The sequence below is a fragment of the Nocardioides cremeus genome (assembly GCF_030518195.1).
Taxonomy (GTDB): Bacteria; Actinomycetota; Actinomycetes; order Propionibacteriales; family Nocardioidaceae; genus Nocardioides; species Nocardioides cremeus.
On sequence record NZ_JAULSC010000019.1, the window covers coordinates 1 to 88,408 of the forward strand.

Genomic DNA, 88,408 nt, shown 5'->3' on the forward strand with positions numbered 1-88,408 from the left:
GCGCGGCGAGGCAGACGACGTCGTGTCGGGCAGATCCCATGACCGTCAGTGGGCAGTTCTCATGTCCGCCAGCGGGCAGTTTCGTGGCCGTCTCCGGGCAGTTTCTCGTGGCCGCCGACACCTCATGCCCTCAGTTGCTTTCGAACTGACCCAGAGGTCGTGCGACAACGACCGCGGAACGACCTCCATATCGAGAATTGCTCGGCGTGTCCCGGCGGGGTTTGCTGACAAATTGCGGACGAGCGACGACCGATCGGTGCGTCCATTGGCATGGAACTTCCAGGCGTGCGTCCATGCGCTGCGACACAGAGCCTCGTCCGGTTCCGCGCGGGCGGTGCGACGTGCGGCCCTTTATGGACGGCATTGGCACGCCCAGAAACAGACGACGCACATGAGCCGAGGTTTCCCGTCAGGACGGAGCCACATGTCGTCTCTTCATAGATCGCGGAGCACGTCCAGAGATTGGTTGGCCCCGCATGATCGGCCCCGCTGCTCGATCTTCCTTAGGTGACTGTCAGAACCACACTGTCCACGGAGGAAGACCATGCCGGACAAACTGCTCTACCGAGTCCCAGAGGTTGCCGAGTACCTCAGCATCAGCCGATCCAAGGTCTATGAACTCTTTAAGTCCGGCGAGTTGCGATCGGTTCACATCGATCGCACCCGTCTTGTCCGAAAGGCGGATCTAGAGCGCTACATCGACTCCCTTGCGTCCGCGTCCTGAATTTGCGGCGCTTCCTCCCCGCTGGGGGCGGTGGAGCGGAGCGTCCTGGTGACTCGTCTAGTTCATGCGCAACTCGGGGTGACATGACCGATGTTATCAGCAGTGCGATCTTAGGTGTGATACGACACGGGATTAGGTATTGGATCGGGCTGCGACACGTGGCACACTGCAGGTATGAGCACTCAGTCGACCATCGCCCGCGGCGACCTGCGCGCCTACGAAGAGTCGGTGCGTCTGACCACGCCGGATCTCGTCGAGCGGCTGCGCGACCTGCTCGGCGCCAAGCTGGTCGCCTATCTGGGTTCGGTCCAGGAGACACGAGCGGTCCGGCAGTGGGCCGACGTCGACGACGCGCGCACGCCGTCGACCGACGTGGTCAACCGGCTGCGGATGGCTTACCGGATCGCGGCGCTGCTGCGCGGCAAGGACTCCGCGGCGGTCGTCCAGGCGTGGTTCCAGGGCATGAATCCGCGGCTCGACGACGTCGCGCCGGCGCGGCTTCTGCGTGAAGGCGACCTCGAGCAGGTCGGCCCCAGCATCCTGGCGGCCGCGCGCGCGTTCGCCGCGGCCGGATGACATCGTCGGCGGCTGAGGCACCCCAGCTCGTCGTCGTCGACGCGGCCGAGGAGGTCTGGCGGGTCGGCTTCAAGCCGGAGCCCTGGGCCTGGTCGGGTTGGGAGTGGGCCGGCTCCGATGGACGGTTCCACGGTCGATGGGACGATCGGCAGGGCAACTTCCGCACCATCTACGCCGGCTCCACCCTCCTGGCCTGCCTGCTCGAGGTCCTCGCCGGCTTCCGGCCGGACCCGACGCTCGCGCTCGAGCTCGACGACATCGTGGAGGACGAGGAGGACGCCACGATGCATCCGACCGCCCGGGCCGGCGAGATCTCCTACTCGTGGCTGGAGCCCCGCTCAGCTGCCAGCGCCACGCTGACCGGCCGCTTCTGCGCCGTCACGGCAGCCGAGTCCATCGCAGCCCTGCGGCCGCAGTTCGTCGCCCTCGCCCACCTGCTGAACCTGCACGACTTCGACGCGGCCGCGCTCAAGGACGGACGCCCGAGGGCACTCACCCAGTCCGTGGCCACCTACCTGCACGCCAGCACCGAGCTCGACGGAGTCACCTTCGCCTCCAGACACGGCGACGACCTCGCCCTGTGGGCCGTGTTCGAGCGCGCCGAGGATCCCGCGGTCAGCTCTACCCTCGACGCGATCGAGCACCACGCGCTCTCCCCTGAGCACCCCGACGTCCAGGAGGCTCTCCGGATCCTCGGCCTCACCTGGTCGACCCACTGAGCTCGCCAGCCATTCCACCCCTGCGCCGGGGGCCGGCGTGCCACGATTCAACCGTGGGATTCTTCAAGCGCAGCGAGGCCGTCAGGGCCAAGAAGATCGGGGCTCATGCCCGCTACGTCGATGAGGACGTCCAGCGCGTCGACCTCAAAGTGACCAGCACCGACGGCGAGACGGCGACCATCGACCTCAGCCTCGACCAGACCCGACAGCTCGTCATCGACCTGACCAACGCCTACGGGGCCTGTCGGCCGGCGCTGCTGGACCAGAAGCAGGTCGACCGGATCACCTCGTTCTTCGGGATGCGCTGATGACCCGCTACGAGTACGACGAGGAGGCCAGCGCGGCATGGCGCATGGACGTCGTGCACGAGGTCGACGACTCCCCCACACCAGTCTCTCGGTGGGTGGACGCGATGCGTCGTCTCAACACGATCAACGACCCGCTCGCCCGCAAGCTCCTGGCACTACACCGCGACTGCGGGGCCGGCACGGGCGTGCGCGACTCGCTCGATGACGACCCGGATCCCATGGATCGCCGCTCGAGCTGGGGCTGTGAGACGACCGCTCTCATCGCGGACCACTTCGGCGTCGAGTACCCGCGAGGCTCGTCGAGCGATCGCGCGTGAGCTCGCTGATGAAGGCGCGCGTGGTCGCAGTCGACGTCGGCTCAGTCCGCTCCAGCTTCGCCTGGGCCGGCCTGGATCTCCCGGGTCGTCGTCCAGTCGGGGAAGGTGGGCGGAACCCCGAGGGCTCGGCGGTGGCCGTACTGGATGCACTTGGCTCCGGTGTGCCAGTAGCCCTCGGGTTCGAGGCTCCCCTGATGGTTCCCGTCAGCCCTGTCGGGCTGGACGGGTGGATGACCCTGGGGCGCGCCCGCCAGGGTGAGACCGTCGATGGTCACTCGAGGCCCTGGTCGGCTGGCGCCGGCAGCGGTGCCCTGGCTACGGGCCTGGTGCAGATGGCGTGGTTGCTCGAGCGCATCGGTTCCGGTATCCCCACGCTGCGGTGCACGACCCGTCCCGAATTGTGGCTGGCAGGGGATGCGGATCTGTTCGTGTGGGAGGCCTTCGTATCGGGGACTGGCAAGCCGGTGCCGGCGGGGATCACCCAGCACGCGGCAGACGCGGCCGCGGCCGCCGACACCTTCGCCGACCGCCTCGAGCAGGACTCACTGGGCGCCTCGGACGTCGTATGCACGCCGGCGTCGTCGTTCAACCTGGCGGCTGCGGCCGCGGCGTACGCCGGACTGGCGATTGCAAGCAACGAGCTGCGCGACCAGGTGCAGGTCTACCGCACCCGCCCTGCTCTCCTGTAGGTCACCGCCGGCGGTCGCGGAGCCGCGGGGATCTCGACCTTGAAGAGGACGATCCGCTGTTCAGGCACGCACGCTCGTCGGAGTGCACTCAGCTCGCTCTCCGTGGCCACGAAGAGCGTGAGCTCGCGGAACCTCTCTCGAACCTCACCCTTTATGCGGCTGACAACCGGGCTGACGACGCCCAGCGGCATGTCGTGCACGAACAGGGGCACTCCCATCGCCCACTCCGGCGTCGCGTCACGCACCCCGACGTAGCCCCGCGCTTCGGTGCCCACCAGCGCGACCGCGGGTGGGGTGAGCGCCTGTTGGCGGGCGAGCTTGGCCGCGATGGCGGCCAAGTGACGTTCACGCTCTGCGTTCGCGAGTTCGTCGTGCTCACACCGGCGCTCGATTGCTTCCAGTTGGGTGCGTTCGGTGATGACGTGCGGCCGGGTGGTCCACACGATCCGCGCTGAGTCCAGGGATCTGCTGAGTGCGATGGCCTGGTGCGCTCTGATCGTGCCGGACAGGACACCGCCGACGAACACCCTGAGGTCAACGGCGGGCACGACCGGGCGCCACCAGCCGTGGCCAGGGCAAGGGCCTGGAGTACCGCCATCGTTTTCGCAGCGCCGGCGCGGACACCACGACTCGAGGAATACGCCGGTCCCGTCTACGACCTTCGCATCGGTGGCCGCGGACGGCGCTGGCTCGGCGGGCAGTGCGATCCGGATGGCGGGGACTTCTCCGATCCACGGCCGTTCGTGGTCGGTGACCCAGCACACCGGTACCCCGGAAGCCTCCATTCGGGCGGTGCGCTCACGCAGCTCGGCGCCGGTGATCTGGGCCAGCTGGGCCTCCCAGGCCATCCGCCTGGTGCCGTCGGGACTGGTGGCCAGCACGTCGGCCCGCCAGCCCTCGCCAGCGACCTCGAGTTCGGCGTACCAGCCGGCATCGCGGATGGCTGAGGCCAGCTGCAGTTTGAGCAATCGGTGGGCCATCGTCTCGCCGACCAGCGAGCAGGTGGGCGCTGCGCGGTCGTGGGCGAAGAACCGCAGCCCCTTTGGGGAGAGCTTGGCGTGGAGACCATGCCCGCATTCCCTGCAGGTCAAGGGCGCGCGGGGTCGCGCTCGGTGGATCGCCTCCCAGGGCGCACCTTCACCGAGCGGGTCAACGGTTGCGTCGAGCACGCCCGCGTCGGCGTGCTGCGCCGTCAATGGCACGAGGGAACTCTGCCCTAGGGGACCGACAGAAGTGCGCGGATCAGTTGCGGTTCAGACCGTGCCGGCGTGAGTCGAGCGCGTACTTGTAGTGGCTCTCGGCGGCGTCAACCTCTCGGGTAGGAGTGGCGGGGTCGAAGACCCTAAGCACGGAGAGCCGGAACGTGGCCGGGTTGAGGTTACGCAGCTCTACGTTGCCGCCGTGACCGTTGGTCGCGTAGGCGGCCCAGCGTTGCAGGATGGTCTCGGCTCCATCGGCCTTGCCGACGTAGTGCCGGCCGTCGCGGGTGTCGGTGATGAGGTAGATGCCGATGACCGCGGAGAGCGCGGTACGCCAGGCGGCGTAGCGGTGTTCGCGGATCACGGCCTGCAACTGGGGGTATTCCAGGGTGAGGGCGTCGAATCCGGGGAACCTGACGGGCTCTGCGTCGGCGATCTCCATCACCGGATACTCGGCGGCCGTGGTCGCGTTGATGCGCCAGGTGCGAGGCGAGCGCCAGCCGATCACAAGGCGCTTGTTCAAGTCGCCCAGCAGATCCGACGGTTGCAGGTCGAAGGTGCGGAGCTGCCCGTCGTGGGAGATCTCGCCCTGGTTGATGAGCACCGACCACAAGCGTGCTCGATCGCCACCCTCGGGCAAGAACACGACCCAGACGCCGGGTGGGTTGGCGGGAAAGGTTCGGGTGTTGGCCGACTGGACGCGGGTGTAGGCCATGATCTCGGCGTCAGAGGAGTCTCCGTGGATGCCGACACTCCCGTCCTCGTGCTCACGCACATAGGCGTGCCGGATGACCAGTGCTCCGGTGGGGTCGATGCCGCCGCTGGCCATGATCTGGGCGAAGGTCAAAGTCATCGGGCGGTGTCCTCTCCTGCGGCAGGCGCCGCGGCGATACTGACCACGACATCGTGACCGAGCGTCTGGTCGACGTGGACGTGGAGCGCGAGGTCCGTGATCCGGCCGTCCTTGGGGTGCCAGTCCCGGTCCTCCCGGGTACGGCCAAGGAGCGGGTCGAGGGCGTCGATCGTGGGCTTCCACAGGCTGGTCCAGTTGCGCTGCGGCCCGACGACGTACCCGAGCTGTAGCTGGACGGGGCCTGGCGCGATCTCGGATGCGCTGGACACGGCGGAGCGGATCTGCTCCTTGTATGCTCTGGTCTGGGTCGACGCCGTAGTGCGGACGGTGTAGATCTTGCTCGGTGCAGCGGTCTCATCGGCCGCGGCCACGAGGACCCGTGAGGTGGCCGCATGGCGCTTGGTGCACCACACCGACACCAGATCTTCGGTGCGCAGACGCGTCGCCAGTGGGTAGGCGTAGTTGTCCAGGTCGGCCATGTCGACCAGGTCCCGGCCCGGCGGGAGCCCGACGTCGAGGACCAGCGTCCAGGGACCGGTCCTGATCATGGCGGGTGCGAGCAGGTCGGCAGTGTCCTTGAGGTAGTCCCGCAACCGAACCTGGTCGGGGTCGGTGGCCTTGTTCCAGCTGGCCAGGCGTGGGTTCTTCCTCAGCGTGAGGCCTTCGCCTGCGGGGCGGGCGTACCAGCGAGCGGTCGTCATGGGCGCTGGACCGCGCCCGCCTGGTCGACCCACCAGACCTCGATCTGCGCCGCGGCGAGCGAGCCGGCCATCTCGGCGTGCAGGTCGCGGTAGCGCGGGAAGTCGGGGAGGGCGATGACGCTGCGCCACTGCGGCTCCTTGCCTCGCAGACGCATGGCGGCGAGCACGGCCTGGGAGTACCAGTGGCCGGCCTGCGTGCTCGGGCTCGTGCGCTTGATCTCTCCTGCCCGCGCGGGTCGGCGTAGCCGCGGCTCGGGTATCCCTTCACTTCGACTCCGGCGGTCTGGTCATCGCGGGAGGCGATCACGTCTATCCCGTGCTCCTTGGTCGCGGTGTTGGCCACCGACAGAATCCGCCATCCCTCTCCGGCCAGCGCCGTCACCAGCGCCGCCTGGACGTTGGCTTCGGTGTGCCACTCCCCTCCGGGCTCGGTCGCCGTGGCGGGATCGCGACGAGGCGGCCGCGATGCCGATGGTGTGGCGAGCGCGGGACGATCCGCCGGCGGTGTCGTGCGCGTCTCGATGTCGCCGGCGACCTCGTAGCCCAGTGCCGCCAGGTGCCGGCGCGCCGTGTTGGACATGAACTCCGATCGCGGGATCCCGGTGGCCACCTCGAATGCCTGGATCACCGGGAACCACGTGTCGTTCACCCGCACGGCGTGCTTGCGGATCGCGTCGGGCGCGACGTCGAGGAGGCGGCTCTCGACGCCCTCACGGCTCAGCTCGTAGCGCTGACCGTCCAGGGTGAACTGGATCGACGCGCGGCCCTGACTGCTCATGGGCCGAAACTACGGCAACCGGCCGACACGACGAGACCGGTTCCCCCGCATCGGCGGTCCGATCCGTCGGCCGACTGTTCGAACACTTGTTCTACCCTAGGTGGCATGGCGGGCGGTTACGGGCGCGGGGCTGGCATCCCCTTGAAGGACCGGGTGCGCGTCGACCAGCCGACGGAGCCGGCGCAGCAGCCGATGAGCGCGGCCGGGTCAGAGCATCCGGGGCGGCACTGCTGGGTCAGCGTGCCCGTCGACGCCTCGCACCCACGCCCGGGCCTGCTGCTGGAGTGGCGCCGCGCTGGCCACCTGTGGGAGGGCCGGGTCGTCTACGTCGCGCAGCTGAGGCCTGGGCGGTGGACCACGGTCGAGGAGTGGATCCCGGCTGAGCTGCTCACGACCGAGTGAGCGACGTCGTGTCTGCCAATCCGCCGAAGAACGACGCGTGGCGGCCGTACGGCGACGTGCGTTTCGTGCTGATCCGAAACTCGGGCCGGCTCAAGCCGTCCCGGGGGCTGATCCTCGACTGGAAGCGCGAGGGCCGACGCTGGGAGGCCCTGGTGGTCTGGCATGACGACGCGGCCCTCAAGCCGGTGGTCAAGATGGACTGGCTGCGCACTGAGGATCTGATCCCGGTGCCGGTCGACCCGAACTGGACCGGCCCAAGTCGCTGAGGTCTAACCCGTTCGGTCGCGCGACGCCGAGCTCGCCAGCATCGTCGAGGTCTTCCACGAGTAGCGAACGTTCAGCCGGTCCAGCATCGACCGTTCGGTGTGGGCGCTGCGCATTGTCGCTCACTCGGTGCGCGGCCCGTTGGCCCACGTGAGCAGGTCGGGCGCTGCACCCAGCACGCGCTCGACGCTCACGGTCCACGTCCAGTCGACGCGGACGACCGGCGGCTCGGTGGTCAGGGTGATCATCGGAGGTTCCTCCTTTGTCGGTTCGGTTGGAGACCTAGGAACTCTCAACAGAGTAGGTGCGGGTTCCGGCCCAAATCGGGTTATCCACAGGCGTCGCTAGGGCCGTCATCGGCGGGGTGCGGAGGCCCCGGCTGCCGGGGTGGGAATCGCGCGCTGCGTGGAACGCACGGGGCCCGGCACGAAGGACTCGTCGAGCTGCTTGGCGCCTCCGTCTCCTCTGGCAGCGCGGGTCGTGACGTCGGTGATGACGTCCTGGGCGGTGGTGACCATGCTGGCCTGGCCGAGGCGGATCAGCTGGTTCACGCCGGTGGAGGCCGCGCTGCTCACGGGGCCGGGGACGCCCATGAGGGGTCGGTGCAGGTTCGTGGTCCAGTGGGCGGTGTTGAGGGCGCCGCTGCGCAGCGCGCCCTCGACGACCACAGTCCCTTCAGAGAGGCCGGCGACGATCCTGCTCCGCGCCAGGAAGCGGGTCCTGGTGGGTCCGGCTCCCGGGGGTGCCTCCGAGACGACGAGGCCACGTTCGGCGATGGCCTCGAGCAGCTGGGCGTGTGCGGCCGGGTAGGGCCGGTCGACGCCGCCGGGCAGAACGGCGATGGTCGGGCCGTCAGCGATGAGGGCGCCGCGGTGCGCGGCCTGGTCCACCCCGTAGGCGAGGCCGCTGACGACGGTGTGGCCCGTGGCCGCGAGCTCGCGACTCAGCTCAGTGGCCTGCTGCATCCCGTAATCCGTCGCGGCGCGAGACCCGACCACGGCCACAGCATTGGCTCCAAGCTGGGTCAGGTCGCCGGCTCCCCTGACCCACAGGCCGACCGGCTCGCCGCCTCGCTCGTGCAACGCGCCGACGTCGCGGAGGTCCGCGAGGCGGTACGGCCACTCCGGGTCACCGGGGATGATGAACCGGATGCCGACTACGGCGGCCTGCTCGAGCAGCCTGGCGGAGTCGGCGCGGGCGAGCTCCTGGCCGATGCCGAAGCCCCAGTGGCTCTCCACCTCGCCGGCGGCCTCGAGGTAGTCGAGGACCTTGACGGCGCCGAGCTCGTCGACCAGCCCGGTGACGCGGAGGTCGCCGGGCTCGATGGCACTGCTCAGCTTGACGCGGGCCAGCCTGTCGGCGTCGTCGACGTCGGCGTGCGGGGTGCTCATGACGCCTGCTCGTAGGGTCCGAACAGCCAGCAGCGGGCCTCCCAAAGGGTGAGGTCCAAGATCTCCATGTCCGCTACGCCGGCGAGCCGGAGCGCTTCCCTCCCGTTGCCCAGGAGGTCCAGTGCCTGCCAGACATCGCAGGATCGCATCAGGAGGTAGACGCGCTCCCCCACCTTCTCCTCGTCGCCCAGGAGTTCGTCGTCGTCACGCGAGAACTCGAAGGCCACGTCGGCGCTTAGCCTGTTCAGCAGCTGCGCCGCTTCAACTTGCTCCTGGTCGCAGCTGGGAGTGGGGCCGGTGAGCCGAGCAACCAAGAGTGCGCTGAGCAGATGCACCAGCGCAGTTGCGGTGTCCCAGGGAACCGCGAGCTCGACTCGCGAACTCTGGGGATTCTCGGGGTAGTAGGGCTGGCCTGCGTAGTGAACGGCAGCGCAGGCGACAGACTCTGCGAACCCGGTCTCCTGCCACCGGGGAGTTTCCTGCTGGGGCAACGGAGTGAACGTGCCACCGTCGTCGATGACGAAAACCTGCCCGGACAACAGTTCGACGGTGCGTCGCAGCCGTTCCGCTGCCTCCGACCACGTGATGGACACGCCGTGGCGTGCAACATTCCGGGCGACCTCCGCCGCGCTCGCGAGCACCCATTCGTCGACACCCGGATCCGGTGAGGGGTTGGGCATGACTGGTTCTCCTTTCATGGGCTCAGGCGATCGCTGAGCTGTTTTGGCGTCGTGCCGGGGCCGAGATTTCGCAGTGGCCACCGGGCCTATCCAGTAATCCGCAGGTCGCCGGGCTCGCTGGCGCTGCAGCATTGACGCGGGCCAGCCGGTCGGCGTCGTCGACGTCGGTGCGAGGGGTGCTCACTCCTCGTCTCCCCACAGCAGATCGAGGTCGGGTTCATGGATGACGTCAAGCCGCTTGTCGGCGGCGTAGGCCGCGGGCTCGGGCACAACCAGGCGGCGCAGCTGTCGCTCGGTGACGCTGGGCTGCACCGGGGTGTCGTGGTGGTGGTTCAATCGCGGTCCTCCTCAGCGGCCCGGGGCCGGGCGGTCGGTGACGGGCTGCGTGCCCGGGATGTCGCGCTGCTGGCCGGGAGGCTTGGGCACGTAGGACTCGTCGAGCTCGCCGGCGAGATCGCGCATCTGGGTCTGGTATCGATCCCACTCGCGGGGGTGGATGCCGTTCTGCAGGGCGGAGGCGACGACGGCGGCCATGGAGTAGGGCCGGTCGGCGGGCACCTGGTCGAGTGCGCACCAGGCCTTGGCGCCGTCGCCGTGCAGCCAACTGGCGAAGCCGAGCATGGAGGCCGGCGCCGCGCGGACCTCGTCGGGGGCGCGGCGGGTGAGGTCGTTCCAGAGGGCCATGTGGGAGGTGTGGTTCTCCCGGCTCATGTCCTCCCAGACCGCGTCGCGGGTACCGATCGTCTCCAGAGCGACGAGCATCCGTGCGCCGTCGACGTCGGAGAGCCGGTTGCCGTCGGTGTGGAACTGCTCGAGGCGGTCCAGGGCCCAGTCCCGCTCCAGGGCGGGGCTGCTGTCCGCGGCTGCGGCCCGGGCCGCGGGGATCAGCTGGGCGATCGGCTCACGGTCGCCGACCATGGACGCAGCCAGGGAGGCCCTGCTGGCGGCTGGCTGGGCGGCGCCGGTCAGCACGGTCGCGGCCGCGATCCGTTCAGCGGTTTCCGGGTTCTGCAGGCCGGTGGAGCCGGTATTGAACTCACGCCACCGCTCGCCGTCGGCCCATACCCGGATGTGGGTGGTGATGCCCACGGTCTCGAGGCGGTTGGACAGGTGCTGGCTGGCCAGCTCAGCGCTGCGGCGGTCGTCAGTGAAGCAGAGGATCGCCAGGCGCGAGCCGGGTCGGGCGTGGCGGCCGTAGGGGCCGCTGATGGCGTCCCACACTTCCTCGCGGTCGGCGGCCGTCTTCGGCAGGTCGACGCGGGTGATGGGGAGCCCGGACCGGAAGGGGACGAGGACGATCGACTCTTCGGGCTTGAAGCCGAGAACGTGCGGCACTGCGGCGAGCAGCTCGTCCGGGGACTGTACGACGAGATCCATGGGAACCTCCGACGCGGTCAGCTGGCCTGGGCCGGGCGGGTGGCGCGCTCGATGCGCGCGGAGACGTACTTGAGCGAGACGCCGACTTCGCCGAAGCGGTTGTCGACGACCACGACGTCCTTGGTGCGCTTCTCGCCGGTCTCCTTGTCCGGCCAGCTCTCGGTGCGCTCGAGGCCGTGGACGAAGATCGGGTCGCCGGATCCGCAGCTGTCGTGTACGTGGGTGGCGGCGGTGCCGAAGATCTTGACGTTGTGGGCGGTGGGCTCGTCGTTGACCCACCCCCCCTCGTCGTTCTGCGCGCGCCGGTTGACCAGGACCCGGCAGCTGACGAACGGCTTGTTCTCGCGGGTGTAGAGCAGCTCGGGAGCCTCGGCCAGGTTGCCGGCGAAGGTGACAGTGGTGGACATGACTTCCTCCTAGGTGACTGCGAGACGTCGGAATCGGTCCCGCAGTCACCTAGGTCCCATCGGGGTCCCGCAGCGATCACCTGGGCCGAATTTGTTCGGATCCGGCCGTGCTCGCGGGGAGCTGCGCGTCAGGGGTTCAGTGAGGGCGCAAAGAAGCGCCCCGACCGGCTCTCGGGTACCGGATCGGGGCGCTGAGAAGGACGCTAGAGGCAGGGACCGACACAACTGCGCCGGCCACCGGCTGGGCCTACCGCGACGGCCGGCGCCGCGGCGGTCGGTTGCTGAGCTTCTGCGGCGGAGGAGGCAGGTCGCGCCCGAGCCGCCGGCGGGAATCCTCGGCGGCGGCGATCACTGCTTCCTGGGCGAACGCGGAGCGGGCAAGCATCCGGCCTAGTTCCTGGCGGTCGGCCACGAGCGCGTCTTCGACCGCTTCGATGGTCGAGGCCGGCAGGTCGTGCTTCTTGTTGAAGCTCTTGCGGGTCACCCTGACCAGGGCGGGGTGCTTCTCGCCCGCGGCCGCGAGCTCGGCCCGCTGCTGTGGTGAGCGCCGGGCGTGCAGCTCGAGCGCCTGGGCGAGCCAGCCGACGAACGAGCCGGGCGAGTCGGCGTCGGTGTCCAGGTCTGCGATGTAGGCCGATCGTGCGAGGTCCCACACGCCGGGCTTCCAGTAGATCCCGACCGGGATCGTGGTCTGGCTTGTCACCTGATCACTCCCCTGGTCTCGTCCGCCTGCGTCGAGCTGCAGCGGCTAACACCAACGCCGCTGCATTCCCGGTCGGGGCCCTGCGCAGCCGTTCCCACTCTCGCTCGATTCCTTCCGTTCCAGCCAGCTACGAGGTGCAGCTCCGCCGCGCCGCCGCAGCGGAGTCCGCGCCCGTGAGGCCGGGATTTATCCCCACCCTCACCGGGTGCCCACCTTTCCACAGGTCCGCCCTGTGCCCCGGTAGGCGTCGGCCCCCGCTGGGAGACTTAGTCCTGTCAGTTCTTTCTATTCTACTCACGGAGGACAGCAGCATGACCGACACCATCCAGACTCCCGCCGACGAGGCCACCAACGAGGCCACCGACGCCGTCCAGGCCGAGGAGTTCCTGCACCTCGACCCCGCCGACATCATCATCGGCACCAACGTCCGGAACGACCTGCGCCCCGACCACAAGGAGTTCCGCAAGTCGATCAAGGAGCGCGGCGTGTTGGAGGCCGTCACGGTCTACCGCAACGAGGACGGCCAGTACGTCCTGCTGCGCGGCCAGCGTCGAACCGTCACCGCCGCCGACGTCGGCACCCCCACCGGCCTCATCCCGGCCCGTGTCCTGCCCCAGCCCGACGACGCCGACCGGATCGGTGACCAAATGGTCGAGAACATCCACCGGGCCGGGATGCGCGAGACCGAGATCGTCTCCGGCATGGAGCAGTTGGCCCTGCTCGGCGTGAGCGCCGCGCAGATCGCGAAGCGCACCAGCATCGACCGCCCCACCGTCAACGCCGCCCTGGCCGTGAGCAAGGCCGGAGAGACCCGCGCCAAGTACGAGGCGGGCGACCTCACGCTTGAGCACGCCGCGATCTACGCCGAGTTCGAGGACGACGAGGCCGCGATCGACCGCCTGGACCGCGCGCGGACCTCCCGATGGGGCGACTCTGTCGAGCACGTGGCCCAGAAGCTGCGGGACGAGGCCGCCGAGAGCGCCGCGTACGACGCCGAAGTCGAGCGCATGCGGGCCGAGGGCCTGCCGGTGCTGTCCTTCGATGAGGCTGACGACGCGGACGGGTCGCTACTGCTGGAGGACATGCGGACCGTCGAGGGCGAGCCGGTGCCGGTCGACCAGTGGGCCGCACTCGATGGCGTCGCGGTGATCGTCACCGAGGAGTGGGAGTACCCCGAGACCGAGACCGACCCCGAGACCGAGGACGACGAGGACGCCACCTACGACGACGAGGCCGAGGCCGTGAAGGTCTACCGGCAGATGTGGGTCGTCACCGACATCGAGGCCAGCGGACTCATCCACCGAAGCCGGGTCGGACGCACCGACGACGACCTGGGCGACGGCCCCGAGGCTCACGACCCGGAGGCCGACGCCGCCGCCGAAGCCGAGGCCGAGGAGCGCCGCGCGGAGCGCCGCCGCGTGATCGCCTACAACAAGGCCTGGGCGAGCGCGGAGACGGTGCGCCGGGAGTGGCTGGCCGGGTTCGTGGCCCGCAAGACCGCCCCGAAGGGAGCCGAGGCCCTGATCTGCGAGGCCGTCGTCACCGGCCACCACTCGCTGAGCAAGGCCATGGACCACCGGCACCCGATGCTCTTCACGCTGCTCGGGATCGACGTGCCGACCGGCTACTACGGCGCGGGTCACGGGGAGTGCCACAAGATCGCGACCAAGGCGAGCACGCCGAAGGCCGCGACCATGACCACGCTCGCCGCCGTCGTCGCCGCGTGGGAGGCCACGACCGGCAAGCACTCGTGGCGCAACCCGACCGCGTGGGACGCCCGCGTGCTCGGCGCGCTCGTGGAGTGGGGCTACCAGCCCAGCGAGGTCGAGCGGATCCTGCTCGGCGAGGAGCCGCAGCCGAGCACCGAGGACGACAGCGACGCCGCCGCCGCCGAGGCCAGCGACGAGGCCAGCGACAGCGCCGCCTGATCGGCTCCACTCCCCCCACCTGAGGGCGGTTCTTCCTGTGGAGAACCGCCCTCAGTGGAATAGAAAACATAGAATGAACTCAGTTCGTTTGATCCGCTACCCAGGAGGACCCCGACATGTCACACGAGATCGAGACCCACGGCACGCAGGCCGCAGCCGTCTTCGCCCGCAAGGACGCCTGGCACCGCCTGGGCACCACCGTTCGCGACCGCGCGTTCACCGCCGAGGAGGCCATGAGGCTCGGCCACCTGGGCGGCTGGGACGTGCGCAAGTTGCCGCTCACCACCGCCGAGGTCAGCGAGGGCGGCGTCACCGCGATCGAGGTCCCCGGCTTCGCCACGGTGCGCACCAACCCGTTCACCGGCGAGCCCGAGGCGCTCGGCGTCGTCGGCGGTGGCTACACCCCGCTGCAGAACGAGGACCACGCCGAGTTCCTGAACCTGCTGGCCGACGAGTCGGGCGCGATCTTCGACACCGCCGGGTCGCTGCGCGGCGGGCGGCAGGTGTTCATCACGATGCAGCTGCCGGACTCGCTCACGGTCGGCGGCACCGACCGCGTCGACCTGAACATCGCCGCGCTCAACAGCCACGACGGCTCCAGCGCGTTCCGCATCCTCGTCACCCCGGTCCGCGTCGTGTGCGCGAACACCCAGAGCGCGGCCCTGCGCAACCACGAGTCGTCGTTCTCGATCCGGCACACCCGCAACGCCAAGGCCGCCGTGCAGGCCGCCCGCGACGCGCTCGGGCTGACGTTCACCTACGTCGACGCGTTCCAGGTCGAGGCCGAGCGGCTGATCCAGCAGACCATGACCGACACCGCGTTCGATGCCCTGATCCACGCCACGTTCGGCAAGGCCGAGGCGAGCGCGACCAAGCGCGTCCGTGAGACCGAGCGCCGTCGCCGCTCCCGGCTGCACTGGCTGTTCGCCGACGCCGAGACGCAGGCCGGCATCCGCGACACCGCGTGGGCCGGCTACCAGGCCGTGGCCGAGTACGTCGACCACTACGCCCCGGTCCGCACCAAGGGCGACGAGCACGCCGCCCGCGCCACGCGGGTTCTCACCAGCGACGACCCCGACCGGATCAAGCGCCGCGCCTGGACCGCGCTCGCCCCGGCCTGACCGTCACGCCAGTTCCTCCGGTGGCGGGCTGAGACCCCGAGTCCGGCCCGCCACCGGCCCAACCGAAGGAGGAGCCATGACCGACACGACCACCCACACCGACCTCGCCACCGAACAGGTCCGCGCATGGGATCTCCGGCCCACCGACACTCTGGTCGACCCCGACACCGGCGTCGCGTTCCCTATCACCACCGTGACCGTGGATGAGCCCGCCCGCGCGGGACGCAAGGTCCACATCGCAGCCCTGGTCCTCGGCGGCCGCATCCTGCCGCTCAACCAGTTCGTCACCATCGCGAAACGACACAACACCCCGACTGGGACTGCCGCCGACTTCGAGGCCAGTTACGCCAAGGACCGGCACACCCTCAGCGAGACGGCCTGCGAGCTGATCGTCATCGAGCACCGGCTGCGCGACGTACGCCGCTGGACCCCCGAGACCGCCCGCGCCCACCTGGACGCGGCCCTGACCACCGTCGCCACGGCGCTGGACGCCCTGCACGCCGAGCACACCCACCGCACCACCGAACAGGAGCAGTCATGACCAACCACGACGCAGCTTCAACCACGACGCAGCTTCAACCACGACCGTGATCAGCGAGCGCGACCAGCGCCGCATCCGAGCCGCCATGTCGGCGATGCCCTACGCCGCAACCGAGCGTGTCCCCAAGCCGTGGGTCGCCATGGGTGCCGCCGTCGACGCCGACGCCGTCGTGGCCTTCCTGGAGGGCCTCGCGGAAGTCCTGAGCGAGGTCGCCGCCGAGAGCGACAAGCATCGGCGCCGCCTGTTCTCCCTCGAGGCCGACGTGGAGGCATTCCGCCGCCTCATCGGCACCGCGCCCGCCGAGGTGACCCCGTGAGCGCGCACATCGAGTGGCTGGCCGCCCGCGAGACCAGCGTCCAGGTGTTCACCCCCGGCGAGGACTGGGTGGGAGCCGGGGAGCACCGCCAGCCCGTCCTGACGCTGGCCGGTGACGACGCGGTGGCGATCCAAGGCACTCCCGCCGAGTTGCGGGCACTCGCCGCCCGGATCACCGCCGTTGCCACCGCCGCGTCCGGGCGGCTCGACCTGGCCGCCGCACGGGAGGACCAGCCCGCATGAGCGACGCCGCCAGCCTCCGCGCCCTAGAGGAGCGCGCAACCCCCGGCCCGTGGACTCCGGACGGCGACAAGATCTGCGCCACCGCCGCCGACGCCCTGATCCCGGACAACATCCTCGTGGCCTACTACACCGGCCACGATCACCGGCTCGGCCTCAAGACCACCGGCCACGCCGCCGACGTGGAGTTCATGGCTGCCGCCCGCACCGCGCTGCCCGACCGGCTCGACCGGCTCGACCGCATCCGCGCTCTTCACGCCAAGTGGGGCGATCAGTCGCCCGAGGACGCGGACGGCTACCTCGACCTGTGGGAGACGCTCGGTCGGCTCCTTGACGGCGAGCCAGCCTGACCAACAACCGCAAGGCCGCCCGCACCGTCGACGGTGCGGGCGGCCTTCCGCGTCCGGCTGGTCACCACAGGGTCAGTTGCTCGCCCAGCAGTTCCTGGAGTCGCGCGAGGTCGTCGGCCACCAGCTGCGGGTCCTCACGCGCCAGGTCGCGCAGTTCCCGCGCCCGCCGACGCGGCCCGCGCGGGTCGGCCAGCGGGCTGTAGGGCAGCCGCCGTTGGACGGCCCACTCCTGCCGGTTCTTGCGCGCCGTCGAGACCACGACGTGTTCCGGCGCGATCCGCTGGCACAGCGGGTTGTGACAGCGGTGCCCGAGCAGACGCGCCTCTTCGAGCGCGTCCACGCCGTGCATCACCGCGAACGCGAACCGGTGCGCGATGATCACCCGCCCCGGCGCGTACCAGAACCGGCCATGGCCACCGCCGTCGGTGCGCTCACGCTCGGACCGGCCCGATACCGCTCCGGTCCACCACAGGCACTCACTGTCCGGCACCGTGGCGACCTTCGCCCGATACCGCGCGAGCACCGCCGGATCGCTGATCGCGGCCGCAACCGCCGCTAGGCCGGCGTCATCCAGCCGACGAACCGGCACCCACTCCCCCACTCCCAGCGGTGACCAGCGCCGCGCCGTCGCCGCCCTGGTCGCCGTCGTCGGCTCGGGGCTCACTGGCGAGCCGCCGTAGCCGCGTCGCCTCGCGCACGGTCACGGTCTCGCCGCACCACTCGACGGCCTCGCCCAGCGACAGGCCCTCGGCCTCGGTCAACTCCCGCAGCGCCTCACCGGCGCGCTTCTCAGTCTCGGCCACCGCCGCGTCGCGCTCACCGATCGCGACCATGACCTGTTCGGCCAGGTCGATCACCCGGCGCTCGCGCTCCTCGCGCTCCTTGCGCCGCTTCTCGGCCATCTCCCGCGCCGTACGCCGCGCCTGCTGCTTGATCGTCTGCTGACTCATCCGGTCCTCACTCGTGTCGACATGGACTCTGACAGTCACCTACGACATTTCCCGGTCCTCGTGCGATCACCACCGGCCAAGAACCTTCCGAACCCGCCAATCTCGACCCTAGCCAGCCCGTCCACTCCAGCCAGTCCGAACCCGACGCCCCAGCCGTCACCCACGCCCCTCAGCGTCCCCCCAGATTTTCGCGACCTCCCAAGTGCCACACACCTCTTGCATTCTCGGTTAGCCGAATAGAAAGAACAGAGCAGGAATCCGGCCGAAAGTGATCGCCTGCCGCGCGCGTGCGCACGTAGGTGACCGTGACGATGAGCCTCCACAAGCTGACGGCGGGGTCGGGGTACGACTACCTGACCCGCCAGGTCGCAGCGATGGACGCCACCGACAAGGGCCACACCGGCCTGGCGAGCTACTACACCGAGAAGGGCGAGACCCCCGGCGTGTGGGTCGGCTCGGGCCTGGAGGGCATCGAGGGACTCGATGCCGGCGACGTCGTCACCGCCGACCAAATGCAGAGCCTGTTCGGCTCCGGGCACCACCCGCTGGCCACCCAGCGGACCAAGGAGCTGGACCTGCGCATCGGCCGCGACGTGGCCGGGCGGGCGACCGATGCGGACTACAAGACCGCGGTCCGGCTCGGCACCCCCTACAAGGTCTACGACAACGACATCAGCCCGTTTCGGATCGAGGTCGCCAAGCGCATCGCGGCCCTCAACGAGGCCGCCGGCCTCCCTGGGGACTGGCCGGTCCCCGCGGCCGACCGGGCCAAGATCCGCACCGAGGTGGCCGCGGAGTTCTTCCGTGCCGAGCACGGCCGCGACCCGGCCGACGCCCGCGAGCTCGCCGCGACGATCGCCAAGCACTCCCGCCCCAAGACCAACGCCGTCGCCGGCTACGACCTGACCTTCTCCCCTGTCAAGAGCGTCTCGGTGCTGTGGGCGATCTCCGACCCGAAGACCGCCGCGGTGATCGAGCGGGCCCACCAGGCGGCGATCAAGGACGCGCTGGGCTTCATCGAGTCCAAGGCACTGTTCACTCGCCGAGGCACCAACGGCGTCCGCCAGGTCGACGTCCGTGGCCTGGTCGCCACGGCGTTCACCCACCGCGACTCCCGCGCCGGAGACCCTGACTTGCATACGCACGTCGCCGTCGCCAACAAAGTTCAGACCCTCGACGGCAAGTGGCTGGCCATCGACGGCCGGCCGCTGCACAAGGCGGTCGTCTCGGCCTCGGAGACCTACAACACCGCGCTCGAGCGGCACCTGGTCGACGCCCTTGGCGTGCGGTTCGAGGAGCGCCCAAACGAGGACGCCCGCAAGCGGCCGGTGCGTGAGATCGTCGGCGTCGACCCCGAGCTGAACCACCGGTTCTCCAAGCGCCGGATCAACGTCGAGGACCGCCGCAAGGTCCTCGCGGCGGCGTTCCAGGCCACCCACGGGCGGCCCCCGACGCCCGTAGAGACCATCCAGCTGTCCCAGCAGGCGACGCTGGAGACCCGCGAGGCCAAGCACGAGCCCCGCTCGCTGGCCGAGCAACGCGAGGCCTGGAACCGCGAGGCGGTCGAGCTGCTCGGCACCCCGCAGCGGGTCAAGCAGATGGTGCACGGCGCCCTCAACCCGAAGGGCGCGGCCCGCTCCCTGGCCGACTCGGCCTGGTTCGCCAAGACCACCGACCGCATCGTGGCCACGATGGAAGGCAGCCGGAGCGCGTGGCAGTACTGGCACGTCTACGCCGAGGCTCAGCGGCAGGTCCGGGCCGCCAACGTGCCCACCAACCAGGTCTCCCAGGTGGTCGACCTGCTGGTCAGCGAGGTCCTCGACGGCTACTCGGTGAGCATGGCCCGCCCCTGGGACACCATCAGCGAGCCGGTCCAGCTGCGCCGCGCAGACGGGTCCTCGGTCTACACCCAGGCCGGGGCCGACCTGTTCACCTCGAGCAAGGTGCTGGCCGCCGAACAGCGCCTGGTCGACGCCGCCGGCCGCCATGACGGGTACGCCGTCGAGGCGTCCTCGGTCGACCTGGCGCTTCTGGAGTCGACCGCCAACGGCATCACCCTCAACGCCGGACAGGCCATGCTGGTGCGGGAGATGGCCACTTCCGGCGCCCGGCTCCAGCTGGCGATCGCCCCCGCCGGATCGGGCAAGACCACCGCGATGCGAGCCCTGGCCAGCGCGTGGAGCGACGGCGGAGGCACCATCCTCGGCCTCGCTCCCTCGGCGGCGGCCGCGGACGCCCTGCGCTCCCAGATCGACACCCAGACCGACACCCTGGCCAAGCTCACGCACTCCCTCGAGCAGGCCCGGCAGACCGGTGCCGCGATGCCGAACTGGGTGGCCGGCATCGACTCCTCAACGCTCGTCGTGATCGACGAGGCGGGCATGGCCGACACCCTCTCCCTGGACGCCGCGGTCTCCTACATCCTCGAGCGCGGCGGCAGCGTCCGCCTGATCGGTGACGACCAGCAGCTCTCCGCGATCGGCGCCGGCGGCGTGCTGCGCGACATCCGAGCCACCCACGGCGCGCTCCAGCTGACCGAGCTCGTCCGGTTCAAGGACCCCGCCGAGGGCGCAGCGTCGCTGGCCCTGCGCGAGGGGAAGAGCGAGGCGCTCGGCTTCTACCTCGACCGCGACCGGGTCCACGTCGGCGACCTGGCGACCATGACCGAGGAGGTCTTCGCCGCCTGGCAGGCCGACCGGGCCGCCGGCCTGGACTCGATCATGCTCGCCCCGACCCGCGACCTCGTCAGCGAGCTGAACCAGCAGGCCCGCGCTCACCGTCTGGACGGGATCGACCCGGCCGACGTCGCCAGCAGTGGCCCGGTGCGCCGGCTCGCCGACGGCAACGAGGCGTCGATCGGCGAGCTGATCATCACCCGCGAGAACGACCGCCGGCTGCGTACTTCGGCCACCGACTGGGTGAAGAACGGCGACCGCTGGACCGTCCTGGAGATCCACGACGGCGGCGACCTGACCGTCCAGCACACCCAGCACGGCCGCACCGTGCGACTGCCGAGCGACTATGTCGCCAAGGCCACCGAGCTCGGCTACGCGTGCACCGTGCACACCGCCCAGGGCGTCACCGCCGACACAATGCACGGCCTGGCCACCGGCACCGAGTCGCGCCAGCAGCTCTACACGATGATCACCCGCGGCGCGCACGCCAACCACGTCTACCTCGAGGTCGTCGGCGACGGCGACCCGCACTCGGTAATCCACCCGACCCTGGTCCGGCCGCTCACCCCCACCGACATCCTCGAGTCAATGCTGGCCCGCGACGACGCCCAGCGGTCCGCGACCAGCCTGGTCCGCGAGCAGGCCGACCCGGCCACCCGGCTTGGCGAGGCCTCCCAGCGCTACCTCGACAGCCTCTACGTCGCAGCCGAGGACCTGCTTCGCCACGAGACCACGACCGGCGTCGACGGCACCACGGTCAACATGGTCGACGCGCTGGACACCGCCGTCGAGACACTGGCTCCCGGGCTGTCCGATGAGGCCGCCTGGCCCACCCTGCGCGCCCACCTGCTGCTGCTCGGCGCGGCCGGCGAGAACCCCGTCGAAGCGCTCCGGGCCGCCGCCGGTGACCGGGAGCTGGAGAGCGCACGCGACCGGGCCGCGGTCCTGGACTGGCGCCTGGACGCCTCCGGGCTGCGCAACGCGGGCGCCGGCCCGCTCCCGTGGATGCCCGGGATCCCGGCGCGTCTGGCCGAGGACCCGCACTGGGGTGCCTACCTCTCCCAGCGGGCGCACCTGGTCGAGCAGCTCGCCGAGCAGGTCCACACCCGCGCCGCCGAGCAGTCCGCGCTTCCGGTGTGGGCGCAGAACGGCATCCGCCCCGAGGCCGCCACGGTGGCCGACGTCGAGGTCTGGCGCGCAGCCATGCAGGTCCCCGTCGGCGACCCGCGACCGACCGGTGCACCGCAGCTGCAGAAGGCGTCGGCGACGTGGCAGCGGCGCCTCAACCGGGCCGTCACCGGTGCCCACACGCCGGCGCTCAAGGAATGGCGTCAGCTGCTCTACTCGCTCGCCCCGCAGGTCCGCGACGACGAGTTCACCCCGCTCCTGGCCGAGCGGCTGGCCGCGATGTCGCGTGCCGGCGTCACGGCCCACGAGCTGCTGCGCACTGCCGCCGCACCCGATCACCCGGCGGGTGCGCTGCCCGACGAGCTCGCCGCGGCCGCGCTCTGGTGGCGCATGGCCCGCCACCTCACACCCGCGGTCGCCGCCCAGATCGGCGATGGCTCCCACGGCGAGAGCGTCACCACCGACTGGGCGCCGCGGCTCGCGGGCCTGTTCGGTCCCGAGCGGGCCGCGAGCATCCAGGCCAGCACCTGGTGGCCGGCGCTGGTCTCCAACGTCGACCACGGCCTACAGCGTGGCTGGCAGGTCGAGGCCCTTCTGGGCGCCGGCCGGGCGCTGCCGAGCGACGGCTGGGAGGGCGTCGACGAGTGCCAGGCACTGGTCTGGCGGACGTCGATCGCGCTGGAGACCGCTCCCGACGAGCACGCGCACGAGTACCACTTCGATGAGCCGCCGGCGGACCTGTGGGAGGGCATCGAGCCCGACCGGGCGATGTTCGTCGACCAGTCCGACGCCATCCCGTGGCCGCTTGCTGAGGATCCCGGCACGGACCTCGAGCCCCCCGTCGACCTGGTCTACGAGCACCAGGTCGACGCGCTCGAGGAGAACCTGGTCGACGTCGACGAGGACCAGTACATCGAGAGCGACCTCACGCTGGCCGCCTACATCCGCGACCTCGGCGGCACCCGGCTGGAGCCCACCGACGCCGATATCCGGCTCATGTACCAGCGCGCCGACGAGTGGCACTCCTCCCCCGTCACGCGTGAGCGCATGGTCGAGATCAACGAGCTCACGCAGACCTTCTTCGAGTCCCGGTTCACCGATTCGTGGGGGCGCGACTACCTCACCGGCCGGTTCGGCGTCGACCTCGCCGGCGACGAGCGGTTCCGCCCCGGTCAGGCTCCGGCCGGCTGGACCAACCTGGTCGACCACCTCCGCGGCCGCGGTATCAGCGACACCGAGATGCTCGCCACCGGCGTCGCCACCGAGGCCATCACCGGCCGCCTCATCGACCGGTTCCGCGACCGCGTGATGCTCCCGGTGATCCACCAGGGCGAGGTGCTCGGCTTCGTCGGCCGCCGACGCCCCGACCTCACCGACGACGACAAGGCCGGACCGAAGTACCTCAACACCGCCGACACCCCGCTGTTCCACAAGGGTGCGCAGCTGTTCGGTGTCGTCGACGAACTGCTTGCCGAGGGCGCCGTCCCGGTGATCGTCGAGGGCCCGATGGACGCGGTCGCCGTCACGATCGCCAGCGCCGGCCTGTACCTCGGCGTGGCCCCGCTCGGCACGTCCCTGACCGATGAGCAGGCCGCGCAGTTGGCCGCCGTCGGCCGCGACCCGATCGTGGCCACCGATGCCGACCTGGCGGGCCAGATCGCGGCCGAGCGCGACTTCTGGATGCTCACCCCGCACGGCCTAGACCCAGGCTTCGCCCGGTTCCCCGACGGACTCGACCCCGCCGACCTGCTCGCTCAGCGCGGACCGGCCGCGCTCACCGCCGCGGTGGCCAGCGGCCAGCCCGCCTTCCGGTCCCTGGGCGACCAGCTCCTCACCGAGCGGCTCGACAACCTCGGCGCCGAGCAGGCACGGGTGGCCGCAATGCGAGTCATCTCGTCCCGTCCCAGCCGGGCCTGGGAGCCGGGAGTCAACCAGGTGCGGGCACGGCTGCAGCTCTCCCAGCTGCAGGCCGGCCGGGACCTTCGGGACGCAGTCAAGACGTGGGACGCCGACCCGCGGAGGGCTGCACTGGCCGAGCTGCACAAGAGCAGCGAGGTCCGCGCCCGACTCTCGGCCGCGGCCGAGAAGACGCCCGTCGAGCGGTGGGCGCCGCTGGCCCGCGAGCTCGACCCGCGCCTGCTCGAGCAGGACGACTGGCCGGCCACCGCAGCGATGCTGCAGCAGGCCCACGAGCACGGTCACGACGTCGGCGCCGCCACCCGCGCGATCGTCGCCGAGAAGCCCCTGGGCGACAGCCCCGCCCGCGACCTGCGCTACCGGATCGTCTCCCGACTCTCCGTTCCGATCGACTCGACATTGCCTGGTCACGTTGCCGGTGCCCGGCAACGCCGACGTTCGGAGGAGCCACAGGCCCGGCCCAAGACTGATCGCCCCAAGCCGCCGCGAGGCCGGGGGTGACTCGCAGATCACGGCACCGCGACGAACCGCCCAGATTGCCGCGGGTGCAGTCCCCCGAATAGAGGCAGCGGTATGTCGCCGCACAGATCGAGTGCAACGTCGGTGAGCGTCACCTTGCGCGGATCGATCTCGTTCAAACTTGCGTTCGCACCGTCATAGCGACGGCGAGGCATCTTCGTGGAAACCTGGGCCGAACCCGGCAGGACGCTGCAGGTTCTGATCTCACGGTTGCGACCCGGTCGGCGGAAGCGATGTGCCTCGCGGATGCTCACGTAGGTTCAGAACGATCAATGAGGTCCGCGAACTGCGCGTATGTCAGTACTCGCACCTTGAATTCTTCGGCCTTAGCCCTAACTGCCTTATCGTCGGTAACAACCGCCCACTCAAGGGGATCGAGGTGCTGCCTTTCGCGATCCCGAGCATCCAGTGCACACGCAACCATCAGCGGGTCGGCGCTGCCCTGGTTCAAGTAGAGATTGATCAAGTCGGTGTCGTCCGGAGGGACGGTCGCCATGACCGTCATCAGCCACCGCAGAACCGACGGCGTGGTGGAGTACTCGATCTGCGCTAGTTCTTCGACGTCGGGAAAGCCGTCGGCCTCGTGCAGCACTTCGCTCGGGATCATCGCGTTGGCCCGAAAGAACTTGCTGGCCCGCCGCTGGCGCCGAAGCTGGCTGAGCGCGTTGGTGTCGACCAGGTACCTCGTCCCGAAGGCGCTCACCGGACGGCCCTCCGCAGATCATCGAGTTGGCTGTCTCGGAGCTTGTTCAGGCACACCGTCCGGTAGAACTCCTTGCTGGGGATGGCACCTGAGTCGAGAGCTTCGATCATCCGTCGGGACAGCTCTCTTCCGGCGTACTTGCGGACAGCGTTCTCAGCCCTGATGGGGCTCATGCCACGTCGCTCTGGGCGCTTGAGGAACTCCTGCCGGAACTCAGCCAGATGGGAGCTTGCGGTCTCGTTGCTGATCAAGCCCAACCGCAGCGCTCGCACGACCGCGGCGCTCGGTGTCACTTTGAACTCGCCGGCTGCTGACACGACGTCGTCCAGCGAGGACAGGCTCAAGTGCCGGAGTGAGCTCGCTGGCATCAGTATCGCGCCGGCGATGTCGTACTCGCCTCCGAGATCGGTGGCTGTGCTCTCCGCGTTCCATGTGACCGGGGAGAAGATCCTGCGCGCGACGAGGACTGCCATGAGCGCCAGGGTGAAGATCGTCCGGCCCACTGGCTCCTGGTAGTCGCCGTGGTCACCTCCGGCGAGAAAGATGTACGGCACCTTGGCGTCGCGGATAGTCATGCCGCTGAAGTCCACATGGGTGAGGCGCTGCGGCATGTAGTGCTGGACGCTGCGGGAGACCAGGATTTGGTTTAACTCAAGGCGCTCAATCATCAGGTCGAGCGCCCGCTCCTTCGTTCGGCAGGCGCGCATCGCTTCGTGGGTCAGTCCGATCGCGGACATCAACCTGGAAGCGTCGTCTTCTACCGAGGAACCCACCTCTCGCAGCAGGCCAATGATTCGGTTCTTCTCCAGTGTGCCGTCATGTCGCTTCAGTAGTTCTTGTTTGCGTATCAAGTCTTTGAGGACTAACTCGACGTCCCGCAACTCGACTGGTGACCGGGAACCGATTGAGAACGTCTCCTTGCTAACACCTGCAAGAAGTTTCTCGGTCTTCGCTGCGACCTGCGTCTCCACGAAGGGGAGGTCGGCGAAGAACAGCGGATACGGGATCTCGCCGATCCTCGCCAGCCTCAGCAGCGCCGGGAACTTGATCGCCCCAGACGCCAACGCCTTGTCGTAATCCGCGTAGGTTCCGGCGACCGAGTTGTCGAGCAGCGTGGTGAACACGGACCGGAGGATCGGGATCGGGACGCCTCCGACTTGAACTTCGATCTTCACTTAAGACTCACAGCCTGGGACGTGACGTTTCGAGGAGCGGCGGCACTCGCGGCAGCACGAAAACGGGCGTTCATCAAGCCGCGCACCTCGTAGGAGAATTGTCGGTGGTCCTCTTAGGCAGTCTTCCACTCGGTCTCCCTGCAACGGAGCGTTTCGAACGCAGTCGAAGTCGTCGCCGAATCGCTCGACCCGTTCAGTGGGGGGTGGGACCGAAGTTTGAACCGGAAAGTCCCTGCCCAATTCCGGCGCAATCGCCGCCGCGCGTCACGCTCCGCATGCCACGCACTCCGGGCCAGGCGCGACCCAGCCAGCCTGACGAAACACATCTCGGCAACTGCGCTCGAAGCAGGTCGCCTGCACGAGCGCCTGTGTGGAGTTGTTGAACAAGGTGGTTGGCGGATGCGGAGCGGACCCGATCGCCTTGCCGTCATCCTCGGAGAGGTCGACGTTGAGCCGCCGAAGAAAAGACTTGACCCGCATCTGGTTGAGCAGCCCGATCGGTACACCAGTTGGCGACACCTCGAACTGCGGGAGGAAAACCGTGTGCGGGGTCTCGTCGCGGACAGTAGTGACGAAGTCGTAGCAGCCGGAACTGGCGTGCGCGCCGCCGACCTCGGATGCGAACCACACCGCAAGCTCCTCGCACTGGACCGGGTGCAGGGTCAGGGAGGAGAGAGCCTCGTGCACGATGCGGATCCCGCCGAGCTGCTCGCCCCAGTAGCCGTTGTCGCCGAAGATGCCGATCACGAAGACGTCGTTGCAGCGGACGGCGACCAGGTCGGCGGGCGGCATCGTGGGGACGAAGTAGTCGAACCGGTTCTCCTTCGCATCGGGCATCCCCGCACGAAAAACGAAGATGGAGGCTGGTTGGGCAGCGAGGGTGAGCTGGTCGGGCCGGTGCTGCAGGCAGCGGCGTAGATGTTCCGCAGTGGCGCTGAGATCGCTGGGCTCGAGCATGACTTGCGATTCAGGGTCTCTGACTGCTTCGCGAAGTCCCGTCTCGCGGTATCGGGTGCCGTAATAGACCTTGGCAAGCCACAGGAAAAGGACGGTGAAGTCGAGTTCGCGAACCGCATCGCAACCCTTAGCGAAGGCTTCGCTGACAGGCTTCTCCAAGGAAGCTGACATCCGCTGATTGCAGTCGAAGCAGCACGGCACCTTCCGCTTGCCGTAACCGAACACCTGACCGTTCGGCAGGTCTGCACCAGCGTTTCCTAGGCCAAGACGCTTAAGGACCCACTTCGGGATGACATCCTCCTCCGTCTCGTGGACGTCTCCATCGAAGACCCGATGGCAGATGAAGCATCCGTCGCCGTAGCGGGCCGGGGCCGGGAAGCCTGGGTGCAGCGCCTCGACCGGGAGGTCGCGGGTCCGAGCCGGGACCCCTTTCTTTCTCACCTCGCTGGGCTGCCTGCCGTCCTCCTGTGCTGCGTTCACTGCACTTTCACCCCGTTCTCCACGGTTGAAGGCTATCGAGCCCGGCTCCAACCGAGCTCTCGGTGCAAGACGGACGCTCGCTGACGGTGAGCTTGCTCGGCGATGCTTGCCAGAGTGTTACGAAGCCGATTCCCGCCGACGGCTTAAGCGCCTGCGAGCATGGCGGAATGGCGAAGGGGACGCCCGCTCGGGCCGAGGACGTGTGGTGGAACGGGCTCCGCTGGGTTGAGGGCGCCTGGATGCAGTCGGAGCGGTTCGAGGAGGCGTTCTACGAGCAGCAGCACGCGCTGGCGGACGCTGACATGCGAGCGCGACTGGCCAACCCAGAGGACACGTGGCGGGTCGCGTATGACCGCGACTGCGAGCCATATGATCCGCGGCGCCCGATCCGGGTGCCGACGTGGGCTCTGGCGATGCAGTCGGCTACCGAGCTCGACCTGATGATCGGGGCGGTACGAAACGTGATGCGGGCACAGGATCGGCTGCCAGCGGAGATCCGCACCTGGATGACAGGCGAGCACGTCCTTGAGTTGCTGCGCAACGTGGCCGAGCACTGGGACGAGGAAGGCGGGCGGTCGGGCGAGAAACTCAATGTGGTGCACCCAGACGTGCGGGTCGGAGAGATCCAGTACACCGACAAGGAGATCTGGGTCGGCGGGATCCCGCTGTCTCGGATTCGTGCCTGGTTGGCCCGGGTGCGTACTGCACTTAGGGATGCGCTGGCGGGGGCGGACATCGAGGTACCCGACGACCTAGCCTCGGCGGTAGAGGGTGACGACGCGCTGTCGTGGCCGGAGGACCGGAGGCGGTACCGGCTTTGGGCGGTCCCACACGTCGACATGGAGGACTGGGGACCGCCGATGCCCGAGGACGTGACTGAAGCCGTGGATGACCTGCTTGCGCGGCGCTTCCTCAACCTCCGTCGCCGCGATCAGTCGGACTAGTAGGCGCTCCTGCGGCGACGAGCCTTGCTGCGTCCTTTCGCCGCGGAGGCAGCACACAGGACGGCCCGCCTGATCCCGCCCGAAGTGTAGAACCGCATCCACGACCTCGTCGTGGAGCAGGGCATTTCGGCTCGGGCGGTGGCCACGCGCTGCTGGAAGTCGAGAGCGTCCGACACACCAGGGACCTCCAAGGGCTTGCATCACGGCCACGTCACGGCTGGGGTCCTGGTCTCGGGCGAGAGGACGTCGGCGAAGAGGGCGTCGTCGAGGGTCTGGTCGGTCATGGCCGCGAGTCTGCCGTCTGGATCCGACGTGCAGAAGGCCGTCGGGACGTGCTCTTCTCGTAGTGGTTGAAGGGTGGTCTGCAGTTCTCGCAGAACCACCGCTCAGGCGCCCTAGCCTGAGGCCATGGAGTTCGTGCTGAACGGCCGGTCTCACTCACTCGGCGCTGCGACGGTGAGGGCTCGAGCCTCGCGCGTCGAGCCGGAGCCGATCAGGACCCACTGGGTCGAGATCGACGGACGCCGCTTCCCGCCGAAGCAGGCGTTCCGCGTGGCCACGGGCCTGCACAAGGAGCCGTTCATCAGCCACTTCGCGATCCGGCTCTTCCAGCGACTCGGGTTCCAGACCAGCGAGATCCCGGGCGCTGGCGATGGGGCTTCGGCGCTGATGGGCCGAGTTGACGACGTCTCGGCCGTTGGCCGGAGTGACGAGAGCGCCGTCGAGGCCTTCCGACAACTTGACAGCTTCATGTCGACCAACGCCCTGACCTCGACCCTGACCCGCCTCGAGTCGAGTCTCGTGGGCGCTGACCAGTCGGAGTGCTCACGTGTGACAGTCGAGTCCGGCTTCGACGAGGACCTGGTCGACGCGGCACTGGTTGTCCGTGAGCGCGTCGGGATGCTCGACACGCTCATCCACGCTGCGGTCATCACGCAGACGCTGCCGCTGGTGCTCGAGGAGGGCGAGCAGGTGCTCAAGCGGCCATCACTCGGGGCGGGCAACGACCCGGACCGGGTCTTCGACCTCGAGACCAACCTGCGCGTAGCGGAGTTCAAGCTCTCGAGCTGGAAGGGCTCGGACGGGATGCGCCAGCGGGGGCTGTTCGCGGACGTCGTGGGTCTGTCCATGGACGAGTCGGGACGACGACGACAGGTCTTCGTCGTCGGGCAGCTTCCCGTGCGGTTCCTGACCCAGAGCAAGCGCAACGCGGCCAAGACGCTGTCCAAGGCTGCCCTGCGGCTTCGGACGCCGGCGGGGATGGCGGACGAGATGACCGTCGCGGAGTTCACGAGGCAGGCGGGCATTGAGGTCGTCGACCTGACGACGCTGCTGCCTGGTCTTCGCTAGCGCCCGGACCAGCGAGGTCAGATGCCGTCGAGACTGCGAGCCATCTCCCACCCGGGCCAGGCCGAGACGCTGGTCCACTTCACGGGTCGTGCCCGCAAGGAGTACGCGCCCGAGGTCTACTTCGAGACCCCGAAGGGGATCCTCGACCTGATCTGCACCGAGGAGCGCCTTCTCGCGAAGCCGCCCTACGGGTCCACGAGCCGCACCGTGTGCCTCAGCGAGAGCGACCCGGCTGGTGTCAAGGCACTGCTGTCGAGAGGCCACTTCGAGGGTTGGGGCATCGTGCTCAGCCGCGACTGGGCCTGGGAGCAAGGCGGTGGTCCGGTCTGGTACACCCGCGACGACGTCTGGCGCCGCGTCAACGAGCAGGACCTGCTGCGGTGGATGGTCCGGACCTCCCCGCAGGACGCCGACTGGCTGCACGAGCGGGAGTGGCGGATCCCGAGCGATGACGAATACGTCGATCTCTCCATCGAGGGCGTGGTGGCGCTGATCGTCTCCGAACCCGACTGGGAGCCGTACCGGCCTACAGTCACAGGACAGCACGCAACCGGTGGCTACGAGATCATCGAGATCACCAATCACCTGGCGAGCCAGGTTCCACGCTGGTACTGGGACGGTCGCGACGTCACCGTGCTGCCGCCGATCCCCTTCACTGAGCAGCTGCTAGGCCTCTTCGAGTGAGCCGCTGGTCGCACGCGACTGAGGGTCAGGCCTTCTTCGTCTCGCCGGCTCGCAGCGCGTCGATCTCGGACAGCAATCGGTCACGCTCGGCAGTAACCGCTTCCAGGGCCCCCTCAGCCTTGTCGGCGCGGGAACGCTCCGTGGCCACGAGCGCCGCCTGCTCCCGGATCTCGGCCTCGAGCCGATCGCGGAGTTCCTTCAGCTCCTTGGCAGCCTGAGCAGCCGCGTCTTTGGCGGTCGAGCGCTGCTCGTCGAGCTCGTGCTCGAGGTTGATGACGATCTCCGTCAGCCTCGCGACCTCAGTCTGTGCCTCCTCGTGAAGCGCCGATCGCTCCGCGTCGAACTCGGCGCGAGCGGCCAGGAAGGCCTCGCGCCACGTCGCCTCGAACCGGGTCAGCAGCGCCGAAGGGAGTTCTGGAGCCTCCGGCGCGGCTGCAGCACCCGCGTTCCAGGCCTTGGCAGCGGCAGCCGCCACGGCCATGGAGACACCGGCCCGCTCACGGACAGCTCGGGCGCTGACCTGGTGCCCATCCGTGGCGAGCGCCTCCGCCGCGTGCATGGCGCGCTCTTCGGGCGTCAGCTCAGCCATCTCGAACCCCTATTCGTTGCCACCGTAACGAGTTACGCTAGAAACGATAACACGTTACGACGTTACTCCGTGTTACTTGACGCAACTGCCAGACAGTGTCGGACCTCCTCTCTAGCGTGCTGGTGGGAGGTCTGACCGGCCGGGATCGCGCAACTCCGTCGCGAACCGGGTCCGCAGCGAGGAAGGGAGGTTGAGATGGCCAGTGGCATCGAGGGCGAGCGCGCTCGCATCGAGACGGCCCTCACCACCCCGACCCTGAAGCTGCTCGACCGCAAGTCCGCCGCGGTGGCCATGCCGATCTTCGCCGTGGTCTTCCCGGACGATGCCCAGCCGATCCCCGTGGAACGGTTCCACACGCGCGTAGAGGCGCTGCTGGCGGAGCTGCAGACCGGCGGCTACTCGGTGCCGACCCTGGACGGCAAGGCGCTGGCGGCCCAGTGGGTGCGCGAGCGCTGGCTCTACCGTGATCAGGGCCGCCGCGACCAGGAGACCTACCAGCTCACGGGTGACGCCCGGCAGGCCCTGGAGTACGTGACCCGGACGACCCGGACGCAGCTCAACATCTCGGCCTCGCGCATCGAGACGATGCGCCGGGTCATCGCCGAGGCTGCCCTGGCAGCGAACCCCGACCGTGACGAGCGCAAGCGGCGGCTCTCGGAGGAGATCGCGGTCCTGCAGGCTGAGCTGGACCGCCTCGATGCAGGCGGTGACCTTCCCGAGGCGTCCGAAGCGGAACTCGTCGAGCAGTTCGCGAACGTGGTGCGAGAGCTCGACGGCTTGCCCTCGGACTTCCGGCGCGTCGCCGAAGCAGTGCGCGAGATGCACAAGGTGATCGCGAAGAGGTTCCGCGAGGAGCAGCGCCCCGTCGGCGAGGTGATCGACGACTACCTCGAGCAGGCGAGGAACCTGCTCACGGCAACCCCTGAGGGTCGCGCGTTCGCCGGCGCCCAGGAGCTGCTCCGCAATCCCGACCTGCTGCTTCGCCTGAAGACTGACCTCGAGTCGATCCTGGCCAACCAGTGGGCGGAGGGTCTGCTACCAGAGGAGCAGCGCCAGCTTGCAACCGCCGTGAACGTGGTCCGTCGGGGCCGCGACGAGGTGCTCGAGCAGCGTCGGCGGCTCTCGTCGACGCTGCGTGAGCACATCGAGGGCTACGACCACATCCGGAACCGCGAGCTGGACCTGGTCCTGCGTGGAATCGACCACGAGATGCGGACGTGGATGCAGACCGCGCGCCCTCGCGACCACATCGACGTCGAGCTCCTGCCGCCGACACTGGACATCGCCGTGCTGAAGAGCCGGACCTTCGACCCGGACAGCGAGCGGGCGCCCGAGCCCCTGGCCGACGTGTCGGCCGAGGCTCCTCCCCCGCAGTCCCGCGAGGCGCTGCGCAAGCAGGGCGGGCCGTCGCTGCCCCAGCTGCAGGCGCAGATCGAGGCCCGGCTACTCGCCGGCGAGTTCCGCACCGCGGCTGAGCTTTTCAATCAGCTGCCCGAGGACCTGCGCCGACCGGTGGAGGTACTCGGCTTGCTGCATCTGCTCGCGCGACTCGACGCGGACGCGGACATGGACGTGCGCGAGTCGGTGCTGACGGTGCGACCCGACGGAAGCAGCCGTCGGTTCCTGATGCCGGAGGTGACCGTCGGCGAGGCGGAGGAGGAAGCAACCGCATGACCGAGATCGAGCTGGTCGACGACGACCTCGAGTATCAGGCCGACGTATCCGAGGACGAGATGACCGAGGATGCCGTCGGCGCGGACATGTTCGAGGGTGACAGCGGGACGCTCTACCCCGAGCAGCGCAGGTGTCTGGTCGCGCTGCTCAAGCACCGCTACATCTCCGCCGAGCGCCACCCCGAGCAGTGGGAGGTCCTGCTCAAGGACGAGGGGCTGATCAAGAGCCGCCTCAACGACATGTTTCTGGAGCTGCAGGTCGAGCGGGACCAGCAGATCGCGTTCAAGCGACAGGCGGTCACCTACACGGGCGACCCCCTGCCTTCGTTGCTGCGCGAACGAGCGCACACCAAAGAAGAAACGATCGTGATGCTGGCGCTGCGGCAGCGGTTCTTCGCGCAGCGACAGGAGGGCGAGGACCACGTCTACGTAGAGCGCGAGACGCTGATGGAGGAAATCGCTGAGCGCTGGCCGGAGGACCTCACCAACAGGTCCGCGGCGCAGAAGAAGGCAGGCACGGCCATCGACGGCCTGGCCACAGCCGGCGTACTGCTCAAGACTGCCGACCCCGACCGCTTCCGCATCTCGCCGATCATCGAGGTCCTCCTGCCGATCGAGAAGCTGCGCGAGCTCATGACCTGGCTGATGACCCAGAACGGCACGACGCCGGTCGACGAAGACCTAGAGGCAGACGAGCTCCCGATCCAGCCCCTCGACCTCTACGAGGAGGAAGCATGACCATCGACGAACTGACCCTTCCGGTCACGACCACTCCCCCGGACCACTCACAGTGGAAGCTGGAGACCCTCCAGCTGGTCAACTGGGGCGGCTTCCACGGCCACCACGTGATCGCGGTGGAGCCAGGCTCCACGCTGATCGCCGGTGCCTCGGGCGTCGGCAAGTCCACCCTCCTGGACTCCTGGATCGCGCTGATGATGCCCTCCGAGGTGCCGTTCAACGGCGCGTCCAACGACGCGGGCACAGGACGTGCTCGATCGGCCGGGAAGCGGAATCTGCTCACCTACCTGCGGGGCAAGCAGGACAAGAAGACCGACAGCTCCGGACAGACGCGAGAGCTCGTGCTGCGAGGGCTGGACGGCGGCCCGGTGTGGGGCGCACTGGCATGCACCTTTGTCAACGACAGCGGCCGCAAGTACACGGTGACCCGCATCTACTTCCTCCGGCCCGGCGCCGCCACCGACGGCGACGTCACGACCACGTTCGCCACCTTCGAGGGCTACCTGGACCTCTCACGCCTCGAGCCGCTGGCCAGGAGCAGGTTCGACAAGCGCGCGATGAAGGGCATCATCCCGGGCCTGGTCACCTTCAACACGTTCCGGGAGTTCGAGGAGAACCTGCACACCCGGCTGGGCATCGGCGGCGGCGATGGCGGGCGCAAGGCGATGCGGCTGCTCGCCCGGGTGCAGGCCGGCATGCAGGTCAACCGGGTCGACGACCTCTACAAGACGATGGTGCTGGAGAGGCCGATCACCTACGAGGTCGCCGACAGCGCACTGGCGCAGTTCGCCGACCTGAAGGCCTCCTACCTGAAGATGGTCGACGAGGCCGACAAGGTGCGGGTGCTGCAGCGGCTGCCCGGGCTTCAGCACGACCTGGCGACCGCCCAGGCGGAGGCCGACCTGATCAGCCAGTTCGGCGTGGACCGGGACGGCCCGACGCCGTTCCAGCTGTGGCGGCTCCAGACCGAGCGAGCCCTGCTCGACGCAGCCGTCGCGGAGAACCGGCGGGACGAGGTCGAGACGAAGGCTGCCTTCACCCAGGCCAGGACCGACGAGCGTGGCTACGAGCAGCAGCTCGGACAGACCGCCGAGGAGAAGTACGCAAACGGCGGTGGCGCCATCGACGAGCGCCTGCGCGAGATCAGGCGCCTCGAGGACAGCACGGACAGCGTCCACCGGGCCAACCTGACGTTCCAGGCGCGCACCGAGCCGATCAACCTGGTCGAGCCGGAGACCGCAGAGCAGTTCGCCGAAGCCCAGGTCGCCGCGGCGGACTTCCTCGCTGGCTACGAAAAGCGAATCGAGGCCCTCCAGGCCGAGGAAGAGACCGCCCAGGAGGCACTCTCACCACTTCGCAGCCAGCTACGTGATCTGCTCGCTGAGAAGGAGTCGCTGACGGGCCGTGCCGGCATGGTCCCGCGCCGGCTCCACGAGGCCCGGGTGCGCATGGCTGAGGCCGCCGGGCTCGACCCGATGAACGACCTGCCGTTCGTGGCTGAGCTGCTGGACGTCCTCCCGGAGGAGGACCACTGGCGCAAGGCGATCGAGACGACCCTGGGTGGCATCGCGCGCATCATACTGGTGGACCGCCAGGTCCGAGACCGCCTCTCGGCAGCGATCGACGGGATCACCATCCGTCCTCGCATCCAGTTCCAGGCAGTGACCCTCGCCGTGCACGAGGACTGGCAGGGCGACCCCGACTACGTGTCCGGGAAGCTCGCCTTCAAGGACTCCCCCTTCTCGCGGTGGGTGCAGGACCGCGTCAGCCAGCCGGGCGTCGACCACCTGTGCGTCCCCAACGCAGCCGCGCTGTCCGGGACCGAGCCTCGCGTGACCCCAGCCGGACAGACGAGGCACGGCGACAAGGGCGCACACGGCGAGTCCGGCGACGGGTACATCATCGGCTTCTCCAACGAGCGCCGCCTGGCCGACATCGAGCGGCTGCTCGATCAGCTGGAGCCGCAGATGAAGCGGGCGCAGAAGGAGGTCTCCGAAGTCCAGGCGCGGATGCAGGACCTGCGTGATCAGCGCGTCGCCCACCGCCACGTCCAGGAGACCGAGTGGGCCACCATCGACTACCTGGGCCTCGGGCGACGCGTTGTCGAGCTTCAGGCCGAGATCCAGCGCCTGCGCGATGCCAACAAGGTGCTGGACGCCCTCCAGGCGGATGAGGACCGGATCAAGCCGCTGCTCGAGGACGCGCGCCGCACGCGGGTGCTCAAGGGGGATCATCTCGACAAGCTGGCCAAGGAGCACGGGAAGCTGTGCGACGAGCAGGACACCGCGCAGAACGCGATCGACGAGATCGTCAACAAGCAGACCGCGGCGGTCACCGAGCACCAGCAGGTCTACCTGGACAAGGTCCTGGCCGACAACTTCAACCCCACCCGCCTGGAGTACTTCGCGTCGAACATGCGCGGCATGGAGAAGAAGCTGCGCGAGGAAGCAGCGGCTGCCCAACGGACCATCCGGAGCGCGAAGCAGACGATGGAGACGATGTTCGAGAGCTACAAGGGACGCTGGACCGAGCACAACCTCGGCACATCGTTCGAGTCGGCCGACGGTTACCGCGAGATCCTCGACCGGATCCAGTCCGAGGGACTTCACGAGCGGCGCGAGAAGTGGCGCCGTGAGGTCGCCGCCTGGTCCAGCGACGACCTCCTGCAGCTCAACGACGCCTTCGACACGGCGCTCGAGGACATCGAAGAGCGCCTGCGGCCGGTGAACCGGATCCTCGCGACGCTCCCGTTCGGTGGCAAGGGCGTGCTCAAGATCGACATGCGTCGGGTGCTCAAGGACGACCTGAAGCAGTTCCGCCGCAACTTGCGGGAGCTGTCCTCGGGCCTCGCCCTCGAGCTCACCGAGCAGCAGATCGAGACCCGCTTCAAGCGGCTCAGCGACTTCATGGCCCAGATCAGCATCCCGGAGGGCCACACGAAGTCCTCTACCGCCGAGCGGGACAGGTACCTCGACGTGCGCCAGCACGTGGTGATCACTGCGCTGTGCCTCGACGAGCACGGGCGTGAGGTCGCGAGGTACGACCACATCGCAGACAAGTCCGGGGGTGAGATGCAGGAGCTCGTCGCCTTCATCGTCGGGTCCGCCCTGCGCTACCAGCTGGGTGACGAGAGTCGGTCGCGACCCAGGTTCGCGCCGGTGTTCCTCGACGAGGCGTTCATCAAGGCCGACAGTGAGTTCGCCGGCCGGGCCATCAGGGCATGGCAGGACCTGGGGTTCCAGCTCATCGTGGGTGCGCCGGTCACGCAGGTGACATCGCTGGAGCCCCACATGGACCTGCTCCTCAACATCGTCAAGAGCGAGCGGGGCTACTCCTACGTCACCGATCTGCCCGACGATGAAGGCGACGCCGCGTGAAGACCCCAGCAGCGCTCGTCGCTGACATCCAGCGCCGACTGGGCAACCAGTGGCACAGCCACCTGGCCGGCGAAGGCGATGCGTTCCCTCACGCGTTCCCCCTGGGGCGCGCAGCAGCAGCCGATCTGCGCTCCGACTACGCGGTCGTGCACGCCCGCACAGTGGAGTGGCAGGACTGGGCGAAGGCGCACGGCGTGGACCTGCGGTACGAGACCCGGGTGGCGAAGGGCGGCACCCGGCAGGTGCTGCCGACGCACGCGCACGTTGTGGACATCGACCACGCGGCAGCGATCGTCGGTCACGACTGGCCAGCGCGCCTGCAACGAGGTCAGCAGCGCCTTCAAGTACTGCGTGCACGTCAACTGACGGACCTCGGCAAGGTGCTGCGCCTCGTCGACAAGTACTCGGCGGTCGACTTCGAGCTGCTGCTCGTGGTGGCCGACTGGTACCTCGAGGATCCACTGCGTGCTGGTCTCGGCGTGACGCCTCGCCAGGTCCCGATCCCAGGGGTGCACGCCAAGTGGTTGCAGGCCCACCGAGCCGGCGTCCAGGCCCTGACCGGACTGACGGAGCTGGGGATCCTGCCCGCGCACCCGCCGCGCATCCACTTCACGTACCTGGACCCGGCCTATCGGTCGACCGGAGGCCGACTGCACGACTCGGCCACGGTTGGCGACCAGTTCACGCCCGCCTACCTGCCTGAGGTCGTCGTGATCTCCGAGAACAAGGACACCGCGATCCACCTCCCTGTGCTTGAGGGCGGGATCTCGGTCGAGGGTGTGGGCAAGGGCGGCAAGACGCCCGCAGCGTTCCCGTGGCTCCGCGATGCGCCCGTGGTCGTGTACTGGGGGGACATCGACAGCGACGGCTACGAGATCCTCAACGGTTACCGCGCGGACTTCGACCGCGACATCGACTCGATCCTGATGGGCCCAGCCACGTACGACCAGTACTCGACGTTTGGCACGAGCTACGACCAGCACGGCAAGCTGTTGACTCCCGGGACGCCGAAGACGCTCGACAGGCTCCGCGACGATGAGCGCACGATGTACGAACGCGTTCTGGACCCCGACCACGCCGACCATCGCCGTATCGAACAGGAGCGGATCCCGCTCCAGGTGGCAGTGGACGCGGTGAGGCGGATCAGTGAAGGCCTCAGGCCCTCTCGATGACGTTGGCGGGTAGCCAGTCTTCGACCAACGCCCAGCCCTCGGCGTCGTATGGCGCGGGGTAGCACACCCGGCCCCACCATCCGTCGCCGCGCTTCTCCCAGCGCAGCAGCAGGCCCGCACGACGGCCGAGCTCGTCGGTGACGAACACGTGCCTCACGTCGGGCGGTGGCGGGGCGCTCATGACGTCCACGGTAGGCACGGCAGGTTGGTCGCTCCGGACTCGGTCAGACAGGCGGACCGCGAAGGGGTTGTTGCGTCGGTTCATGCCGCCAGCCATGCGGGTGACGCTGTCGCAAGGGTCCGACAAGGGAAAGCCTGTGGATGACGCCAGCGGCGCACGCGCAGCCACGGCAGCATGGGCCTATGACTCCCGAGGAACTCCACGCAGCGGTCGACGCCGAGCTGGGGCCGTGCTTTATCCCGGATTGCCCTGGGTCTGTGTGGCCGGTGTGGGAGAGCGAGCTCGACGAGGGCTCGCAGTCGTAGGCGAGCGCCCGGTTCAGCCCTGAGCCTGCTCTAGCCTCTTCCGCAGACGCTGGACCTCAGCCTCAGCCCTCGCAAGCTGGGCCTCGACCCTCTCCCGCTCGATCGGAGGCGGCGCCGCCGGCTTCGGCGGCGGAACGAGCGGGCCGATGCGCTGGTAACCGGTGACGCGCTTGGCAGCAGTGCAGGCGAAGCATTCGTGTTCCGGCTCAGGTCGGGGCCACCCGAGGTCGAGCATCCGACGGATGTGGTCCCTCTCCGGCCCCTCGTTCGGCCAACCGGGCTCCCCCGATGCCCACATCTCCTCGAAGTCGCGGCGGATCTCGGCGAGCCGCTTCTTCGTGACCAGCCTGGGCCCGTCTTCGGGCTTCCAGTCGAGGTCGCCAACGCACACGTCGGCGTAGTGCCCGCAGCTGAGCTTGACTCGCCAGAACGCCGACGAGTGCGGCTCCGGGCGCTGGATCTTCGCCCACGTCTCCGCGTCGAGGCCGTGTTGCGGCTCCTCGGGGTCGGCAGGGAACTCGTGCACCCGGCGCTCGTCCCACTCCGCGATCTCGCGGTAGGGCTTCGCGACGTGGTGATCACGGCACCAGAACTCTCCGTCGGGCAGCCGACACCCGGTCACCGGGTCTCGGTCGCTGCGCTCGTCGGGGAAACGGTCCTTGCCGGTCGTGAAGATCTCCCGGACGCAGCCACACTACAGCTGGATTCTCCAGCGGAACAGGTCCTCTGCCTTGGGGATGAACAACGGCCAGAGCGCGGGGTCCAGCCGCCGGCGCAGATCGGCGACGCCCTCCTCGAACTCCGTCATCGCCTCGGCTCGCGGTCGCGCTCTGCCGGGGACCCGGGTCCGCAGACTGCGCGGTTCAGGCTGGTCGGGCGAGGGCACGGGGCTGGCGTCAGACGTGGCCATGACCGCGAGTCTGTACGAGTCCGGGGACAATCAGAAGGACGCTCTGGCCTGCTGCTCCTAGATGCGCGGCCCCTTCTCGGTTCGGGTGCGCGGCTGCGCACCTAGCTGGTCGTCCTTGATCTCGCCGGTGTCCAGGTCGACCTCGATCAGGCGCGGTCGCCCGACGGGCTGGGACTGGTCGTAGGCCCGTCGGTTGGCGGGCAGCGCGTCGACGTCGTGGGCGAAGGCGTTCTCACGCCGCTGCGCGCTGGCGTCGCCCAGGTGCTCGTTGTGTCGCGGCTTGCCTGGCCAGCTCTTGTGCTCGTCCTCGCAGTGGGCTCGCAGCCTGTTGCGCATGCGGTCGGTGAAGGCGGGCAGGCAGTAGCGGTGCCACTCCTCAAGCGCGTCGCTGGTCATGGCCAGTCCGGCGCGACGGCGTTGATCGGCCAGGACTGCGATCTCGTGGACCAGGTGCGAGTGCAGGGGCCAGCAACTGGGGATGAGTCCGGAAACGTCCCAGGTGTACTCGCGGTTGAGCCAGATCACGACGTCCTCGAGCCACTCCCACAGTTGGTGCCGGAGCTCGGGGTCTAGGCACGTGGCCGGCTCCCAGGGCCGCGGCAGCAGGGCGTGGTTGCCCAGAGCCTTCTTCTGCTCCTCGGTGCCGTTCATGGCGATGTGAAGCTCGCGGTAGGCCAGCCGGACCTGCTCCCCGGGTACGGGGAACGGGAACACCATCGGGCCGGGTGCAGCCCGTCGGGCCTGTTCGGTCGTCACAGCTCACTCCTTGTCGGTTCGGTCTCGTCGTCGACGAAGCCGAGGCGGCGCGCCTCGACGAGGGCGGCGGTCGCCCGGGCCTCGGGGGTGATCACCATGCGGCGGTCGTTGGTGAGCCGCGCGCGCAGCGCCCTCTGGTCGGCCAGGAGCCGCTCGCCGGCCTTGCCCTCCACGCAGCGGTGCAGCTTGGCGATGATCGGCTTGCCGTTCTCGGCGATCACCAGGGCCCGCCGCTCGGGCAGCTGGCGGACCTCCTCGGGCCGCATGATGGGGATGTCGTCGCCGGAGAAGTTGCGGCTACCGCCGTTGAACCCGCCGGTGGAGTGGGTGACGCGGCCGATGCGGACGGTTCCGAGCAGGTCGGAGATCTCCTGGTTGAACGCGACGTCCTTCGACCCGCCGAACATCACCAGGGTGTTGGTGAGGCCGAGCAGTGCCCGGGCCTCGTGCTCGCCGAAGATGCTGGTCAGCTGGGGACGGGTCTGGGCGGCCCAGATGAACGACAGGCCCAGGGCGCGCTCGTTGGCCATCCGGGTGCGCAGGGTCGGCAGCGGTGCGGTCGAGGGCAGCTCGTCGAGAACCGAGACCAGGGGCGGGCACAGCCGGCCTCCCCACGGTGAGCTGTTGGCCAGCAGCAGCCCGGTGTCCAAGACGTGCTCGGCCACCGCGGTCATCAGCGGGCTGGCCGAGGCGTAGGGGTCTTCGCGGCCCAGCAGGTAGATGGTGCCGCGTCGACGGATCACGTCGGCCAGGTCGGTGGCCGGGTGCCCGTGGCTGGGCACGCAGCGGCGGCGGATGTCGGCCTGGAAGAACAACGACACCGCCTGCTGCACCGTGGTGATCGTGTTGCCGGCGGTGCGGTCGTCGCCGTTGAGCGCCCCGTGCAGCAGGCCGTGCCAGAACGGCTCGGCGTGCGGGTGGCGTCGCAGGATCTCCATCGGCTGGCTGGCCGCGGTCGGGTTCGCGACCCATTGCAGGACGTCCTCGAGGGTCTTTCCGGTCAGGGCCGCGGCGTGGAAGTAGCCCTGCAGCACCTTCGCCGACTCCGCGGCGTAGAACCGGGCGGCATCGTCCCCGGTGCCGCCGGTGATCGCACCCTTGACGGTGCCGGCGGTGAAGGCCTTGGCTCGCCGCTCGGCGACCTTGGGGTCCACACACCCTGCGATCGGGTCCCAGATCAGCTCGTCGACGACGCCCTCGGCCAGCCCGAACGGGTCGAGGACCACGCACGGCCGGTCGTCGCGGGAGCGTTCGGTGAGGCTGAGCAGCAGGTCCTCGACCTTCGTCAGGGTGACCAGGGCAGCGCCCGGGGCACTGAGCAGCGCCGGGGTGAGCAGGTCGAGGGTCTTGCCGGAGCCCTGCGGGCCGATCACCCCGGCGGTGCGGTCCCACGGCACCCACAGCTCGCCGCCACGCGGCTCGTGCGCGTCCCCGATGCGCCAGCCCACGTCCCACGGGTTGAACCTCAGCTTCATCGCTCCTCCTCCTTCGTCCGGCGGCCGTTGAGCAGCCACGAGCTGAGCCCGTGGCCGAGCTGCGGCCCGGTCTGTTCGGTGAGGTCGCCGGCGGTGCGCTGAACGGGTGCCGCCGTGGCGGTGGCGGGCTTGCCGTAGAGGTCGGGCCGGACGATGCCGGCGACCTTGCGCAGCCGGGTGACGCCCAGGATCTTCTCGGCCTCTGCGGCGGTGGCCATGCCGCGCATGCGTCCCGGGCCCCACCGCTGGTAGGCCCAGACGCCGGCCCAGATGGTGGCGCTCAGCAGCGCGACCTCGGTCATCGCGAGGCTGACCCACACCAGGCCGCGTCCAGCACGGCCGTCCGGTGTCGGTGTGGGCAGGCCGGCGTCGGCGTGCCCGCCGAGCACGCCGGGGAGGCTGGTCCAGAAGGCGGTGCCGATGGGTGAGGGGAACGCGCCGGCGTTGGCGTCGGGCCAGGTCCAGCCGGCGCCGGCGAGCAGGTTCGCGACGGAGCGGCCCAGCTGGATGCCGATGACGATGACGAACAGGGCCGCCAGGGCCACGGCTACAGGGATCTCCCAGGTCCAGGGGTAGGGGTCGCGTCGTCGCTCTCGCTGCATTGGATTCCGCCTCCTGGATTCGTGGGTGGTCGAAGTTCTGGCTGGTCACCTATGTGTCGGGAGGGCCCGGCAGCGATCACACGGACCGGCTGGGCTTCGAGGCGTTTTCCGCTAGCCAGGTCGAGGGGTCGACGTTGTCGGGTCCGTAGATGGAGCCGTTCTCGAGGTGGACCTCGAAGTGGAGGTGGCAGCCACTTCCGTTGCCCTCCTTGCCGACCTGGCCGATCGGCTCGCCGGCGGCGACGGTCTGGCCGCGGCTGACGGTGACGGTCTGCATGTGCGCGTACCAGGTGGTCAGAGAGCCGGCGCCGGTGGTGACCTTGACCAGCTGCGGGCCGGCCCAGCTCTGGCTGGTGTCGATCTCGATGGTGCCGGCGTGGGCGGCGTAGACGGTCGTGCCGCACGGGGCGGAGAAGTCGGTTCCGGTGTGCCAGTTGGTCCAGTAGGGGCCGGTCTCGTGCCAGTTCTTCCGGTCCGTTCCGATGTACTGTGCTGGAACCGGGTAGACCACCTCGTCGCAGGACGCGCCCGCGAGGCCGACCGGGGAGACCTGGGCGTTGGGGAGCACGTTGATGTGCGGGTGGTCGAGGTGGTTCGCGGTGGCCGAGCCTCTGTCCTCCATCCGTCGCCAACCCTCGTCGGCTCGCGCGACCGACCAGATGCGCTGGTACCAGATGATGTAGTCAATCCCGAGCTCGCGGGCGTGGGCCTGGGCGTACGCCACGAGTGCGTCCCCCTGGGCTTTGCCGGCGGGAGTCAGCGGGACCATGAAGTCGGCCGCCAGGCCGGCCGGGTGGCCGTGGGGGTCGGTGGCGCTCTCGCGGTAGCCGCCGACGGTCTTGATGTCGAACATCGGGCCGAGGATGTTGACGAGCTGCGTCAGCTGCGGCTTGACCGGGCCGAGGTTGTAGTTGGTCTCGGTCGCGACCGCGCAGCCCGCGCTGCTGCCGGCGGTGGTGGCGGTCACCAGTGGGTGGTCGGCGATCTTGTTGGCTTGGGTGCTGTTGTCGACCTGGGCGCTGGCCCAGGTGAGGTTGGCGCCGTAGATGTGGTCGATCGGCGCGTCCTGCTTGGGCTTCTTGCAGGGCTCCGCTGATCCGCCGAAGGCGTTGCTCAGGTCGGGGGTCAGCGCGCAGTGTGAGGAGTTCTGGCCGTCCTTGCCGTCGTTGAAGTCGCCCAGGATCACCGCCGGGGTTCCGGTGCCGGCGAGCTCGGTCATGGTGGCCAGCTGGCGGCGCAACGCCTCCTTGCGGTGCTCGGCGGCGTTTCCTTGCGTGTTGGCGGGGTTGTGGATGCTCCAGACCCAGATGGCCTGCCCGGCGTTGACGCTGTCGGCCGCACCCGTCAGCTGGACGACCGGCATCCCGACGTCTTTGCCGTTGAAGTATGGGATCTGGACGAGGCGTGAGTCGGTCATCTGCCAGCTGCCGCGGTCCCAGATCACCTTGTTCTGGGTGTTGCCGGTGGCCGGGTACATGCCCCACTTGGCCGAGTAGCGGTCAGCCAGGGCCTTGGCCTGGGGGCCGTGGACCTCCTGGAGGCCGGCGATGGTGACTCCGGCGTTCTCGATCGCGCTGAGTGCCCCGGGCAGCCGCTTGTCCCAGGTGGCGTACCCGGCTTTCTCGTTGCCGCCGCCCGCCTGGTAGTCGGTGTGGCCGGCGCCCAGGATGTTCAAGGTCCCGATGGTGATCGGGTTGACGGTGTCCTCGCAGTTGCTCGCGTTCGAGACCGCGCCGTCGGCGTCGGGCAGGTCGGGTAGGTCGCCGCCGAGGAGGTCGGTGATGTCGCCGGCGACGTCCTCCCACTGGGCGTAGGCGTCGGGGAAGCCGGAGCGCTGCACGGCCTGGGCCGCCTGCGTGAGCGGCATCTGCGACCAGCCGGCGATGTCGAGCAGGCCGGGGTTGCCGGTGTGCTGGGCCTTGCCGAAGAAGGCGCGAGCGGCGAGAACCGGGTTGGTGACCTCAGCCCGGCTCCCCCAGCCGGTCGAGGGACGCTGCTGGAACAGGCCGCCGGAGTCGCGGTCGCCGCCGGTGAGGTTGACCAGGTTGGACTCCTGGATCGCGGTGGCGATCGCGATCTGCAGCCCGTAGCGGGGAACCTGGAGGTCGCGGGCGACCTGGGCGATGGTGATCGCGTTGCGGGCCTCCTCGGTGGTCAGGGTCGGGTAGCTGGAGGCGAACCGCAGCTGCATCAGCTGGGCGAGCACGTCGCCGGACGGGGGCTCGACCGACGTCCTTGTGGTGTGGGCGGCGTTCACCACACCTTCGCTGGTGGCCGCGGTCGTGGGGGCGCTCTCGGGGCCGGCGCCGTTCATGGCGATGCGGGCGGCGATCCAGTGGTGGTCGGAGACCATGGTCCCGTCCCAGCCCTGCTCGAGCCGCACGCCCTGGTACTGGGGGAAGAAGACGAAGTCGACCGATTGGTTGTGCCAGCCGTAGCCGGCGGCCTTCATCTTGGCGGCCGCGGTCCACGGGAGGTTGGTGTAGGAGGCGTGGGTGTTCATGTCGCCGCCGATGAGCACCGGGCCGTGGGTGGCCAGGGAGTTGCGCAGCTGCAGCAGGATGTCCATGCCGGCGCCGTACTGCTGGTGCCTGGTCAGCGGCGGGTTGCCGTGCTGGCGGGGGTACTTGTGCGGGTTGGTCATGTGGTGGGTGGAGATCACCGACACCACGGCGCCGTCGGCGCGCTCGAGGATCACCCACGTGGCGAACCGGTCCCAAGTCACCGGCTCGCCCTTATAGAAACCCTGGTCGTTCTCCACGATCGTGACCCGGCCGCCGTTGGCCTTGGACCAGGTGTCGCGCTTCCAGAGCACGACGTTGCCCATCGAGTTGTTGTCGCCGGTGTGGTCCTCGACCCGGAACGCGTCGTAGCCGGGGGCGGCGGCCTCTATCTGCGCCAGGCTCCAGCCGCTGGCCTCGTTGAGGGTGACGAAGTCGGGGTTCGTCGACAGCGCCCGGGGCATGGAGGCGCGGAAGCCGTCGAGGCCGGAGCGGCGCGGGATGTTGGCCTGCGCCATGGTGATGTTGCCCTTGACCGGGCCGCCCACGGGGCCGTCGATGACCCCGAGGTCGCCGAGCTCGGTGGGTGCGGTCTCGCTGGTCTGGGTGCGGCACTCGGCGGCCGCGGTCGTGGTCATGACCACCATCAGGGTGACGACGAACGGCAGGGCCATGAAGACGATCAGGACCGGCAGACCGGCGAGGAGTAGCTTCTTCACGACAGGTCAGTCCCGAGCGCCTCAGCCGGCAATCTCTAGGAACTCAGGTTCGATCAGACGTCCATGCGCTCCGATCTGCGTTTGTGCAGGTGGCGTTGGTTGAATCCCCGGAAGAGTCTGAATCGACGAACCGTCACCCCAAATGACGGTTTGGCTGTAGCATCGATGCATGATCGCCTCGCTTGAAGATGGTGACTGATGGGTTTGGTGGCGCTGCCGGGTGGCAGCGCTGTTGATCCGGCACTGATAGGTGCGCAGGCGGCCCAGGACTTCGAGCAGGAGCTGGTGGACCAGTACGCGCTGGCGATGTCGGCGGCAGGTCTGACGGACCGCCACATCGGCGGGACTCGGGCGATCGTCATCGAGTTCGCTCGCTCGCTGTCGACTCCGCTGTGGGAGGCCACCTGTGCGGACGCGGACGCGTTCTTGGCCCAGCAGCGGCGGCTGGGGCTCAGCGTGTCGACCCGGGCGGGCAAGGCCGGAGCACTGGCGGGCTTCTACGAGTTCGTGATCGCCCGCTACGAGGGCACGATCCGCCGCACGACCGGTGTCTTGGTCGAGCAGCCGATCGATGAGTTCAATCGCCAGTCCGGGGCATCGCTGGGCAAGGTCCGGGTGCCGCCGTCGGATGAGGAGATCGACTCGCTGTTCACCGCCTGGCGCGGGTCGGTCACCCAAGCGCGCAAGTACCTTCCCGCGGCCCGCGACTACTTCGCCGCCTCGCTGTGGCGCCGACTCGGGCTGCGCATCAACGAGACCGTCATGCTCGACATCCGCGACTGGCGCCCCGATCTGGGCGAGTTCGGCAAGCTCCACGTCCGCCACGGCAAGGGCTCCGGCGGCCGCGGACCCAAGCCACGGCTGGTGCCCGGAATCAACGGCGCGAACCAGTTGGTCGACTGGTGGCTGGCCGAGGTCCGCCCCCAGTACGGCCACGACTGGGCCGACCCGGACGCGCCGCTGCTCCCCTCCGAGCGGTTCGACCGCGACTTGGACCGCTGTGGACGCGTCGGTGCGAACGCGCTGCGCCGAGCGCTGGGAATCCAGGTCGACCTGTGGCTCCCGGCGTGGTCGGGGCGAATGACCCCACACGTGCTGCGGCACTACTGCGCCTCGTCGCTGTACGCGGCCGGGATGGACATCAAGGCCCTCCAGGAGCTCCTTGGCCACCAGTGGCTGGCCACGACCTCGGGCTACCTCCACGTCCGCAGTGACCACATCGAACGCGCCTGGAACAGCGCGAGCGACCGCATCGAAGCCCGCCTGGGCCTCCGTACCGACTGACCCAACCGAATCGAAGGAGAGGATCCAGATGCAGTGGAGCCTGCGGCTGCGGGCCGCCGAACGAGGGATCTGGAAGTCCGCAGAACTTCGGCGGATGCTGGCAGATGCCGGGCTCGAGATCTCCGCGGGGAAGATGTCGTCGTGGTGGGCCGGGACTCCGCCGACGATGCGGCTCCAAGAACTCGACGTCCTGTGCGCCGTGCTCGAATGCACCCCGAACGACCTGATGACCCCCGAGCCGGACAAGGTCGCCGCGCGCCGTCCCCGCAACACCGACGCCGCCAACGGCGGAAACGGGGATGGCGATCCGAACGGCAACGGCGGCGGCACGCCACCGGCGGTCACACCGCGGCTCGGCAAGCCCCGCTCGACCCCGCCGCTGTAGCCCGCACCGCCACCGCTGACGGACACGACGAGCTGGAGAGGATCGGGATGCCCGCGCCCGGCCCCAACGCGGCGTTGCGGCTGCCGCCCAAGTGCAACGCCTGCCAGAGCAACCGCGTCGCGTGGACCAGCCCCAGAGTCGACTTCTGCTATCAGTGCCTGCCCGGCGGCCCGTTCGCCGCTCCACCGTGCAACCGCTGCCGCGCCCGCACCGACTACTTCAGCCAGGGGCTGTGCAGCCGGTGCCATCCCCGCAGCCCCGAGCACATCGGATCCTGCAGGGGCTGCCTGGCCTGGGGCGTCTACCCCCGCCACAACTGGACCTGCTGGTCCTGCCGCTGGTGGCAGAGCCACTACCCGAAGGGCACCTGCACCTACTGCGGCCGCACCAGCCACGTCAGCGACCGACAAGCCTGTCGCCTCTGCCTCGAGAACGCCCGACTCGAACAGAAACCCGGGCGGGCACCCGATGTCGCCGCCGCGAACAAGGACAGCCAGCAGCTGTTCTTCGCCAACATGGTCTTCAAGCGACGCGCGACGCCGGTGCCCGACTACGTCCGCTGGGATGGCCGGTGGTCGAAGAAGAACAAGAACCAGCTGCCCTACCAGCCCGGCACCAGGTTCGGCCGTCACGCGCTCGAGCAGCTGGCCCTGATTGAGATGGACCCCGACCCCGAGGTTCTGCGCCAACGCCTCCTGGTGGAGGACAGCGAACTGACGCGTTACTGCGCGGCCATCGTCGCCGACCACGCCCGCCGCTATGGCTGGAGCGTCAGGCAGCGCAATGCCGTGATCCAGTCCCTGCGGCTGCTGCAGATCCTGCGGCCCACTCCCACCGCGAAGGTCCGCGCTAGTGACGTCGTGGCGTTGCGCCGCTACGACGGCACCATCACCTCCACCCTCGACGTCCTCGCCGAAGCAGGGCTCCTGACCGAGGACGTCCCGACCCGGGTCGAGAGGTACTTCAACGCCAAGTTCATCGAGTCCGGAGCCCTCCCGGACGCCATGCGGGAGCACCTCCAGCTGTGGCTTCAGGTCATGCTCGGCGGATCCCGGCAAGCACCGCGCCAGCTGCCTCGCGAACCCGAGACCGTCGAGCTCCACATCCAGGGCCTCGCGCCCGTCGTGCAGACGTGGGTCGAAGCCGGGCGCCAGTCGTTCGCCGAGATCAGCAAGGACGACATCCTGGCCGCCCTCGCGGCCCTGCCCGCCGGCACCAGCCAACGCCACTTCGCCGAGAACGGCCTGAAGTCGCTGTTCAAGATCCTCAAGGGCCGCCGACTCGTCTTCGCCAACCCCATGAGGGGCATCGACCTGACCCGTGTCGCCACGAGCCTTCCGATGCCGCTGGACCCCGCCGTGATCCGGGCCGAACTGGACTCGCAGAACCCGGCCGTCGCGCTCGCTGTGGCTCTGGTGGCCTTCCACGGACTGACCGGCAAGCAGGTCCATGAACTGCAGATGACCGACATCGTCGACGGTCGCCTCCACCTCGACGGCCGCGACATCCCGCTCGCCGCACCCGTCAGGAGCCGGCTCGCCGCCTGGCTCGACCACCGCAACCGAACCTGGCCGGCCACCGCGAACCCACACCTGCTCATCAACCGACGCACCGCGCCGCGCCTCGTCCCCAGCGGCCCGTCCTTTCCCTGGAAGGAAAGCCGCATCCGCCCACGGGCCCTGCGCGAAGACCGCATCCTGCACGAGATCCACGCCACCGGCGGCGACGTACGCCGCATCTACGACCTCTTCGGCCTCAGCGTCGAAGGCGCCACCCGCTACCTGAAGACCGTCGAGCACCCCGACCTGAGGAACGAGGACCAGCCTGGCACCCGACCATGACCGTGTCTTTACGTACCGCGCGGCGCGGGTCGAGAGTTGTCGCAACATCCTCACGCCAACGATAAGCAACCGCAGCGCGCACGATTCGGACATTCTGGCGCTGCTGACTTTGGTCACGGGCCGCAGCGTGGCGGCTCAGCGTCCCCGCATCCGTCCCCCCGAACCGTCGAATGGCGGGGGGACGTGGCGCCCTACACCGCGTTTATGCAGGTCAGGAAGCGTCCCCCCGAAACTCAGGAGATTCCAGAGCCGGTGGCTCGAGCGGTGGAGGAGGAGTCCCGTTAAGCGGATCCACTTCTCGCGGAGCTCGGCGCGACAAGCGTTCGTGGTCGGTCAGCTCACCGGCGTCGCGAGTCCGCGACGCTGCGGCCCTGCGCCGAGCTGGTCGATCCTGGAGGCTCCCACGCCGCAGCCCATTGGGCTATGGACTCGATCACCGGCGCCAGGGAGTGACCCTTGGTCGTCAGCGTGTAGTGCGGCACGGTGGTCGCGGAGGAGGAGGGGCAGGCGCGTTCCACCACGCCCTCGCGCTCGAGCTCGCGGAGCCGCTGCGCGAGGAGCCGATCGGTGAGCCCAGGGATTCTCGAGCGGATCTCGCCGAAGCGGTCGGCTCCGTCGAGGAGTGCGCGGATGATCGGGCCGTTCCAGCGCCGCCCGATCAACTCGACCGCGCGGTGGAAGACCGGACAGTAGCCCTGTGTCTCGTCCATGCAGACAACCTCCGCGGCCGACGAGTCGCCGGACCTTGACTCTTGCCAACGCCGTTCCCGGAATGATACTCCTAGAGTCACTTACAAAGAGTAAGTGACTACTTCGCATACGAGGAGCTCTCATGGACGTTCTGGTCCTCATCGGCCGGATCCTTTTCGCGCTACTGTTCCTGGGCGCCGGGATGGGCCACTTCAGCCAGCGGGAGATGATGACCGGCTACGCGGCGAGCAAGGGTGTGCCGGCCGCAGGGTTGATGGTGCCCTTCTCTGGTGCGGTGAGCATCCTGGGCGGCCTCATGGTGGCCGTCGGGGTCTGGCCCGACCTCGGCGCCCTGCTGCTGGTCGCCTTCCTGGTGCCGACGGCGGTGCTGATGCACGGCTTCTGGCGCGAGACCGACCCGGCGAGCAAGGCCAACGAGCAGACCCAGTTCCTCAAGGACCTGTCCCTCGCGGGTGCCGCGCTCGCCCTGTTCGCGTTCTTCGCCTCCGCGGGCGACGAGCTCGGCCTGCTCGTGCTCGGCCCGGTGTTCACGCTGTGACCGGCTTGCTAGTCGACCTGCCCGCCCGCGGCGGCGCCAGGCCGCGCACTACCCCGAGCAATCCGCACACCCAGCTCGATCAACAACCGGAGGACGATCGGCCGCGCCGCCTCCTGGAGGAGCGGCTCGCCCAGCTACCCGGCGTGGTCTGGCGGCCCAGCATGATCTCGGTCCCGGGAGCGCGCGCCCTGACCCTGCCGGAAGACGCCGCGCAGGGCCCGCCCGAGGCCTTCATGATCGGCACCGAGTTCGCTCACCTGCACCCCGCACCGGACCACTCACTGCACCTGGTGCTGCCGCCCGACCTCGCCTCCCGCGTGATCGAGACAGGCTGGGCAGAGCAACACCCGGTCGCCCGCCGCGGCCTGATCACCTCGGGCGCGGTGATGATCTACGCACCCCGCGACGAGGAGGAGGCAGAACTGGTCGCCCAGATCGTGACCGCCGCCTTCGAGTACGCCACCAACGCCCCGGCCTGACCAGCCGTACTGACAGAGCGCCGACGTGACCGGCATCCGGGCCACTCGGGTCCGGACCAGTCGAACAAAGATCGGAGTCAGCCATCATGCGCATCCACGAGCTCGGCCACCTGGTGCTCTACGTCCGCGACCTGGAGCGCTCACGGCGGTTCTACCGAGACGTGCTCGGCTGGAACGAGATCCGCGGGGAGGTCCCCCTGCCGGTCCCCGCGGCGGCGTTCTCCTCCGGACGCACCCACCACGAGCTGCTGCTCATCGAGGTGGGCCCGGCCGCGGCGCCGATGCCCCCGGGGCACCGTGTGGGCCTGTACCACTTCGGCCTCAAGGTCGGCGACAACGACGACGACCTCCGCGAGGTCGTGCGTCACCTGACCGAGCACGGGGTGCAGATCCAGGGGGCCAGCGACCACACGATCACCCACTCGCTCTACATCGCCGACCCCGACGGGCACGAGATCGAGCTCTACGTCGACGTGATGGCCACGGAGGAGTGGCTCGCCGACCCCTCGGTGGTCTTCGCCCCGATCCGTCCCCTACGTCTGTGACCCTCCGTGCCTGGAGCGGCGCAGGCCGCAGCGTCTGGCCATCGGCATCCAGTCCGCTGCCCAGATCACCGGCCGTGCTGAGGTGACAAGGCCGGCACCGTGTTGCTGCGCTACTCACTTACGACAATCATGCCGTCTCTCAGATGAGTATGACGGCGGCCGATTGCGCGATGGGTCACGAGGGTGAAGGGAGCGAGCGAGCCCCGCACGCGCGGGGGGTCCGGATCGCCGCGGTGTCCGTGCTCCTCGCAGTCCAGCATGCCCCGGTGCTCGGACGGCTGACGGTTCACCTGCATCGAGCGCGTCACTGCGAAACGCCTGGGCGTGCCCGGAGACTACGGATCGTGGTGTTGAGGTCCCATTCGGTCAGCGGATGTTGGGGCCGGTCTTCTCGTCGAGGTTGCGCACGTGCCGCTCCACTCTTCGCAGGGTCCGTTGGAGGTTCTCGAAGTAGCCGGGGAGTTCTTCGAGGACGGCGGTGCTTCGGTTGAGCCGGTCCAGACTTCCGGGCAGTGGTCCGGTGGTGGAGGCGAGCCTGCGCAGCGGCCGTTCCATCTTGTCCAATGGTTCGACGAGGCTTTGGTCGAGGCTGGCGAGGCGGCCGTCGAGCCGGCGCAGGGAGGTCTGGAGGTCGCCGAGCTGGCCGGACAGTCGCGCGAGTTTGGGTGCGGCCTCGCCGAGGGGTTTGGAGGTGCGTTGCAGCGTCTCGAGGTCGCGCAGAAGTCGGTCGACCTGGCCGGCGAGGGTCTCGATGTGCGGCGCGACCAGGGACAGGTCTTTCGTCGCTCTGACGACCGGCGGGGTGACCTTCTTGACGTTGCGGTCGATCCGCTGGACTTGGTCGAGGGTGTCGGGGGCTCGGTCGACGACCTCGAGGGTTTCGGGCATGCGGGTGGCGGCTTTGGCGAGGCCGGGGATATGGGGGAGGAGCAGTGCGAGTCCGAGGGTCAGGACGAGGAGGACCAGCGCGACGAGGGCCGCGAGCGCGCGTACCGCCCAGAGCGGAAGAGCGTTGTGAAGCATGAGGAACCATCCTTGCGTTGACGGGCAGCGGGTCCCGCTGTTCGCCTCGGGCAACGGCGTGTTGTTCACCCGCCCGATGCTGCGGTCACTGCGTACCCCGGGTGAAGTGGTCGACACCGACGGTGACGAACACCGCTGTCGACGTTGCGACCAGGAACCCGTCGCGGTCGGTCAGGCTGGCGGCGAGGAACAGTTTGCGGCCCTCTTGATTCGTCACGCCCGCCTCCATCCGATAGGGGGTGCCGATCATGACCGGCGCTCGGTAGTCGACCGTCAGCTGGCGGGTGACCGCGGGTGCGCCGACGAGGTAGAGCAGGAATCCGTAGAGGTCGTCGATGACCGTGGCGACTGCGCCGCCGTGGGCGATGCCGGGAGCGCCGACGTGCCGGTTGTCGAAGGTGTGCTCGGCCACGACGCCGTCCCCATAGCGGCGAACCTGGAGGTGATGGCCGTGCGGGTTGTCGGGTCCGCAGCCCAGGCACTGCTCGTGGTGGGGCGGCAGGTCGACTCCTTCCGCGTGCGGCCGGAACTTCTCAGCCCAGGTGGCAAGCATCGATTTCAGGTCAGTCATGGGATGGACGGCCTCTCAGGAGTTGGGCCCAGGCTGCGAGGACCTGTTCTTGGCGGTGGCCTGGGTGGGAGGTGAGCAGGCCGCTGACCCCCCTGCCGAGGAGGAGGTCGAGGGTGAGCCGGATCTTGATCGGGTCGTCGGTGACGTAGGTGCGACAGATCTGCGCAAGCTCCTCGTTGACGCGCTCCTCGGCTGGGATCAACTGGGCTCGCAGATCGGGATGTGAGCGGGCGGCCACCCACAGTTCCAGGGTGGCGGCGTACAGCGGACCAGAGAGAGCCTGTGCCAGCAGCCCAAGCGCAGCCTCCTGCGGCTCTGTCCGACTCCGAGAAGCCTTCGCCCCTTGAAGCGTGGCCGGGGACAGGTCGGCCAACGCCTCGCGTACTCGCCGCAAGCGCTTCTGCGCAAGATGCTCGACCGCCGCGACCACCAGTTGGTCTCGGGTCCCGAAGTGATGCAGCTGTGCGCCCCGTGACAAGCCGGCCTTCTCGGCCACGGCGGCACTGGTGGTGCCGGTGTAGCCCAGGTCGACCAGGCACGCCACGGTGGCCTCCAGCAGCACACGACGAGTGGCTGCGGAGCGTTCCTCCTGCCGCCTTGCCTGCACTGACACAGCCACACCTTACATGCAGGCACGAATGTATGTATGTCGGGAGCGTCGAGTTCCCATCCGACGGCGGGCCGGCCATCCTGAACGATGCCGGGACCCGACGTCTGTCGGTCAAGTTCGGCGATGCTCGCCGACGACGACCGCTACACCTCCGCCTCGCTCGCGGAAGGGTCTCAGGTCAGTCCGGCCGTGATAGCCGCCGAATGGCCGAGGCGACGACGTTCATCGCGTTCCTGCGCAGCGCATTGGAGGGAATACGGGAGCGCTGGTCCGGTTGCCGGCGGGGGGTCCTGAACGTTCCCCGGAGGTTCGGCTCTGGATGCTTCGGTTCGCTCAGTTGCGGACCTCGATGCTTTGTCGGTCGGTGGCCTCGGCCTGCTGGTTGAGCATGGTCAGCAGCTTGTCGCCCTCGATGTCGAGGTCGGGCAGTAGGCGGTCGAGCCAGCGGGGCAGCCACCATGCGCGCTCGTTGAAGACGGCCATGAGGGCCGGGACGAGGGTCAGCCGGACGATGAAGGCGTCGATGAGGATGCCGGCGGCGAGGGCGAAGCCGATCTGCTTGATCATGATGTCGTGGCTGAAGATGAAGCCGGAGAAGACCGCGACCATGATGATCGCGGCTGCGACGACGACCCGGCTGGCTTGGTCGAACCCATGGACGACGCTTTGTCGGGCTGGCTGGCCGTGGATGTGTGCCTCGCGCATGGAGGAGACCAGGAACACCTCGTAGTCCATGGCGAGTCCGTAGAGGATGCCGGTGACGATGATCGGCATGAAGCTCATCAGTGGGCCGCCGGTGTCGAACCCGAAGAGGCCGCTGAGCCAGCCCCACTGGAAGACGGCGGTGGTGGCACCGAAGGTGGCCAGGATGCTGAGCAGGAAGCCGGCGGTGGCCTTGATCGGGACGACGATCGAGCGGAAGACCAGCATCAGGATCAGGATGGAGAGCACGATGATGATGGCGAGGTAGAGCGGTAGGACGTCGGCGAGCTTGTCGGACATGTCGATGCCGATGGCGGTGAACCCGGTCACGCCCAACTGCACCTGGTTCTCCCGGGCGATCGCGTTGTCGGGCTCGCGCAGCGACTTCACGAGGTCGCTGGTGGCCTCGTCGCTGGGGCCGGAGGTGGGGATGACGCTGAACACGGCCAGGTCGCCGGCCTCGTTGACGCCGACCGGGGCGGCCAGCACGATGTCGTCTCGGTCCTGGAGGCCGCCGATCAGTTTCGCGGTCAGCTCGGGCGTGACCCGGCCGGCTGTGCCGGTGGGCTCTGCGGTGACCAGGAGCGGGCCGTTGAATCCCTCACCGAAGCCCCGGGCGACCGCCTCGTAGCTCTGCCGGGCAGCGGTGTCCTGGTTCGCGGTCGCACCGGTGGGGATGCCCAGGTTCATGCTGGCCGCCGGGATCGCCATAACCCCCAGGATCGCGACCACGCCGGCGATGACCGGCCACCTGAACCTGATCACACCCTTCACCCAGTGGTCAGCGACGCTGTGGGACTCCGCGTCCACCTTGGCGCGGCGTCGGGCTCGGGCCTTGTCGGAGCAGATCCGCTCCCCGACCAGCCCCAGCAGGGCGGGCAGCAGGGTCAGGGCGATGAGCACGGCCAGGGCCACCGTGGAGGCCGCGACGAGTGCCATCGTGGACAACATGGCGATGCCGATGACGGTCAGCGCGGTCAGCGCGATGAGGACGGTGAGGCCGGCGAAGAAGACCGCACTGCCCGCGGTGCCGACTGCTCTGCCGGCTGCTTCCCGCGCGGTGAGTCCTCCATCGAGGATCAGCCGTCGCTGCCGGTTGACGACGAACAGCGCGTAGTCGATCCCGACGGCCAGGCCGACCATGAGACCGAGAACGGGGGTGGCGGAGTTCATCTCGACGACCGTGGAGAGCGCGTACGCGCCGCCCACCCCGATGCCGACACCGACCAGCGCGGTGACCAGGGGAAGGCCGGCCGCGATCAGGGAACCCAGGGTCAGCACCAGCACCAGGGTGGCGATGGCGAGACCGATCACTTCGCCGATGCCGACGGGGATCTCGATGGCCTTGAGCGAGTCGCTCGGGAGAACGGTGATCCCGGTTCCCTGCTCGGCGCGCTCCACCACCTCGACCACCGAGGTAACGTCGTCATCTGTCAATGAGGTCGAGGCGACCGTGAACTGGAACTGGAACAGCGCGACCTGCCCGTCCGAGGACACCAGCACGCCGGGCACCGGGGCCCCGTCCATCAGCAGCGGCTGGTAGGGCGGCGCCTGTCCCTGGTCCGACCCGGCCAGGGGATCGACCGGTGCATTGTCTGGCGGAGTGCCCGGGGCGCCCTCCTCGGCGGCACCCAGCGCGGCGTCGAGGGGGTTGACGACCTTCTCCAGGTCATAGACGTCGCCGACGGTGCCGCTGATCACCGCGAGTCGCTCCGGAGTGTCGAGCCGCTCACCGTCCGGGGCAGTGAAGACCACGCTGGCCTGACCCCCGGAGGCCTCGGGGAGCTCCTCGGCTACGCGGTCGAGGACGGTCTGGGCCTCGGTGCCCTCGATCTTCATCTCGGAGCTGACGCTCACCCCGTTGATGGCCACGGCACCGACGACCACCGTGAGGACGGCGAGCCAACCCGCAATGAACAGCCAGGGCCTGCCGAACGCGGTTCGTCCGAGCCGGTACAAGAAAGTGGACATGGGTCTGGTGCTCCTTGGGGGGCGAGAGGCGGCGGCGTCTAGATCTAGAGGCCGTGGCGCAGGTAGTCGAAGGCGATGTCGAGGAACGAGCCGTAGTCCATCGATGCGGGGGTGGCGTCGCTCTCGCCGCCGAGGTGTACATCGAGGGTCCCCTCGAGGGCGGCCATCACGGCGCCGTACACGGCACCGAACAGCAGGGGCACGTAGACGGTGGGGTACCGGTCCCCCGCCACCGAGGCCAAGAGGTCCTGTGCGGTATGGCGCATGCGTTGCTGAACGCCAAGTACGTAGGGCTCCAGGGTCGGATACTGCCGCGCCATCGCCATCAGCTCGCGCATCCTCACCAACGCGTCTGCGGTGAACTGCGTCCTCATCACGGCCAACAGGGCATCGAGCAGGGACAGGTCAGCGGGAAGGCCGGTCAGGATCGCACTCGCGTCCTCGACACCACCGAACGCGACCGAAGCAACTGCCTCCTCCTTGCACGAGAAGTGGTTCGCGAAGGTGCGCCGGGAGTACCCCGCCCGCTCCACCACGTCCGCAGTGACAAACCCCGACAAGCCGCGCTCACGGGTCAGCTCGAACGCCGCCTGGGCCAGCGCCTCTGCCGTCGCCTCGCGCTTGAGATCCCGCAACCCACGATCCATGCCCTCAGTATGCCGGTCCCTACCCAATGAGAAAAAGTGCCCAATGCGCAGCTCGGCATTCACCTCCGCGCGGTTCCGTAGAGCGCGCCATCTCAGTCAGTTGCTCTCGCACCTGCCGCAGCCGTTTCTGCGCCAGATGCTCGACCGCGGCGACCACCAACTGGTCGCGGGTCCCGCAATGGTGGGGCTGGGCGCCCCGCGGCAGCCCGGCCTTCTGCGCAACCGCCGCGCCGGCGGTGCCGGTGCAGCCGAGCTCGACCAGACACGTGATGGTGGCGTCCGGGAGGCCGCCACGCTCTCCAGCCGAGCGGTCCTCCTCCCATCTGAATGCAGGTGCACCTCCGCGGGTTGCATGCGTGCATGAATGTATGGGGACTGCGTTCCCGTTGCTTCCGCGAGTGATGGAGTCGCATGAAGGCAGGGTGAGGTCATGGCCAGAGTGGTCCTCGACTATCCGCACCGTCAGGCCGGGCACTGTGGCTCCGGTGCCTTGCGCGACCTGATGGAGTGGGAGGGGCTCGGCTGGGCTGGTAAGGGGTTCCGAGGCCGCCTGGCCGGCGTGCTCGCCGCCGCTCAAGGGTCCCGGATCACCTGTCCGGTGACGTTCTCGGTGACGGCTCCCGATCCGGCACACGCTTCCCGTTGCGACGTCTCTGAACCTGAGTGTCCGCACAGGCTCGAGGGGACGCTGCCCATGCTCAGGTTCGTCGCAGAACCGTCAAAATTCGCGCGAACTTCTAAAGTGCGGCCTCGATGGCCTCGTTGGTGTAGTAGAGCTTCTTCTCCAGCGGGTGGAGCACCGTCTGGACCTTGTAGGTGGCGTCTCCGACGCACCACAGCGCGCGGCCCTTGTCCTGCATCGCCCACCCGGAGACGAGGTCCTGGGCGATCGGGCCGAAGCCGAGCATCGAGTCGAGCTCGCGCGCGACGCGCGGCTTCTGACCGCCGAGGATCTTGATGTCGGCCAGCTCGAGGAGGTCCTTGGCGATCATCGCGGCTTGGGAGTCGGCGTCGCCGACCGAGAGCAGGTCGGAGGGCTTGTGGAGGTTGGCGAACTGGATGTCGCCGCCCTTGCCGGCCATGCCGCGCGAGAGCCGCAGGTCGGCGTCGAAGCTCATCACCGCGGAGACGCCGAGGCGCATCTGCTTCCAGACCTCGTCGCGTACGACGATGCGCAGGTCGCCGGGCTCGGCGATCTCGCGCAGGCCGCGGCCCCAGGAGTTCATGCACAGCAGCGCGATGCCCACGGCCTCGTCGCCGAGGCCGTCGAGTCGGGAGAGGCTGAACGACTGGATCGGGGCGCGCCAGTCGACCTCGATGTTGGTGAAGTCGTCGAAGAGGCCGGCGAGGGTGCCGGTGACCAGCTCGCCGAGCGCGTTGCGCAGCAGCCGGGTCTGGTCGAGGAACTGGCGGGTGTTCCCGTACTCGCACGCCCGGACGAGTTCCTCGGTGGGGTTGCGCAGCAGGTCCCATAGCCGCGGGATGGTGGTCTCGGTGAGGATCGAGTTGCCGGCGGCGTAGCCGGTGAGGATGGCCAAGGCGTTGCGGACGACGTCGCTCTCGTCGGGTCCGAACGGCACTCGGCGCTGGTCGTCGAGCTTCATGCTGCCGACGAGGCCGCGGATCAGGACCAGCCAGCGCTTGAAGATGATCGTGGTGCGCCGTTGGGCTTCCTCGGCCGAGAGCTTCTCCCAGTCGTGGCCGAGCGGGCCCATGGCCAGCGGGTTGATTCGTGCCCAGAAGCCGGGGGCGATGACGAACGGCTCGACGCCGAGCGCGCGGCACAGTGACTCGTACTCGTCCTTGGGGTCACCCAGGACCAGGGTGCGGTAGCCGAAGGGCATCATCCGGGTGCAGAACGCCTTGGTGGTGCCGGACTTGCCGGTGCCGGGCTTGGCGAACTGGAAGATGTTCGGGTTGGTCGCCGACACGTCGTCGCGCAGCACCCAGCCGAAGGGGTCGCAGTAGAACGAGCCGCCGGAGAGCTGGTCGACGCCCATCTGCGCCCCGGTCGGCGGCAGGGCCGGCGCGGACACGAACGGCCAGAACACCGGTGCCTGGTCACTCGTCATCCGCCAGGCCTGCGCCGGGGCGGTGGCGGGGGCCCAGCCGCGGCCGCGGCGGGCTGCACCGCGGCGCGGGGCGTACTTGAAGATCCGGGGCTCCTTGGCCTCCGGGGCGGGCTGGGGGATCGTGGGCAGGTCGTGGCCGAAGTCGGAGAGCAGGGCGGCCATGTCGCGGCCGCCGCCGCGGTTCCGGCGGGTCGTGGTGGGCATCAGGCGTCTCCGCTCCGGGTCAGGCTCATCCCGACGGGGATGGTCGAGGCGGCGAAACCGACGTCCTGGGCCAGGTCGAGCCGCAGGGGCGCAAACCCGGCGCGTCGGATCGAGGCGTCCAGGCGACGGCCGAACTCGGTGATCCGCAGCGTCTTGGGGACCGTGACGGTGCACACGGCGTAAGGCCGGACCAGCGCGTTGCCGTGGGCCAGTTTGGCGTCCAGGCCGCGGGCCTTGTGGGCCTCGTCGCGCTGCTTGGCACGGGTCTTGCGGCCGAGCTTCTCGTTCATTCCCTCAGCCAGGTCTGCGGCCCACTCGGCGTTGCCGGACTGCCGGTCGGCCTTGGACTGGGACACGATCGGGAAGGCGACGACGAACGAGCGTCGCTCACCGGACTCGCTCGGGGTGAGGATCGGCGCTAGGGCGCCCATCGCCACGCCGCGGGTCGGGAGTTTGATGGTGGCGCTGATCGAGTTCCACGCGTCGTGGCTGTAGTGCCGCACCGTCGCGTCGGCGCCCGAGGGCCCGGCCAGCGCCCACGGGACGTCGGCGTTCACGCTCGGGTCCTTCTCTCGCATGGCGAGGGCCTCGACGATGCCGGCGCGATCGCCTGGGGCGAACCCGGTCCGGGACGCCAGGGCGAGTTCCGGCGAGGTGAGCCAGCGGACCGACGTCATCCCCATCGGGCCCCGCAGCTGGGCCTCGATCTCGGCCATGAGCAGGTAGAGCTCGCGGCAGCGGCCCTCGAAGCCACCGCCGGACTCCTTGGCCGAGCGGGCGATCCGGGTCTCCGGGACGACGATTGTCACGAACTGCTCGGTGCGCACCGACGCCTGGGTGAGGCCCACGGCGAGGTCGCTGTTGACGATCTCGGACAGCTGGGGGGCGTTGTCGCGGCGGTGCTTGTTGACCCACAGGTCGCGCTCGGCGCCGTCCTCGGGGACGGTGCGGACCATGAACAGGATCTCGTCGATCTTCTCGGTGCGGCCGGCGACGTCGAGCAGCCCGGCCAGCGCCTCGCCGTAGCGGCTGCGCTCCTCGGTGTCCTTCATGCCGATGCCGGGGTGGACGATCGAGGCGGTGACTGCCCAGGTCTTCGTGGCGTCATCGTGGATCACTCCGACCCGCTGGAGCTGGGAGCCGTGCGGCGGGCCGTCGTGGATCTTGATGCCCTGCAGCACCCCGGGAAGGTCGGGGGTGTCGAGGTCCTCGGCGCGGCCCTCGGTGGCCTTGGCACGGAACGAGGTCCAGCCGAGCAGCCCGCCGACGGCGTACATCGTCGAGGCGAACACCCAGCCGGTGGCCGAGCGGCCCCGGACCGGGATGACGGTGATGGCCAGCAGGAACAGCCAGACTAGGGCGAACAGGAACGCGGAGAACCACGCTCCGCGGCTGATCGCCCAGAACGCCGGCAGGCTGGCCAGTGCCAGGAACATCAGCTGGCCTCCGGAGAGGCCGAAGAACCAGCCGATGCGGTCGCGCTGGTAGTCGGCGTAGATGGTCATCGTCGGTTTCCTTCCGGGTCACTGCGTGTCGATCGGGGCTGGGGGCAGGTCGTGCGGCGCATCGGCTACACCGCCACCGGGGGGATCGCGCCGCCAGCTGCACCGGCTCCGCCGCCACCTCCGGCCGCTCCCCCGCCGCCGCCTGCGGCCGGGGTCTTGGGCGCTGCTCCGGCACCACCGCCGCCCTGTCCGCCAGAGCCGCCGCCCTGGCCGCTAGAGCCGCCTCCCGAGCCACCGGCGGGTCCGCCGCCGGTGGGCAGCGTCGGCGGGGTGGGCGGGGCAGGCGGGGTCGGCAACGGCGAGTCGTCGTCCCCGCTTTTCTGCGAGCCGGGGTGCGTGCCGCTGCTCTGGTCGCCCGACTGGCCACCGGACTGGCCGGACTGGCGGCCGCCCATGTTGCTGAAGTCGGGTCCGTAGGTGCTCTGCCCGACGCCGGCCTGGTTGGTCTCGTCCGACATCAGGGACGTGGCCTTCGCTCCGGCGCTGCTGACTATCCCGAGCCCGGCAGCGAACGCCTGTCCGACCGGGCCGAAGCTGCCAAGGGCGCCCTGGGTGGACTTGTTGAACCGATCGCCGGTCGAGGCCTCGGCGCTCTGCTCACCCGACGAGCGACCGTTGCCGTCGGTGGTCGAGGCGGCCGATGAGCCGCCGCCGGCACCGCCGCCGCTCAGCAGCCCCTGGAGGCCGCCCTGGATGGCCATGCCCTGACGGAACGACGCGCCGCTGGGGGTGCCGGGGTCGACGAAGGCCAGAAGCTTGAACAGCGCCAGCGGCGCGACGACGCTGATCAGGATCGTCATGACCGCCGGCAGGGCCGTGCCGAACGCCTTGGCGGTGCCGTCGGCGAGGTGGGCGGCGACGCCGTTGGCGAACTGCACGCCGATGCCCAGCACCATCACCATGAGCACCGGGGTGAACGCCGCGGCGTGGAACCAGCGCAGCGACTTCCAGAACCAGGAGCGGGTGAAGTCGGAGACCAGCCCGGCCGCGGAGAGCGGGCCGGTGGCGACCAGGACCAGCAGCGAGGCCGCCCTTGCGAGGTAGACCAGGACGTGTCCGATCGCGGCGATCCACAAGAAGATGCCGAGGAAGGCCAGCGCGGTGGCCACGCCGGCCTCGGTGATGTTGTCGACGCCGAGGCCGCCCAGGGGATCCCAGTCGGGCCAGGTCTGCACCTTGAGCAGCGACTTCATCAGCGCTTTGGTGATGGCGCCGCAGGCCGCGACGATCATGACGCAGTAGCCGAACCAGGAGGCGCAGACCAAGACGAACTGGCCGGCGCCGATGAACGCCCGCGCGAGGCCCTTGCCCTCTCGTTTGAAGGCCGCGGCGCCGAGCTGGATCATCGCCAAGATGATCACCAGGGCGAGCGCGAGCCACAGGGTGAAGACGTAGACGTCCTTGCCGGGTCCGTCGTCGCTCAGGTCGGGGGTCAAGAACAGCTCGCTGAACGTGAGCACGATGCGCAGCACGAACAGGCCGGAGCTCCAGACCGCGAGCATGGCTGCGGTCCAGGCATCGGCCGCCGCCTTGGCGATGACGTCGCCGATGTTCTCGAACGGGTTGGGGATGTCACCGAGGCCGGGGATGCCGGCGCCGAAGAGGTCCCCCACGTTCGGGAGGCCGGGGATGCCGGGCACCCCCGGGACGCCAGGGAGTCCGATCCCCGGGAGCCCGGCGTCGCAGATCGCGTCGAGCAGCCCACACCCGCCGACTCCCGGCACCACTCCCCCGACTCCCTTGGCGCAGTCGGTGAGGCTGGGGTTGTCGAGGCACTCCTGGACGCCCTCGACCTGGTTCTCGATCTCGTCCTTGACGCCACCGGCCGCGTCTTTGCCGCACTCGACCGGGTCCTCCGCGCACTCGAGGGCGTCGCCGCCGAGGTCGCACAGTTCGTCGGGACCAAGGCAGCCCATCTTGAGGGTGCGGGCCGGCAGCTGGCTGGTGGTCTCGACCGTGGCGACCTGCGCTGTGCTGGCTGCCGTGCTGGTCGCCGGCTCGGCCGCGGCGACGGCTGGCGGCTGGATGGTCGTGGCGGCTCCGAGAAGCGTGGTGAGGACCAGGACCGCCAGGGCGCCGATGCCCAGCCTGGTCACCCGGTGGAAGAGGTCGGCGGTGCTCACTGGGGTGCTCCGTTGATCGGGATCCAGCCGGCCTGCTTGTACTCCGGCGTGCCCGGCGCGACCGCCTTGGGCTGTCCGGTGGAGACCAGGTGCTCGATGTCTGCGGTGCTGCCCTGGACCAGGCGCCAGTCGCCCACGCCGTCGACCTCGAGCCACCGCATCAGCTGGGTGCCGGCGTAGAGGCCGTCGCTGACCTTGCCGTTGGCGGTGGTGAGGGTGACGTAGCTGAGCAGGCTCACCGCGTAGTAGCCGGTGTCGAGCTCCTCGAGGGTGTAGGCGATCGGCGTCACGGCGTACGACGCGGGCGGGGGGACGTCCCCCTCCTTCGGGACGCCGGCCTGCTGGCGGCGCAGCGCGACAGCGTCGCGGGCGCGCTGCTCGAAGGCGGCCTTGTCCTCGGGGTTGGCGTACAGGCCGGCGACGGCGCCGGCCTGGTCGTAGTCGAACCCGACCTGCGCCTTGGCGACCTCGACTTGCAGCGCGACCGCGCCCAGGTCGGTCTGGGGGAACCGGGTCGGGTAGCCGTCGACATGGTCGGCGCCGGTCGGGATCACGACGCCGTCTGCGGGTGCGCTCTCCGGGGCAACCTGGTCGACCGAGACGTTCTGCCCCTGCTGCCCCGTCTGGCTCGAGGAGTCCCCGGTGGTTTTGTCGGTGCCGGTGTTGTCATCGGTCCGGCCGCGCGCTCCGAGCCAGACGGCGGTGGCCACGAGGGCGGCGATCGCCACCAGGACTCCCACGCGGAGCAGGGTGGTGCGCGACTCCCCCATCGAGTCGTTGACCCGGTTGCTCATCCCGTTTCGCATGTCAGTGCTCCCCTTCCGTGTCGCCGGGGTGGGCGGGTTCGGTGGTGTGGTCGGTGGACCAGGTGCGCCAGCCGGCCTCGCGTGCCAGCTGGGTGCCGGGCCAGGTCGCGGGTGCGGGTGCCGGCGGGGCGCCGGGGGCGACCATCCAGCGGCCGCCGACCCACTGCATGCGCTCGCAGTGCGCGAAGGCGATCTGTCCTTCGGACTTGTAGGTGGCGCTGACCTTCATCAGCACGCAGACCGTCGTCCAGTCGGGGCCGTCGGTGCCCTTGACCAGCGCGGCGGCCGGCTCCAGGGACACCGAGGCGCTGGGGTCTTCGACCTCGCCCATCCCGGTGCTGGAGAGGAACGCACGGACGCTGGCGGTGATCCACCAGTCCTCAGCGCGGACCCCGCCGGGCAGCGCCCAGGCGTTGTAGACCTCCTCGGCGGTGCTCAGGCTCATCGACTGCAGCACCGCGAGGTCGATCTGGGCGAGCTGGCCGATCGCGCCCTCCGGGGTCTGCGGGAACCCGGTCATCACGAACGCGGGTCCGTTGACTCCGGTCCCGGTCGGGATCTTGATCTCGGGTGCCTTGGCGCTGGTGGTCTCGGCCGGGAAGGCGGCGCTCTCGGGGACGGTCAGCATCGGCTCGGCCGCGATCTCATCGCGGTGCGCGGCACCGCGGGCCACCGTCGAGCGCTCGGTCTCGCCGGTGGCGACGCCGGTGCTCGCGCTGGCCTCGTCACCGATGCCGGCGATCGCCAGGTAGACCGCGTACGCGAGGCCGCCGAGCAGGAGCGCAGCCACGGCGACGGCGGCGGCCAGGATGCCGAGCAGCCGGCGCCGGCTCCACTCGCTGGTGCCTTCTGCCTTCTTCGTGGCTGCGCGCCGCATCAGATGCAGCCCTTGCCGAGGATTCCGTTGAGCATGCCGGGCAGCACCAGGTAGGCGATCGCGCAGGCGAACACGACCACCACCGAGATCACGCCGACCTTGGAGGCGTGCGGCAAGGAGAACACTCGGCCGGCGATGATCGCACCGATCGCGATGATGATGCCGAGCCCGAACAGGACGATGACGCCCCACAGCACGTAGCTGGTGATCTCGTTGGTGGGGCCGACAGCACCCGGGGGCGCCTTCGGGCAGACAGCCATCACGGTGGTTGCGGTTGCGGTCATGACGTCCATGGGTGGACTTCCTTTCTGGGTTGCTGACTCCGGGCGGGTCAGGCGCTTTCGCCGCCGGTGTCGGTGGGCAGATGTGCGGGCTCGAGCAGCTGACGTGCTGCCGAGATCAGGGGGGCCGGGACGGGTCGGGAGCCCAGGCCGTTGACCGCGAGCTCGCGGTCCTCGGGGATCTCCACGCACCGGTCCCCGTCCAGGACGCGGCGGACGGCGGGGCCGCCGGCGTGCTCAAGGCCGCGCGGCCACTTCTTGCGGCGGGGCCCGCGGACGGCGAGCGCAATCTGCTCGGGCTGCCAGTAGCCGGCCAGCAGGTCCATGGCGACTCCGGCGCGACGCATCCCGGGGACGGTGGCGGTGGTGACCAGGACGATCTGGTCGGCGGCGCGGACGGCTTCAGCTAGCCAGCAGTCGGTGGCCAGCAGCTGGCCCGCCTCCCAGCCGATGTCGAGAATGGTCAGCTGGGTCTCGTTCTGTGCCTCGGTGGGCAGCGGGACCTCGTCGACGCCAGCGAGGACCTCGCTGGCGCGCTCGAGCAGGACGTGGTCGCGCTTGCCCTGACGCCAGTCGGTCGGGTGAAGACCGAGCTCGGCGGTGCTCGCCGCGGCGAGTCCGGAGGCGGTGACCGAGCAGCACTCGATGACTCGGACCGGGGCGGCTGCGGCGAGACCGGTGGCCAGGGCGAAGGTGCTCGCGCCGACCGAGCCTGCGGACCCGATAACGGCGATGGTGTGCTCGCCGTCGGCCGGTGACCAGTTGTCCTCGGCGGCGGTGCCGCGACCGCGGGGGCCCTGGCCGGCGCCGGGACCGGTGCGGAACTCGCCGGCGTTCAGTGCGTGCCAGGCGCGCTTGAGCTCGTCGACCCCGACCGGGCGGCTCGGGGTCTGGGTGCTCACTGGGCCTTCCCGAGGGTGCCGCGGCGGAACTCGAGCGCGGCGCGGACCTCGGTCGGGGTCAGGGTCGCCAGCTGCGCCTTCGCGGCCTGGACTTCGTGAAGCTGGGCGACGCAGCCGCTCAGCTGCTTGATCGCCTCGATCTCGCGGCCGGCGATCGCGAACAGCTCGGCGATCTGCTCCGGCGTACGGGTCTCGCCGTCGTGGGTGTTTGTCATGGGCTTCACCACCTCCAGTCGCCTATGTGTCGCGGGGTGGCGCGAGCGATCACTTCCGGGCCTATTCGTCATGGCCGAACTTCCTCGGGGCAGCCTCGGCGAGGGCGCGCATGGAGCGAGAGCCGTGGCGACGGACGGTGGCCTCAGAGACCCCGATGCGGGGCGCGACCCGGCTGGACACCTCGTTGCTGAGCAGGCCGCCGTACCCGCGCGCCAGCCTGCGGGTCTCGACTCGGTCGGCCTCCTCGACAAGGCACAGCAGCAGGTACCGGTCCGCGGGACTGATGACCTGGTGGTCGCAGGCCCACGCGAGCAGTTCAAGGAGCTCCTCGGTGGCCGACGGCTCCTCCTGCTCGGGTCCGGAGTCGGCGAGGATCTCGGGGCGGTGGAACAGCGCGCCGGCGACCCGCTCGGTCGGCATCTCGGCCGAGTAGCCGGCACCGCCGTCGACGCTCGTCAGTTCGCCGGCCGAGAAGGACTCGACGAGGGTGGTGTTGGCCCAGGTGCGGTCGGCGCGGGAGACGTAGAAGAAGTCGCCGACCTCGCGGAGGACACCGACGCGGGTGTTGATCAAGATGTTGGCAGCGACCTTGCGGGTCCGGCGCCACTTGAAGGTGCGGACCTCGATCCACAGCTGCGAAGCCACGAGCTCGTCGACCCGCTCGACTGCTGACCATGTGCCGGCCATGACCGGCTGGCTGTCGCGGAAGACCTCGCGTGGCGGGAGGGTGCTCAGCCAGCCCGCGAGCCGGCAGGCGCCGGGCAGCAGGCACTTGGCCAGAGCGGCCGCAGCGGCGATGTCGTCGCCGCCATCGGGGGCCGCCAGCATGGCCAGCGCGAGGAGGACCTGGTCGGAGGTTTCGTGGTCCACCGTCGGTAGCCAAGCGCGGAGGTCGTCGAAGTTGTCGACGACGCCGAGGCGCGGATCGGCTGCCACCCAGGCCGGCCACTTCTGGCGGGCCTGGTCGAGCAGTTCGCTGTTGACGTCGAGGCCGAGCTGGTCGCCCACACTCATCGCGCTCGCTCCTTTCGTCCGTGGCTGAGCACGGCAGAAAGGTCGCGAGCGGGCGTCCCCGCATCCGTCCCCCCAATCCCCTGATTTCGAGGGGGGACGCATGCTCGACGGGGATACGGTCGTTGCGTTTGCGCAGGTCAGAGCGGGGGGACGCCCCCGTCCCCCCGAAAAATGAAAAAGTTCCCGGCCGACCCTTGCGCGGCCTTCTTTGTCGAGATGCAGCGAAGATTGACTTTGCCTACGACAAGTCAATCTATTTGAGTTATGTCAGGGTGATTGGGACCTGTTGGCGGCGACGTCGCGGCTGTCCATGTGGTCGCTAGAGCCACGCGGCTGGGATAAGTGCACGACCCTCGTGCCAATCCTCGACGAGACTGTCGCGGAACCAGTCCTCGTCGATTTCAGCGTGCTCGGTCATGATCACCTGGAATCCGGCATCGCCTTGAGTGGCCTCGTACGCGACTCGTAGCAGTCGCTCCGCGGCGGCCATATCTCCGATGCGCTCTTCCGCGACGGTCACGGTGTCGGATTCGCGCGGGAAGTAGACCTGGCTTGGCTGGTCGAGGAAGAGCATGTGCGGCACTGGTCGGGCCGCCTCCGCGTACTGCTGGTGCAGCGCAAGATGGGTGACCATGTGGTACGCCACCCACGCCTCACCGCTGCCGACGCGGCGCAGCGGGATGGGACCGTTGGGGCCGTCGACAACTACCGTGAGCTCTCGCGCGTCAAACCGAATCGGATAGCTCGACCATTCGAGATCCAAAGGCGCGGCAGAGGCAGTCATGGTCTGGGAAAGCCGAGAAACGATGGAGGCCATCCGGTCACGTACTGCACCAGGCCCAACCCTCTCTTCGAGCTCCTGAATCTCGGTCTGCAGCCGAGAGACTCGAAGGCGCAGATCCGCCAGCCGGGTCTCCTCGGCCACGGACTCGAGGAACAGAGAGACCCGTCCGAACCAGAGGAGTCGCTGATCGCGCTGGTCGACGTTGCCCTGCAGGCGGCGCTGCTCCAGGTCAAGCGCTTCGAGTTGCCCCGTGACCTCAACCATCTGACGCCGCAGGTCACTCGCGCGTCCAGCGAGATCCTCTGCCAAGGCGCGCAACTGCGGCGGGTCCTGAGAGAACGCGGCAACCGTCTGTTCGAGGCTACGAAGCGAGGCCAGCACGTCGGCATGTGCCGGCAGAGTCTGGTCGAGCTCGGAGGAGCACAGAGGGCACTCGTGGAGTTCGGGTGCACCCTCTGGGAGCTCAGCCCCGAGTCTTAGCCGCTCGACCTGGTCCGCCGCAGCACTGTCGAAGCCTGAGCGCGCGTCGTAGAAGTCGCGGGTTTCGCTGAGCTGCTCCTGGGTGGCTTGGTAGTCCTCTCTGAGGGTTCGCGCCTGGTCTCGAAGAGCTCGACGTCGTGTGTTGAGTCGGTCGGTGGTAGCGCTGGCGTCGATCTCGCGGTCGTCAGCGTCCTCGATGGTGACGACCTGGAGGCGGGCAATGGCCTCATGTCGAGGAACCGACTCGCCATCTGGCGTCTGAGTGTCGACCGGCTCGATGGCTCCCAGGTCGATGCCTTCGAGGAGCAGCCTTGACGCCCGGGAGCCTTCGACGTCAGCGAGGTCTTCGAGCTCCCTGACTTGCTGTTGGACGCGGCGGAGTTCGCGGCGCCGGTCGGCCAAGCGGCGGGCCAGGGCTAGGTCGTCGGCGTCTACCGCTCCGAGGAAGAACGGTAGGGTGTCGCGGATCGAAGCCTTGACGAAGTCGTCGCTCTGGCGGTGGAAGAGCAAGGTGTTGCTGCTGATCTCGTTCTGACTCTGGAACAGCAGCCGTGAGGCGTGCCTGATGGTGGCGCTGTAGGTCGGTGCCAGGCGTCCGTCTGGGTCGGCTGTGCGGGGAATGCCGGCGAGCTCGGTCAGCAGCGCTTCCAGTCCTGGGACGTTGGTGACCGGCTCGAGCGAACCGGCGGCCGGAAGCTCGGTCTGGTCGTACAGGACACATACGTCGTTGGAAGCAGGGCGGCCGGCTTCGGGTCCGCGGCGAGCGACGAGGACGCGCGACTCACCCACGACGAGCTCGACGGCGTACCAGGCGACGTTGTCGCGGATCACGCCGTCGGCGACGCGGCACTCGCCGCTGGCAAGGCAGTAGTCGACGATGTCGATGATCGCGGACTTTCCGGTGCCGGAGTCGCCGGTGATGATGTTGAGCGCGTCCGTCTTGAAGGGCACGACGCGTGGTTCGCGGTCACCGTGAGGGAAGAGGATGATCCTGCTCAGTTGGAAGCTCATGCGCTCACTCCCCAGAGGGTCAGCTGGTATTGCCAAGTGCCGTTACGTGCCAGCCAGCGCCCAAGCTTGGTGGCTTCCTTGAGGATCTCGCCGGCGACGGCGCCGGTGCGGTCAAGACGCGTCTTTGTCAGTCGCGTCGGCCCTTGGCTGATCGTCAGCGCGGGCCGGTCGACGGTCAGGATTCCTTCGCGCACCCCGACGAGCAGTGCTTCACGGACATGCGGGCGAAGCAGCCTCACCCGTCCGGGTGTGAGAAATCGGATGTCGGGGTGGTCGGTCAGCCAAACCACGAGGTCAGTGCGTGAGTTGTAGGGGAGCTGTTGACGGGAGTGCTCGTGGAGGAGCAGCGGCACGCAAAGGAACGGGAGTGGCCAGGGAAGTCCCTCGCCACGGGCGGCTTCGTAGGCGCTCGCCGCCTGCCGGATCGTGACCGCGAGAAAGTACGGATTGAAGAGGTTCGCCTCCTCGCGCACCCGTGTTTCCCACGCCGGCAGCGTCGTCATGCTGTGCTCTCTCCGATTGCACTGGACAAGATGCTCTCGAAGTTGGGGTGCCAGCCGACGCGCATCTGGTCGCTGAGTATGTGGAACGAGCCGCGGGTGACGAAGGCCGCGGTGCACCGTGGGCGGATGGGAAAGTCGGCCTCGAGCTCAAACCACTTGTAGAACTGCTTAGCCTCGCGCCGCATCTCTTCTTCAGCAGCGGCCGGGCCGATCTCATCGCACATCACGGTGAACCGGCGGCGCCACTCGCTCACGAGGTCGGACTCGTAGTCGGCAAGGTCGCCGACAGTGAGCAGCTCGGCCCCGAGCCAGCGTGAGCGCTGGCTGAAGGCCTGCATGTAGTCCTTTGCTGCTTGCAGCACCCGGGTGCCGGAGACTGGTAGCAGCGCGAGTTGCCGGGCGAACATGCTGTCGCCGACATCGCCCAGGTCGGCGTCAGCCGGCTCGGGCACGTCGATGGGGAGATTGTCCGCCGTCAACGCGTCACTGAGTGACTCGATCTTCAGGTCGATCTCGATCGAGTTGATGGCTCCCGGACGCTTCTTGCTCAAGTGTTCGGCGCAGCGTGCGTACCACCACTCAACCATCCGTTCGCGGACATAGTCGACCCGGCTCGGCCGGACGAAACGCAAGCGCTGGTTCAGTCGATCGTCGAGCCCGTCGATCTCGGGGGCTTCGAAGATGATGCGGACGCGATCGAGCAGGCTCAGGCGCTGGGTGCGGTTGAGGTCACGGAACGCCTTGCGGGCTGCTTGGGTCGACACGGCGTTGCTGGCTTTGGCGTAATCGAGGAGCAGCTCTTCGGCCTTCTCGACGTTTCGGTCTGAGATGCCCAGCAGCGCGGGCGCGGAGTCATCGGCGCATCCCGCCGTCGTGATGAGGAACAGGCATGCGTCGTCGGACAGCTCGCCTGCGACCAGCCGTGCGCACCACACCCGGAGTGTCGTCCACAGGTCCGTGTTGGCGGTCGTCAGATCCGGCGGTCGCTCGCCCTGGTGGTGCTTGAGTTGCAGGAGCTCCATCGGCTCCGCGCCTAGTGGGAATGTGACGTCGTCGAGTGTCTCGATCTCGACCAGGAGCGGTGAACCGTCCATACGCTCCAGCGCAGCCAACAGCGAGTACTTGCACTGGTACAGATAGCCCAGGGCCGATGCCGCCGCACTGAAAGGGTCCGAGCTCAACGTTGCCTCCCCGCCGTACTCGACCGGAACCTAGCATCGCCGACTCGACTTGTCGCCAACATCCGCTTGGCGGCGCGGATTCCCGGGTCGGCTTCTTGCGCCGTCTCGTCTTTGAGTAGACCGGCACGATGTCCCGTGCGCTCCACTTTCCCATCGGCAATGGCGTGGTCGGCAGGGGCGATCAGCGGGATCGTCGCACGGATCTCTGCCCGGCAAATCGCTACCACCTTGCCGGGAACGGCCCGACCGCACAGACCCGTCAAGGTTGCCCGTGGGGACGTCGTCAATCTTTCGTGCATCTCGACATTCTTTGTCGAGCTGCAGAGAACCTTGAGCAACGCGAGCCTTGTTCAAAGAACACTGGCCCGCCGGACTTATCCGCGGCGCCCGGCTCCGGCGCGTAGCGTCTAAGACATGTCGCTGACCGGGCGCCTCGACGATCCTGAGAGCGCGGTCCGCCGTCACTTCGAGGCCGCGTACCCCCACATCAAAGAAGTCCGATTCGCGGACACCTCGGCCCCGGCGGCGTCGATCACGATCGACGGCCGATCCCACTCGCTCGTCACGGTCGACTGGTTCAACCCTGGCCCGCCCAAGGTGCTGCCAGGCGCCGAGCAGGCAGGGGAAGGCCGCTACGACTGGGGTGCGGCCGGAACAGCCTTCGACTACCGAGTCCGGCTCCTACTGGCGCCCCAGGATCCGGCCGGCTTTGTCGCCGCGGCGGGTGCCCGAAATCTCGCCCGCCGCTGGCGCCAGCCGGCACCAACAGTCGCGTGGTCCGAACTGGTCGAAGCGATCGCCGGCCTCCAGACGGAACCCAGTCACGCCCGCGAGGCCGTGGCCACCCCGAGTCCACGACGGTCGCGAGGCTGAGTGGGCTCCTAGCGCTATACGAACAGCTCTACCGCGTTCCGGCGGCTTACCTGACCAGCCATCTGCTCCTCCTCGCCGGACCCGACGCCCAGCTCGACGAACACCTGGCGCTCGTCGATGACCGGCTCGTCAACGATGTCGCGGCCTTGACTCTGCTGTTCACGGAGAGCCAGCCCGACCTTGCAGGCCGCCATCAGCATGTGGTCTCCAACCCCATCTTCGACCGCAGCAACGACCTCGGCGGCGCGGACGCGGACCTCATCATCGATGGCACTCTGCTCGAGCTGAAGACCGCGAAGACCCCCGCGCTGAACAAGCTCACGTTGTGGCAGTTCCTGGGCTATCTGCTGGCCGACACCACCGACCGCCACCAGATCCGCGAGGTCGGCTGGTACTTCTCCCGTCACGGATACCTATGGCGGCTCCCGGCCGAGGAGCTACTCGCCCGGCTTCACGGCGACACCCTCGACCTGACCTCCGCCAGGGCGCAGTTCGCTGACCTCCTCCATGGCAGTCATGCCCTATGAGCAATGAGTTCGCGAAGGGCTACCTACGCGACGAGTTGCAGTAGGCCGGATCCCTATTTTGACGGCAACGGCCTTTGGTCCAAATCCGGCAAAGTAGCCCGCGGCGGGGTCCCCAATCTTTCCTGCAACTCGACATGCTTATGAGCGGGCGAGCGGCCCCGGACGGCAGTCGACGCGGCGCCGGTCCGGCGCCGGCGCAGCTCCTCCCCGACCGGGCGGCCCTGAGCTTCTGGTTCTCCTGCGCTGCTCGATCGGCCGTGCTCTACTGGGCGCTGAAGCCCCAGGTGACCCGAGACGCCTGGGGCTTTCCCCTTCGCAACAGGTGGCCCGCGCAGGCCGGATGCTCGCGCCGGCCGGGGCTCGACCCGAGGCCGTTAGAACGAGAACAGGTCCCCGTCCTGCTGCGAGGAACGGGGACCTGTCTCCTGTGGTCGCTGAGTGACTACCCATCGCTCACTGGGTCAGCACTTGGGCCTCACCGATTCGGATCGGAAGCGCGTCGGTGGTCAGGTCGAACTCGATGGTTCCGGACTGCCCGCCGCCGGTCCACTCGACGACCCAATGGCTCGTGGCGGTGACCTGGTAGGCCCCGTCGGGCTGGTCCGTCGACATCTTCTCGTAGCGGTGCCCACATGTCGGCGAGTCCTTCTTGCCGTAGTGGTCGGCGTACGGGGTGCCCTTGCCTGTGCAGGTCACCGTGGTCCCGTCGCCCATGTCCCAGACGATGCTGGAGACGCTGGCGGTGGCACTGACCGACACCGACCCCTCGCTGGCCGATGCAGTGATCGGACCGAACGTGTCGTCCGTCGGGCTGTCGACCCACATCCACACCGGCAGCCCCACTAGCCCAACCCTGTCTGGGCCGGACTCCGGGACGATGCCGATCTGGATGGGATCCAGGTCCATCGAGGCGATCGCGCGCTGAGCGAGCACCACGGGATCAATTCTGACTTCTTCGCCTGTCTGCACCCACGTGTACTCCCAGGACGATCCGGGCGGCGGGAAGTAGCAGACGTGCCAGGCGCCGTCTTCTTTCGTCTGGCCCGCGGGCGGCTCGAGATCTTCGCCCAGCTCACCAGCCGAAGGTCCGATCCAGCACTCGTGAAGGCTGCTCCACACCGACCCTCCGGGACCGGTGCAAGGAATCTCTCTCCCGTTGTAGTTGCAGGTGGAGGAGCCGCCGCCGGTGTCGCCCCCGCCACCGCCGTTGCCGCCACCACCCTCGTCCTCACAGACGACCTCGCCCGTCTCCTCGTCGACGTCGCAGCCATCAGCGTTGGCCGAGGGTGCCACTGCGACCACGACCACGAACGATGCGCCGAGCATCGCCAGCAGAGCGAGGATGCGCTTCAGCATGACTCCTCCCACAGGAGGTCAGAGTCGGTCACCTTCCACGCGCCCTTGTCCTTGACGAGGGTGTACTTGACGGGCGCTGGGTTGCGGAGAGGGTTGCCGTCAGGAGTGGTGTAGTCGGGAGTCCGCACCTTGCCCTTCACCTTCACGGTTACGCCTGAACGGTCCTCGCAGTCCGTGATCTCGATCGAGTTGCCGCGGTTTCGCGGCTCCCCGAGCGTGTGGACGTAACTACCGGTCTTCGTGACGTCGGCAATCTTCATGTCGACGACCGCTTCCTGCAGCTCAAGAAACTCTTCACCCGTCGCGACCGGGTTGAGGGTCTTGAAGTCGATCGTCCGCTTGCGGTGGGCCAGGTCCCTCACCTCGAGGTACTTCGTCAGCTGGGCCGCCGCCTTCTCCTCCGGTGTCTTCGGAGTCGGCGTGCTGGTGGGTGTCGGCGAGGGGGACGGGCTCGGGGTGTCCTGGACCTTGGGCTCGGTGTCGTCGCCGCCGCAGCCCGTCAGGGTCAGGGCGAGGGCGAGGGCCACTCCCCCGAGTGCGGAGTGGTGCTTCCTCATGCGGTGTCTCCTCCTGTGGTGGGCGACGCCATGACTGACCGCTGGCTGACGTCGTTGGCGATGTGCTCGAGGTGTTCTTCGGCTGCGTCGACCAGCTCGGCCAGCGAGCCGTTGTCGGCGAGGTCGATCCCGAACTTCTTATCGGCGTTGTAGAGCGTGCGGATGGTGTCGCGCACGAACACGGCCCGCGCAACGCGGCGGGCGTCGAGGTCGGGGCGGTCGCCGCCGGCCGCGACGTATCGGCCGGTGAGTTCCTGGTCGAACGTTGTCATGTGCTGGTGCTCCCTTCCCGAGTCAGCTCGCGAGCCAGCCGTGTGTACGGATGATGGTCTTCGTGCGCTCCGACAATTCCATGGGTGCGTCACCGTCGTCGGACCGGTTGCAGATCTCTTCGCGCAGGATCCGGTCGGCCTCGAGCTGGTCGCCCTCGGCCTTCATGACGTGGGCAAGGCACAGTCGGGTGCTCTCGCCGTCGGGGTCGGCGCGGTTGGCGACGTAGGCGGCGGAGCGGGCCTTGATCAGGTCGCCGGCCGCGAGCGCCTCGGTGACGACTATGAGGGCGACGTCGGCGATCCACCCGCCCGCCATGAGGTCGACGCGGTCAGGCTCGTTGGCGAGCCATGCCCACCCTTCCTCGCGCAGCTGGCTGAACGGCTGGGCCTCCCCGACGAGCTCGAGCGCAGTGCAGAGGTCGGCGACACCCTCGGCGCCGCCTCGGCTCTGCCCGCGCTTGCGGAGGCGAATGAACAGGTCCAGGTCGACGAGCAGGCCGTCGTCGACCTGGTAGACGTTGACCCCGATGAGCTTGGCGGCCGGCGCCTTGTCCGCGTAGGGCAGGTGGTCCTCGCCGGTGCGGGGGTTAGGACCGAGCCAGTCGCGGACGATGTTGGTGTAGTCGCGCACCTTGCCGTCGGAGATGGAGAAGGCCTCGCGGATCTGCTCGCGGGTGGCGCCGTGCCTGCGGTGCAGGGCGAGGAACGCCAGGAGCTCGGTGAAGTAGGGCTTGCGCTTGGCGAGTGCCTTGCCGTGGGCGCGTGCGGTGACCCGGCCCAGCAGGGTAAGGCGCGGGCGGTCGCAGTTGGGCGAGAACCAGTCGGCGATGTCCTGGTCGAGGGTGGGGTCCTTCTCCTCGACCTCGGCGCGGACGTGGGCGGGCACCTTCGGTGCCAGGGCCTCGAGGTCCTCCTGCACGATCGCGCTCTCGCGGATGTACTCCTCGTCCTCGCCCTCGAGCAGGGAGGACAGCGGCTCGTCGACGGCTCCCTCGGGGGTGTTGCGGGGCAGGGTGTACTCGCGACGCAGAGCTCCGGAGGAGTCGGTGTAGGCCTCCCAGCCGTCGGTGGCGGTCTCGTCCACGGGCGCGTCGACGTACTCCTGGGTCTCGCTCTGGGCGTAGACCAGAGCGCAGCCGCGGGCTTCGTCGCTGGTGAGGCCGACGGCGATGAGGTTGAGGCCGACGTGCTCGAGGACGACGCGACCGGTGTTGGTCACGTGCAGCACCGCGCCGGGCGTGTTCGGGCGTTCGCCGGCAATGACGATGGAGGTCGCGGACTGTCCGACGTGATCGTTGACCAGCTGCAGCAGCTGCTTGAGGTCGTCGGGGTCTCCGGCTGCGGCATCGAGGAGCAGCATCCTGGCGGGCCAGGTGTCGTCGTCGACGCTGCCGGTGCGGGCCGTGGACACATCGGTGTCGTGTCGCTTCGCTCGGTCGACCGTTGTCACCGCGGCGGCGAGGATCTCCGCGGTCGCGGGCGTCCCGGCCGCACCGGTCGGGTAGTAGGTGATCCGCTCGTCCATGGCGACGGTCTCCTCGGCCACGCCGATGCAGTCGACCTGGACGCGGCGCGACCACGGGTTGACGGCCAGCTGAGCAGCGAGGTGCCGGGCGAAGTCGCGGCCGTAGGTGGGGTCGCCGCTGATGGTCAGCGTGGAGAGCTCCTCGCAGTTCAGCAGCCAGGTCTCGCCGGTGTCGCTCATGCCGATAGTGGCCAGCAGCGGGTAAGGCGGCTCGACGTTGCCGGTGTCGGGACCGAGGTCCTCCACCGCGATGTCCGTGCTGACGTGCCAGTGGGTCTGGTCGGGGCTACCCACCCAGGGACCCGGGACGGCGGCCGGGGCGCTCAGGTGCAGCGTCAGCTTGCCCTTCGCGAGCTCGACGGCCGCCAAAGGCGGCATCGTGGTGCCCTGGGCTCCGACCGCCGCCGCGAGACGCCGCAGGGCCTCGTCGGCGAACTCCACGGTGGCGGCCGCGGCGGCACCGGTCGCGTTCAGCGTCATCTCCACCGGCGCCACCTCGGGCGGCGGGGCGGCGATCGCTCGACCCGGCGGCCGGTTCCGGTAGGCCGAGCGCCGACGAGACCGCAGCGCCATCAGCAGTGCCCCGGACAGCAGCATGCCCCCGCCGGTCAGACCGGCAAGGACCCAGGGCGCCTCGAGGATCGAGTCGTCGGCTTCGTCGACCTGGTCGACGTCGGCGGCCGGCGCCGTCGGCCCCTCGGCCTGCGGGACCTCGGGCGCGGCGGTCTCCGGGGCCTCGGTCTCGGGGACCCGCGGCGTCTCCTCGGCCGGCGGGTCGATCGGCTGCTGCTCGTCCTTGGGCTCGGCGGGGGTCTCGGGCTTGTCCTCGCGAGGCTGCGGCTGCTGCTGCCGGTCGTCGTGACCGGCCGGTGTCTGGGCTCCGGGGATGTTGAGCTTCCAGCCGACGTCGATCACGTCGGGGTCGGCGAGGCGGGCGCCGCCGGGCTGGGTGATGCCGGTGGAGGCCTTGTAGATCTCCGGCCACCGGTCGGCGTCGCCGAGCTCGTCGCGGGCGATGTCGCTGAGTGTGTCGTTGGGTTGCACGGTGTAGGCGTGCGCCGACGCTCCGCTGTCCGGGGCGGCGGGCAGCTTGAGCACCCAGCCGGGCTCGAGGAAGCTGGGTCGGGAGCCGAGGAGGTCGCGGTTGAGCTCGGCGATCTCCTTGTAGCGCGCGCCGTCACCGAAGTGGTCCTCAGCGATCGACCACAGGCTCTCCCCCGGCTTGACCGAGTGATCGACCGTCGCGCGCTCCTGCTTCGCCTCGACCTTCACGCCGTGCTGGGCGGGCGTCTGGTCGACGGTCCCGGCCTGGACATGGCCCACAGCCGCCGGCTCAGATGCGGCGGCGGGGCCGGCGTTGGCGGCCTGTGCGGCGATCGGCGCTGCGATGAACAACAGGGCAGCGAGTCCGATCAGTCCGTGGGCCGCGGCCTGCGGGCGACCCAGTCCCGGCAGCTTGGGCGCCTCGACCCTGCGGAGCCGGGCGATGGTCTCCACCACCAGGCTGAGGGTCATGAAGGCCCACGCGGCCCAGCCAATCACCTTGAACAGGCCCAGGATCATGGTGCCGTCGTCGGGTGCGAGGAGTGCGCCCTTGACGCTCTCCCAGCTCGGCGCCTGGTCGGGGATCGGGTTCGCTCCGATTGCGAGGAAGAGGGCCGGAAGGCCGATGATGATGCCGAGGACGGCGACCGTGGCGAGGAGCCCGGTCAGCCGCTGGCGCAGGGTGGGCGTAGTCATCGTTCGGTGCCTCCTTGGGCGCGGATGAGCCGTGCAGACGCCTCCCCGGTGACCCTCATCGAGTCCAGCCCGATGATCCCGAGGAACTTGCTGTCGTAGGTGTCGGTGGTGCGCACGATCAGGGTGTCGCCGTTGACGACGGTGACGCTGCCCTCCACGCCGGCGGCGTTGAGGTAGCCCTGTGCGGCGGACTTGGCGGCGTTGATGTCGACGCGGAGCTCCTCGCCGCGGATGGCGGTCGAGCCCTGGACCTCCTGGGCGCCGGTGCGGGCGGCCTGGGCCGCGGCACTGCGGGCCTGCTGCTGGGCGTGCACCTTGCCGCCGACGTCGACGGTCATCCCGACCAGGATGATCATCACCAGTGACGCGGTGGCGAACCAGACGCTGATGGCGCCGCGCTCGTCGCGCTGTCGTCGGACCGGGTGGCTCATCATCGGCGCTCCCGGTAGGCGTCGACGGGGCTGCTCGCGGTTGCGGTGATCGTGCGGGTGCCGGGTACGCCGGGGATGCTCAGGTCCGACAGGTTGACCGTGCAGGTCACCGTGACGTTCACCTGGGCGGTGTTCCCGATCGGTGCGTTGAACGCCGCAGCGTTGACCGTGATGTTCGTGCTGGTGCAGTTCACGTCCTGGTCGTGCAGGCTGCTTGCTGCCGAGGACCTGCCTGCGGCGATCGCCTCGCTCTGGGTTCGCTCGATCGAGGCTGTCCGTGCTGCCTCGTACGCGGCTGCTTCCACGGACTGCTTGGCGATCTCGACGCGGCCGCCGAGGATGATCATCGCCACGAACAGCCCGAAGGCCGGGACGCCGATCGCGGCCTCGATGGCCACCGATCCGCGCTCGTCCCGGCTGCGGTTGAAGGCGCGTGCCCAGATGCTCTGCCCCCTCATTCGGTGAGCCTCTCGACCGGGACGCTGGCGCTCTGGCGGACGGTCACGTGCCAGCCGGGGATCACGCTCATGGACTTGCCGGTGACGGTGATCGTGGCCGTTGTCGTGGTCCGTGACCCGGAGACGCTGGTCGACGTCATCACGTCGGAGCCGCCGGCGTCCTGGAGGAAGCCGTTCGCGGTCGCCACTCCGGACTCGCGGGTGCCGTTCTCGCTGCCCGCCTCGCGTGCGCCCTCCTGCGCGGCCGCGAGCGCTACTTCGCGGGCGTGGTAGTACAGCGCGCCCTGGACACCGAGGAACATCACCGCGAAGAGCGCTGGCATCAGGAAGACCATCTGGATGGCCACTGAGCCGCGCTCGTCCCGGCGTCGGCGGCGAGAGCTGGAGAACATGGACGGGTCCTACTTGATCTTTCCGGCCTCGCTGGTCACGAACGCCCTGATCGCGGCGACGACGATGCCGACGATGAGGATGACCGCGCCGGCCCAGATGACCTGCTCGATCGTGACCGAGCCGCGCTCGTCGCGTCGGTGCTTGACGGTGCGGTCCTCCATGCTGGCGATCACGGCGAGGGCCGTCACCTGGAGGGTGATGAAGAGCTTCAACATCGGGTTGTTCCTTTCTGGGTGGTGGAGTAGGGGGTGTCCCGGGATTGACGTCGGTGTTAGGTCGCGAATCGGAGCATCGAGGGGGTGACGAGGATCGCCATGAAGACGATGCCGAGCAGGCTGGCGGGGATGTACATGCGCTCGGAGACGGCGTTGGCCTTTCCGAGTTCGGCGCTGAGCATCGCCGAGCGGAGTGCGGCGGCTCGGGCGCGGAGGTTGTTGTAGATCTGGGCGCCGTCCTGGCCGGACTGCTGCATGATGTCGGCGAGGTCGTCGAGCTCGGGGACGCCGAGGTCATCGGCGAGCCCGTGCAGGGAGTCCCAGGGGGCGCGGGTCATGTAGCGGGCGCGGCGCAGCTCGCTCTCGATCCGCTTGAACACCCAGGTGTCGCCGACCTCGGCCGCGGAGCGCAGCGCCTGCTGGCCGCTGGAGCCGTCGCGGACTCCGGTGGCGACCATGTCGATGTAGGCGCCCAGTGCCCGGCTGAACTCGATGCGGGCCTTCTTGGCGTCGTCAGTGGCGTTGTAGTTGGGCATGAACCAGAACAGTGCGGCGAGCCCGAGCGACCCGAAGGTGGGGATCGCGAACGGGAGCGGGAGCCCGATCAGCGCGAAGAACGTCGCGAACAGCGGCGGCATCGCCAGGCCGAGTAGCGCCCAGACGACCTTCTCGCCGTAGAACCTGGTCTCGCTGATCTGGAGGATGGCCAGGTCCTTGCGGGGCGTGTGTGCCCACGCTCCCCCGGGCAGGTTCTTGATCGCCCACACGCCGATCCGGTCGACGAGCGATCCGGATTCGGTGCTCTGCTCGACGTCGAGCGGGCCGCCGCTGCGGCGGGGCACGACGTGGTCGGGCGAGAGCCGGTCCAGGGCGTCGGTGAGGTCGGGGTCGGACGGGGCCAGGCGCCACACGAGCAGGGCAACGGCGAGCCCGAGGAGGGTGCCGCTGGCGAGCGCGAGCTGGAGGCCGGTCATGCGAGTGCTCCTTCCTTCTCCCCGTGCGCCGCTCGGTGCGCGTTGCGGGCTTGGAGTACTTCAGTTCCATCCAGTTCGTTTCTGGCCGGTTTGTCCTGTCTGGGCTGTGACCTGCGCCGATGAGTGCGGCTGTCGACATCTATGGAGTGCGACAGGTCTTCACGATTCCCGACCACCCTGTTATGTTCACGACAGTTCATCTCGACTCCTGAAGCGGTGGTTCGGTGACTCTTACCGTGGTCCGGTCGCTGGACTCCGCGCGGAGCCTGCGTGGCAGCGTCGATGTCGAAGAGTTCGAGCAGGAGCTGATCGACCAGTACTCGCTGTCTCTTGCCGCGGTGGGGATCAACGACAAGACCGCTGCGGCGGACCGTTCGGTGGTCTTCGAGTTCTCGCGCTCTCTGGGGCGGCCGCTGTGGACCGCGCAGGTCGAGGACGCCGACCGGTATCTGAGGTCGGCACGCCGCGAGCGGGGTCTGGCGAGGTCGACCGTGGCGGGCAAGGCGGCCTCGTTGGCGAAGTTCTACGAGTTCGTCATCGTGCGCTACCAGGGCGACATCCACGCCCTGTTCGACCAGGTCGTGGTCCAGCCGATCGACGAGTTCAACCGGCCCCGGTCGGTAGCTGCGGCCACGGCAGAGAGGATCCCGCCACGGGCCGACGAGGTCGGTGACCTGTTCGGAGGATGGGCAGAGTCGCTGCCCGAGGCCCGTAAGTACCTGCCCGCCGCGCGGGACTACCTCGCGGCGTCGCTGTGGCGACGGCTCGGGCTGCGGATCAACGAGACCGTGATGCTCGACATCGGCGACTGGCACCCCGAGCTCGGCAGCCACGGCAAGCTGCACGTGCGCCACGGCAAGGGAAGCCGCGGCCGTGGCGCGAAGGTCCGCATCGTTCCGGCCATCGACGAGGTGGACGCGCTGCTGGAGTGGTGGCTGACCGACGTACGACCTCAGTACGGGAACGACTACGACGACCCCAACGCCCCGCTGCTGCCCAGCGAACGCCGCGATCCGATGACCGGGCATTGCACCCGCATCGGCGCCGAAGCGCTGCGCACCGGCTTGGGCGAGGCGACCAGACAGTGGCTGCCGGGATGGAGCGGCCGGCTGTCGCCGCACGTGCTGCGGCACTACTGCGCCTCGCATCTGTACGAGCAGGGCATGACGCTCAAGGCGATCCAGGAGCTGCTGGGCCACAGCTGGCTGTCCACGACCACGCAGTACATCCACGTTCGCTCCACCCACATCGAGAGGTCCTGGGACGTCGCGACCGAGCGAACCCTGGCACGCCTCGGCACCACCGTGAGCGGGCCGATCGCCCGAGATACGAGCGAGAAGGAGGAGGGGTGAGTCGATGCGCTGGAACATGAGGATGAAGGCCGCTGAGGCCGGGATCTGGAAGTCCACCCAACTGCGACGAATGTTCGCCGAGGCAGGGCTGGAGATCAGCGCGGGGAAGATGTCGGGCTGGTGGGCCGGCACCCCAACCACGATCCGGCTCGAGGACCTCGACGTGATCTGCTTCGTGCTCAACTGCACGCCCGCCGATCTGCTGATCTGCGAGCCCGAGGCGGTCGCGGCCCGCCGACCCGCGAAGAAGACGGCGGCACAGGCAGGGTCACCGGCGGCCACGAAGACCGCACGGCATCCGGCGCCGGGACGGAGCCGTAGCAAACCACCGGCGTGACCGCGCCGAGGATGTGCGAGGCCTGCGGACTCAAGCCGCAGGCCTACCACGGCCGCCGCTTCTGCTACGACTGCAAACCCGGCACCAACGGCAGACCACCGCCGTGTCGTCGTTGCGGTGCCACCGGGGACCACTGGTCCGAGCGGCTGTGTCGGCGCTGCCACCAGTTCGCCCCGCAGCTGCCCGACTCCTGCCGCGACTGCCTGGCCTGGGGCGCCACCCGCACCCTGAAGTGGCTGTGCGCGGCCTGCGCGAGCTGGCGCCACCTGCATCCCGGAACCGGTGAATGCACTTCCTGCCACCGCGACCTGGCCATCAACGAGCACCAGGCTTGTCGACTGTGCTGGTTCCAGACCTTCTTCTACCAGACCCAGCTCGGTCTGCCGAAAGACGTCCTGGCCGCCAACCCAGGCAGCCAGCAGCTGTGGCTGGCGAACATGGGCAACCCCAAGAACGGCTACCGGCCACACCTGCGCCGGGACTACAGAGACCCGCGGCACCAGATCCATCCACTCGGCCATGACCCCAGTGCTGGCCCCCGTGCCGACCCCAGTCCCGAGCAGCACGACCCGGGGTCCGCCGTGCCGTCGGTGCCCGATCCCGACCAGCTCGACCTGTTCGCCTACGACCGCGTCGAAGCCACCGCCCGCCGGTTCGGGTTCGGCGAGCCGCCCAGCACCCGCTTCGCCGGCATCCTCGACCAACACGTCCTCGACCACGCCGGCCGGCACGGCTGGAGCGACAAGCAGACCCGTACGACCCGCATCACCCTGCGGGTCCTGCAAGCCCGACACCGCATCACCGCCGAGCCGATCCAGGCCAGTGACCTGGACGGCCTGACAGGCCTGGGCCTCACCGTCCGGCTGGCGTTCGAGGTGCTGGCCGACCACGACTTGTTGGTCGACGACCGGGTTCCGCCGCTGCAGAGCTGGTTCGCCCGCCAGATCGAGGTGCTGCCCAACCCGATGTCCAGCGAGCTGCAGGTCTGGTTCGACGTCCTGCACCACGGCAGCACCACCCCGCCCAGGAGCCGACCCCGCCATGACGTCACCATCAAGACCCGCACCCTGTGGGCCATGCCCACCCTGCGCGGCTGGGCTGCGGTTGGGCATCAGTCCCTGCGGGAGATCACCCGCGACGACATCCTCACCGTGCTGCCCGCCCAGGGCACGCCGCGCGTCACGCTCGGCAACGCCTTGCGGTCGATCTTCACCACCCTCAAACGCCATCGCGTGCTGTTCGCCAACCCGATGGCGCGGATGCGGATCGGGAACCTCGAGCGTCGTGTCCCGATGCCCATCGACACCGCGCGCATCCGCGAGGCCTTCGAGTCCCCCGATCCGACCACTGCCGCCATCACCACCCTCATCGGCATCCACGGGCTGCGACCCAGCGAAGCATGCGGCCTGCTGCTCACCGACGTACGTGACCACCGCATCGTGCTGCCCGACCGGACCATCCTGCTGGCAAGAGCCACCAAGGCCAGGCTCGACGCCTACCTCGCCCACCGCCGCAACAGGTGGCCGGGCAGCATCAACTCGCACTTCCTGATCCACAGCCGCTCGGCCGCCACCCTGGAGCAGGTCAAGGTGCCCTGGCTGACCCGCAAGCTCGGCATGTCCGCCAACGCGCTGCGCCGTGACCGCATCCTGGCCGAGGTACACGCCGGCGGAGACCTGCGCCAGATCTGCGACTTCTTCGGCGTCACCATCGCCACCGCCGAGCACTACGCCAGCACGATCAACCACCCAGAGCTCGACGACTTCACCAGCCAGCCCTCCGGTTCGCGAACCGACGGCCCATACTGAGCGCGTCACGGCGACCCCACCCCTGGGTTCGAGTCGAGAAAGCCGTCAGTTTTCGCGAACCGATCGGAATTGTCGAGGAAGCGCGGGAGCGGCTTGGCGACCGCCATCCGGCGCATCCACAGCAGCGTGGCCACGTAGGCAGTCAGTAAGACGGCGAGGATGACCTGACCGAGCGGGCTGCCGTACGGCTCGATGTAGTCGCCGGTGAGGGCGAGCATGCCCAGGACGCCGAGGGTGATCACGGTGACCGTGCGGGCGGTGGTGCGCGGCTTGGCCTGGTCGGCGGCGATCTGGCGGCGGGCGCGCACGTCGGCGGCGACGGTCTCGGCGAGGGCGTCCAGCGCCTTGGCCAGGCCGGCCTGCCCGCGCCCGCTGGCGGCGAGGATCAGCTGGCTGGCCACCACGTCGCCGGTGGAGTCGTTGAGGTCCTCGGCGAAGGCGCGTAGCACGTCCTCGGTGGTGGCGGTGTTGTTCCAGAGCCGGGAGACCATCAGGCCGACCTCGCGCTCGATGGGCGCCGGCACCGACTGCAGCGACTTGATGAGAGCCGAGCGCAGCGACTGGCCGGCCGTGAGCTTGCCCGACAGTGACCGGGTCCACTCCTCGAGCGCCTCGAGCTTCTCGACGTTCGCGGCCGCCTGCGGGGGTGAGAGCAGCAGCGGGATGCCGACGATCGCGGCCGGGACGAGCACGATCGCGATCACCCAGCCGGTCAGCAGCGCGACCAGGAGGCCGGCGACAGCGCCGCCGATGACCAGCATCCGGGTGCGCGGGTTGAGCCGGGCGAACCAGCCACCCGCCCGGCCGAAGGGGGTGAGGGTCCGGGCGGGCCGCGACGGCTTGGGGGGTGCGGGGATCAGCGCGTAGACCATGCCGATCAGGCCGATGACGATGAGCGCCCCGAAGACGGCGGGCAGGAAGGCGGTCATGAGGTTGCCACCCCGGGGTTTGCCTGGGATTCGGCCTTGTACGCCTCGATGTCGAACCCGTAGCGGGCGAGCTCCTGGGCGAGGAAGTTGTCGAGCTTCCCGGTGGCGACGGCGTGGCCGAGCTGGTTCGGGGCGAAGATCGGGGTGGTCGCATACCCGCGGGCCGCGTCGATGCTGGGCTGGACGACCAGGACCTCCTCGACCCAGCGGTGCTTGCGGAAGGTGCCGTCGCCGTTGGAAACGACTTCGGAGCGCAGGTACACCACGATGTCGATGGCAGCGGCGAGCTTGCTGATCGCGAGCTCGCGGGTGACCTGCGGGCCTTTCTCCATGGCACAGGAGACGAGCTTCTCGATGGTGTGCTCGGCGCTGCGGGCGTGGGTGGTGCTGATCGAGCCCGGGCCGGACTCCATGGCCTTGAGCATGTTCCAGACCTCCGGGCCGCGGACTTCGCCGACGATCTGGCGGGCGAGGTTGAACCGGAAGGAGTGGTGGATGGCCTCCTCGAGGCTGAACTCACCGGCCTGGCGGCCGTCGATGCCGACCTCGCCGGATCCGGGCCGGTGCTCCCAGGCGTGGACGATCTTGTGCCGGTCGACCAGCTCGTGCAGGTGCAGCTCGAACTCGGTCTCGAAGGTGCCGATCATCTCCCAGGGTGGGATGCACGAGCACAGGGCGCGGACCCAGGTGGTCTTGCCCGAGCCCTGGACGCCGGAGACGACGATGCTTTTGCCGGCGCGGACGCAGGCGGCGAGGAAGTCGGCCAGGACCGCGCCGCACGCCTTGCGGTCGTAGACCATCTCGTCCATCGACACCTCGCGCATCCCGTGCCGGCGGATCACCACCGAGGTGTAGGCCATCACCCAGGAGCCGGCCGCGAGCCGGGCGCCGCCGGGCAGGCGCAGGTCCAGGTGCGGACGCGCTTCAGTGAAGGGCCGGTTCTGCCGGGAGCCGAGGTCGGCGAGGAACTCGCGCAGCTCGTCCTCGGAGTCGGCGATCGGGGCGGCCTCGACCAGGGTGCCGTCGACGAGCTCCAGCCACACGGCGCAGTCGGGGCCGCGGGCGATGACGATGATGTTCTCCACGTCCTCGCGCTCGACCAGCGGCTGCAGCCGGCCGAGACCGAACAGTGCGGCCTTGAGGGCGGCCTTGAGGGCGTTCTCCTGCTGGCGGCTCCACGGTGGCCGGCCGGTTGAGACGAGGGCCTCGGCTTCGGACTTGATGAACTCCTCGATGACGTCGAGGCCCATCTGTTCGCGGTCCTCGTCGGTGACCCGGCCGCCCTCCTTGTCCAGCCGGGCGGTCAGCCGGGAGGAGATTTCGGCCCGGTACTGGGCGATGAGCTCCCAGTCCAGCTCGACCTCCCCCCTGTCGGCGCCGTCGTAGTCGGTGGCGGCGATCGTGTATGGCTGGTCGTCGGGGTTGGCGACGAGTGGGCGGAGCGTGAAGTCCGAGCGGGTGCGGCCCGGCTGCTGGTCCTCGCTGGTCCAGGCGCCGGCGAAGATCGGCAGCGACGTCGGGTCGTGGTCCTCGCTGGTCGGCGCCGGCGGGGGTGGCTGCGTGGCTGGCTGGTTGCCGTTGGCGCCGCGGCCGCGGGCGAACGGGGAGCGCGGGCTGCGGTGTGCGTGTCGCGCCGCGAGCCATTCGTCGGCGCGGAGCGGCTCGCGGTCCTGGGCTCCGGGCTGGTGTCCGTTGGTGGTCATGCGCGGCCTCCGATCGGGTGTGCGAGGGCGGCCTGGTTGGAGGTGAGGACGGAGTGGATCAGGGAGACTGCGGTGCGGTAGCTGCGCACCAGTTCGGAGGACTCGAACTTGCGGGGCTTGCGGGCGCCGTGGGAGTAGACCTCGGCGGCCTCGGGCTGCCAGTCCACCGATGCTGCGACGGAGATCTGGAGCGCGTTGGCGATGTGCCGCGACGTGTAGGGACGCACCCGCGGGACGCCCGTGGGCATCGCCGGCCACCGGCGGTCCTCGTCGACGAGAAGGAGGCCGAGTCGCGAGAGGCCACCGACGGCGGCGAACTGGTCGCGCAGCATCTTGGCCCAGGAGCGTGCACCGGCCAGCGCGGGCAGTGAGCTGCGAGTGACCAGCAGGGTCAGGTCGGAGGCAGCGATGAGCGGCTGCGGCCAGCCCGCGAGACCGAGCCGGCCGGCGTCGACGATGACGTCCTGCCCGTTGCGGTCCAGCGCGCGCAGTTGCTCGGCGAGCGGCTCCCACAGAGGCAGCAGGCTCGGGGCCTGCTCGTGGGCGCGGATGCCAGGCAGGAACCAGGGCGCCCGCTCGGCCGGGGCCTCGGGGTCCAGCAACAGCGTCTCGCGAGGAAGGGCGGCGGCCAGTGTCCCCTCGCGCAGCGCGAGGGCGAGGTTGATCAGCCCGCCGGTGGGCTCCTGGGTGCCGTGGAAGTAGCCGGCGAAGACCGCGGAGGAACCGGTCGGGTCGGCGTCGACCAGGAGCACGGGACGGTGCCAGTTGAGGGTGAGCCCCAGCGCCGTGGTCGAGACGCCGGGCGAACCGCTGGCCGAGGCCAGGACGATCAGCGCCATTGGTCAGCGCTCCCGCGTGTCCAGGACGAGTGCGACCCGTCCGGTCGCGGCGCGGGCTGCCAGGTCGGCGGCGTCGCCCTCGGGGACAGAGACGTCGACAACGGTCTCGCCGGTCTCCTGCACGCGGCTAACACCAACGACGACTGCCTCGACCGTGACTGGGTCCTCGTTGGTGACCTCGCCCTGGTCGCCGGGCGTGGTGACGATCCGGACGGAGTCACCGGAGTAGAGCGGCTCGGACGGCATCTGCGCGGGGGTGAGGCTGATGCCCACCAGGGACTCCCCCTCCCCCGGCACCAGGCTGTCGGTGACGGCCGACTCGGTGAGCAGGGTGCCGGCCCACAGGTCGACGGCGGCGCGGCTGCCCTCGAGCTCGGCCTTCTGGCTCCCGGCGACCGGGCTCAGCGCCGGGTCGACGCTCACCCGCACAACCGAGAGGTCACCGGCCTCGATGGTCTCGCCGCGCTTGATGTCCTGGCTGACCACGAGGACCTCTTGCGTGTCGTTGATGGAGGTGAAGGCGAACGCGGTGCCTAGCGCGCCTGCGGCGACAAGGGCCACACAGAGTGCGAACACCCATGGTCTGCGGCGCTGCTTGGGTCGTGGTCGTGGACTGTTGTTGAGCGTGGGCATGCGACGGCTGGTGGGGGTTGCCTCGCCTGACAGGCCTTGAGCGGTGTTCTGTGACATGGATCCCGAGTCCTCTCGTGTCTCGATCACCTACGTGTCAAGACGGGCCCGGAGCGATCAGCGCGAGCCCAACTCGATACGGACACACTAGTGCATTCCTATCGAACGTCTCGTCATCCACAGGTGACCGCTTCCGAGATGCCATCGCCCAGTCCTGACCGGAGGGTCGCGCGGCTCAATCCCCCCGATGGGACCGAGCATCACGCCTCCAAACGATCCGGAGTCCATGGGACCACAAAATCGTCCGGGTCTCCCGGAACAAATTCTCACCTGTGGATAAGGGTCAAACCCGCCTGCGCCTACGAACTCGGTCGGGCCGAGGCTGTTCCGCTGCGCCGGCGTTGCCGTTGCGCCTCATGGAATGCTGCGACAACCAGTTCGACGGACTCCCCGAGTACGCGGGCTAGCGCTTTGAGCGACTGTGGTGCAGGGAGTCGGGTCCAGCGCCCTTGCTCCCAGGCGTAATAGGTCGGCACAGCCACGTTCACGGACGTGGCGAGTTCGGGGACGGTGAGCCCTGCCTGCAGGCGCAGCGCTCGGAGATCGGGGACATCACCGTCGAGGTGAATTAGCCGCAGCGCCGGGATGTCGAGGGCATTGGCGAGTCTGACCAGGAAGTCGGGGCGCGGAGATGACGTGCCCAACTCCCAGCGTGAGATGCGCTCACCCCCGGCCGCTCCCACCAGACGCGCCAACTCATGCTGAGTCAACCCCGCTTCCTCGCGAGCAGCCCTCAACGCGTTGGGATCGATTCCGGAGGCCATCGCCGACGAACACTAGCGGTGCCGATCCTCTGCGGGACAGGTCAGTCTGGCTACCCGGACCGACGACCTGGGACCGCGGAGCCCGTCCGTCTCACTCAGCGATGGCGCCGCTCGCGACGCGGACACTCCTCGCCGCATGGCGAATGACGTTGGGCCCGACATCGCGCCCAGCCTCGGTGTCACCACTCGGCGGTCTTGCCCACGCTGGCCACCCGGTGAATATTCGCCTTACTGGGGTCCAGCGGCGGCGTGTTCCGGGGCCGTCGGGGTGACTGCTCGTTGGCGGGCTTGGGGGCCGGTGTTGGCGTGGTTGGGGGCCATCCGTTTCTAGGCTCC

General features: G+C 69.1%; 90 protein-coding genes and 1 pseudogene. 33 read left to right on the forward strand and 58 right to left on the reverse strand.

Annotated elements, in window-relative coordinates; all coding sequences use genetic code 11:
* The first annotated feature begins 544 nt into the window (after window positions 1-544).
* The 6 genes from QWJ41_RS22065 (at window position 545) to QWJ41_RS16170 (ending at window position 3,333) form a co-directional block, all read left to right on the forward strand.
* Complete coding sequence (locus QWJ41_RS22065) at window positions 545-724, forward strand: helix-turn-helix domain-containing protein (RefSeq protein ID WP_036491718.1); 180 nt, start codon at window positions 545-547, stop codon at window positions 722-724.
* Between the two features lie 174 nt (window positions 725-898).
* Window positions 899-1,300, forward strand: a complete 402-nt coding sequence (locus QWJ41_RS16150) for a hypothetical protein (RefSeq protein ID WP_302709426.1) — start codon at window positions 899-901, stop codon at window positions 1,298-1,300.
* Window positions 1,297-2,019 carry an RES domain-containing protein gene (locus QWJ41_RS16155; RefSeq protein ID WP_302709427.1) on the forward strand — a complete coding sequence of 241 codons (723 nt, stop codon included), beginning with the start codon at window positions 1,297-1,299 and terminating at the stop codon, window positions 2,017-2,019. Before QWJ41_RS16150 ends, QWJ41_RS16155 begins: the two co-directional genes overlap by 4 nt.
* Window positions 2,020-2,072: 53 nt before the next feature.
* Window positions 2,073-2,327 (forward strand): hypothetical protein, encoded by a 255-nt coding sequence (locus tag QWJ41_RS16160; RefSeq protein WP_302709428.1) that lies wholly within the window; start codon window positions 2,073-2,075, stop codon window positions 2,325-2,327.
* Window positions 2,327-2,644, forward strand: coding sequence for a hypothetical protein (locus QWJ41_RS16165; RefSeq protein WP_302709429.1), 318 nt, complete (start codon window positions 2,327-2,329; stop codon window positions 2,642-2,644). The genes QWJ41_RS16160 and QWJ41_RS16165 overlap by 1 nt, the downstream gene beginning before the upstream one ends.
* Entirely contained in the window at window positions 2,641-3,333 is a 693-nt protein-coding gene (locus QWJ41_RS16170; RefSeq protein WP_302709430.1) for a hypothetical protein, read from the forward strand. The genes QWJ41_RS16165 and QWJ41_RS16170 overlap by 4 nt, the downstream gene beginning before the upstream one ends.
* Here the strand turns inward: QWJ41_RS16170 and QWJ41_RS16175 are convergent.
* The 5 genes and pseudogenes from QWJ41_RS16175 to QWJ41_RS22425 all read right to left on the reverse strand — a co-directional run.
* Window positions 3,306-4,535 (reverse strand): competence protein CoiA family protein, encoded by a 1,230-nt coding sequence (locus QWJ41_RS16175; protein WP_302709431.1) that lies wholly within the window; start codon window positions 4,533-4,535, stop codon window positions 3,306-3,308. The two genes, QWJ41_RS16170 and QWJ41_RS16175, sit on opposite strands and share 28 nt — an antisense overlap.
* A gap of 40 nt (window positions 4,536-4,575) precedes the next feature.
* Window positions 4,576-5,385, reverse strand: a complete 810-nt coding sequence (locus tag QWJ41_RS16180) for a GIY-YIG nuclease family protein (RefSeq protein WP_302709432.1) — start codon at window positions 5,383-5,385, stop codon at window positions 4,576-4,578.
* Window positions 5,382-6,086, reverse strand: a complete 705-nt coding sequence (locus QWJ41_RS16185; protein WP_302709433.1) for a hypothetical protein — start codon at window positions 6,084-6,086, stop codon at window positions 5,382-5,384. Before QWJ41_RS16185 ends, QWJ41_RS16180 begins: the two co-directional genes overlap by 4 nt.
* A complete protein-coding gene (locus tag QWJ41_RS16190; protein WP_302709434.1) occupies window positions 6,083-6,241 on the reverse strand; it encodes a hypothetical protein in 159 nt (52 codons plus the stop codon). Before QWJ41_RS16190 ends, QWJ41_RS16185 begins: the two co-directional genes overlap by 4 nt.
* Before the next feature lie 419 nt (window positions 6,242-6,660).
* A pseudogene (locus QWJ41_RS22425) lies at window positions 6,661-6,864 on the reverse strand (hypothetical protein); the annotation flags it as partial.
* A 105-nt stretch (window positions 6,865-6,969) separates the two neighbouring features.
* On the opposite strand from QWJ41_RS22425, the gene QWJ41_RS16195 reads away from it, so the two are divergent.
* Together QWJ41_RS16195 and QWJ41_RS16200 are read left to right on the forward strand one after the other, a co-directional pair.
* A complete protein-coding gene (locus QWJ41_RS16195) occupies window positions 6,970-7,266 on the forward strand; it encodes a hypothetical protein (protein ID WP_302709435.1) in 297 nt (98 codons plus the stop codon).
* Window positions 7,263-7,532, forward strand: coding sequence for a hypothetical protein (locus QWJ41_RS16200; RefSeq protein WP_302709436.1), 270 nt, complete (start codon window positions 7,263-7,265; stop codon window positions 7,530-7,532). Before QWJ41_RS16195 ends, QWJ41_RS16200 begins: the two co-directional genes overlap by 4 nt.
* 120 nt (window positions 7,533-7,652) lie before the next feature.
* On the opposite strand, the gene QWJ41_RS16205 is transcribed toward QWJ41_RS16200, so the two are convergent.
* From QWJ41_RS16205 to QWJ41_RS16235, 7 genes are all read right to left on the reverse strand, one after another.
* Window positions 7,653-7,778, reverse strand: coding sequence for a hypothetical protein (locus tag QWJ41_RS16205; protein WP_302709437.1), 126 nt, complete (start codon window positions 7,776-7,778; stop codon window positions 7,653-7,655).
* A gap of 105 nt (window positions 7,779-7,883) precedes the next feature.
* Entirely contained in the window at window positions 7,884-8,921 is a 1,038-nt protein-coding gene (gene dprA / locus QWJ41_RS16210; RefSeq protein WP_302709438.1) for a DNA-processing protein DprA, read from the reverse strand.
* Complete coding sequence (locus QWJ41_RS16215; RefSeq protein ID WP_302709439.1) at window positions 8,918-9,601, reverse strand: hypothetical protein; 684 nt, start codon at window positions 9,599-9,601, stop codon at window positions 8,918-8,920. The genes dprA and QWJ41_RS16215 overlap by 4 nt, the downstream gene beginning before the upstream one ends.
* Before the next feature lie 180 nt (window positions 9,602-9,781).
* Window positions 9,782-9,937 carry a hypothetical protein gene (locus QWJ41_RS16220; protein ID WP_200949970.1) on the reverse strand — a complete coding sequence of 52 codons (156 nt, stop codon included), beginning with the start codon at window positions 9,935-9,937 and terminating at the stop codon, window positions 9,782-9,784.
* 12 nt (window positions 9,938-9,949) lie between these two features.
* Window positions 9,950-10,978, reverse strand: a complete 1,029-nt coding sequence (locus QWJ41_RS16225; RefSeq protein WP_302709440.1) for a DUF4192 domain-containing protein — start codon at window positions 10,976-10,978, stop codon at window positions 9,950-9,952.
* Between the two features lie 17 nt (window positions 10,979-10,995).
* A complete protein-coding gene (locus tag QWJ41_RS16230) occupies window positions 10,996-11,385 on the reverse strand; it encodes a single-stranded DNA-binding protein (protein ID WP_302709441.1) in 390 nt (129 codons plus the stop codon).
* A 247-nt stretch (window positions 11,386-11,632) separates the two neighbouring features.
* Window positions 11,633-12,088: a hypothetical protein gene (locus tag QWJ41_RS16235; protein WP_302709442.1), complete on the reverse strand. Its 456-nt coding sequence runs from the start codon at window positions 12,086-12,088 to the stop codon at window positions 11,633-11,635.
* 311 nt (window positions 12,089-12,399) lie between these two features.
* Here QWJ41_RS16235 and QWJ41_RS16240 point away from each other — a divergent pair, with 311 nt between their 5' ends.
* The 6 genes from QWJ41_RS16240 (at window position 12,400) to QWJ41_RS16265 (ending at window position 16,583) form a co-directional block, all read left to right on the forward strand.
* Complete coding sequence (locus tag QWJ41_RS16240) at window positions 12,400-14,016, forward strand: ParB/RepB/Spo0J family partition protein (RefSeq protein ID WP_302709443.1); 1,617 nt, start codon at window positions 12,400-12,402, stop codon at window positions 14,014-14,016.
* A gap of 116 nt (window positions 14,017-14,132) precedes the next feature.
* Entirely contained in the window at window positions 14,133-15,137 is a 1,005-nt protein-coding gene (locus QWJ41_RS16245; RefSeq protein ID WP_302709444.1) for a DUF932 domain-containing protein, read from the forward strand.
* Between the two features lie 76 nt (window positions 15,138-15,213).
* Window positions 15,214-15,678: a hypothetical protein gene (locus QWJ41_RS16250; RefSeq protein WP_302709445.1), complete on the forward strand. Its 465-nt coding sequence runs from the start codon at window positions 15,214-15,216 to the stop codon at window positions 15,676-15,678.
* 46 nt (window positions 15,679-15,724) lie between these two features.
* On the forward strand, window positions 15,725-15,994 hold the full coding sequence (locus QWJ41_RS16255) for a hypothetical protein (protein WP_302709446.1): 270 nt from the start codon (window positions 15,725-15,727) through the stop codon (window positions 15,992-15,994).
* Window positions 15,991-16,236, forward strand: coding sequence for a hypothetical protein (locus tag QWJ41_RS16260; protein ID WP_302709447.1), 246 nt, complete (start codon window positions 15,991-15,993; stop codon window positions 16,234-16,236). Before QWJ41_RS16255 ends, QWJ41_RS16260 begins: the two co-directional genes overlap by 4 nt.
* Window positions 16,233-16,583 (forward strand): hypothetical protein, encoded by a 351-nt coding sequence (locus tag QWJ41_RS16265; protein WP_302709448.1) that lies wholly within the window; start codon window positions 16,233-16,235, stop codon window positions 16,581-16,583. Before QWJ41_RS16260 ends, QWJ41_RS16265 begins: the two co-directional genes overlap by 4 nt.
* Before the next feature lie 61 nt (window positions 16,584-16,644).
* On the opposite strand, the gene QWJ41_RS16270 is transcribed toward QWJ41_RS16265, so the two are convergent.
* Both QWJ41_RS16270 and QWJ41_RS16275 read right to left on the reverse strand, forming a co-directional pair.
* Window positions 16,645-17,172: a hypothetical protein gene (locus tag QWJ41_RS16270; protein WP_302709449.1), complete on the reverse strand. Its 528-nt coding sequence runs from the start codon at window positions 17,170-17,172 to the stop codon at window positions 16,645-16,647.
* Window positions 17,150-17,533: a hypothetical protein gene (locus tag QWJ41_RS16275; RefSeq protein WP_302709450.1), complete on the reverse strand. Its 384-nt coding sequence runs from the start codon at window positions 17,531-17,533 to the stop codon at window positions 17,150-17,152. The genes QWJ41_RS16270 and QWJ41_RS16275 overlap by 23 nt, the downstream gene beginning before the upstream one ends.
* 311 nt (window positions 17,534-17,844) lie before the next feature.
* On the opposite strand from QWJ41_RS16275, the gene mobF reads away from it, so the two are divergent.
* Entirely contained in the window at window positions 17,845-23,754 is a 5,910-nt protein-coding gene (gene mobF / locus QWJ41_RS16280; RefSeq protein WP_302709451.1) for a MobF family relaxase, read from the forward strand.
* Between the two features lie 8 nt (window positions 23,755-23,762).
* Here the strand turns inward: mobF and QWJ41_RS16285 are convergent, their stop codons facing one another.
* The 4 genes from QWJ41_RS16285 to QWJ41_RS16300 all read right to left on the reverse strand — a co-directional run bounded on the left by QWJ41_RS16285 (window position 23,763) and on the right by QWJ41_RS16300 (window position 27,087).
* Window positions 23,763-24,026 carry a hypothetical protein gene (locus QWJ41_RS16285; RefSeq protein WP_302709452.1) on the reverse strand — a complete coding sequence of 88 codons (264 nt, stop codon included), beginning with the start codon at window positions 24,024-24,026 and terminating at the stop codon, window positions 23,763-23,765.
* Window positions 24,023-24,475 carry a hypothetical protein gene (locus QWJ41_RS16290; protein ID WP_302709453.1) on the reverse strand — a complete coding sequence of 151 codons (453 nt, stop codon included), beginning with the start codon at window positions 24,473-24,475 and terminating at the stop codon, window positions 24,023-24,025. Before QWJ41_RS16290 ends, QWJ41_RS16285 begins: the two co-directional genes overlap by 4 nt.
* Window positions 24,472-25,599 (reverse strand): hypothetical protein, encoded by a 1,128-nt coding sequence (locus QWJ41_RS16295; RefSeq protein ID WP_302709454.1) that lies wholly within the window; start codon window positions 25,597-25,599, stop codon window positions 24,472-24,474. Before QWJ41_RS16295 ends, QWJ41_RS16290 begins: the two co-directional genes overlap by 4 nt.
* Window positions 25,600-25,914: 315 nt before the next feature.
* Complete coding sequence (locus tag QWJ41_RS16300) at window positions 25,915-27,087, reverse strand: hypothetical protein (protein ID WP_302709455.1); 1,173 nt, start codon at window positions 27,085-27,087, stop codon at window positions 25,915-25,917.
* Between the two features lie 167 nt (window positions 27,088-27,254).
* Between QWJ41_RS16300 and QWJ41_RS16305 the strand changes: the two genes are divergently transcribed.
* The 3 genes from QWJ41_RS16305 to QWJ41_RS16315 all read left to right on the forward strand — a co-directional run bounded on the left by QWJ41_RS16305 (window position 27,255) and on the right by QWJ41_RS16315 (window position 30,065).
* On the forward strand, window positions 27,255-28,031 hold the full coding sequence (locus tag QWJ41_RS16305; protein ID WP_302709456.1) for a hypothetical protein: 777 nt from the start codon (window positions 27,255-27,257) through the stop codon (window positions 28,029-28,031).
* Window positions 28,032-28,439: 408 nt separating this feature from the next.
* Window positions 28,440-29,381: a hypothetical protein gene (locus QWJ41_RS16310; RefSeq protein WP_302709457.1), complete on the forward strand. Its 942-nt coding sequence runs from the start codon at window positions 28,440-28,442 to the stop codon at window positions 29,379-29,381.
* 21 nt (window positions 29,382-29,402) lie between these two features.
* The gene (locus QWJ41_RS16315) at window positions 29,403-30,065 is read left to right on the forward strand and encodes a hypothetical protein (RefSeq protein ID WP_302709458.1); all 663 of its coding nucleotides are present in this window, start codon (window positions 29,403-29,405) and stop codon (window positions 30,063-30,065) included.
* 25 nt (window positions 30,066-30,090) lie between these two features.
* Here QWJ41_RS16315 and QWJ41_RS16320 read toward each other — a convergent pair whose 3' ends face one another.
* Window positions 30,091-30,654, reverse strand: coding sequence for a DNA-binding protein (locus QWJ41_RS16320; RefSeq protein ID WP_302709459.1), 564 nt, complete (start codon window positions 30,652-30,654; stop codon window positions 30,091-30,093).
* Between the two features lie 195 nt (window positions 30,655-30,849).
* On the opposite strand from QWJ41_RS16320, the gene QWJ41_RS16325 reads away from it, so the two are divergent.
* The 4 genes from QWJ41_RS16325 to QWJ41_RS16340 are packed head-to-tail and all read left to right on the forward strand — an operon-like array spanning window position 30,850 to window position 37,614.
* Complete coding sequence (locus QWJ41_RS16325; RefSeq protein WP_302709460.1) at window positions 30,850-32,328, forward strand: DUF3375 family protein; 1,479 nt, start codon at window positions 30,850-30,852, stop codon at window positions 32,326-32,328.
* Window positions 32,325-33,065, forward strand: a complete 741-nt coding sequence (locus QWJ41_RS16330; RefSeq protein WP_302709461.1) for a DUF4194 domain-containing protein — start codon at window positions 32,325-32,327, stop codon at window positions 33,063-33,065. The genes QWJ41_RS16325 and QWJ41_RS16330 overlap by 4 nt, the downstream gene beginning before the upstream one ends.
* Window positions 33,062-36,442, forward strand: a complete 3,381-nt coding sequence (locus QWJ41_RS16335; protein ID WP_302709462.1) for an ATP-binding protein — start codon at window positions 33,062-33,064, stop codon at window positions 36,440-36,442. Before QWJ41_RS16330 ends, QWJ41_RS16335 begins: the two co-directional genes overlap by 4 nt.
* The gene (locus QWJ41_RS16340) at window positions 36,439-37,614 is read left to right on the forward strand and encodes a Wadjet anti-phage system protein JetD domain-containing protein (protein WP_302709463.1); all 1,176 of its coding nucleotides are present in this window, start codon (window positions 36,439-36,441) and stop codon (window positions 37,612-37,614) included. The genes QWJ41_RS16335 and QWJ41_RS16340 overlap by 4 nt, the downstream gene beginning before the upstream one ends.
* On the opposite strand, the gene QWJ41_RS16345 is transcribed toward QWJ41_RS16340, so the two are convergent.
* The 6 genes from QWJ41_RS16345 to QWJ41_RS16370 form a co-directional block, all read right to left on the reverse strand.
* The gene (locus tag QWJ41_RS16345; RefSeq protein WP_302709464.1) at window positions 37,598-37,795 is read right to left on the reverse strand and encodes a hypothetical protein; all 198 of its coding nucleotides are present in this window, start codon (window positions 37,793-37,795) and stop codon (window positions 37,598-37,600) included. The genes QWJ41_RS16340 and QWJ41_RS16345 overlap by 17 nt on opposite strands.
* Window positions 37,796-38,113: 318 nt before the next feature.
* On the reverse strand, window positions 38,114-38,722 hold the full coding sequence (locus tag QWJ41_RS16350) for a hypothetical protein (protein ID WP_302709465.1): 609 nt from the start codon (window positions 38,720-38,722) through the stop codon (window positions 38,114-38,116).
* Window positions 38,723-39,067: 345 nt separating this feature from the next.
* Window positions 39,068-39,766 carry a hypothetical protein gene (locus tag QWJ41_RS16355; RefSeq protein ID WP_302709466.1) on the reverse strand — a complete coding sequence of 233 codons (699 nt, stop codon included), beginning with the start codon at window positions 39,764-39,766 and terminating at the stop codon, window positions 39,068-39,070.
* Window positions 39,763-41,241 (reverse strand): type IV secretory system conjugative DNA transfer family protein, encoded by a 1,479-nt coding sequence (locus QWJ41_RS16360; RefSeq protein ID WP_302709467.1) that lies wholly within the window; start codon window positions 41,239-41,241, stop codon window positions 39,763-39,765. Before QWJ41_RS16360 ends, QWJ41_RS16355 begins: the two co-directional genes overlap by 4 nt.
* Window positions 41,238-41,843: a hypothetical protein gene (locus tag QWJ41_RS16365; protein ID WP_302709468.1), complete on the reverse strand. Its 606-nt coding sequence runs from the start codon at window positions 41,841-41,843 to the stop codon at window positions 41,238-41,240. The genes QWJ41_RS16360 and QWJ41_RS16365 overlap by 4 nt, the downstream gene beginning before the upstream one ends.
* Window positions 41,844-41,919: 76 nt before the next feature.
* Window positions 41,920-45,063 carry a VldE C-terminal domain-containing protein gene (locus tag QWJ41_RS16370; protein ID WP_302709469.1) on the reverse strand — a complete coding sequence of 1,048 codons (3,144 nt, stop codon included), beginning with the start codon at window positions 45,061-45,063 and terminating at the stop codon, window positions 41,920-41,922.
* A gap of 198 nt (window positions 45,064-45,261) precedes the next feature.
* Between QWJ41_RS16370 and QWJ41_RS16375 the strand changes: the two genes are divergently transcribed.
* From QWJ41_RS16375 to QWJ41_RS16385, 3 genes are read left to right on the forward strand one after another with little or no spacing between them, the layout of a single operon-like run.
* Window positions 45,262-46,347 (forward strand): tyrosine-type recombinase/integrase, encoded by a 1,086-nt coding sequence (locus tag QWJ41_RS16375; RefSeq protein ID WP_302709470.1) that lies wholly within the window; start codon window positions 45,262-45,264, stop codon window positions 46,345-46,347.
* A gap of 28 nt (window positions 46,348-46,375) precedes the next feature.
* Entirely contained in the window at window positions 46,376-46,732 is a 357-nt protein-coding gene (locus tag QWJ41_RS16380; RefSeq protein WP_302709471.1) for a helix-turn-helix domain-containing protein, read from the forward strand.
* 47 nt (window positions 46,733-46,779) lie between these two features.
* Entirely contained in the window at window positions 46,780-48,573 is a 1,794-nt protein-coding gene (locus QWJ41_RS16385; RefSeq protein WP_302709472.1) for a site-specific integrase, read from the forward strand.
* 338 nt (window positions 48,574-48,911) lie between these two features.
* Here the strand turns inward: QWJ41_RS16385 and QWJ41_RS16390 are convergent, their stop codons facing one another.
* Window positions 48,912-49,283, reverse strand: coding sequence for a winged helix-turn-helix transcriptional regulator (locus QWJ41_RS16390; RefSeq protein WP_032491541.1), 372 nt, complete (start codon window positions 49,281-49,283; stop codon window positions 48,912-48,914).
* A 122-nt stretch (window positions 49,284-49,405) separates the two neighbouring features.
* On the opposite strand from QWJ41_RS16390, the gene QWJ41_RS16395 reads away from it, so the two are divergent.
* The 3 genes from QWJ41_RS16395 (at window position 49,406) to QWJ41_RS16405 (ending at window position 50,846) form a co-directional block, all read left to right on the forward strand.
* Window positions 49,406-49,822: a DoxX family protein gene (locus tag QWJ41_RS16395; RefSeq protein WP_188782382.1), complete on the forward strand. Its 417-nt coding sequence runs from the start codon at window positions 49,406-49,408 to the stop codon at window positions 49,820-49,822.
* Window positions 49,819-50,301 (forward strand): luciferase domain-containing protein, encoded by a 483-nt coding sequence (locus tag QWJ41_RS16400; RefSeq protein ID WP_302709473.1) that lies wholly within the window; start codon window positions 49,819-49,821, stop codon window positions 50,299-50,301. The genes QWJ41_RS16395 and QWJ41_RS16400 overlap by 4 nt, the downstream gene beginning before the upstream one ends.
* A gap of 86 nt (window positions 50,302-50,387) precedes the next feature.
* Window positions 50,388-50,846: a VOC family protein gene (locus QWJ41_RS16405; protein ID WP_302709474.1), complete on the forward strand. Its 459-nt coding sequence runs from the start codon at window positions 50,388-50,390 to the stop codon at window positions 50,844-50,846.
* Window positions 50,847-51,212: 366 nt separating this feature from the next.
* Here QWJ41_RS16405 and QWJ41_RS16410 read toward each other — a convergent pair whose 3' ends face one another.
* The 17 genes from QWJ41_RS16410 to QWJ41_RS16490 all read right to left on the reverse strand — a co-directional run bounded on the left by QWJ41_RS16410 (window position 51,213) and on the right by QWJ41_RS16490 (window position 70,329).
* Window positions 51,213-51,938, reverse strand: a complete 726-nt coding sequence (locus QWJ41_RS16410; protein WP_302709475.1) for a hypothetical protein — start codon at window positions 51,936-51,938, stop codon at window positions 51,213-51,215.
* Window positions 51,939-51,954: 16 nt separating this feature from the next.
* Complete coding sequence (locus QWJ41_RS16415; protein WP_188782378.1) at window positions 51,955-52,440, reverse strand: PaaI family thioesterase; 486 nt, start codon at window positions 52,438-52,440, stop codon at window positions 51,955-51,957.
* Window positions 52,433-53,002, reverse strand: a complete 570-nt coding sequence (locus QWJ41_RS16420; protein ID WP_302709476.1) for a TetR/AcrR family transcriptional regulator — start codon at window positions 53,000-53,002, stop codon at window positions 52,433-52,435. Before QWJ41_RS16420 ends, QWJ41_RS16415 begins: the two co-directional genes overlap by 8 nt.
* A gap of 381 nt (window positions 53,003-53,383) precedes the next feature.
* Window positions 53,384-55,723 (reverse strand): MMPL family transporter, encoded by a 2,340-nt coding sequence (locus QWJ41_RS16425; RefSeq protein ID WP_302709477.1) that lies wholly within the window; start codon window positions 55,721-55,723, stop codon window positions 53,384-53,386.
* Between the two features lie 44 nt (window positions 55,724-55,767).
* Complete coding sequence (locus QWJ41_RS16430; RefSeq protein WP_302709478.1) at window positions 55,768-56,370, reverse strand: TetR/AcrR family transcriptional regulator; 603 nt, start codon at window positions 56,368-56,370, stop codon at window positions 55,768-55,770.
* 737 nt (window positions 56,371-57,107) lie between these two features.
* On the reverse strand, window positions 57,108-58,646 hold the full coding sequence (locus tag QWJ41_RS16435) for a putative type IV secretion/conjugal transfer ATPase (RefSeq protein ID WP_302709479.1): 1,539 nt from the start codon (window positions 58,644-58,646) through the stop codon (window positions 57,108-57,110).
* The gene (locus QWJ41_RS16440; protein WP_302709481.1) at window positions 58,646-60,151 is read right to left on the reverse strand and encodes an SCO6880 family protein; all 1,506 of its coding nucleotides are present in this window, start codon (window positions 60,149-60,151) and stop codon (window positions 58,646-58,648) included. The genes QWJ41_RS16435 and QWJ41_RS16440 overlap by 1 nt, the downstream gene beginning before the upstream one ends.
* Window positions 60,152-60,216: 65 nt before the next feature.
* Window positions 60,217-62,274, reverse strand: a complete 2,058-nt coding sequence (locus tag QWJ41_RS16445; protein WP_302709483.1) for a type IV secretion system protein — start codon at window positions 62,272-62,274, stop codon at window positions 60,217-60,219.
* Complete coding sequence (locus QWJ41_RS16450; protein WP_302709484.1) at window positions 62,271-63,080, reverse strand: hypothetical protein; 810 nt, start codon at window positions 63,078-63,080, stop codon at window positions 62,271-62,273. Before QWJ41_RS16450 ends, QWJ41_RS16445 begins: the two co-directional genes overlap by 4 nt.
* 1 nt (window position 63,081) lies before the next feature.
* Window positions 63,082-63,957: a hypothetical protein gene (locus QWJ41_RS16455; RefSeq protein WP_302709485.1), complete on the reverse strand. Its 876-nt coding sequence runs from the start codon at window positions 63,955-63,957 to the stop codon at window positions 63,082-63,084.
* Window positions 63,957-64,250: a hypothetical protein gene (locus tag QWJ41_RS16460; protein WP_109691870.1), complete on the reverse strand. Its 294-nt coding sequence runs from the start codon at window positions 64,248-64,250 to the stop codon at window positions 63,957-63,959. The genes QWJ41_RS16455 and QWJ41_RS16460 overlap by 1 nt, the downstream gene beginning before the upstream one ends.
* Before the next feature lie 38 nt (window positions 64,251-64,288).
* Complete coding sequence (locus tag QWJ41_RS16465; protein ID WP_302709486.1) at window positions 64,289-65,140, reverse strand: hypothetical protein; 852 nt, start codon at window positions 65,138-65,140, stop codon at window positions 64,289-64,291.
* Window positions 65,137-65,355 (reverse strand): hypothetical protein, encoded by a 219-nt coding sequence (locus tag QWJ41_RS16470; RefSeq protein ID WP_302709487.1) that lies wholly within the window; start codon window positions 65,353-65,355, stop codon window positions 65,137-65,139. Before QWJ41_RS16470 ends, QWJ41_RS16465 begins: the two co-directional genes overlap by 4 nt.
* A 61-nt stretch (window positions 65,356-65,416) precedes the next feature.
* The gene (locus tag QWJ41_RS16475) at window positions 65,417-66,370 is read right to left on the reverse strand and encodes a hypothetical protein (protein WP_302709488.1); all 954 of its coding nucleotides are present in this window, start codon (window positions 66,368-66,370) and stop codon (window positions 65,417-65,419) included.
* 319 nt (window positions 66,371-66,689) lie between these two features.
* On the reverse strand, window positions 66,690-68,645 hold the full coding sequence (locus tag QWJ41_RS16480) for a DUF3732 domain-containing protein (protein WP_302709489.1): 1,956 nt from the start codon (window positions 68,643-68,645) through the stop codon (window positions 66,690-66,692).
* A complete protein-coding gene (locus QWJ41_RS16485; RefSeq protein WP_302709490.1) occupies window positions 68,642-69,148 on the reverse strand; it encodes a three component ABC system middle component in 507 nt (168 codons plus the stop codon). Before QWJ41_RS16485 ends, QWJ41_RS16480 begins: the two co-directional genes overlap by 4 nt.
* Window positions 69,145-70,329, reverse strand: coding sequence for an ABC-three component system protein (locus QWJ41_RS16490; protein WP_302709491.1), 1,185 nt, complete (start codon window positions 70,327-70,329; stop codon window positions 69,145-69,147). The genes QWJ41_RS16485 and QWJ41_RS16490 overlap by 4 nt, the downstream gene beginning before the upstream one ends.
* 414 nt (window positions 70,330-70,743) lie before the next feature.
* Between QWJ41_RS16490 and QWJ41_RS16495 the strand changes: the two genes are divergently transcribed.
* The gene (locus QWJ41_RS16495) at window positions 70,744-71,202 is read left to right on the forward strand and encodes a hypothetical protein (protein WP_302709492.1); all 459 of its coding nucleotides are present in this window, start codon (window positions 70,744-70,746) and stop codon (window positions 71,200-71,202) included.
* Window positions 71,203-71,216: 14 nt separating this feature from the next.
* On the opposite strand, the gene QWJ41_RS16500 is transcribed toward QWJ41_RS16495, so the two are convergent.
* Window positions 71,217-71,402 (reverse strand): hypothetical protein, encoded by a 186-nt coding sequence (locus QWJ41_RS16500; protein ID WP_302709494.1) that lies wholly within the window; start codon window positions 71,400-71,402, stop codon window positions 71,217-71,219.
* On the opposite strand from QWJ41_RS16500, the gene QWJ41_RS16505 reads away from it, so the two are divergent.
* Window positions 71,403-71,729 (forward strand): hypothetical protein, encoded by a 327-nt coding sequence (locus tag QWJ41_RS16505; protein WP_302709496.1) that lies wholly within the window; start codon window positions 71,403-71,405, stop codon window positions 71,727-71,729.
* A gap of 453 nt (window positions 71,730-72,182) precedes the next feature.
* On the opposite strand, the gene QWJ41_RS16510 is transcribed toward QWJ41_RS16505, so the two are convergent.
* The 9 genes from QWJ41_RS16510 to QWJ41_RS16550 are packed head-to-tail and all read right to left on the reverse strand — an operon-like array spanning window position 72,183 to window position 79,650.
* Entirely contained in the window at window positions 72,183-73,085 is a 903-nt protein-coding gene (locus tag QWJ41_RS16510) for a hypothetical protein (RefSeq protein WP_302709497.1), read from the reverse strand.
* Window positions 73,079-73,642, reverse strand: a complete 564-nt coding sequence (locus tag QWJ41_RS16515) for a hypothetical protein (protein WP_302709499.1) — start codon at window positions 73,640-73,642, stop codon at window positions 73,079-73,081. The genes QWJ41_RS16510 and QWJ41_RS16515 overlap by 7 nt, the downstream gene beginning before the upstream one ends.
* Window positions 73,639-73,914, reverse strand: coding sequence for a hypothetical protein (locus tag QWJ41_RS16520; RefSeq protein WP_302709500.1), 276 nt, complete (start codon window positions 73,912-73,914; stop codon window positions 73,639-73,641). Before QWJ41_RS16520 ends, QWJ41_RS16515 begins: the two co-directional genes overlap by 4 nt.
* A gap of 22 nt (window positions 73,915-73,936) precedes the next feature.
* A complete protein-coding gene (locus QWJ41_RS16525; RefSeq protein WP_302709501.1) occupies window positions 73,937-77,179 on the reverse strand; it encodes a LysM peptidoglycan-binding domain-containing protein in 3,243 nt (1,080 codons plus the stop codon).
* Window positions 77,176-77,610 carry a TadE/TadG family type IV pilus assembly protein gene (locus tag QWJ41_RS16530; RefSeq protein ID WP_302709503.1) on the reverse strand — a complete coding sequence of 145 codons (435 nt, stop codon included), beginning with the start codon at window positions 77,608-77,610 and terminating at the stop codon, window positions 77,176-77,178. Before QWJ41_RS16530 ends, QWJ41_RS16525 begins: the two co-directional genes overlap by 4 nt.
* The gene (locus QWJ41_RS16535; protein WP_302709504.1) at window positions 77,610-78,068 is read right to left on the reverse strand and encodes a TadE/TadG family type IV pilus assembly protein; all 459 of its coding nucleotides are present in this window, start codon (window positions 78,066-78,068) and stop codon (window positions 77,610-77,612) included. The genes QWJ41_RS16530 and QWJ41_RS16535 overlap by 1 nt, the downstream gene beginning before the upstream one ends.
* Window positions 78,065-78,460: a TadE family protein gene (locus QWJ41_RS16540; protein WP_302709505.1), complete on the reverse strand. Its 396-nt coding sequence runs from the start codon at window positions 78,458-78,460 to the stop codon at window positions 78,065-78,067. Before QWJ41_RS16540 ends, QWJ41_RS16535 begins: the two co-directional genes overlap by 4 nt.
* Before the next feature lie 9 nt (window positions 78,461-78,469).
* A complete protein-coding gene (locus QWJ41_RS16545; protein WP_145724661.1) occupies window positions 78,470-78,676 on the reverse strand; it encodes a hypothetical protein in 207 nt (68 codons plus the stop codon).
* A 56-nt stretch (window positions 78,677-78,732) separates the two neighbouring features.
* Complete coding sequence (locus QWJ41_RS16550) at window positions 78,733-79,650, reverse strand: type II secretion system F family protein (RefSeq protein WP_302709506.1); 918 nt, start codon at window positions 79,648-79,650, stop codon at window positions 78,733-78,735.
* Window positions 79,651-79,886: 236 nt separating this feature from the next.
* On the opposite strand from QWJ41_RS16550, the gene QWJ41_RS16555 reads away from it, so the two are divergent.
* The 3 genes from QWJ41_RS16555 to QWJ41_RS16565 are packed head-to-tail and all read left to right on the forward strand — an operon-like array spanning window position 79,887 to window position 83,147.
* Entirely contained in the window at window positions 79,887-81,002 is a 1,116-nt protein-coding gene (locus QWJ41_RS16555; protein ID WP_302709507.1) for a tyrosine-type recombinase/integrase, read from the forward strand.
* Window positions 81,003-81,006: 4 nt separating this feature from the next.
* Complete coding sequence (locus QWJ41_RS16560; RefSeq protein ID WP_302709508.1) at window positions 81,007-81,339, forward strand: helix-turn-helix domain-containing protein; 333 nt, start codon at window positions 81,007-81,009, stop codon at window positions 81,337-81,339.
* A complete protein-coding gene (locus tag QWJ41_RS16565; RefSeq protein WP_302709509.1) occupies window positions 81,336-83,147 on the forward strand; it encodes a site-specific integrase in 1,812 nt (603 codons plus the stop codon). The genes QWJ41_RS16560 and QWJ41_RS16565 overlap by 4 nt, the downstream gene beginning before the upstream one ends.
* A gap of 5 nt (window positions 83,148-83,152) precedes the next feature.
* Here the strand turns inward: QWJ41_RS16565 and QWJ41_RS16570 are convergent, their stop codons facing one another.
* The 5 genes from QWJ41_RS16570 to QWJ41_RS22070 all read right to left on the reverse strand — a co-directional run bounded on the left by QWJ41_RS16570 (window position 83,153) and on the right by QWJ41_RS22070 (window position 88,072).
* The gene (locus QWJ41_RS16570; protein ID WP_302709510.1) at window positions 83,153-84,076 is read right to left on the reverse strand and encodes a type II secretion system F family protein; all 924 of its coding nucleotides are present in this window, start codon (window positions 84,074-84,076) and stop codon (window positions 83,153-83,155) included.
* Window positions 84,073-85,779, reverse strand: coding sequence for a TadA family conjugal transfer-associated ATPase (locus tag QWJ41_RS16575; RefSeq protein ID WP_302709511.1), 1,707 nt, complete (start codon window positions 85,777-85,779; stop codon window positions 84,073-84,075). Before QWJ41_RS16575 ends, QWJ41_RS16570 begins: the two co-directional genes overlap by 4 nt.
* Window positions 85,776-86,618 (reverse strand): CpaE/TadZ family protein, encoded by an 843-nt coding sequence (locus QWJ41_RS16580; RefSeq protein WP_302709513.1) that lies wholly within the window; start codon window positions 86,616-86,618, stop codon window positions 85,776-85,778. Before QWJ41_RS16580 ends, QWJ41_RS16575 begins: the two co-directional genes overlap by 4 nt.
* Before the next feature lie 3 nt (window positions 86,619-86,621).
* On the reverse strand, window positions 86,622-87,179 hold the full coding sequence (locus QWJ41_RS16585) for an SAF domain-containing protein (RefSeq protein WP_302709514.1): 558 nt from the start codon (window positions 87,177-87,179) through the stop codon (window positions 86,622-86,624).
* 428 nt (window positions 87,180-87,607) lie between these two features.
* Complete coding sequence (locus QWJ41_RS22070; RefSeq protein ID WP_369292735.1) at window positions 87,608-88,072, reverse strand: helix-turn-helix domain-containing protein; 465 nt, start codon at window positions 88,070-88,072, stop codon at window positions 87,608-87,610.
* Between the last annotated feature and the right edge of the window lie 336 nt (window positions 88,073-88,408).

Coding starts and splice junctions, on each gene's coding strand:
- QWJ41_RS16510 (WP_302709497.1), bottom strand. CDS start 73,085: ATGCTGAAGCGCATCCTCGCTCTGCTGGCGATGCTCGGCGCATCGTTC.
- QWJ41_RS16540 (WP_302709505.1), bottom strand. CDS start 78,460: ATGTTCTCCAGCTCTCGCCGCCGACGCCGGGACGAGCGCGGCTCAGTG.
- QWJ41_RS16275 (WP_302709450.1), bottom strand. CDS start 17,533: ATGAGTCAGCAGACGATCAAGCAGCAGGCGCGGCGTACGGCGCGGGAG.
- QWJ41_RS16150 (WP_302709426.1), top strand. CDS start 899: ATGAGCACTCAGTCGACCATCGCCCGCGGCGACCTGCGCGCCTACGAA.
- QWJ41_RS16215 (WP_302709439.1), bottom strand. CDS start 9,601: ATGCCCAACCCCTCACCGGATCCGGGTGTCGACGAATGGGTGCTCGCG.
- QWJ41_RS16425 (WP_302709477.1), bottom strand. CDS start 55,723: ATGTCCACTTTCTTGTACCGGCTCGGACGAACCGCGTTCGGCAGGCCC.
- QWJ41_RS16525 (WP_302709501.1), bottom strand. CDS start 77,179: ATGACTACGCCCACCCTGCGCCAGCGGCTGACCGGGCTCCTCGCCACG.
- QWJ41_RS16550 (WP_302709506.1), bottom strand. CDS start 79,650: ATGACCGGCCTCCAGCTCGCGCTCGCCAGCGGCACCCTCCTCGGGCTC.
- QWJ41_RS16460 (WP_109691870.1), bottom strand. CDS start 64,250: ATGGACGTCATGACCGCAACCGCAACCACCGTGATGGCTGTCTGCCCG.
- QWJ41_RS16310 (WP_302709457.1), top strand. CDS start 28,440: ATGGAGTTCGTGCTGAACGGCCGGTCTCACTCACTCGGCGCTGCGACG.
- QWJ41_RS16195 (WP_302709435.1), top strand. CDS start 6,970: ATGGCGGGCGGTTACGGGCGCGGGGCTGGCATCCCCTTGAAGGACCGG.
- QWJ41_RS16545 (WP_145724661.1), bottom strand. CDS start 78,676: ATGTTGAAGCTCTTCATCACCCTCCAGGTGACGGCCCTCGCCGTGATC.
- QWJ41_RS16380 (WP_302709471.1), top strand. CDS start 46,376: ATGCAGTGGAGCCTGCGGCTGCGGGCCGCCGAACGAGGGATCTGGAAG.
- QWJ41_RS16155 (WP_302709427.1), top strand. CDS start 1,297: ATGACATCGTCGGCGGCTGAGGCACCCCAGCTCGTCGTCGTCGACGCG.
- QWJ41_RS16440 (WP_302709481.1), bottom strand. CDS start 60,151: ATGACCATCTACGCCGACTACCAGCGCGACCGCATCGGCTGGTTCTTC.
- QWJ41_RS16360 (WP_302709467.1), bottom strand. CDS start 41,241: ATGAAGCTGAGGTTCAACCCGTGGGACGTGGGCTGGCGCATCGGGGAC.
- QWJ41_RS16240 (WP_302709443.1), top strand. CDS start 12,400: ATGACCGACACCATCCAGACTCCCGCCGACGAGGCCACCAACGAGGCC.
- QWJ41_RS16165 (WP_302709429.1), top strand. CDS start 2,327: ATGACCCGCTACGAGTACGACGAGGAGGCCAGCGCGGCATGGCGCATG.
- QWJ41_RS16305 (WP_302709456.1), top strand. CDS start 27,255: ATGGCGAAGGGGACGCCCGCTCGGGCCGAGGACGTGTGGTGGAACGGG.
- QWJ41_RS22070 (WP_369292735.1), bottom strand. CDS start 88,072: ATGGCCTCCGGAATCGATCCCAACGCGTTGAGGGCTGCTCGCGAGGAA.
- mobF (WP_302709451.1), top strand. CDS start 17,845: ATGAGCCTCCACAAGCTGACGGCGGGGTCGGGGTACGACTACCTGACC.
- QWJ41_RS16475 (WP_302709488.1), bottom strand. CDS start 66,370: ATGAGTGTGGGCGACCAGCTCGGCCTCGACGTCAACAGCGAACTGCTC.
- QWJ41_RS16320 (WP_302709459.1), bottom strand. CDS start 30,654: ATGGCTGAGCTGACGCCCGAAGAGCGCGCCATGCACGCGGCGGAGGCG.
- QWJ41_RS16580 (WP_302709513.1), bottom strand. CDS start 86,618: ATGGCGCTGATCGTCCTGGCCTCGGCCAGCGGTTCGCCCGGCGTCTCG.
- QWJ41_RS16390 (WP_032491541.1), bottom strand. CDS start 49,283: ATGGACGAGACACAGGGCTACTGTCCGGTCTTCCACCGCGCGGTCGAG.
- QWJ41_RS16570 (WP_302709510.1), bottom strand. CDS start 84,076: ATGACCGCCTTCCTGCCCGCCGTCTTCGGGGCGCTCATCGTCATCGGC.
- QWJ41_RS16205 (WP_302709437.1), bottom strand. CDS start 7,778: ATGATCACCCTGACCACCGAGCCGCCGGTCGTCCGCGTCGACTGGACG.
- QWJ41_RS16560 (WP_302709508.1), top strand. CDS start 81,007: ATGCGCTGGAACATGAGGATGAAGGCCGCTGAGGCCGGGATCTGGAAG.
- QWJ41_RS16530 (WP_302709503.1), bottom strand. CDS start 77,610: ATGAGCCACCCGGTCCGACGACAGCGCGACGAGCGCGGCGCCATCAGC.
- QWJ41_RS16405 (WP_302709474.1), top strand. CDS start 50,388: ATGCGCATCCACGAGCTCGGCCACCTGGTGCTCTACGTCCGCGACCTG.
- QWJ41_RS16435 (WP_302709479.1), bottom strand. CDS start 58,646: ATGCCCACCACGACCCGCCGGAACCGCGGCGGCGGCCGCGACATGGCC.
- QWJ41_RS16520 (WP_302709500.1), bottom strand. CDS start 73,914: ATGACAACGTTCGACCAGGAACTCACCGGCCGATACGTCGCGGCCGGC.
- QWJ41_RS16365 (WP_302709468.1), bottom strand. CDS start 41,843: ATGCAGCGAGAGCGACGACGCGACCCCTACCCCTGGACCTGGGAGATC.
- QWJ41_RS16245 (WP_302709444.1), top strand. CDS start 14,133: ATGTCACACGAGATCGAGACCCACGGCACGCAGGCCGCAGCCGTCTTC.
- QWJ41_RS16325 (WP_302709460.1), top strand. CDS start 30,850: ATGGCCAGTGGCATCGAGGGCGAGCGCGCTCGCATCGAGACGGCCCTC.
- QWJ41_RS16495 (WP_302709492.1), top strand. CDS start 70,744: ATGTCGCTGACCGGGCGCCTCGACGATCCTGAGAGCGCGGTCCGCCGT.
- QWJ41_RS16470 (WP_302709487.1), bottom strand. CDS start 65,355: ATGACAAACACCCACGACGGCGAGACCCGTACGCCGGAGCAGATCGCC.
- QWJ41_RS16385 (WP_302709472.1), top strand. CDS start 46,780: ATGCCCGCGCCCGGCCCCAACGCGGCGTTGCGGCTGCCGCCCAAGTGC.
- QWJ41_RS16225 (WP_302709440.1), bottom strand. CDS start 10,978: ATGGATCTCGTCGTACAGTCCCCGGACGAGCTGCTCGCCGCAGTGCCG.
- QWJ41_RS16190 (WP_302709434.1), bottom strand. CDS start 6,241: ATGCGTCTGCGAGGCAAGGAGCCGCAGTGGCGCAGCGTCATCGCCCTC.
- QWJ41_RS16575 (WP_302709511.1), bottom strand. CDS start 85,779: ATGACCACCAACGGACACCAGCCCGGAGCCCAGGACCGCGAGCCGCTC.
- QWJ41_RS16395 (WP_188782382.1), top strand. CDS start 49,406: ATGGACGTTCTGGTCCTCATCGGCCGGATCCTTTTCGCGCTACTGTTC.
- QWJ41_RS16480 (WP_302709489.1), bottom strand. CDS start 68,645: ATGAGCTTCCAACTGAGCAGGATCATCCTCTTCCCTCACGGTGACCGC.
- QWJ41_RS16500 (WP_302709494.1), bottom strand. CDS start 71,402: ATGCTGATGGCGGCCTGCAAGGTCGGGCTGGCTCTCCGTGAACAGCAG.
- QWJ41_RS16315 (WP_302709458.1), top strand. CDS start 29,403: ATGCCGTCGAGACTGCGAGCCATCTCCCACCCGGGCCAGGCCGAGACG.
- QWJ41_RS16485 (WP_302709490.1), bottom strand. CDS start 69,148: ATGACGACGCTGCCGGCGTGGGAAACACGGGTGCGCGAGGAGGCGAAC.
- QWJ41_RS16265 (WP_302709448.1), top strand. CDS start 16,233: ATGAGCGACGCCGCCAGCCTCCGCGCCCTAGAGGAGCGCGCAACCCCC.
- QWJ41_RS16455 (WP_302709485.1), bottom strand. CDS start 63,957: ATGCGGCGCGCAGCCACGAAGAAGGCAGAAGGCACCAGCGAGTGGAGC.
- QWJ41_RS16185 (WP_302709433.1), bottom strand. CDS start 6,086: ATGACGACCGCTCGCTGGTACGCCCGCCCCGCAGGCGAAGGCCTCACG.
- QWJ41_RS22065 (WP_036491718.1), top strand. CDS start 545: ATGCCGGACAAACTGCTCTACCGAGTCCCAGAGGTTGCCGAGTACCTC.
- QWJ41_RS16415 (WP_188782378.1), bottom strand. CDS start 52,440: ATGACTGACCTGAAATCGATGCTTGCCACCTGGGCTGAGAAGTTCCGG.
- QWJ41_RS16330 (WP_302709461.1), top strand. CDS start 32,325: ATGACCGAGATCGAGCTGGTCGACGACGACCTCGAGTATCAGGCCGAC.
- QWJ41_RS16450 (WP_302709484.1), bottom strand. CDS start 63,080: ATGCGAAACGGGATGAGCAACCGGGTCAACGACTCGATGGGGGAGTCG.
- QWJ41_RS16230 (WP_302709441.1), bottom strand. CDS start 11,385: ATGTCCACCACTGTCACCTTCGCCGGCAACCTGGCCGAGGCTCCCGAG.
- QWJ41_RS16375 (WP_302709470.1), top strand. CDS start 45,262: ATGGGTTTGGTGGCGCTGCCGGGTGGCAGCGCTGTTGATCCGGCACTG.
- QWJ41_RS16430 (WP_302709478.1), bottom strand. CDS start 56,370: ATGGATCGTGGGTTGCGGGATCTCAAGCGCGAGGCGACGGCAGAGGCG.
- QWJ41_RS16515 (WP_302709499.1), bottom strand. CDS start 73,642: ATGAGGAAGCACCACTCCGCACTCGGGGGAGTGGCCCTCGCCCTCGCC.
- QWJ41_RS16345 (WP_302709464.1), bottom strand. CDS start 37,795: ATGAGCGCCCCGCCACCGCCCGACGTGAGGCACGTGTTCGTCACCGAC.
- dprA (WP_302709438.1), bottom strand. CDS start 8,921: ATGAGCACCCCGCACGCCGACGTCGACGACGCCGACAGGCTGGCCCGC.
- QWJ41_RS16335 (WP_302709462.1), top strand. CDS start 33,062: ATGACCATCGACGAACTGACCCTTCCGGTCACGACCACTCCCCCGGAC.
- QWJ41_RS16535 (WP_302709504.1), bottom strand. CDS start 78,068: ATGAGGGGGCAGAGCATCTGGGCACGCGCCTTCAACCGCAGCCGGGAC.
- QWJ41_RS16180 (WP_302709432.1), bottom strand. CDS start 5,385: ATGACTTTGACCTTCGCCCAGATCATGGCCAGCGGCGGCATCGACCCC.
- QWJ41_RS16250 (WP_302709445.1), top strand. CDS start 15,214: ATGACCGACACGACCACCCACACCGACCTCGCCACCGAACAGGTCCGC.